Genomic DNA, 115343 nt, shown 5'->3' with positions numbered 1-115343 from the left:
TTTAAATCTATATTATTTCTTATTACATCATCTATGTTTATCTCTTCTTCTATAACATTAGAAGATTTAAAAAGAACCTTTCCTTCAAAATCAGCTATCATTATTCTATTAGTAGTATCATCATTATAATAAGAATCTATTATATTTTGTATCCTTTTAACATCTTCTTTTGAATTAAGCTTATCGCTTACTATTCTATCTGAAAGTTCTAAAGATCTTCTATATATTTCCTTTATACCTTTATCATACTTTACTACTGAATATCTTGTAGCACTTGTAAAATATGAATTACTAAAATTATACATGATTATAGTACATAACAAACTTATTCCAAAGACAAACATTAGCTCTAGTATTATACTTTTTTCTATTTTATGTCTACTAAATTCTATTAAATATGATATAGGTCTAAATAAATAAACTATAGGCCTAAACAAGAAAAATGTTTTTTTCTTCTTTTTATGGTGTTTTTTAAATTTATTTATCAACTTTATATCCAACTCCCCAAACAGTTTTTATATATCTTGGGTTCCTAGGATCCTCCTCTATTTTTTCTCTTAATTTTCTTATATGAACCATTACTGTATTATTTGAATCTAAAAATTCTTCTTTCCATACTAATTCATATATTTTTTCTATATTAAAAACTACTCCTCTATTTCTAGCTAAAAGTTCTAATATATCAAATTCTCTTGGTGTAAGTTTTACAATTTTGTCTAAAACTTTAACTTCATGAGTAGCTATATTTATTACTATATCATCTATTCTTATTATATCCTTATTTGATTCATTTTGTGGATTATTGTTTAGTTTTAAATATCTTCTAAGTTGTGATTTCACCCTAGCTAAAAGTTCTAAAGGATTAAATGGTTTTGTAATATAATCATCTGCTCCTGTAGTAAGTCCTATTATTTTATCCATATCTTCACTTTTAGCTGATAACATTATTATAGGCATACTTTCTTCTTCTCTTATTTTCATACAGGCTTCTATTCCGTCCATATTAGGCATCATTACATCTAATATTATTAAATCTATATGGTCTTTTTTTACTATATCTAAAGCTTCTCTTCCATCAGATGCTTTTAATATTTTATATCCTTCATTTTTTAAATAAATCTCTATTAAGTCTCTAATTTCTTTCTCATCATCAACAACGAGGATCTTTTCTTCCGCCATTTTAATATCATCTCCATACTATAATCTACTATATTATAAATTACTTCACCTAAAAGTATAGCAAATGTTAGGTCTAAAATCACATGTTGTTTTATAAATTGAGTGGAAAATATTATAAGCATTCCTACTATTATTACAACAGTCATGTTTATTGAATCTCTAACTTTACTACTATATATTCCTCTCATTACTATATAAGTAGTTATAACATGTATACTTGGAAAAGCATTAAATGGTTTATCTGTCTTATATATAAACATTACAATTTTACTGAACAAATCATTTCCTTGAACCTGTGGTCTTGGAACTGTAGTTTGAAAAAAGAAAAATATTATATAACAAACTATAAGACTTAAAATTAAACTTGTAAGAGATTTATAGTAAGTTTTTCTATCATTAAAACATAAGTATACAAGATACAAAATAACAAAAGGATACCAAGCCATATAAGGTACTGAAAAGGCCTTAATAAAGGGTACCATTGTATCTATCTTTGTTATTATTGTACTTACTCCTCTATTATTGTTATTAAGTAGTGGGTAGACTATGTTTACTATTGGAATTATAAGCATCAAGCTTAAAGGAATTAAATTTTGTTTTAATTTATTGCCCATTATGTTATCACCTCTAAATATATTGTAATTAATTCATCTTAAAAAATTGTTAACATAAACCTTAATAATTTCTTAATATTAAAAGTTACACTATAGTTTGTGCTAAATTTATTTTTATATTTATCTTAAACTCATCAAAATAAAAATTATCCTTACTTCATTATATGGAAATCATAGTTTAGGGTTATTAAAACAAATAATAAGTCAAAGATTAGAAGAATATTTTTTAATGTGTCTAAGTTTTTTTATAAAATTCTAAAAAATTCATAAAACTAGTATCAATTCATTGGTGAAATAAATATTATATAATACCAAAGTATATTTGAGGTGATTTGTATGATATATATACCTGATCAATCCCCTTATAGATATTTTATAAAGGGACTTACTACAAAAGTGCCTCTTCATAATGAATCTTTTGCTACAGCTATAAATTTTGATAATTCAGCCACTACGCCTCCTTTTATATCAGTTATGGATAGTATTATGTCCTTTTCTTCTTGGTACTCCTCAATTCATAGAGGAACTGGATATAAGTCACAGCTATCTTCAAAGATATATGAAGATTCTAGAAAAATTGTTGCTGATTTTGTTGGAGCTGATTTAGAAAAAGATGCAATCATATATGTGAAAAATGCTACAGAGGCTATTAACAAACTATCTTATAGACTAACTGATGATAAGGAAGATTGTGTTATCTTAAGCACTTGGATGGAACATCATTCAAATGATTTACCTTGGAGATTTAAATACAAAACAGATTATGTTGAAATAGATGAATATGGAAGATTACTGATTGATGATCTAGAAAAAAAACTAAAACAATATAATGGAAAAGTTAAATTAGTAACTGTAACTGGAGCTTCTAATGTTACTGGATATATTAATCCTATATATAAAATAGCTTCCTTAGCTCATAAGTATGGTGCTAAAATTTTAGTTGATGGAGCTCAATTTGTTCCTCATTGTCCTATGGATATGAAACCTCATTATTCAAAAGAGCACATTGATTATTTAGCTTTTTCTGCTCATAAAATGTATGCTCCTTTTGGAACTGGCGTTCTTATCGGACCTAAATCTACTTTCCAAAAGGGAATACCTGATTATTGTGGTGGTGGAACTATAAATTCAGTATCAAGAGATTTAGTTCTTTGGGCAAATCCGCCTGAAAAAGATGAAGCAGGAACTCCTAATGTTATGGGAGTACAAGCTTTGGTTACTGCTATAAAAACTATAAATGAACTTGGTATGAAAAATATTGAAAACTATGAAACCTATTTGTTAAAATATACAACTCAAGAAATGGAAAAAATCCCTGGAATAAAATTATACGCTCATGAAATGAATAGAAATACTCCTAGAGTAGCTATAATCCCTTTTAATATTGAAGGAATTCATCATAGCATAACTGCTAAAATATTGTCTGGAGAAAAAGCTATTGCTGTAAGAAATGGTTGTTTTTGTGCTCAACCATATCTTCAAAGATTATTAAATCTTTCAAAAGATAGCATAAGAGAATATTCTAAAGAACCCATAAGCAAAAGACCTGGTGTAGTAAGATTAAGTTTTGGAATGTATAATAACTATAAAGAAATACAAGTCTTACTTTCTTTATTGAAAAATATAGTTAAAAATAAAGAATATTATATAAAAAAATATTCTTAAATCTAAATAAATATATTAAGGATTAGCTTTATTATATAAAACTAATCCTCTATTTTTATATCTATAAGGCACATTTAAATAAATAAGTAAAGAATACACTAGTTTATTTTTATATGCCCAAAGTAAATTCTTCTCTATCTCTTTTAGAAATATTAAAATAAACTAGCATACAGGCTTATTTATTTTTTCAATGTTTTCTACATCTAATTTTAATATTTTAGCTAACAATTTAGCTGTACTTGCTTGAAATGTTAAAGTTATTATTATTGTTGTAAAAGTTACAGATGCTATTATATCTATGTTTTTGATATTCATAGACATAAGCATTCCTATTAAAGCTGCTGGTATTACCCCTGTTTCTCTAATCCACATCATATATACTATTTCTTTAAAATTCCACTTAGCTTTTCTATCAAGTGTAATAGAAATGAATGCAGATATTGGTCTTGAAATAAATATTAATACACTTACTAATAGTAAATCTTGGCTCCAATATTTTAATAAAATACTAAAATCTATATGGGTTCCTAATAAAACAAATATCATCATTCTAAGTATAACTGTAAGTACTTCTTTGAATCTAAGATGTGTTATCTTATTTTCTTCATGTATTTTACAATTTATAAAATGTTTGTTTCCACAAACCATTCCCACTATAAAAACAGCCATAAATCCACTAAATCCTAACTTTTCAGATAGTAAGTATGCAGTTATAACTGAAGCTATTGCAAGCTCTGAAGGATATTCATTTAAAAATCCTATTCTCCCTTGAGATATAAGCTTTGTTGATACATATCCAGCTAATAATCCTACTACAATTCCTCCTATAGAAGACTTTAATAAATTAAATATGCTATTTCCTAAAGAAAATGTTCCTCCTGATATTATACCTAAAATTGTAAAAGTAATTATAGCTCCTGCTACATCATTAAAAGCTGATTCTGATATTATAGTTTGTTTTAATTTATTGCTTATTTTCATGTCTTTAAAAAGCGGTATCAAAACCGAAGGATCTGTTGATGCTATTATTACTCCTAAAAGTAATGCGTATATTAATTCTATGTTAAATATTTTATAAGCAAAATAGCCTGTAATCAAAGTAGATAAAAATACTCCTACTGTTGCTAAAAGTATTACTGTAAATTTAACTTTATTAAATACCTTTAAATCTACTTCTCTTCCCCCATCATAAAGTATATATGCTGCACCAAAAGTTAAAATAAGTTGATTTCCTACTGGGTACTTGTCTATATCTACTATATTTAAAACATGAGGTCCTAATATAATTCCTGCTAATATAAATAACACTACATCTGGTAAGTTAACTTTTCTACTTAATTTTCCAAAAACTGCTCCTGCTAACATAACTATTGCTATTAATTGTAATATCTGTTCTGAGGCTAATGTGGTAGCTGTTTCCATTATATCATCTCCATATATAGGGCACATCGAAATGCCAAATTTAAATTAAATTATAATTACATTATTATGTTATACCATAATTTAATTAAAAATTTCAAGATATTTTATCATAAAAATTTCTATTTTTTCTATTTTATTGTCGTATTATTAACATTGATGTAGTATTCATTTCTTACTGTGTTATTATAAAAAAAGATATAACCTAAACTTAAATATAATATATTAAAGTTTAGGTTATATCTTTATATGATATATTAAACCACTTAAATCCAATTTTATTTTAAATTAATATAGCTTACAAGCTCTATTATTTTCACATTTAATCTGTTATGTTATGCATTATAGACCTAATTTATCAGAAATATCTGTCATAGCTTTTAAAGATAATTCTGCAAAATCTCTAAATGGTATTTCTAACTTTTCTACAGATTTCATAGCCTCTCTATTGGCTCCTGCTGCAAACCTTTTCTCTTTCATTCTCTTTGTTACAGATTTAACTTTTACACTAGAAATTTTTTTATCTGGGTACACCAATGTTATAGCTGTAATAAAACCAGTTATTGGGTCAGCTGCATATATTGCTCTATCCATTTTGTTTTTTATCTCTGTTTTTGTATCTTGGTTATGTGCAAGTATTGCATGATACATATTTTCGTTTCCATAGTTTTCTTCTTTTAATATTTCTATAGTTTTTGGCCCATGAAGTTCTGGATGATTATGATAATCTACTTTATCCGCATCCAAATCATGTAATAATCCTGATATAGCCCATTCTTCTTCATTTTCAGGATCTAGCTTTTTAGCTAAAGCTCTCATTACTGCCTCTACTGCATAGGAATGTTTTATTAAATGCTCTGATTCTAAATTTTTTAACATAAGTTCTTCTGCTCTTTTTCTATCTAACATATGTATTCCCCTTTCTATACCCTTGTAATTAATCTACTAAAATAATTCATCCTTTATTTTATATAGATTAAAAGTCATTTTATTAACCATTATATTATTAATTCTAAAAATTTCAAGTATATTTTGAATATTAAAATATATCTAACTAGATAATTTTCTAAATCTATTTTTAAAAACTAAATATATTAGTATACAATCTATTATCCATTGAAATGCTGTAATCCACCACACATAAGTTACTGGATATTTCAATTTACAAATAAAATAATATATTAAAGGAACTCTTATAAACCAACTAGAAATTAAAGTTACAAAACAGGGACTCTTTGTATCTCCCATTCCATCTAAGCCTGCTTCATATATAGTCGATATAGCTATGAAAGGCTGCTCTATAGCTGCTATAGCAAGGCATAGGCCGGATATAAATACTACTTGCTTTTCTCCTTTATTTACAAATAAACTTACTAGTACATTAGGCATAAAAATAAAAATAATAGAAAATATTAAAGATATAGCTAAAGCACATAGATTACAAGCTTTAACAGAATTTCTAGCCTTTTTATAATTTCTCTCACCAAATCTCATTCCTACTATAGCTGTAGTTGCAACTCCAAAAGCCATACTAGGAACTAAAGCTATAGATTCTACAGTATTTGCAATTTCATCTGAAGCAAAAGCAATACTTCCTCCTGTCATTATCATAAATCCAGTTACAAGCTTACTTACACTATATAGGCCTTCTTCTATGGCTGCTGGAACAAATAATGCTAATATTTCCTTAGCTCTATTAATATTAAATAAAATCATATGCTTTATTCTAAATCTAATTTTAGATTTTAATATTATGTAAGAGAAAGCTCCTAAAAATCCTATACTTTGAGATAATACTGATGCTATAGCCGCTCCTATTATTCCGTATTCTTTAAATCCATATCCAAATATAAGCATAAAATCTAAAGCTATCTTTAAACTGCTTATTACTATAGATATTATAAAAGGAGTTTTTGTATTGCCATACCCTCTTAAAACTGAATTAATAATTTCTGTATTCATCTTAAAAAATACTGCTATACAAGTAATCTTTATAAATTTTATTCCTACCTGTAATATTTCTTTTCTAGCTCCTGCTGTATACAATATTGTTCTAGCAAATTTAAACATTATTAAACATATTATTAATGCAACCAAATCACTTAAAAAAAATCCACAGGTTGCATACTGTTCAGCTTTATTATAATCTCTACTACCAACACTTCTTGCAACTAAAGATGTAACAGATACAGAAAAACCTACAGAAACAAATATATTACAGCTTGTATATATAACGCTATTACTTAATCCCACAGCACTTAAAGCTTTATTTCCTCCATAATTTCCTATCATCATAAGGTCAAAAACAGACATGAATGTATATAAAGTCATTTCTGATATAACTGGAATAGAAACATTTAAAACCTGCTCAAAAATATTATTTTTTTTCATAATAAACCTCTTAGGCATATTCAAATAAATAATAAGTATGGTATTTATTTTCATATACCTTATTTATTTTTATTTCATAAAATTACATGGAATTTTTATTCTTTTATAAGGGAACTACTAAAATATCTAATATTTTATATAAATGGGTTCAAATAAATAATCTTTAACTATCACTTTTTAACTATCATATGAAAAGATCACTCTTTATAGAACTTACTATTTTTAATAAAGATATAAGTCCTATATAAAAATATAACTTTTACTATAAACACATTTATTAGCTTAAAATTAAAAACACTTTAAATAGATTCATTTAAATTTTATAAAAAAATTATTAAACTAGGTGATATTATGAAAAATAACTGTAGCAAACATAAATATAAATTATATTTATGTATAATAATATTGTTAATACTTGTTAATTCTATATTTACTTTAAAATTAGTATTTAATTATAGACACAAAAAAAATTCTAAGAAGTTTAAACCAGCTTTTAACACAACTTTAAAATCAAATAAAGATAAAAATAAAAAATATGTGTATTTAACTTTTGATGATGGTCCTACATATGTAGTAACAGATCAAATTTTAGATGTTCTAAAAAAGAATAATGTTAAAGCAACCTTCTTTATTGTAGGAAAAGAAATACCTGAAAAAGAACATATTCTAACTAGAATCCATGAAGAAGGTCACAGTATAGGACTTCATACTTATTCTCACGATGCAAAAAAAATTTATTCAAACAAAGAAAATTTCATAAAAGAAATGACTAAAACTCAAAAAAAAATAGAAGACCTTTTAGGATTTAAAAGCAAAATTATAAGATGCCCTTGGGGAATTCATAATATCTATAATAAATTAGGCAGTTCATTAATAAATGAAATCCACAAAAATGACCTCAAAATATATGATTGGAATTGTAGTTTAGAAGATGGCCTAAATCCAAATTTGTCTACTAAAAGATTATTTGATAATTCTAAAATAGTAAAAGAAGGATATACTAACAATGTTATAATACTAGCTCATTGTAATTTTAATAATAAAAACACTGTAAAAGTCCTCCCTAAAATAATAAAATATTATAAAAATTTAGGATATGAATTTAAACCTATAACAGAATCAACCCCTGAATATTATATAGAATCTAAATGTAATAAAAACTTAAATTTTAAAAACTAATTTTCTCTAAAATACTAGTAAAAATAAAAACTTATGTTGAGTATATTTAAAATACTCTACATAAGTTTTATTTTTCTACAACATTACTTATCTTACTTTTTTTATACATATACATCCCTATTATAGTTGTTACTATAATAAGTATTATTGGTACCATTATTTTAAAGTTAAAAGAATGAGTAACATTTTCCCCTATATATGAATAACACATTGTTTCAGGAATAACTCCAAGAAGAGATCCTACTGCAAAATCTTTATATTTCATTTTAGTAAGTCCTGAGGCATAACTTATTGGGTCATAAGGAAATATAGGTGGAAATCTCAATAAAAATATTATCTTAAATCCGTTTTTTTCTATATTTTTACCAAGCTTTACTGCTTTATCTTTAAGTAAATTTTCTACAAAGGACTTCCCAAGCACTCTACTTAATACGAAAGCTACAGATCCAGATAACCAAAAACCTAACATGTTACATATAAAGCCTTTTACAGGGCCTAAAAGCACCCCTCCTACTAATGAAAACACAGAGGAAGGAAGTATTAATATTAATGGTTTTAATGCATATATCACTAAGAATATAATAGCAGCATATTCACCTTTACTTCTTAAAAAGTGAGTTAGATTTTTTATATTTATATGCTTTATGTGATGCCAATGTTTACCTATAAAAATGCATACAAAACTTATAAGAGTTAGTAAAACTATAAGTTTTATTAAATCCTTTTTATTTTTCATATCTTACCTCTCATTTATATACATATTAATAAATCATTATTTAATATATACCCTACCTTTTTTCAATACATATAACAAAAGGAGGATTATTAACTTGATTCACAAAACAAGTCTTAAATACATTATATTCTTTTTGGTTCAAATTTTCTACAAATTTCTCTAAAACAATTTTTTCCTTTTTTCCATTTTCATGGCCATAATATACTACCATTATTATTATGCCTTTATCTTTCAACAAATCTATACATTTTTTTAAAGATTTTAATGTAGTCTCTGGTTTAGTTGTAATGTCATGGTCTGAACCTGGCAAATATCCTAAATTAAACATAAAAAGATCAACTTTATTTTTTATGTATTTATCTATATTTTCATGACCATCTTTTATTAAATTAACTCTATCTAACATATTATTTTCTTTTAATTTTTTATAAGTTTTATCTACAGCTTTTTCTTGTACATCAAAAGCAAATACTTCCCCTTCTTTTCCTACTAAATTTGATAAATATAAGGTATCATTTCCTTTTCCCATTGTACAATCTACGGCTATACTTCCTTCTGAAAGTTTTGTAGCACATATTTTTCTTGCTATACTAACTCCATTATTAAAACATTCATCTAACATTTAATATCATCCTTACTAAATTACCTATTTATTTAAATTTATTATAAAAATATATTTTTATAATTATTATGCTATAATATATATTCATTCTATTTAGATTTATTTTTCAATTCCTTTAATATAGAAGTACTTCCTAATTTTTTTACTGTTTTTAGCCATTTATCTGTGTAGTAATCTCCTGTAGCCCATTCTGCCATTATTACTTTCCCTTTATTATTTGGAATCTTATAAACAGGGTTACTAGATAATTTATTTTGTTCAATAGAATAAATATATATATTATGGGGAGATAGTATAACAGCTAACTCTTGATTTGGAGATGTATATGCATCCTCTGCATCAGGCACTTTTGACTTTATACTGTTCCACGATACATTTAATTTATCATAATTAACCAGTTCCTTAGGAACATTCATAGCTATATTAAAATCTTTATATTTATCTATTTCTTTCACATTATGTAATCTTCCTTGTAATATCCAATGAGCATTTGTTCTAGCTAAGAAAAAGTTTCGTTCGTTTGGATATTCTTCTAGATTTTTGATATCATCTTTATTAGCAGAAGATAAATATCTTTGTGCAGAGGATAGAAAATTTTTATCCCCGTTTTCATTATCTATATCTGATATTTTTATTCCTGTATCATTATATACATTATCTATAGGTAATACTTTTAAATTATGAAGTTTTCCATTAGGTTTGCCATCAAAATATTCGTTGTTCTCAGTACATATATACTCATTACCTATAAATAATATCTCTTTATAAATTTCAGAGTTTTTCATTAAATTCTTTGGATTAATGCCTTTATCTTTTGATTTATTATTATTCTTTAATACAGGATAGCTATATATGTTATCTTTATTTTCATTTCTCTTTACTTCTACTTTCCAAAAACCATCTTTTCTAGGAACTAATAAATTTTGTATTTTATCTATTACATCTATCTTTCCATTTTTAGAAGATATAAAAATAGTTTTATACTCTTTTTCTGGTTGACGTGAATCTTTATTATTTTCAGATTTTGCTAAATCATTTTTGATTCCTAAAAGAAAAACAGTATTAATTTCTTTATCACTGCTATTCTTTTTATAAGTACTTTTACTGTGCTTTTCTATATTTTTTAAATTTATATTAAAATCATCATTTACTTTTTCTAATTGAAAAACAACATTGTTTAATGTAGCTAACAAAGTATCTTCATTAATCATTATTATTTCATGGAAAAATTTATCCTCAGAAGATATAGATATAATATCTACATCTTGATTAGGGTTCTTAAATTTAGAATAAATATTGTTATCAAATTTATTTATAAGGTAATTTTTCAAATTAGCTTTTTTTATCTTGTATTTAGGATTTTTGCAGATTTCATCTGAAATAACTGCATTTTCATAACTAAATCCAGCTTCTTTTCCTATCAAACTTTTAGGATTAAATTTATCTTCTTTATCTTCACTATGGTTGTCATATTTTATACTTTTAATCTTCCATGTTCCTTTTATTATAATGGAAGTATTATTAGGTGAAATAATATTTTCACCTTTAGAATCTTGAAATTTCATACATCCTTGAAGAAAAAATGTTGATATAAATATTAGCAAAAGAAAAAATTTTCTTTTTTTCATAATAGCTCTCCTTATAATATTTAAATATCAGGCATCTTCAAATAATTAACTCCTCACTATGCTAATTGATTTTTATATGCCTTAAAGTTAATCTACAAAATTCTTAGGTAATTTTACATAGACTTTTGTTCCTACATTTAATTCACTTTCTATGTTAAATACACCATTATGCAGTTTTATTATTTCATCACATATAGAAAGTCCTATTCCACTTTTCGATTTTACAGTTTTACCTTTATAAAATTTTTCTTTAACTCTTGGTAAATCTTCTTCATTTATTCCTAATCCATTATCCTCTACAATTATAATAACATTTTCATCTTCTTCATAAACCTTTAAACTAACCATTCCATTTTCCTCTGTAAATCTAAATGCGTTATCTAATAAATTAATTAATACTTGCTTTATTCTATTTTTATCTACATATACACTTATTAAAGGACTTTCACATACTAGATTAAGATTAATTTTACTTCTTTCAGCGTAAGGATTCATTTGTGTATTTACTTCTTTTACAAGAGTATATAAATTTACATTTTCTCGCCTAAGTTGCATTTTATTTGAAATAAGCCTAGAAAAATCTAATAAATCCTCTACCATTTCTGTTAATCTTTCACTTTCATTTTCAATTATTTTAAGTCCATCTTTAAATATTAATTCATCATACTTTTTTTGAGAATTTAAAGTTATTGCCCAGCCTTTTATAGATGTAAGAGGTGTCCTTAATTCATGAGAAACAGATGATATAAATTCGTTTTTCATTTGTTCTTTTTTTACTATCTCATCTGCCATATAATTAAGTGTATCTGATAACTCACCAATTTCATCATCTACCGTCTTATTACTTCTTATTTTAAAATTTCCTGATGCCATTTTATTTGCTACATAATTTAATTCTTTTATTGGAACTATTATACTATCTGCTAAAAATACACTTAGTATTATAGATATTATTGTAACTATAACACCTATTAAAATAAATCCCATATATATTTGATATATTTGTTTATCTATAGCTCTTAGAGAAGTTATAAATCTTAAAACTCCTATTATTTTACCTCTTGATAAAAGAGGATAACTTACTATCATAACTTTATGATCATCATAATCTACCTCTTTTGTAAGAACTCCTTTTTTACCGTTCTTTGCCATGATAAAATCAGTAGTATATAACTGTTTAGAATGATACACTCCTATAGAATCCATTAGTATATTTCCTGATAAATCTACTACTTGAACTTGTGCAGAAGTTTGGGTCCAAAATGCATCTACATTATCTAAAATATTTTCTTTTAAAGATGCGTTAGAAAAATATTTATCATAAAATTCAGAAGACATCTTTATCTGGTTTGTCATTACTTCTTCTAAATTATTGTAATAATACTTTTTCGTAAATATTATTAGTAATAACTCTAGAATAACAACACTTATTATTATTATTATTATAAAATTACTAACTAATCTCTTTTTTATACTATTCATAATAACTCCTAATATAAATTATTTAGTTAAGGATTTTGCCATCTATATCCTGTGCCCCACACTGTTTTTATATATTGAGGTTTAGATGGACATTCTTCTATTTTTGATCTTAATCTTCTTATATTTACATCTACTATTTTTGAATCTCCTATAAAATCATATCCCCAAACTATATCTAAAAGCTCATCTCTACTAAAGGCTTTACCTGGATTTTGCATAAATATCTTCATAATCATATATTCTGTTGGGGTAATTTCTAATTCCAAGTCACCTTTGTATATCTTTTGAGAATAAGTATCTATTCTAAATTCTCCACCGTATATCAAATTAGTTGCTTCATTTTTTTCATCTTCTACTACTCTTCTAAGCAAAGCCTTTATTCTTAATGTAAGTTCTAAAGGATTAAAAGGTTTTATTATGTAATCATCTGCTCCATATTCTAATCCCATAATCTTATCCATATCTTGACTTTTAGCTGTAAGCATTATTATGCCTATTTTAGGAAACTCTTCTCTTAATATACTACATACTTTAAATCCATCAATCCCTGGAAGCATTACATCTAAAATTACTACATCTGGTTTCTCAAGTTTAGCTTTTTTAACCCCTTCTTCTCCTGAAGAAGCTTCTAAAACCATAAAATTATTCATTTTTAAATTTATTTTTATAAAACCTCTTATTGATTCTTCATCTTCAACTATAAGTATTTTATTTATTGTTTTATTTTCCATCTTATACCACTCCATGCCCTTAGTCATATTTAAATAAATAACTAGTTAATTTATTATTTATTTTTATATGGCCAATTTTTTAAATTAAACCTCAGTTATATTTGATTTCAAATAATATATAATTAATAATGTAGAAATAATCTTTCTATCAAATCTTTTACTTATTTATTTTTATATGTCTAAATTTAGTTGCATACTTTAAATTTATCATTAATTTGCCCTTTTTGTACAGGCTTTTTCTCCATTTTTTTTAATCTTAAGTATTATCCATGCCGTTTTTTGAGATTTATAATATATTCCCAATTTATTTTATAGTACTATTATAGTATTATTCTAATGACATTATTTTATTTTAAAAAACAGTCTATAATTCAATTTTACTACTTAACGAACATTCAAATAAAAAATAACTAAAGCTATCTCTGTTGACTTAAAAATACATAGAAGTATAATTATAAAATATAATAGCACATGCAATAATTAATAGATTCTAAAGGAGATTTTCATGAATACACAAATATGGTTAATAAGACATGGGGAAACCGAATGGAATGCCTATGGAAAATTTCAAGGATGTAAAGATATCCCTTTATCAAGTGAAGGTATACTTCAAGCTAAATTTCTAAAAAAAAGGTTTGATAAAAGTTTTGATTTAGTATATGTAAGCCCTTTAAAGAGAGCTATTGAAACTGCAAAAACTGTTTGTGAAAATACAGGTACAACTCCTATTATTTCAAATCAGTTAAGAGAAATAAATTTTGGTGAATGGGAAGGCTTAACTGTACCTCAAATAAAATCTCAATATACAAACCAATTTAAAATTTGGAAAACTGATGAAATAGCTGCCTCTCTTGTTGGGGGCGATTTAAGTTTAAAAAATGCAAGCATTAGATCTAAAAAAGAAATTATGAAAATTGCCAAAGAAAATAAAGGTAAAAAAATTATTATTGTAGCTCATGGTGGAATAATAAAAGCTGGACTAATTGGTATTTTTGATTGGAAAATGACTATGTACCATAAATTAGTTCTAGGAAATACTGCAATTTCAAAACTTTCTTTTGATGAAGATTTTAATCCTACACTTGTTTCATTTAATGATACAAACCATCTTCCTAAGGATTATAAAATAAAATCATATGTTTAAAAACAAAGTTACATATTAATAAAAAAACTATTATTTCCTTAGTAAAAATAAAAAGGTTATTAGAAAATGATACTCCATCATTTCTAATAACCTTTAATCTATCAATTTAGATAAATTATTAAAAAACATTTAGTTACTTTAAAAGAATTAATTAAATATATTTTTTATCCAATTTACAAATCCGCCTTCTTCTTTTTCTTTATTTTCTTTATTAGAAAAATCTTTCTTTTTATTTTCTACTTTAGGCTTCTTTATTTCATCTGTTTTTAAAACAAATTTAACTTCACCTTCCATATTATCTCCTACACCAGTGAAAGTTTCATAGTCTTTAGATAAATTTACAATTTCATCTTTAGTATCCATAATCTCTTCTACATCTGTTACTCCATCGGATACTTTACTGTCTAATTTATTTATACCTTCATCATTGAATTTCTTCATTCCATCTTTTAAATCAGAAGCTCCTTTAGAAAGCTGTCCAACGGCTGATGGTAATATACTAGTAGCATCATTTAATAGATTAGTTCCATTTGCTAACTGTGAAGCTCCACTATTAATCTGAGAATACTGCCTAGAAGCTTCAGTAGCACCTTTTGAAAGTTTTGATGCTCCTCCTCTAAGGTCTGGTGATTTTCCATCTAATTGACATAAACCATCAGATATTTGCTTAGAACCATCTACAGCACTTTTTAATTGAGAATTAAACTGTTTAGTTCCACCTACTAATTGTGGTATTTTTACTCCTAGTTCTTTAGATCCTGCTCCTAATTTTGTACTAGCTCCACCTAAATCTTTAGCCCCTTTAGATAAACCTTGACTTCCTTCTTTTATTTTCTTTAAACCTGGTTTTAATTGAGCTGCTCCTTGGCTTAATTTTCCTGCTCCTGCATCAAGCTCCCCTACCTTTTGAGGTAAATCTTTAGTCTTTTCTGCAAACTGATTAGCACCGCTTTGTAGTGTTTTTTGTCCTACTTGAAGTTTATTAATTCCTCCACTAACTCTATCAGCACCTTCTTTTATTCCATTTAATCCTCCTTCTAGTTCTTGAAGTTTAGCTAAAATCCTATCACTACCTTGTTTTCCTTCTATAGTCTTTTGTTTTAGTTGTTCAAAACCTCCACTTAACTTACCAAATATACCTTCTGCGCCTGTTATGTTTTGAAGTGGAGCTATAAGCTGTTGTAGTTTTTCTATATTATTTATTGTTTCTTGCATTCCTTGTGATTCTTGTTTTTTAGCCTCTTCTAGTTGCCTTAGAGAATCTATACTTTTTTGTAATCCTTGTGAAACCTGCTGACTTCCTCCTGTTAATTCTTCAGTTTTACTTACAATATCATCCATACTACTACTAATCTTTGCACTTGTATCTGTTATCTCTTTAGCTTTTGAATTAAACTGACTAATTCCTTCTTTTAACTGACTAGTTCCACCTACTAGTTCTCCTGTTTTAGTTGAAAGTGAACTTGTTCCATCAGCAAATTCTTTACTTTTTTTAGAAAAAGTATCCGCCCCTTTAGAATAACCATTTGCTCCTTTAGAATAATCATTTGCTCCACTTGAAGCCTTTAAAAAACCTTGACCTAATTCATTTGCTCCTGGGCCTGCTTTCTTTAATCCATCACTTAAAGTTACTGCACCTTTTTTAGCTACTCCTACACCTGCTGTATACTGCATTATTCCTGATTCCAAATTTTTACTTCCTGACTTCATTGGATTTAATGCTTTATTATTGAATAAAGATATTCCACTTGATAGTTCTCCCATTTTACTATTTAATAATGAAACATTGCTTACTAATTCTTTAGATTTTCCTGAGAATTCACTGCAACCAGAAGCTAACTTTTCACTTCCATCTACTAATTTTAAGCTATTGTCTTTTAACTCTTTTATTCCATCTTTTAATTCATCTATTGTATCAGATTTCTCTATTTTATCCATTTCCGGTAACTTAGGTGTTGCTGTTATCATTATTGGTGTTAATTCAAAATCTTTTGCATCTGCTGTTATTTCTATTTCGTCTTTTAAATCTAAATCTATTAAATCTTTACTTATATTTAAACTATCTTTTAACCCTGGGAGAGATGCAAAAGCTACCATTTGATTTTTACCGTCAGATATAAGTTCTCCGTCACTTACTTTTATATTTTTAAACTTATCTGTTGGAAGATCAACAACTCCTCCTACTGTAAATGGTGTATAAACAGTTTTATCTTTTCCTTTTACCTTTACAGTATGAGCATCTAAGTTTTTAAATTTTATTTTTATTTTTACATTTCCTGATTTACCTGCTAAATCTTTAGCTTTTATCTTTTTACCATCAAGTTCATATTCTATGTTAACATTTAAAGGTAATTTTTTATTTGTTTTACCTTGATAGTAAATATCACTTTTATCAGACTTCCAAGTTAGATTTTCTCCAGATATTTCTGGATGTTCTTCACCTTTTATATTTTTTATTTGTGTTAATGAAGATTTATCTTCTATTTTTACATTAGTTTTATCTGAATGTAACCAATCACTAACTATTTTTTCTTTTATAATTCCGTTAGAATCTAAAGTAACATATACTGCCTCATCTTTCTTTGCATTATCTTTATCTGCTGCATGTACAGCTAGCCCTGAATTTAACATTGCAGCTACAATAACTAAAGTAATAACTTTTTTTGACATACACTTACGATTCATAATCTAAACCCCCTACCATTATTTATAAATATATTTATATTTCTAGGCAGATGCCTTTTTTATTCCTTTCATCACAGGTTTATTTTTCCAATTCTTAGTCGTTTTAGCTATTATAGGTTCCATAACTAAAAGAATAGATGGTAATACAAATACTGTTACTACCATACTAATAAGAGCCCCTCGAGCCATTAGTATACATAAACTATCTATCAATGACATTTTTGATACAATAGCAACACCTACTGTAGCACTAAATAAAGTTAATGAACTTGTTACTATAGATCTTGCTGATTCTTTTATTGCAATTTTCATTGCTACTTTCTTGTTGTGTCCATTTCTAAGTTCTTCTCTAAATCTATTTGTTACCAATATAGTATAATCAACGGTTGCTCCTAATTGTATTGTCCCTATAACTATAGATGCAATAAATGGTATCACTGTACCTGTATAATGTGGTATACCCATATTTACAAATATAGCAAGTTCAATAGATGATACCAGAATAACTGGTATTGAAACTGACTTAAATAGGAAGAATATTATAGCAAATATAGCTAATATAGAAACATAGTTTACATTTTTAAAATCTTTATCAGCAACTTCTATTAAAGATTTTGTTAATGGACCTTCCCCTGTTATCATAGCTTTGCTATCATATTTTTTTACTATTTTATCTAAAGCATCTATCTGAGCATTTTCCTCATCTCTAGCTGCTTTATATTTTGAATTTACTAGTATTAAATTATATCCATCTTTTTTAAAGTTCTCCTTAACTTCATCTGGCATGAAGTTTTCAGGTATTCCCTCGCCTACAATATCATCATAAGAAATTACTTTTTCTACACCATCAACATCTTTCATCTGGCTTACCATATCTCTTACTTCATAAGGCTTAACTGAATCTTTCATTAAAACAAAGTGAGTAGTTGTCATATTATAATCTTGCTTTAACTTGTTTATTCCTACTATTGAATCCATATCCTTTGGAAGAGATTCATCTAAAGTATAATAAACATCTGTATTCATTTGACCATATATTGCTGGTATAAAAGCTACTAAAAATAGAACTATAAATAACTTATATTTAGTTGTAACTATTTCTGCTACTTTTCTAAATTGTGGTAATACTGATTTATGCATATGTCTGTGTATTGGCTTATCAAAATACAATAAAAATGCTGGTAATATAGTTACTGTAGATATAACTCCTAAAATTACACCTTTAGCCATTACTAAACCTATATCTTTTCCTAAAGTAAGTTGCATAGCACACAAAGCTAAAAAGCCTGCTATAGTAGTTAAAGAACTTCCTGCTATGGATGTTACTGTTTTTGATATAGCCTCTGACATTGCAAATTCTTTATCTTCATACTTTTCTTTTTCCTCTTCATATCTATGAAGTAAAAATATAGAATAATCCATTGTAACTCCAAGTTGCAGTACCGCTGCCAGCGCCTTTGTTATATAAGAAATTTGACCAAAGAATAAATTAGTTCCCATATTATAAACAATAGCAAAACCTATAGATATAAGGAATATGAATGGTACTATAGTTGATTCCATTGTAAGCATTAAAACTATAGTAGAAAGGACAACTGCTATAAGTACATAAAATGGTGTTTCTTTATCAGATAAATCCTTTGTATCCTTTATTATTGCAGACATACCACTTAAAAAACATTGTTTGTTTAAATGTTTTTTTATACCTGCTATAGCATTTTGAGTTGTTTCTGAAGCTGTTGGGCTACCAAATTTCACAAGTAACAATGTTGAATTATTGCTATAAAAAATATCCTTTATTTCATCTGGTAATATTTCTTTAGGTATACTTGTATCTACCAAATCATTAATCCACAATACTTTTTCTACACCATCAACTTTTGAAATCTTATCTTTAACTTTTACTACATCTTTTGATTCCATATTTTCTATAACTAACATTGATGTTGCTGCATCTGAAAAAGTATCATCTAAAACATCTTGACCTTTTACTGTCTCCAATTGTTTTGGTAAATAAGATAGTATGTCATAATTAATTTTTGTTTTAGCCATTCCATACAGAGAAGGAATTAATAAAGCTATGGCAATTATAAGCACTAGTACTCTTTTTTTAGCAATAAATTTACCAAATTTCTTCACCAGGGTCATCTCCTTATATTTTATTTTTATATCTTACGAATTTACCAATTCATATTTTTCTTTTGTTATTAATTTAATAGTTAATAAACGCCCTTAATGACTTTAAGTCATTTATATACAATTCCATTATATACCACAATGACTTAAAGTCAACATATAATTGTATATAATTTTAAAAATTTATAAATTATTCAAAATAACTAAATTTTCTAAAAATAAATCTATTAGTTATTACATAAGAAAAAGTCATTAGTTAATTGTTTTTATTAACTAATGACTTTTTATAAAATTTCACTATATTACATATTTAATTTTTCATAAACTTAACACTTATTAATGTAGTTAAATTTTTTATTATATATTTTTATAACTATAAATGAGCAAATAATTCCAAGTATTGCTCCTACCAAAACATCTGAAGGATAATGTACAAATAAATATAATCTAGAAAAAGCTATTAAAAAAGCTAATATAAATATTGGTATTCTTATTTTTTTTATGTAATACCCAAGTATTGTTGCAGATGCAAAGGCAGTTGAAGAGTGACCTGAAGGAAAAGAAAACTCACCAGGTTTTTTTATTAATAATTGAAAATTATTCATTAAAGTAAAGGGTCTAGGTCTTCTTACTATATTTTTTATAATTACAGTTCCAATTAGATGGGTAAAAATTAAAGCTATTAACATTAAAACTCCTACTTTTCTATACTTTTTCATAAATAAAAGTATTATAGCAATAACTATCCATATAATACCTACATTACCCAATTTAGTTATAATAGGTACAATGTTATCTAAAAAACTACTTCTTATATTATTTTGTATAAATTTAAGAATATCTAAATCTATATTTTGTATAAAACTCATGTTTTTCCTCATTTCTATAAAATTTTATATTAGGTACACTTGAATTAATAAGTATACATTATTTTAATTAATTGTACCATATTATAAAAAAAGTTAATAAAGATTTTTTTCATTTTAGTAACCTTTCTTTTAAAATTGAATAATATATAATTAGTATTATTAGGAGGAATTATTAATTATGTGTAATGATTCAAACTGCTCAAATAACATATGTGGATGTTATCCTAATTGCAATATGTGTCCATATTGTAATATGAATTCAATGTATAGAGGGCAAATCTATCCTCAAGGATATGTTTGGCCTTATGCTATGTATGGAGGTTATATTCCTATAGATAACTCTTGTTATGAAATGCCAAACAGTATGAACTTATGCCGTGGAATTGAAGAAAATAATCCTAGTGACGACATTGATGATTATTCTGATGACAACTTTGATGATTACGATGATAATGAAAATAATAACTATAATGAAGTCATCGACGAATATGAAGATACAGAAAATGACGACAACAACTATTATCAAGAAGAAGATTCTATAGATGATTATAGGCAACAAAATATGCAATATAGATGGTCTCCTTGGGAAACTATTCCTGGAACAATAACTTCAGGCTTAGGGGCCTCTACTTGGGGTTCTAACAGAATAGATATTTTTTCTAGAGGGATAAATAATGAATTAATTCATAATTGGTGGAACGGACGTAACTGGAGAAATTGGGAAAGCCTTGGCGGAAAATTAACTTCTTCTCCTAGTGCAGTAGCTTGGAGTCCTAATAGAATTGATGTTTTCGTACGTGGTGAAGATAATGCTATGTACCACAAATGGTGGGATGGTTCTAGGTGGAGTAATTGGGAAAGCCTTGGTGGATTTTTAACATCTAAACCAGCTGTAGCTTCTTGGGCTCCTAATAGACTAGATACTTTTGTTAGAGGTGGAGACAATAAACTTTATCATAAATGGTGGAACGGTTCTAGATGGAGCGATTGGGAAAACCTTGGTGGAAATTTAACTTCTGGCCCTGGTGCTGTTTCTTGGGGACCTAATAGAGTTGATGTTTTTGCTAGAGGATCTAATAATAATTTAATTCATAAATGGTGGAACGGTTCTAGATGGAGTAATTGGGAAAATCTTGGTGGATTTTTAACTTCTGACCCTGCTGCATCTTCAAGGGGAACTAATAGAATAGACGTTTTTGCTAGAGGAACTCAAAATAGATTAATATATAAATATTGGAACGGGAGAAGATGGAGTAGATGGTATAGATTAGGCGGACGTTTAACTTCTGAACCAGTATCTGTATCTCCAAATTCTAATAGAATAGATGTATTTGCTAAAAATAGAAGAAACAATACAATTCATAAAATATATTATTAAAACCAATTAAAATAAATATATTAATTACAAAAACTAAAATCAATTTTACTTTTAAACTATTTATTTGAATATAGATTAAATATCTTACTTTAATATATAAATAAAAACATATATGATATAAAAGACATGTAAAAATAACTGTCTTTATACTCATATATGTTTTCTTATTATATAAGAAATTGTTATACTATGTAATCTACTACTTTTCTATCTTGTACTACTTTTTTTACATACTTAACTATTTCAAGATGAAGAGGATTAACCTGATATTTATCTAAATCCTCTTGACATTCGAATTCAGAATAAAGGGATAAATCATATGCTGCATCTGATGAATTAATATTTATGCCCATTTCTAATCCTTTTAGTTCTTCTACTTTTCCTTTTAAACTTTCTAATCTTTTTTTAATTATTTCTGCATTTTCTTTTTTAGTTTTTCCTTCTGCAGTATCTTTTAGTTTCCACATAACTATGTGTTTAATCATGTTAATTCCCCCTAATGTTTCTTATTTATTTTACTTGTAAGTATCCTTACAAATTTCATCTTTAATTATTATCTAATTTTACCTAACTTCATTATAAAATTCTATAAGTTTAGGAAAATGAACTGTAACTTCTGTATATTCATTTAAAACTGATTTTAATGTTATATTGTGACCTAACTTCTTAGATAGTTTTTTAGCTAAATAAAGACCTAGTCCTGTAGATTTATAATTTTCTCTACCATTATATCCTGTAAATCCTTTTTCAAATACTCTATCTATATCTTCTTTTCTTATACCAGCACCATTATCTTTTATTATAAGTTTTGATTCCTTAGAATTTTTCTCTGCCTTTATAAGTATTTCTCCTTCTGAATCTGTATATTTTAAAGCATTAGATAAAATTTGATCTACTATGTAAAGTAACCACTTCTTATCACTAGAAACGTATATATCTAAGTTATCCATTTTCATATTTATCCTTTTATTTATGAAAATTTTAGCATGCTTTTTAATACTAGTTTTTATAACTTCCTCTAATTTAAATTCAGTTACAAAATAATCTTTAGAAAAAGAACCTGCTCTTGAATAATATAACGCCTGTTCTACAAATTCGTCTATCTTATCTATCTCATTTTCTATTTTATCTACTACATAATCAACAGATTTACCAATACTATTATCTAATATTAATCTACTTGCAGCTATAGGTGTTTTTATTTCATGTACCCAAGATAAAGTAAACTCTTTGTTTTCTTTTTTATCTTTATACATTTTATTTATCTTATCTTTCTCTATTTTATGGAGTATTTTTATAAGTTCTATATATACTTCTTCATCATAATTAGTAGGGTTAGGTAATGCTTCTACTATAGAATATTCATCTAAATTTTCTATTTTTCCCTTTAAAATATCCTGAGCAAACTCATAATGATTTTTCTTTTTAATAAAGCCTATTAATAAATACAATATAAAAAATACTATTCCAACAATGTTTATATATATTATATTACTTATATGAACTTTAATAGTGCCATCTAAATATATTATAAAAGACATAAAAGTCATTAATAAAAAGTAAAAAACTATATAAGAACTTTTGTCTTTTAAATATTTTTTTAAACTCATGATATTATATATCCTTTTCCTTTCTTAGTTTTTATAAAATCTTTTTTGCCTATTCCTTCTATTTTTCTTCTAAGTCTAGTTATATTTACAGTTAAGGTATTATCATCAACAAAACTTTCATTTTCCCATAAATTTCTCATTATCTTTTCTCTACTAACTACATTTCCGTTGTTTTTCATCAAAACATAAAGTATTTTAAATTCATTTTTTGTAAGATCAATGCTTTCTTCATTATACATTAATCTATCTTCTTTTAAATCTAGTATTACACCATCATATTCTATGACATTAGATTCTATGTTTGTATAAGAATAAACCCTTCTTAAAGTTGCGTTTATCTTTGCCATAAGAACATCTATATAAAAAGGCTTTTGAACATAATCGTCTGCTCCCATGTTCATAGCCATTATAATATCCATCTTTGTATCTCTTGAAGATATAAAAATTATTGGAACTTTTGATATTTCTCTTATTTTGTTGCACCAATAAAAGCCATCAAAAGCAGGAAGATTTATATCCATTAAAACTAAATGTGGTTTTGTCTTTATAAATGTATCTAGAACTTCAGAATAATTTTCAATCTTTTCTCCTTCAAAACCCCATTTATCTATATTTTCTAATATAACATCTCTTATAACACTATCATCTTCTACAACAAGTATTTTAAACATATGTTATCTCTCCTCTTCAATTATATGATTAGTATTGGCTAAATTTTATATTTGTATAGATTAATACCAATAACAATCAATATATTTACATTAAATTTTTATAATAGCTTTAAAATACACTATTTAAGTTATTTCTAGTATCAAACTCAAAATATAAAAGTTTAAAATATAACTAATATTTATTTAATAAATATTAAACCTTACTATATATTATATATAACAAAATTATATATTTCTATAATACTAACTTTCTTTAATCTTAAATTTCTATTTATTTCTAAAATTTTCTACTATATCTACTTAAAAAAATATAATATTATTTATTTTAATATTAATAGGGCTAGCATTTTAAAATAAAATACTAGCCTTACTAGAAATACTCTATTAAGTTTTATATTATAATTGGTTCATTATATATTAACTATTTTATATTAAAATCTGTTTATTAAATCAACAACTACAGACTTTGCTTTCCTCATTACTGTATCTTAACGCTTTATTCTTAATGTTTTCCCTATAATCAAATTTAATCAATTTATATATCATATCTTTTATCATAAGTTCTGTAATATTAAATTTTTTAGCAAACTTACATACAAAACAACTATATATATATGCTATTTCTTTTAAGAGTTTTAATAACACTTGTTTTTATCCTCCATATTTATCTTTAAATTTCTTTCTATAGATGACCATGCTCTCTTAGAATAAACAACTTCTTTGTTATGTATCTTAGCTTGCTGTTTTACAGTCTGAACAACTTTATGACCTATAAAATCAGTCAAAACTAAAACTAAATCTATATTGCAAGGCACGTGAATCTGTCTATCTTTAGTTCTTCTGCCTGTTACATGCTTTATCTGATCAAATCCTATTTGCTTTAAGTTACACTTTATTGTGCCGATTTTATCTCCTCCAACTACTAATACACTCACTTAATCACCTCACTTAATTGATATTGATTTTCATTTACAATTATATAGCTATTTTATGCTACAGTCAATAGATTTATGCCTTTATAAATATTAAATTTAAACCAATTTTATCTCTTAAAGCTTGAATCTTCCCTATAATAATCTATTATAAAAAAATTTATAATTTACTTAATAAAAGAAGCTATCAGAAAATTACTTTCTGATAGCTTCTTTTGTATATACTTTATATTAAATTACTTTTTTGTTTTTTTAGATACTTTTTTATTTCCAGTAAAAGCATTAATGTACATTTGTTTAATTTCACTTATTAATGGATATCTTGGATTTGCTCCTGTACATTGATCATCAAATGCTTGCTCTGACATAACATCTAATGTTTCGTAGAAGTCACCTTCTGTTACTCCTGCTTCTTCTATAGTTTTTGGTATATTAACTTTAGCTTTTAATTCATCTATAGCTTTCATTAAAAGTTTTATTTTTTCATCATCGTCTTTTCCACCTAAATTTAAATAATCTGCAATTTTAGCATATCTACACTTAGCACTTGGGTATTTATATTGTGGAAAAGCGGCTTGTTTTGTAGGATTTTCTACTGAATTAAATTTAATTGTTTCATTTATTAATAATGCATTAGCTATACCATGTGGTACATGATGTGTTGACCCTAATTTATGAGCCATTGAGTGACATACTCCTAAGAAAGCATTAGCAAATGCCATTCCTGCTATTGTAGATGCATTTCCCATTTTTTCTCTAGCTTCTACATCAGTATTTCCATTGTTATATGCCTTTGGTAAATATTCAAATATAAGTTTAATAGCTTCTAATGCTAATCCATTTGTATAGTTTGAAGCCATTACAGATACGTATGCTTCTATTGCATGTGTTAGTGCATCAATCCCTGAAGCTGCTGTTAATCCTTTTGGCATATTCATCATTAAATCTGCGTCAACTATAGCTATATCTGGAGTTAATTCATAATCTGCAAGAGGATATTTTATTCCTGTTTTTTCATCTGTTATAACCGCAAATGGTGTTACTTCTGATCCTGTTCCTGCAGAAGTTGCTACGCATACCATTGTTGCTTTGTCGCCCATATGTGGGAATTCATAAACTCTTTTTCTTATATCCATAAATCTCATAGCTAAATCTTCAAATTCTATTTCTGGATGCTCATATAATACCCACATAATTTTAGCAGCATCCATAGCAGATCCTCCACCTAGAGCAATTATAGCATCTGGTTTATAATTTTTCATTTCTTCTGCTCCAGCTTTAGCTACTTTTAAAGTTGGATCTGGCTCAACATCTGAGAATATTTTATAAGAAACTCCTATTTCATCTAATACTTTAGTTATTTTATCTACATATCCTAATTCATGTAAAACTCTATCTGTAACAATAAATGCCTTTTTCTTGTCTTTTAAATCTTTTAAGGCTATTGGAAGACATCCATATTTAAAATAAACTTTTTCTGGAACTCTAAACCAAAGCATGTTTTCTCTCCTCTCAGCTACATTTTTAATGTTTAATAAATGTTTAGGGCCTACATTTTCTGAAACAGAATTTCCTCCCCATGTTCCACAGCCAAGAGTTAGTGATGGAGCTAACATAAAGTTATATATATCTCCAATAGCACCTTGAGAAGATGGCATATTTACAATTGTTCTACCAGTTTTCATTGTAGCTCCAAATTTAGCTATTTTTTCTTTTGCTTTTATTCTATCTGCATATAAAGAAGATGTATGACCAAAACCGCCTAATTCTACAAGTCTACAAGCTTTTTTAAGTCCTTCTTCAAAACTTTTTATTTTATACATTGCAAGTACTGGTGATAATTTTTCATGTGAGAATGGTTCTTCAAGTTCTACAGATTCTACTTCTCCTATAATAACTTTAGTCTCTTTTGGAACTTTAACTCCTGCCATTTCTGCTATTTTATAAGCTGGCTGACCTACTATCTTAGCATTTATATTTCCATTCACAAGAATTACTTTAGCTACTTTTTCTCTTTCTTCTTTATTTAAAAGATATGCACCTCTAGCTAAAAGTTCTTTTCTAACTTCATCATATATTTTATCTGATACAAGTAAAGATTGCTCTGATGCACATACAACTCCATTATCAAATGTTTTTGACATTAATATTGAACTAACTGCCATTTTAACATTACATGTTTCATCTAATATAGCTGGAGTATTTCCTGCTCCAACTCCTATAGCAGGCTTTCCTGAAGAATAAGCTGCTTTAACCATTCCAGGACCACCAGTTGCAAGTATTGTATCTGCTTCACTCATTATTGCTTTTGAAAGCTCAAGTGTAGGTTCATCTATCCATCCTATTATATCTTTTGGAGCACCGGCTTCAACTGCAGCTTCTAAAACTATTTTAGCAGCTTCAACTGTAGATTTTTTTGCTCTTGGATGAGGTGAAAATATAATTCCGTTTCTAGTTTTTAAAGATAATAGTGATTTATATATAGCAGTTGAAGTTGGATTTGTTGTAGGAACGATAGCTCCAATAACTCCTATAGGCTCTGCTACTTTTGTTAATCCAAAAGCTTCATCTTTATCTATAACTCCACATGTTTTTTCATCTTTATATTTGTTATAAATATATTCTGAAGCAAAGTGATTTTTTATAACCTTGTCCTCTACTATTCCCATTCCAGTTTCTTCTACAGCCATTTTAGAAAGTCTTATTCTAGCTTTATTAGCAGCCATTGCTGCATGTCTAAATATCTTGTCTACCTGTTCTTGAGTATAAGTAGAATATTCCTTTTGAGCTTTTCTTACTTGGTCAAACTTCTTCATTAGTTCTTCCATATTTGTCACCTTCATAAACCACACCTCTTATTATATTATTTTAATTTTTATAAATTTCTTTTTAAGTATCTTTTTTATTTTTCTCATATATTAATCATTTATACTTGTTATATTTTTAACAATTTCTATATTACAGTACTATATGCCTCAAGTCAATATATCTTTGTTAATTTTTTATCATTTTAAAGATATATTTCTATATTATATTCGGTAAACGTTTAGTTTTTATAATAATTTTAAATTATAATCAAAAATAAGCTTAAAAAGCACTATATATAAGATATATAGGTTTAGAATTTTTAGAATTTTCTATTCACGTTAACCTATTAACAATTATTAGAAAATACAGCTATACCGCTATAGAAATCCACATAGATATTTTATAAAACAACTCAATAACCTAATACATTCCATTTTTTACTTTAAAATGATGCTATTCTTAATAATGTTAATATATTAACATTATATTTCAAAGCAAAACCTTCTTTCTTTTCATACTCTCCTTTCAATAATTACATATAGAAAAGAGTTTTTATTAATTCTAATATTTCACTGATTTTAAAATAAAGTAAAAAATCTTATTAATTAAATTTATATATTTAAGGTAACTAATTCATTTTTAAAATTATAGTATCTTAAATAAAATCAAAACAAACCTTTAACAAAATAATTTGTTAAAGGTTTGTTTTGTATATACTTCTATAAGGTAAATTCATATAAATTATTTGATACTTTCTTTTTTATTGTTACTATATACATTTATATACATATTTTTAATTTCACTTATTAATGGATATCTTGGATTAGCACCTGTACATTGATCATCAAATGCTTGCTCTGACATAGCATCTAATGTTTCGTAAAAATCATGTTCTTTTACTCCTGCTTCTTCTATAGTTTTTGGTAAATTAACTTTATCTTTCAATTGATCTATAGCTTTTATTAAAAGTTTTACTTTTTCATCATCATCTTTTCCACCTAAATTTAAATAATCTGCAATTTTAGCATATCTACTTTTAGCACTTGGATATTTATATTGTGGAAAAGAAGCTTGCTTACTTGGATTATCAGATGAATTAAATTTTATTGTTTCATTTATTAACAAAGCATTAGCTATTCCATGAGATATATGATGAACTGCTCCTAATTTATGAGCCATTGAATGACATACTCCTAAAAAAGCATTAGCAAAAGCTAGTCCTGCTATTGTAGATGCATTAGCCATTTTTTCTCTAGCTTCTACATCGGTTTTACCATGGTTATATACTCTTGGTAAATATTCAAATATTAATTTTATAGCTTTTAATGATAATCCTTCTGTATAATCTGAAGCCATTACAGATACATAGGATTCTATTGCATGAGTTAGTGCATCTATTCCTGTGGAAGCTGTCAATGCTTTTGGCATATTCATCATTAATTCTGGATCAATTATAGCCATATTTGGAGTTAACTCATAATCTGCAAGTGGATATTTCATACCTGTTTTTTCATCTGTTATAACAGCAAATGGTGTTACTTCTGAACCTGTTCCAGCTGAAGTTGCTACGCATACCATTGTAGCCTTATCTCCCATATGTGGAAATGTGTATATTCTCTTTCTTATATCCATAAATCTCATAGCTAAATCTTCAAATTTTAATTCTGGATGTTCATATAATACCCACATAATCTTAGCAGCATCCATAGAAGATCCTCCGCCTACAGCAATTATAACATCTGGCTCAAAGCGCTTCATTTCTTCAGCACCTTTTTTAGCAACTCTTAAAGTTGGATCTGGCTCTACATCAGAAAACAACTTACAGGATACCCCATCATTTTCTAAAACTTTAACTATTTTATCTATATATCCTAAGGATGTTAAAACTTTACCTGCAACTATAAATGCTTTTTTCTTACCTTTTAAATCCTTTAAAGCTACTGGAAGACAACCATATTTAAAATAAACTTTTTGTGGTACTTTAAACCAAAGCATATTTTCTCTCCTCTCAGCTACATTTTTAATGTTTAATAAATGTTTAGGTCCTACATTTTCTGATACTGAATTTCCTCCCCATGTTCCACAACCAAGAGTTAACCCCGGTGCTAATTTAAAATTATATATATCTCCAATTGCGCCTTGAGAACATGGCATATTAATAATCGTCCTACTAGTTTTCATTGTAGTTATAAACTTATCTATTTTATCCTTTGCTATTACTCTATCTGCAAATAGTGAAGATGTATGACCAAAACCGCCTAACTCTACAAATCTACAAGCTTTTTTAAGTGCGTCTTCAAAATTATCTGCTTTATACATTCCAAGAATTGTTGATAGCTTTTCATGAGAAAATGGTTCTTCAAGTTCTACAGATTCTACTTCTCCTATAAGAACCTTAGCACTTTCAGGAACTTTAAATCCTGCCATTTCTGCTATTTTATATGGTGATTGGCCAACTATTTTAGGATTTACTGATTTATTATTGTTAATTAATAATATTTTTCTAATCTTATCTTTTTCTTCTTTATTTAAAATATATGCCCCTCTAAGTAAAAATTCTTTTCTAACCTTATCATATATTTTACTTGATATAATAACAGATTGTTCTGTTGCACAAACCATTCCATTATCAAAAGTTTTTGACATCAACACCGAACTAACTGCCATCTTAATATTACATGTTTCATCTAAAATAGCTGGTGCATTTCCAGGTCCAACACCTATAGCTGGCTTTCCTGAAGAATATGCTGATTTAACCATTCCTGGACCACCAGTTGCTAAGACCAAATCTGATTCACTCATTATTGTTTTTGAAAGTTCAAGTGTAGGCTCATCTACCCATGCTATTATATCTTTTGGTGCACCTGCATTAACAGCAGCTTCTAACACAACTTTTGCAGCTTCAATTGTAGATTTCTTTGCTCTTGGATGAGGTGAAAATATAATTCCATTTCTAGTTTTCAAAGCTAAAAGTGCTTTATATATAGCAGTTGCAGTTGGATTTGTTGTAGGAACTATTGCTCCTATAACCCCTACCGGTTCTGCCATTTTAATTAATCCAAAAGTCTCATCTTTTTCTATAACCCCACATGTCTTTTCATTTTTATATTTATTATATATATATTCTGATGCAAAGTGATTTTTTATAACTTTGTCTTCTAAAAGTCCCATACCTGTCTCTTCTACAGCCATTTTAGCAAGGCTTATTCTCTCCTTGTTTGCCGCCATAGCTGCCTGTTTAAATATTTTATCTACCTGTTTTTCGGTGTAAGTAGAATACTCCTTTTGAGCTTTTCTTACGTCCTCTATTTTTTTCATAAGTTGATTTAGATTAGTAATTTTCATAAAACCACACCTCTCATTATTTAAAAGTTATTTAAATTGATTATTCAGGTATTTTTTATTTATATTTTTATAAACGAAATATTAATTAGTAATTTATTTCATTTATTCCAACAACATCCATGCTATACCTTTAAAATATGAGAGTCAATAAATTTCGTTATATTTTTGTCACATTTAATGAATTTTTTTAAGTTTTTATGTAGTAAACGTTTATTTATTTTCAATTTAATATTTATAATAATTAAAATTATTAATATAAATATTATATATTTATTATTAAAAATGAGAATCACATTAATCATTTTATCTTTTAAAACGTTGATATCACTTGATACAAAAGACTTTGTAAAATATTAATACATGTATATTTAATATACAGATATTTTTCACAGTAAAATCCAATTCTAAAATAGTATGAAATATTTTTAACAAACTTTTAATAGGTTTATATATATCACTTTTTAAGATAACTAATTTATTTTAAAAAATTATAATTTATTAAATAATAATAAAAAAACACTTTAAAACATAAATAGACTTTATGCTTTAAAGTGTTTAATATTTAATCATTTATTTTTACATTATATATGTTTTAAATTCTAATATTAACTATAAAACTAACCTACTATAGTTAATTCTTTGTTATATTTATTAAGTATTTCACAACCATCTTCTGTTACAAGTATTAAATCTTCTATTCTAACTCCAACTTCGCCAGGTATATATATTCCTGGTTCTACAGAGAATATCATTCCTGGTTTAATCTCATCAGTATTTACAGAAGAAACATCTCCAAAATCATGATCTTCTATACCTATTGAATGTCCAATTCTATGATTAAAATATTTTCCATATCCTTTAGACTCAATGTAATCTCTACCAGCTTTATCTATGTCACAGAATCTTACTCCTGGTTTTATTATAGCTTCTGCTCTTCTATTAGCTTCTAATACTGTGTTATATACTTCTTTTGATTTTTCTGAAACAGATTTATAAAATACAGTTCTAGTTAAATCAGAACAATAAGAATCTTTTACGCATCCTATATCTATAACAATACTGTCTCCTTCTTTAACCATTGAACCATCTAATTCATGATGTGGGTCTGCTCCATTTGCTCCATATGCTACTATTGGATCAAATGAAAAACCTTCTGCTCCTAATTCTGTATATATTTCTCCTAAGATTTTTCCCATTTCTTTTTCTGAATGTCTCTCTGGAAGTATTTTTATTAATTTTTCTACAGCTATATCATTTACTCTTGAAGATTCTCTCATTAAGTTTCTTTCTTCTTCGTCTTTTTGCATTCTAACTCTATCTACAATAATAGAAGAGTTTTCAAATTTACTTCCACCTTTTAACTCCATAAGTCTTAATAAGAAACGAGCTGGCCAGTTCTTATCAATACCCATTGGCTTGTCCTTTTCTACATATTTTGAAATTATTTCTACTGCGTCATCTGTATCACTGAACCATACTTTTTCAATTCCTAAATCTTCTTCTACTGTAAATAAGTCATTAAGGAAGAATTTGTGATTTCCATTTTCATTTAAGTAAAGTGCTAATAATCTTTCATAAGGATGAATCCATTTACCTGTTAAATAAAATATAGCAGCTGGATCAGAAATTATCATTTGAGATAAATTTCTTTTTTTCATTCCTTCTAATACTTTTTTTACTCTTTGTTCTTTCATAATATAGTTCCCCCTTGATAATATTATTTTTTATATATCAATTCTCTGCTAAAAGCAGGGAACTTTCAATCTCTTTTATTATACTACTAGGTCTTTATTATTTCTAAGAAGATTCTTTAAATCCAGTTCTTTTTGTGAATCTTTTCCATATTAATAATCCTGCAAATATTACTATTAAACCTCCACCAATCATCTGTACTTCATACCATATGTTTTCTCCTAATGATGGCATAACTGGTGCTGCTGAACAAACTATTCCTATTATACAAACTATTAATACCATATTAGCTATTGCTATAGCTTTTCCATTATTTTTTGACATTTCATAAGGTCTTTTTTCGTTAGGTCTAGTTTTTCTAAGCTTTATGTATGATTTAAATAAAAGAACATATGGGAACAATGCTGTTAATGCAGTCATTGTTACAAGCACATTATATATAGCATCAACTGATGGTAATAGTGTAGTAATTAAAAGAATTGCACTTACTATAATTGCTTGTAAATAAACAGCTTTAACTGGAATATTATGATCATTAACTTTTGTAAATGAGTCTGAAAACACTCCTTTTTTAACACTACCAAATAACATTTTTATTGGAGATGCTATGTATAATATTATTGCTCCAAATACTGATAAAGCTATTCCAAATGCTACTATTCTTATAAACCAATGTCCTATTCCTAAAGCTACTGCTACTTGATCTAATGCAACTAAAACCCCTTCAGATGCTGTTATTTGATCTGTTGGAACTATCATTGTAATAGCTATTGAACCTAAAACATAAAGTCCTGCAACTAAAGCTGCTGAAATCATTATAGCTTTAGGGAAAGTTACTTCTGGCTTGTCCATTTCAGTAACAAAATTTGCAGTAGTCTCAGCTCCTGAAAGTCCGAACATAACTGCTGATATTGCAACTAATGAATCCATATTTAATTTTGGCATTAAAGTTGATACTGTATAAGTTGAAGCTGGTTTATAACCAAAAGCTATTACTGCTATAAATGCCATAGCAATCAAAAGTATAGTAGGTACAGTAGAACCTAATGCTCCAATGTTTGTAAAGATTTTTGCAAAAGACATTCCTTTTGTACTAATTGCGGATAATACCCAAAATATTACTAAAGAACAGACAAGAACAAAAATTTTGTTTCCTGCAAGTTCTGGTTTTCCTAATACATATGCAACATTAACCATTAAAAACGTTAAAAATGATGAATACCAAAATAGTTTTGATGTCCAATTAAGCCAAGATACCATAAACCCTGATTTTTCACCATAAGCTTCTTTTACCCATTCATAAAGTCCACCATCCCTTGGATAAGTAGACGCTAATTCAGCACATATAAGTGATGCTGGAACAAAGAAAATAAATGCAAATATAAACCATGCAGGTATAGCCCCTAATCCTAATCCGAAACTAGATGCTGTTGATTTAGCTATCCATCTAATTCCAAATAATGCTGATACATTCATGAACACCAAGTCCCATAGGCCTATTTTTTTGTTCATTTTTACCCCTCCATATTTTAGAACATTTAATCAGTTCTCTTTTGTTTGTTTTCTGAAATATTTATATTTAAAATATTCCAATTATATTTTGATGTTATCATATTTTTCTAAATATGTACATATTTTTTTAAATATAACAGTAATTTTTACACTAATACTTAAATATAATTATTTAATTTAATTTTTTAACATCTTTTTCATCTTTTAATGTACTAAATGATTATTTTAAATAAACTAATTTTAATCCATACAAATATATATTTTATTAAATCCATTACATAATTAGTTGTATTTAAAGAAATTTATTCTTATACTGTAAATAGAGTACTAAATCACTTATAACTACATTAATTGATATAAATATTGAATTCAATAATTTAATGTGATATCATAATTGAAAGAAAAATCAGAAAAGCTATCACCTTGGAGGATATTATGATTAACGAAATAGCTGATAAGATTAAAGGATTACGAAAGAAAAGAGATTTAACTTTAAAAGATTTAAGCAAAAAAACTGGACTATCAATAAGTTTTTTATCACAAGTAGAAAACAACACTTCATCCTTAGCAATAACTTCTTTAAAAAAAATATCTGAAGCTTTAAATGTACCTATAACATACTTTTTTAACGATTCTAAACCTCACAAATTTTTAGTAAAAAAAGAAGAACAAAGTACATTTAAATTAGAAGGATCTGATTCTAAATTTATAAGATTAAGTGGAGATTTTGATAAAAGAACTTTAGAATCTATAGTAGTTATTATTCCTGCTAATCAAAAACATGGAGATAAATCTAGTCATCCAGGAGAAGAATTTATATATGTACTTAAAGGAACGATAATCGCTAATTTAGAGGATAAAGATTATATAATAAAATCTGGTGAATCAATCCATTTTCCTGCCTCTATACCACATATATTAATAAATCCTTTAGATATGGATGCTGAAATTCTTACAATAGTCCACCCTAGAATATTTTAAACTAAAATATAGTTTAAAACCCCAATGAAACTCTCCATTGGGGTTAAAATATTTTCTCACTTAAACATAATTGAATACATATTATAAATAATAACAATAGTAAATTTAGTACCATATAAGGAAGTGCTTTTATGAGCAATAAAGATATAATATGTATTAAGCATAAAAATCAGGAAGTTTTTAAAAATATATCTATAGAAGATAAAAGTAATACTTTTTTTAAAATAACTGGTATAGTACAAAAAAAATGTACTAACATGCCAATAAATGATGCTTGTATAAAAATCACAGATAAAAATTTAAATCCTATATGTCACTGTTTTTCTAATAAAAAAGGAAAATTTTCTTTTTGTTTTAGATTTCCAGAGTATATACGAATAATAGTAAGTAAAAAAAATTTTATAACCTATAGTACTAATATATATAATATAGATCAACTTAAAAATGATATATATATTTTTTTATCTAGAGAAGAAAAACATCTATCCAGTATATACGGAAAAATTAAAGACCAATTTAATAATCCTTGCTTAAATATTGAAATCACCTTAGAAAATAAAGATAAAGGAATTTTACATAAAACTTTTTCTAATGAAAATGGTGATTTTTTATTTGATAATATAGACCCTAATTACTACAAACTTATCTTTTGCTCTCATGAATATGAAAAAAAAGAACTATGTTTAAATATAAAAGAATCAAATTATTTATATAATCTTGGTAATATAACCTTAAATAGATTATGCTTAAAATCAACAATTCATGGCATTATTAAATCTTCATCTACTAAAATACCAATTAAAAATGCTCTAGTAATTTTAATGGATAGCTGTACAAATAAACCTATACAAACAACTCGAACTAATGATGATGGCATTTATCTTTTTTATAATGTATGCCTTGGAAGCTACTATATACTTTCTAAAGAATAAACTATTAAAATAATATTTTATAAAACCTTCTATCTTGATATATTATTTTACAAGTTTTAAAGCTAATCTATATATTTATAAAAAATATATATTATTATATAAAAAAGCATTTAATAAACTTTTATATTTATTAAATGCTTCTTTGATTTTGAAATATGAATAATTTGTATTTTATAATCTAACTTATAGATTTACTATCTGAATCTATATCTGAGAATTCTATATTAATACTTTCTATACTAGTTTCATGCATAGGATTTTCATCATAGGATCCATTATCTAATAATTTTACTGGCAATGTTATAGTAAACTCACTACCTTTTCCAATTTCACTTTTTATATCTATTTTTCCTCCATGAATTTCTACAAAGGATTTTACTAAATAAAGACCTATCCCACTACCTTCTCTATCTCTTCTAAAAGTTTTATCTACTTGTTCAAACCTTTCAAATATAGTTCTCAATTTATCTTTTGGTATTCCTATTCCTGTATCTCTAACAGATATAGAAATATAATCATCTAAATCTCTTATATTAACATATATCTTACCATTAACATTAGTAAATTTAATAGCATTAGATAATAAATTCAATACTATTCTTTCTATTTTATCTCCATCAAATGCCATAACTTTTTCTTCTATTTCCGTATCAAATATAAGCTGTAAACCCTTGCTTTCAACATAAGGAGCTATAGATAAACATAAATCTTCTGTAGCATTTACTATATCATAATTTCCTAAGTTAAGTTTAAAGAATCCTGAATCAATTTTAGTCATATCTAAAAGGTTATTTATAAGCCTCATAAGTCTATAGCAATTTTGTTTCATAACTTTTAAATAATTAGCTCTTTTTAAAACTATGTCTTCTTTTTCATTTTCATTGTATAACTTTAAAACTTGAAGAGCAGTAAATATAACATTTAGAGGTGTTTTTAATTCATGAGATATATTAGATAAGAATTCTGTAATAAGTCTATTAAATTCTCTACTTTCATCTAATAAATCTTTATTCTTTTTAACATCTTTTTCAAGCTCTACAACTTGTTTTTCAGATGTAATATCATGATAAATACTAATAACTGTAGGTTTTCCTTCATATATAAAGTACTGAGAAATATCTTCAACTATAACTATACTCCCATCTTTTCTTTTTATCCTTTGCTCTATAGTCATACTTGTTGTTTCTTTAGAGTATATTTTTTCTATCTTATCTTTTATGTATTCTTTATCTTCATCAGGAGTAAAAGTTAAAATAGTTTCATCTTTTAAATCTTCATAGTTTTCTAATCCACATAACTCTACAGCACTCTCATTCCAAAAAATTAGATTATCTTTTCTGTGAACAAAAATTGCATCTTTTGAGTTTTTTATTAACATATTATAACAATCTTCATTTTTTAAAAGCATCTTTTCTATGTATTTATGTTTTTCATTCTGTTTTATTAGCTGATCATTTAAATTTTTTAATTGTGAATCTTTTATTTTAGAAGTCTCTTTTTCTATTTTTACATAACACCCTAAAGGCCAAGCTGTTAAAATAAATACTGCAGCTAAAATCAAATCGTTTTCAAACCACAAATTTACCCCGTTTGTAACTTTATAAACCAAATCTAAAATCAATATAATGGAAGAAGAAATTATAGCTAAACTCATCCCATAGGTCATTCCAGCTTGAAGGGTTGCAGTAATAATAATAAATATAAATAATATCTTATACTGAGTTACATTACTTTTAGATACCATTATTAAACTAGTAAAAAATATTATAAAAATAAAGTTTTCTATTATACCAATTATTTTTATATATTTGGAATTAATAAGCTTTAAAGAAAGAATAGACCAACAACAATATATTAATATTATTAAAGTAAGTAATAATTTTGAAGTAGTTATATTTAAATAATTATTGCTTTGTATAGAATCATTAAAATCTCCAAATATATGTGAATAAATTACTATTGCATAAAAGAATATTGATGTTAATTTTACTGCTGATAAAATATTATATATGCTCTTTTTTCTTGTGTTATCCAAGTTATCCATATTCTCACACTCACATTCTAAAGTTGTCGCTTATTAATTTAGGATTCTTTAAAGACTCCTAAATTATTATTTTGATTATTTTTTTAAACATTTTGGCTCTAACGGTTGATACATCGCTCCCATACATGCTGAAGCTGATGTCCTAAAAGCAGTCTTTTTTAATAAACTAGCTACACTTTTTTTTACTATTTTTTTCATGATAACCTCTCCTTTTATTAATATAAGTCACATATAAATATTTTATATAAACTAGAATATATGAATTTTAACTACATATATCTTGTCTATTTTTATTAAATTTATATATAAATAGTATTACACCCATAAATATTATTAATGAAGGGTAAAACAATATAACTTTTAATAATTTATTGTTTAAAATAGCGTTTATATTGCTTTTAAAAATAGAATTTAAAATAGATAAATTTATAAATTCACCTATTGAAAGAATCATCATTACAATGATAGAATATGATATTGCTTTATTTATCTCTATTTTGTTTATTAAAACAAAAACTATTATATAAACTGTAATAGTTAAAATTGTATGAACTCCAAAATGTATAGGTAATAATCTTATTAAATACATACTAATAGAAACAATCAAACTAGATATAATATATAATTTTTTATTTTCTTTAACGCTTTTATTTAATAATAAATATATTGCTAAAATAAAAAGTAAAGCTTCTGGTATTCCTCTCAAAAAAAATTCCAATATGGAAGTACGTAGCATGTCCTATCCTTTCTTATTTCATCGTTAAATTTGTTATATTATGTAATTATTATAACACTATGACAAAATAAAAGAAACATTTTTTACTAATTTTTCCTAAAAAATATTACATATTTATATAAAATATGATTTTTTTATAAATTTAATTATATATAAATTATTATTTAAAAAATATGTAATCTTATGATGGATATACTATTTAAATGTCATTTTATAAATTATTAAATATAAACATAATAAAATTATTTATCTGAAAATATCTTCAATATATCTTTTTTTCTGTTAATTTTACTAATAAAAACCATAGTTATAAAAAATATTATTAAAGATGGATAACATAATATAGATATTAATAGTTTATCTTTTAATATTCTCATTGAAACAATGCTATCTTTAAAAAAGAAACTTAGAATATACACATTAATATATTCTAATAAAAAAGATAATATAATTATAAATACACAAGATATTATAGCTCTATTTATTTCTATCTTATTTATTGTAGCTATTAAAACTATATAAACTGAAGTAAATAAAATAGTATGTACACCAAAGTGTATAGGTAACAATCTAATTATATATATACTGAATCCTAAAATTATAGTTGATACTAGGATTTTTTTCTTATTTTCTTTTATATTTATTCCAAATAATAAATATATTGATAAAATAAGAAATAAAGCTTCTGGTATTGTTCTAAATATAACTACTGATATAGGGATTCTTAGCATTTTATACCTCTCTTTATCCTAAGATTATAATTTGTTATTTCATGTAATTATTATAACATTATTTTTACATAAAATAAATATTTTACTAAATGTTGTAAATAAATAAGAGATATTCTTTTATTTAGTATACTAATTGTGTAATAATTTTAATATTTGCTAAGAAAATAGTAAAAGCATGTAATTTTATAACAAATTAGTATATTATAAAATTACATGCTTTATCATTTAAAACTTTATTTATAAAAATTAATTATATTTTACTATATAATAATAAAATGTGGATATATATTTATTTAAATAAATGTTAAGTAAATATAATTGTAAATTTTGTTCCTTTATCTTCTTCGCTTTCAACTGTTATTATTCCATCATGAAGTTCTATTATTCTCTTTGTTATAGCAAGACCTAGTCCACTACCTTCTTTGCTACTTCTAGATTTATCTCCTCTTACAAATTCTGAAAATATAGAATCAACAAAGTCTTTTTTTATTCCAATACCATCATCTTGTATAATTAGTTTTACTACATTATCATACTCTTTTAATATAAATGTTATTTTTGTACCACTAGGATTATATTTTAAAGAGTTAACAATAAGATTTCCTAAAGCTCTTTCCATTTCCTTGTAATCAAAATTTAAATTAATTTCTTTTTCCGGAATTTGTATATCTATATCAAACCCTTTTTCTTCTATATCTCCATAGTAAAAAGCTATTATCTCTCTTAAAAAATCTGTAAAATCATGATTTTCTTTATTTAATTTATAATTAGGATTGTCTAATTTAGTAAAGCTAAATAATTCATCTACTAAATAATTTAATCTTATAGTTTTATTATAAATATAAGAAAGGTACAAACTTTTTTCTTCTTCTTTTAATTCTTTTTTATCTATAAGTGCTTTTGAATACCCCATTATAGAAGTTATTGGTGTTTTTATATCATGAGATATACTGGTAACTATTCTTTTTTTACTATTTTCGCTTTCTTCTTTTTCCTTTTCAATAAATTCTAATTCATCAACCATATAATTAAAAGAATCTTTTATCCCATTGATTTCTTTATATGTATTAAAATTAAGCCTTACAGAATAATTCCCTTTTGTCATTTCATTTATACCTTGCTGAATTTTTCTTAAAGGTTTAGATATGGCTTTTATAGATACATACGCCATTAACGTCATAACTAAAAGTATAAAAACAATGCATAATATTAAAGCTACTCTTATAAAATTTTTTATTCTTTCACCTTTGCTTTGATAATCATAATCTTCCATAAGATATTCTTTCTTAGGAATTTTAACTATGTACATATCCTTATCAGATTTTCCTCTATAAGCTTTAACATCATATTTTTCTTTTAATTGAGCATCGTTTATAATATTTTCTAAATTATTATAATCCTTAATTTCATCTTTCTTATCACCAATTACTTTATCTATTTTTTTATCTTTTATAATTTCTATCCAACCTCTATTTTTTATTACATCATTTTTATTTATGTTAGAATAATTAGATTTGAATATTTTTTCATTTTTCATCAAACCCTCAGCATCAATTGAATTAAGCTTTGGATAATACTGACTAATAACAACAAGTAAAAAGATAAATATAGATAAAAACAATACTACTATTGTCATAACATAGTTAGCTATAAAAATAGATAAAATACTTTTTTTATTATTTTTCATTTGTATCATCCTTAAGTTTATAACCTAATCCTCTTATAGTTTTTATATACCTTGGATTTTTACTATCATCTTCAACCTTATCTCTAAGTTTACTTATATGCACCATAATAGCATTATCTTCATGAAAATATGGTTCTGCCCAAACTGATTCAAAAATATTTTTTTTAGTAAAAACTTTATTAGGATTATCCATAAATAATTCTAATATTTTATATTCTGTAGAAGTTAAACTTACAGTTTCTCCATTTTTTTTCACAGTAAAATCTTCTTTATTTAAACTCAAATCCCCTATATTTATTATTTTTTTAATTTCTTCTTCTTGATTATTATCATTAAATTTATAATATCTTCTTAATTGTGCATTTACTCTAGCTAAAAGTTCTAAAGGATCAAAGGGTTTAGTTACATAATCATCTGCTCCTGTGTGTAATCCAATAACTTTTTCATGTCCTTGAACTTTAGCAGAAACTATTATTATAGGAATATTGCTTTCTTTTCTTATTTCATTTATAAGATTATATCCATCTATTTTAGGCATCATAATATCAACTATAGCTAAATCTATTTTATTATTTTTCATTGTATCTAGTGCTTCTTCACCATTAAAACATTTAAACACATTATAGTTATTCCTTAAATAGACCTCTATAAGCTCAACTATTTCCTTTTCATCATCTACTACCAAAATATTCTCTTTCATATATTTCACCTCCTGTTTACTCTAAATAATTATCTATTTTTATAAAAAATTTTAAACATATATTTAAAATTTAAGAATCTTGTAATCTCTTTAATTCAGTTACAAATTTATTCACATCTTCAATGGTTGTATCAAAAGAAGTAATCATTCTTATTATATTTTTTTCTTCATTTACTATACAAAAATATAGATTATTTCTTAGTTTATCAATCCATTCTCTAGGAAGCTTTGCAAAAATCATGTTAGCTTGAACATTTTCTATTATTTCAACCTTTTCAATAGCTCTTAAATCTGCTTCTAAAATTTTAGCCATACAATTTGATTTTTGAGCATTCTTTTTCCAAAGATTATCTTCTAAATAAGCTATAAATTGAGCTGATACATATCTCATTTTAGAAATAAGTTGCATATCTTGCTTTATAATAAATTTAAGATTTTTAGTTAAATCTCTATTAAAAGAAATTATAGCTTCTCCAAACATCATTCCATTTTTAGTACCACCGAAAGAGAGTAAGTCTACTCCAGTTTCTTTTATCATATCTTTTAAGCTAACCCCTAAACTTACAGCTGCATTACATATTCTTCCTCCATCAACATGTAATAATAATCCATTTTCATGAACAAAATTAGATAACTCCCTTACTTCTTTTAAAGAATATACAGTTCCAATTTCTGTGGCTTGAGTGATGGATACCACTTTAGGTTTAACTTCCTTCTCTGTTTCTATACTTCTAAGAAAATCTTTTAAGCTATCAATTGTAATTTTCCCATTTTCGCCTTTTACATAACTTATTTTTGATTTTGTAATTTTTTCTAAAGTTTTACATTTATTTGTCTTAGAATTATCGATACATATAACAGTTTCTGAAGGCTCTACCATACTAGAAATTCCTATAACATTAGCAGCAATGTCATTGGTAACAAAATATACATCTACATTTTTACCAAATATTTTCCTAAATTTTTCTACTGCTCTTTTAGTATATATATCATCTCCGTAAGGCACTTCATGTTTCTTATTACATTTTATTATTGCTTCTAAAATTTTAGGATGTACTGCTGAACTATTATCACTCAAGAATGTTTTCATACTTTTCCTCCCCATAAAAAACAAATATACGTTTTTTCATTTACTTTAACTATATATTACCTATCTTAAAAAGATATTATAAAATATTTAACATTTTATAATATATTGTATCAGATTTATGGCTTATAAATTTACTTTTAATAAAGAATTAAGAATTTATCCATTTACTACAACAAAAACAATAATATACACTACTATACTAAAAAATTTATAACTTTTTACACAATAAAAAAGATACCAACTTTAGGTCAGCATCTTTTTCAAAAATAAACATATTTTTATACTGTAATATCAACCATTTTATTAGATTTGATTTTGTAATCTCCTCTAGCAACGTTGATAAATAGGTATGCACCTTGATCATTAGTCTTAGTAAAAGCAACTGGATTAAGGCTATCATCTTCCTTAACTTCATAAAGGATAACATCAGCTTGTGCTATTGGTTGATTATTGTCATCTGTAATAAGACCACTTACAGTACCTCTTTCCGTAGCTGTATCTACTTGTAAATTACTTATTACATTTGCAATTTGTCCTGGTTGATCAATAACAACATTTGTAGCTGCAGGCTGATATCCTAAAGCTGTTATTCTTACTATATAATTATCTTGTTCTAACTCTCTAAATACATATTGACCATATTCATTTGTGTAAGTTAATGCATATAATGTTTCTACTTGCTGGTCATCTACTTGGTATAATTTAACTACTGCACCTTCTATTGGCTGACCTGTTGTATTATCGAATATATCTCCGGCAATTATTCCGTTAGATGCATTAGGATCTACTTCTAGTTGAAAGTTCTTTTCCACTTGTTGATTGGAAAGTAAGTTAAATTGGATTTGTTCTTGTAATTTATATCCATCAGATATAGCAAATATTCTATAGTTATTCCCTGCTGGAAATGGGCTAAATACATAACTTCCGTCCGCTGCGGTAAATGCATGGGCTAATGGTTCATAATCATTGCTCATTATTTTTACTAATGAATTTTCTATGGGATTTCCTTCTTCATCAACTACTTTACCATAAACTGTTCCACCTTCTAGATTTTCATTAGGTTGTAATTGTAAATCTAATCTTATTTCTTCTGCTAAATCTTGTATGGATTTTTCTTCTGATTGTCCTAATTTATACATATCTTGTCTTACATCTTCAACGGCCATCTATAATTCCTCCTAAATTCTTTTAAATTAATGCATTCTTATATATAATATGAAAGTTTAATATATGGTGACACAATTTTTTATAACACAATAATAGAAATTTTCATATTATAAATAGAAGAATTGAATCTTAAATTTAAAAGAAGGTGAACTAATGTTTGACCCAAGTAAATTTGTAATGATTTTAAACCAAAATCCTGATGATTTACCTTTACTTTTAGGCGGAAGTAAAAATCTTAGTGTTAATATACAAAACCAAAATTTAGAAGATAGAGCTTATAATCTTTCCTTATCTTTAACATTACCGGATGGTATAGAATTTGATTCTTCCGAAATATCACCAACTTCAAAAATTAAAAATGATAATAATGAAACTATAGTTAAATGGACAAATATAAAGGACTTAGCTCCTAATGAACTTGATTTCACCTTTTCTTTTACTGTAAAAAGTTCATTAACTTTTAGTGATGAAAGTGAAATCCCATTTGATTATGTTTTTCCTATATCATTAATTGAAGCAAGTATTGATACTATGCCAAGGGGCGATTTTGATGTTGGTAACGAAAATTATAGTAGCTCTATAAATATGATATTTAAAGCTGTAAGATTTAGCATTAATATAAATATTCCTGGTGAAGTATTAAAAGGCGCTGGCACATCTCAATCTGAACAAAATTGGACTCACCCTTATAAAACTACTGCTGTAATAGAAAACAACTCTAGAGAAGACTCACTAGTAAATATTGTTTTAACTCTACCAGATGGCATTAGATATATTGGAAATGTTATTGCAACAGGTCCTAACAGCGATGAACTTTCAACTCCATTTGTAAATCAAATTACAGACGGAGAAGGTAATCTAATTACTAGACTAACTTTTAATAATGTAACTTTATCTAATGAAAGCGAAAATACTGTTACCTTTGACACAGCTATATGGAATAAACTTCAAAACAACACCGGCGAAGTTATAAATCATGGAACTTCTCTCCAAACTAGAGGTTCTATTGAAGGTGAAGAAGAATTTATAGAAGAATTTTCTTATTCTAAAGCCCTAGATATTCAAGTTACAAAATCATCTAGTAAATCTGAAACTGATGTAAATGAAAATATACTTTTTTCTTTCACTTATGAAATTGGAGAATATTATGACTTAAATGATATTGAAATAATAGACTCTCTTCCTGATGGACTAGAATATATATCAAGTTCTCTTATACCAGATTCTGTTGAAAATGATACTGAAAATAAAATTACAAAAATAATTTATAATATTGGTAACAAAGAAGCAAATACTAAAGAAACTGTAACTATTACTACTTTAGTTAAAGACTCTTATATTTATGTAGCTGATACTCCTGTGGTAAGTGGAGATGTTTTCGTAAATCAAGTCTCTTTAGCTGCTTTTAATTTTATTTTAGGAATTAATATACAAGGCTCTGCAAGTAGAGCTCTTTATATTGAAACTCCTACTGTCACAAAAGAACTCTTAAATATATATTACAGAGATGGAACTCCTAAGCTTATAGACAGATTAGCTCCAAATGATTTAGCAGAATTCTCTTTATTCTACGATGCAGAAGATATAGAAGCTATACAAAAGGATATATTTATAGATGACTTTTTCCCATTATCTTTAGATCCTATTGATAATATCGAATACAATTATTCTGGATATACTCCTGAAGGCTTAACCCCTGAACTTATTGATCCACACGGAGTAAGTTTTCCTATGGGAGATATACCTTCAAATTCTACAACCCAAATAACTTTCAAAGTTCCTGTAGACAACTTAGGAAATTCAGGTGCTGACAATAATCTTCTTAAACTAAAAGGTATAAACACAAAGTCTTTATCCTATAGCGATAGAGACCAAATATCTTTAGAAATAGGTGAACCTAATTTTTCTATATTTAAAGATGTATCTGGTAATAATATCAACGCCATAAAAGCTGGTGAAACCTATACTTGCGTAACTATAATAACTAACACTAATGCTTTAGGAACTGAGACTGACGCCTTTGATTTTAGCCTTATTGATGAATTTGACTCTGAACATTTAATATTAAATGAAAACTCTATTTCTATAACTGGTAATGGTTCTTCATCAGATCCTATAATAACAGAAAATAGTATAGAAATCCCAATAGAAAGTCTCTATGTTGGTCAAGGAATCGTATTAAACTATCAAGTAACAGTAAAAGATAATATAGCTCCAGATACAGTAATAACTAAAAAAGCTTTTAATACAGCACCTTATTCTCAAGTATTTGACCCTAATGAAGAAAATTTCCAATATACAGATGCTATATTTGAAAATTCTGTAACAATGAAAAGTAAAAATATCTCTATTTCCAAAACAAGCGAAAGTAATAACTTAATAGTTGGTTCTCAAGTAGAATATGATATTAACGTAGTTATTCCTGAAGGCACAACTGCTTATAATTTAAAAATGGAAGATATTTTACCTGATGGTCAAGTTTATGTACAAAATACAGCAAAAAGAAATGGACTAGCAATAATTCCTACACTAGAAGATAATAAAGTAATCTTTCCTGAAGAAGCTATAGTAGATGCAACTTCTGAAGAAATAACAATTATTTATTCATTTACTGCTACCATACAAAATGCAGATAAAGCAATAGGCGCAATATCCTCTGTAGAAAGAAATAGAGCTAAAGTTTATTTTGATGATATTCTAGATGGCGGGACAACCAAAACAATTTCTAAAAATTTAAATATAACTGTTTTTCATCCTAATATGGAATTAGATTTGACAGGTAAGATTAAATCATCCTCTGATTTCTTTAAATCTACAATAATAGCTGGAAGTAATGAAGAAATTCAAGTTAAATTAGATTTTCTAAATGATAGTTCTGTGCTATTAAGAAATGGTGCAATTTCTATTCCATTAGGAGATAAATATACTCTAGTTTCAATAGATGAAAAAAGTTTAGCAACAGTTTTATATGATCCTGAAAATGATTCTCTTATAGCTGCTGTTAACACCTTAAACCCTAGTATATCAGGATTTGTAAAATTCACCTTGAAAACTGCTGAAAATTTACCTGCAGGTACTACAATTAATATACAAGCTACAGCAATTCAATATGAAAATAATTTATCTAATACAAAAGTTTATAGCGGTGAAACTTCTGCACCATTTACAGTTATGATGCCACCTAGCTTATCATTTCTTCCTAATATACTAGATAGAGTAGATGAAAATACACTATTCAAAGTTTCTCCTGCTGGGGCTAATGTAACTTTATTAGATATTCTTACAAATACTAGTAAAGGTATAGATAGCTTTTCTATATCTATACAACCTGCAGAGCTACCTTATAAACTTTATATCGATAATATAAAGGTAGCGGATGTAGAAGCTAATGAACCTTTTTCAAGTTCTCTAGATGAATTAAAAGATCTTTCTCCTTATGAAGAAAAAGATGTTAGTTTAAACGTTGATATACCACAAGATGCTGAAAAAGGAAAACTTTATAACTTTATAGTAACTATAACTTCATTAACAGATTCTTCTGTTACAAAAACTATTTTAAATATAGACCCAGATTTATAATTTAAAAAATTATTAAATTCTTTATAATAAAAAAGAGAATTACCAGATTTCTTTGGTAATTCTCTTTATTTTTAAATTTAAAAATTAAATTCTGCTTTTTTACATATACATTCTTCTAATAAAATAAATTATTTAAAAATATTTATATTTCTTCAGAGTTTAAAAACACATCTCCAATGATACCATGTTTTAAATCTTTAGGATTAGTGTTATGAAAATCGGATCCAGCAGTATAAAACATATTATTTTCTATAGCTTTATTTATAAAATACTCTGTATCTTCTAGTTTGTTTCTATAATGTTTTGCTTCTATTCCATCAAAATCTAATTTCATAATCTCATCAACATATTTCTTATCAATAGAAACTGGATGAGCTAATACAACTAATGCATCAAATAGCTTTAATAATTTTATTCCTGAAACTGTTGATAACCTATTACTACCTATATTGATATTAATTATACCTTTTAAACTATTTTTCAATTTTTTTATATTATGATTTTTTATAAGTTTTAAGTATCTTTTAAATGAATTTTTTTTATACATATCACTTCTAAAATATCCTAATATATGAACTTTACTTCCTTTATATCTTGTTGATATCTCTACTCCTGGTATAACTTTAATTTTGTATTTTTCCCCATAGTAAATAGCTTCTTCTATACTTTTAGTTGTATTATGGTCAGTTATTGAAATTATATCTACTTTTCTTTCTTTGGAAATTTTTATTATTTCTTCAGGATTAAATTCTCCATCAGAAGCTGTAGAATGTATATGAAAATCCCCTTTTTTATACAAAAGTATCACCTAATTATATATTACTTATATATAATATTTATTTAAAATAAAAATTGTTACTATTTTTTATACTCCCTTACCAAAGCCGCATTTAGGGAAATTACAAATTTCACAATTCATACAAAATCCTCCATGTCCATATTCTATTATATCTTTATATTCTAGTCTTTCCTCTGCTAAAACCCTTGGAAGGACTAAATCAAAAACTGTTCTTTTATTATACATAACACATCCTGGAAGTCCTAATATAGGTATATTGTTATAGTAAGATACTAAAAACATAGCTCCTGGAAGTACTGGTGAACCATATGAAATAATATTTGCTCCTGTATTTTTTATAGCTCCTGGAGTAACATCATCTGGATCTACTGACATTCCTCCTGTACAAACTATTAACTCTGCTCCCTCATCTATAAATTCTTTTATAGCAGAAGATATTTTTTCTTTATCATCTGGAAGTATCTTTTGCCTTATAACCTCACAGTTGTATTCTCCTACTTTATCCTTTATTACTGGACTAAAAGCATCTTTAATTCTTTTATAATAAACTTCGTTTCCTGTTGTAACTATTCCAACTTTCTTACTTTTTATAGGAACAACTTTAATTATTTTTTCTTTTATTTTATCTTCTGCTTCTAATATTTTGTTTTCATCTATAATAAGTGGAATTACTCTAATTCCTGCAAGTTTTTGTCCCTTTTTAACAGGAGTATTGTTATGTATAGTTGAAAAACAAATCTCACCTAAATAGTTTAATTTAAACAATTCCTCTTTATTTATTTTTACTAATCCATCATACTTAGCTATGAAAGTGATTTTTCCTTCACTTAAATCACTAAATTCTAATCCTTCACCAGCTACTAATTTTTTTAATCTCTTTGCTGCATCATTTTCATGTAACATTCCTTCTTGTTTTTCAAAAACATATATATTATCTTTTCCTATTGAAAGTAAAACATCTATATCTTCATCTTTTATAATATGACCTTTTTTAAAAGCTCTCTTTTTCACTTTCCCCGGAATTATCATTGTTATGTCATGACACAAAACTTTTCCTACCGCTTCTTGAACTTTAATTTTTTCCACTTTAATCTCTCCCCAATCAACTTGTCTAATTATATGTATTTACATTCTTTAAAATCTTATTAGTTATAATTACAAGTAGCATTCCTAAAACAATAGTAAATATCATCATAATATTTGCATCTTTTGTATTTCCGCTCTCTACTGCATAATAAATTGCCATGGGTACTGTTTGAGTTTTTGAAGGTATATTCCCTGCTACCATAATAGTTGCTCCAAACTCTCCAAAAGCTCTAGCAAATGATAGTATTAATCCTGTTATAATTCCTCTTTTGCTTAAAGGAAGAATAATATCTTTAAATATTATATATTCACTTGCTCCCATAACTTTAGCAGATTCTTCATAGCAAGGATTTAAACTATTAAAGGTTGATTTACAAGTGTTATACATTATTGAAAATGACACAACAAAAGCAGCTATAGCTGCCCCTTGCCAAGTAAATACCAATTGTATTTTAAAAGTATCATATAGAAATTTGCCTATAATTCCATTCTTCCCTATAAGTATAAGTAATAAATATCCTAAAACTGATGGTGGTAAAAACATTGGACAAAGTATAATAGTTTCTATTAATGATTTAAATTTGAAATCATACTTAGTAAAAAACCTACCTAAAATTATGCCCATCATAAAACTAAAAAATGTAGCAATAAAAACAACCTTTAAAGATATTAAAATTGCATTTATTATCATATTATTATTTCAACACCTTAAATTTATATTTATTAAATATTTCTTTACTTTTATTATTCTTTATATATTTTATAAATTTATCTACTTTATCTTTTTTGCTACTGCTTTTTATAAATCCTAAGCCATAAAATATCTCTTTATGAGTATTGCTTTGTATTTTTGTTACCACATGACTATTTTTCAAATCTAAAGAATCACTTTCGTATATTATTCCTACTTCTGCTTCTCCTTTTTCAACATAATTTAATACCTGCTTTACATTAGCTGCAAAAACAATTTTATCTTTTATAGTATCCCATATTTTTAAATTTTGTAAACTTTCTTTTCCATAAATCCCTACAGGAACAGTTGTAGTTTCACCTATAACAATACTTACTTCTTTATTTTTTAAATCATCTAAAGAATTTATATTAGTTACTTTATTATTAGCTATTAAAACAATATCATTTGATAAAAAATTTTCATAGGAATTTTTATCTATCAATCCTTTATCAATAAGTCTTTTTACATTTAAGGGATCCGCTGACATAAATAAGTCCGCTGGAGCACCTCTTTCTATTTGCTTTTCTAATTTTCCAGAAGAAGCTAGATTTAAATCTACTTTTATATTATTTTCTTTTTCAAAATTATTAATTATTTCTTTAATAGGGTCCTGAAGACTACTTGCAGCACTTATTATTATATTGTTATCTTTTTTTTCTTTACTACCACAGCCTACTATAAATATATTTGTAATAATTATTATAAAAAATATATAAAATATTTTTCTTATGCTTTTATTCATAAATTTTTCTCCTAATTTTTATTATAATTTAGCTTTCTTCAAATCCTTTAAATGCTCTAAACTTCCTTTGTTTTTTATAAGTAATATTTCACCTAATATTCCAAAAGCAATTTCTACTGGATCTTCTGAAGATATATTTAGCCCTATAGGAGCATAAACTTTTTCAAGTTCATCTTTTGAAAAACCTTCTTTAAGTAATCTATTCTTTACTTTTAAGACTTTCTTTGAACTTCCTATCATTCCTATATATGAAGCATCTTTACCTAAAACTGCTCTTAAAGCCTTAGTATCTTCTTCTTCATTTCTAGAGGCTATAACTATATATGAATTTTTATTTATTTTATAACTTTTAAGTTTTTCTTCAGTGTTATCAGAAATTATTTCATCTACATTAGGAAAATATTTATCATTAAAATATTCTTTTCTGTCATCAACTACAACAGTATGAAATCCTAATAAACTTCCTATTTTATATACTTCTCTTCCTATATGACCTGCTCCTACTATTATTAATTTTTTACTAGGAGAAAAAACTTTTATAAATCCTTTTACTTCCCCTCCACAGTTCATTCCTATAGTTCCTTTATCATTTAACTTATAATGAAAATTTTTATTTTCACCATTTTTTATACATTTTTGTGCTTCTATAATTATTGAGTTTTCAATACTGCCTCCCCCTACAGATCCTAATATATCACCATCTTCTTTAACTGCCATTATAGAACCTTTTTTCCTTGGAGTAGACCCTAAACTTTCTGTTATAGTAACAAGTGCTATCTCTTTTCCCTTTTTTATATTATTATAAACTTCCTTTAAAATTATATCTTCCATTTAATCACCTACAATCTATTTTTTAATAATATATCTTCTAGTACTCTTTATAGCTGTTATAGATTTATCCATATAATCCACCTACTAATTTTTTATATTCTTCCATAGTATCAATATCTATAAGAGGTTTTTCACTATTTATTTGGACAAATATCCTTTTATCTAGATTAGAATTAATTATAGTCTTTCCTCCTTCATCACCAGTTATTTTCATTAAATCATCTTTATATTTAAAAGGAAAAATTGTGGGGTTTCCTTTTCTACCTCTATATTTAGGAATAATTATTTTATCCTTATTTTTTTCAAAAACATCTAATAAAGTTTTTATAGTTTTTTCATCTATAAAAGGCTGATCTCCTACTAAAAACATATATCCATCACTAGTTTTTGCATTTTTTACAGCAATCTTTATAGCTTCACTTTTACCTTTATATGCTTTTGTATTTTCAAAAGTATTTAATCCTTCCTTTTTAGCTATATCCAAAACATCTTTATCTCTACCTATAAAAATTATTTCATTGAAACAAATATTTTTTATGTTATCTATAACATGCTTTATAATAGGTTTACCCTTAAAATTCATCATAAGTTTATTCTTACCCATTCTTTTACTAAAACCTGATGCCATTATTATTGCAGTAACCATAATAAAACACTCCTAATATATTTTTTCAAAGCAATTATTCTTTATACTCCCACATATAATGGAATCTATATATTTTAGATCATTCTTTAATAATGCATTCCTTAATCTATTTACATGAAGCTTATCTTCATTATTTTCAACTTTATTTATATATAATATTTTTTCACCTTTTGCATTTTTAAATAAACCATCATTTTTATTAAGTATTAATTTAGAAGCATAGTCTACTGTCATCTTCTCTTTTATTTTGGCTTTTGTTAAATCTAAAAATTTATCAATTCTATGAATATTATTTTCTTCTATAATCATTCCTATAGTTTTTATATCAAATATTCCTATAGTTTTTTCACTTTTATTACAAACAACTGGTTCAAAACTTTCCCACCCCTTTAAAGGCTTTTCTTTAGAACCATCACTTTCTACAAAAATATAATCAAAATAATTTATAAATGTGCTACACTCTATAGGGTCTACCCCTATTATTTTATTTAATTCATTTAGTTTTAAACCATATACATAAATCCCTTTTTCTTTTAAATCTTTTATCTTATAAAAGTTTTCATTTCCAAATTCTATAAAATCATATTGGTTTTTCTGAGGTTTATAAATTTTAGTAGTAGTAGTAACTAAAACTTTGTTTTTACTTTTAAAGTCCTTAGCTAATTTAAACATAAGACTAGTTTTACCACCTGCTCCTACTATAGATGTAATACTATTTTTATTTATATTAAATATATTTTCCATAGATTAACCACCTCAAATTTTAAGGCTCTGAAACTTACAAAGTAAATTCAGAACCTTTATTGTTATTTTTCTTCCATTGCCATAAAAACTTTTTCTGAAGTAATAGGCAAGGTTCTTATGTTAACACCTACTGCATTTTTAACTGCTGCCGCTATTGCAGGAGGCGGTGTATTTATAACTACTTCCCCTATAGATTTTGCACCAAAAGGTCCAGTTTTTTCATAGCTCTCTTCAAAGTCTACTCTAACACTTTTAATATCTTTTCTACAAGGTATTTTATATTGCATAAAAGAATCTGTATCCATTTTGCCTTTGTAGTTATATCTTACATCTTCATACATTGCCATTCCTATTCCTTGGACAATTCCACCTTCTACTTGCATTATAGCAAGATTTCTATTTATAACAGTACCACAATCTACTACTGCTACATAATCTAGTAAATCTATCTTTCCTGTTTCTTTATCTACCTCAATTTCTGCAAAACCTGCTATAAAAGGTGGTGGAGATATTGGACTTCCATAACTTCCTCTTCCTATTAATTGAGTACCACTAGGTCCTAATAAAATTGCTCCAGAAAATTCTTTTAAACTTAATTTACTTTCATCTTTCATATTAACTATTATATTTTTACTAAATTCAATTTCATCTTTAGAAACTTTTAAAAATTCACTAGCAGATTTAATTATTTTTTTCTTTAATTCTTCTGCTGCTTTAACAACTGCCATTCCTGTTACATAGGTAGTACTTGAAGCATATGATCCTGGATCATAGGGTGAAGTATCGGTATCTGCAGCTACAACTGTTATGTTTTCCATTGAAGTTTCTAAAATTTCTGCTGCCATTTGTAAAAGTATTGTATCACTTCCAGTTCCCATATCAGTAGATCCTATATACAAAGTATAAGTCCCATCATCATTAAGTCTTATTCTAGCTGATGCTGAATCTATATTGGCAATTCCTGATCCTTGCATTGTTACAGCCATTCCTACAGCTCTAACTTTGTTTTCACTAATTTCTTTTGATGGATATTTTTCACTCCATCCTATCATCTTTTTACCTTTTTCAATACACTTATGAAGAGTAGTACTACTAAAACTTTTTCCTCCATAAGCTATAGATTTTTCTCCTTCTCTCATTAAGTTATTAAGTCTTAATAAAGTAGGATCTATATTTAGTTTTAATGCAAGTTCGTTTATAGCACACTCTAGAGCAAAAGTACCTTGAGTAGCCCCATATCCTCTAAGTGCTCCTGCTGGCATTTTATTTGTATAAACTACATTCCCTTTAAATCTAACAGCAGTAGTTTTATTATAAAGTGGTAATGTCTTTTGACCTACTACCCAAAATGTAGTTGGTGCATGTTCTCCATATGCCCCTGTATCTGACAATACATCTATATCAACAACCTTTATAGTTCCACCTTTATCTGCACCTACTCTTACTTTTAATCTCATAGCATGTCTACTTGTAGTTGTAGTAAAAGTTTCTTTTCTATCATATATGATTTTTGATGGTTTTCCAGTTTTTAAAGTTACAAGTCCTGTAAATATTTCTACTGCTGCAGTCTGTTTTCCTCCAAATCCACCACCAATTCTAGGTTTTATAACTCTTATTTTACTAGAAGGTATATTTAATGCTCTAGATAAATGTCTTCTTACATGAAAAGGTATTTGAGTTGAAGTAACAACAACTAATCTTCCAGTATGATCTATATAACTAAAAGCTCTATATGTTTCCATCATAGCATGAGCTTGTGCTTGTGTATAATAAGTTTCTTCAACAACTACATCACATTTTTTTATTTCTTCTTCCACATTTCCAAACTCTTCATTATGAGAACAAATTATATTTTTTTCTATATCCATTCCTAAATCTATATTACAATGTAAGTTATCTTCTTTATGGACTATAGATTTACTTTCTGTAGCTTTTTCAAAATCTAATACAGGTTCATAAATTTCATATTCAACTTTTATAAGTTTCATAGCTTTAAGTGCAGTTTTTTCGTCTACTGCAGCTACTATAGCAACCTCATCTCCTACATATCTTACAACTTGATCTAATATTAGTCTATCATAAGGAGACGGCTCAGGGTAAGATTGTCCTGCTAAAGTAAATCTTTCATTAGGAACATCTTTGTATGTAAAGATGCATTCTACTCCTTCAATATTTTCTGCTATTTTAGTATCTATAGACTTTATTTTTGCATAAGCATGAGGACTTCTCAGTATTTTTATAACAAGACACTCTTTCATAGCAATATCATTTGTATATCCTGGTTTACCTGTAGCAATAAACATACCATCTATCTTAGGATAACTTTTTCCTATATGCTTCATTACTGTTGTACCTCCAAATATTTTTTAACTGCTCTTAATTGACCTAAGTATCCTGTACATCTACAAAGATTTCCTGCTAAATATTCTTTAATTTCATCATCTGTAGGATTATTTAATTCTTTTTTCATAGCTACAACAGTCATTACAAACCCAGGGCTACAAAAGCCACATTGTTCTGCTCCTTCTTCTGTAAGTATTTTTGCAAACTTTTTAGCTTCAGTTTGTATTCCTTCCATTGTAGTTATTTTCTTTCCGTCAGCTCTTACTGAAAGTGTAGAACAAGACAGTGTAGGTTTTTCATCTACCCATACAGTACATAGCCCACAGCAAGTAGTGTCACATCCTCTTTTAACACTTAAATATCCTGCTTTTCTTAAAGTATCTATTAAAAGTTCATCACAATCTACTTTTAAATTATGTTTTTTATTATTTACAATAAGTTCTATCTGCATTCTACTACCTCCATAATAGCTCTTTTTAAAAGAACTTTACATAAAGCTTTTCTATATTCTAAAGAAGCTCTCATATTACTTCCAAAATCCAATTCATTTGATGCAATTTCTACTATTTTTTCTATATTATATGCATTCAAATTTTCCTCTTTTGATAAAGCTTCAGAAGCTTTTAAAGCTATTTTAGCTCCTCTAGGTCTTGCTCCAACTACAATTTTCCAATCATTTTCTAATTTTGATACAGCTACATTTAAAACTGGAAAATCACTTTTAGAATTTCTATGACTTTTATATACTCCAACTCTTTTATTATTTTTTATAAAAACTTTAGTTAATATATCTTTTTCATAAGGCCTTTTTAAAAATTCCTCTAAACTCATTCTTCCAGCTTTAAAAAGCTCCACTTCTGTATCTAAACAAAGTAAGGAGGTATTTACATCAGAAAATCCATATTTAGAAAATACAGTAGCACCTATATTAGCTACATTTCTAAATTGAATACCTATTATATCTTTTAAAGCTTTTTTTAAAACTCCGTTAAAAGCACCTTTTGTAGAAACATTTGTTTCCAAATCTCTAAGTGTAGAATATGCTCCTATTTCTATAAATTCCTTATCTTCTTTTATGTAATTTAAATTTAAATATTCAAGGTCAATGGCTGTTTGTATTCTTTTAGAACCTAACCTTAAAAATGCGCAACCACCTAAAATTGTATTATTTTTTTTAGAAACTAAAGTATCATATGCTTCTTCTAAAGTTTTAGGTTTAACTAACTTTGATATAGTAAACATTTTATACCTCCATTGTGATATTTATTTAGACATATTACTTACAGTATTCGATTTTGATTTATTTATTTCTATATCCTTAGGTAATATAAGATTTAAAAAGATAGCTATTATTGTAGATACAGCTACTCCCCCTTCAAATAGCATTTGCATCATATGTGGTAAATTCTTATATGCATCCGGTACTAAACTAAATCCAACACCTATTCCTAAAGATACAGCAAATATTACAGCATTTCTTCCAACTAAAGGTTCTTCAGTTATTTGATTTATTCCACTAACTAACATCATACTAAACATAACAAGGGCTGCTCCCCCTAAAACACTAGCTGGCATTAAGGCTATTACTGCACCTATTTTAGGAAATAGTCCACATAAAACTAAAAAAACCGCTCCTGTAGCTACAGAAAATCTATTTATTACTTTAGTCATAGTTATAATTCCTACGTTTTGACTATAAGCTGTATTTGGAAGCACATTAAAAATAGCAGCAAAAACAGTTCCTACTCCATCAGCTACAACTGCTCCTGATACTTGTTCATCTGTAGCTGTTTTCCCAAGACCTCCAGAAACTATACCACATGTATTACCTACTGTTTCAATAGTAGAAATAACAAATATTATACCCATTGATACTATAGCATCTAAATGAAATTCTACTCCAAATTTAAAAGGTATTGGTATAGAAACCCAATTTGTATTTGCAACAGAACTAAAATCAACTTTCCCCATAAATACTGCTATTATATATCCAATTATTAGTGCTATAAGAATTGATGACATACTAGTTATCCCTTTAGTAAATTGTTTCAATCCTAAAACTATTACTAACACTATAGAACCTAACATTAAGTTTTCAATTGATCCAAAATCTGGTGCACCTACTCCACCTGCAAAATACTTAACTCCTGTGGAAACTAAAGATAGTGCTATTGAAAATAAAACTATTCCTGTTATTAAAGGTGGAAAATATTTTCTGATATGCTTTAAAAAGAATCCTAATATTACTTGAAAAACTGCACCAACTAAAGCTGCTCCAAGAACTCCAGAAAGTCCATATTTCCCTGATATAGCTATACATACTGGTAAAAATCCAAAACTTGTTCCCATTATAATTGGAAGTTTTGATCCTACAGGTCCTATTGGATAACATTGTATTAAAGATACAATCCCTGCAACGAACATTGCACATTGAATTAGAAATGCTTTCTGCTCTACTGGTAATTTAAGAACATTAGATATTATTATTATAGGAGTTACATTACCAACAAACATTGCTAAAACATGTTGTAACCCTAATGGTATTGCTGATTTAAGTGGCGGTCTTCCATCTAAACTGTACAAAAGCTCATTTCTTTTATCTTTCATTTTCATTCCTCCAAGTTTAAATAAGTTTACTTAATGCCTTAAGATTTAGAATAATTATAACATAACTTGAAGAAAAAAGTCGAATGTTTTAATAAAAGTAAGTAATATAATTCGTATTTTTGTAAGTATTTTATTTTACTTGAAATAATATGAAGACACTAATACTTTTATATTAAATTTGGTATACTCTAATATTTTTTGTCTAAGTAAATAAAAATGTAAATTTATATAATCTAAAAAAGGAGTCTTATCTAAGACTCCCTTTTATCTGTTTTAATATTACATAATCTTTTTAATTTAAATTAACTACTGTTTTAAGTTTTTTTATAGGAAGTAGTACTACAACTACAGTTGTAAGTAATCCTTCAACTCCTGCACTAGTTGCATTATAGATAAAAGAATAAACCCATACGTTCATTCCCTCTGGTGCATACTGACCAAAATATACAGCTCCAGATACTATATTTATAGATACACTAACAACTACTGCAAGTAAACATCCTAATATCATTTTAGATTTTTTGTCATTTCCAAATACTCCTGCTAACCCTAAGGCCATAGTAGATAATATATAATCTAATAAAAACTGAGCTGGATGAATTATTACTGCTCCATTTAATAGTTTACAAAGTCCGAATATTAATCCACAAGTAAGTCCTTCTGATGTACCATATACTATAGAAAGAATCATTGCAGGAAGCATGGAAAATAAACTTATGCCTCCTCCTTGAGGATATTTTATAAATTGAATCATATATAATATATAAGACAATGCACTAAACATTGCTACTACTACCATAGACTTAGTTGTAATTTTAGTTTTTCTTAACTTAGCTAAGTAAATGCCTAAAAACACTATGCTTACTACCATTATAAGTATGTTTTTTATATCCATTATTTAACCTCCTTATATGCCATGTCCCAAAATTGTTTTTCATAAATACTACACTTTAAAAATATATCTAATAATTTCTTCTTTTTTTCTTCACTTATGTCTTTACATATCTTGTTTGTATAATCTATCCACTCTTCTGTGAACTTATCATAGCCTTCTGAATTATATGTATCTACCCATCCTTTATAAAAATTATCTTCTAGCTTGTCTTTATACTTTTCAGCAACATATTTTCCTACATAACTATAACTCCATGTACAGGGAAGAGTTGCTATGGCAGTCTCTATTAAGTCTCCTTTCAAACCTACAGCTTGCATATAGTTTGTATAATTTAATGTAACAAGTTCTTTCTCCATAAATTCTGCTTTACTTAGGTTTACTCCAAAACCTTTTAAGTACATTATATGAGATTCAGTTTCGTCTTCCATTGCTCCTTTTATAGAATTATAAAAAAACTTCATTTCATCCATAGTAGTAGCCTTAACAACTCCTATACAAAATACTTTTGAATACTCTTTAAGGTACAAATAATCCTGTATAAGATAACTTTTAAACTTCTCTTTAGGTAATGTTCCTTCTCCTAATTCTTTTATAAAAGGATGATTCAAATACTCGTCCCATATTGGTTTAGCTTCTTTAAATAAATACTCTGAAAACTCCATAATTTTTCCTCCCACTTTTCTTAGATACATTCAAATAAATAACTAGTGAATTTAATTTATTTTTCTATACCTAATGATAAAATTTTGCAAAATAAAAAAACTATACTCCAATAAGGAATATAGTTTAAAATATATGATTATTATATATTGTTAATAAAAGTATATAAATTTCTATACGTTAAGCTTTCCTCCGTTGGGATTATCCAAATCAGGTAATAAGGGTGTTGTCTCAGCCTTAACGGCACCCCTAGCTATTATTCTATTTTAATATAAGTATAAAATATTAAATCAAAAACATCAAGACTTTTAAATCATTAGTCCCATTACGATTATATCACTATAAACTCCATTCATATAATTCTCGTTTTTTAATCTTCCTTCTTCTTTAAAACCAAGTTTTTTATATAAATGTATTCCTCTATGATTAGTTTCATTTGTATCAAGATTAATTTTTTTAGTAATTCCATTTTCTTTTGCTAAGCTTATAAGTTTTTTTATAATTTTTGTTCCTAACCCCATATTGCAATATTTTTCTGATATAACTATTCCTAAAGTCCCTACATGTTTTCCTTTTGCTTTTTGAGTAGAAGTAATAGTTCCTATACTAATTATTTCATTATCTACTTTAGCTATTAATATTTCTGAGTTATCCTCTGCTTTAGTAGATTCTATAAAACTTTCATATTCCTTTAAAGACATACTAAATTCATTTTTACCAAATGAAAGAAATTCTGTTTCTCCACCTACTACATTATAAAAATCTATCATTTTTTGTGCTTCTTCTTTTTTAGGTTCTCTTACTATAACTTCTTGTCCATTTTTTAATAATATTTTTTCCATATACATAACCTCACTTAAATCTATAAATTACTAAATAAATCCTAGTAAACTTTTAAATTGTTTATGGTATTGTAAACATTTATAATTATACTATTATTAATATATTTTTACAAAGTTATAGTTTATATAATACTTTTATTTATTTTATGTCAAGAACAAAGTTTTTATTTGTTATTTCCATTTTTCCAATGCTTCTATCATAAATTTTCTTATATTTATATCATATACATGCTTTAATTTGTCTTCCATAAATACACTTTTAGGACTGCCGTCTCCTATAATTTGTCCTCTCTTTAGCATTATAACTTTATTACTAAATATATTGGCTAAATTAAGGTCATGTAATACACATATTACAATTTTATTATTATTTTTAGCCCAATCACATAAATTATTTAAAATGTCTATTTGATGTTTTAAATCTAAATGATTTGTTGGTTCATCAAGTAAAATAACTTCCGGATCTTGTGTAAAAGCTCTTGCTAAAAAAACTCTTTGAAGTTGTCCTCCTGATAGCTCATTTATAGCTTTATCTTTTAAGTCAGTTAATTCAACAGTCTCTATAGCTTTATTTATAATATCTTTATCTTCTTTTCTTAATGAGGACAGTGGACCTTTTAAATAAGCATATCTTCCTAAAGATATTGTTTCATAAACGGTATAAGAAAAATAAACATCGTTAGTTTGAGTCATAAGTGCAATTTTTTTAGATATATCTTTCCTACTTAATTTATTTATATTATTAGAGTCTAAAAGTATATCTCCCTTATATTTCATAAGTTTAGCTATAGCTTTTAAAAGTGTACTTTTACCGCATCCATTAGGACCAACTATAGAAATCATATTTCCTCTTTTAACTTTAAATGATATATTTTTTATAACGTCTATATTATCATATCCACAATTAATATTTCTAAGTTCTAACATTAAATCACCTACTTAGATTTTTTAAAATATATGTATGCAAAAAACGGTGCTCCAATTAATGCTGTTATTGCCCCTACTGGAAGTTCTGAAGGTACTACTATAGTTCTTGCTATTAAATCTGTAATAACCATAAAACATCCTCCCCATATTACACTCATGGGAATAACATAACTATGTTTTGCTCCAAATATTTTTCTTATAATATGAGGAATTATTAAATCTATAAATCCTATTACTCCACTTAAAGCTACAGCACTTCCTGTTAAAACAGAAGAAAAAATCAGTAAATTCTTTTTAACTTTATATGTATCTACTCCAACTGATTTAGCTTGATCTTCTCCAAAAGATAATATATCCATCTCTTTTAAATAAAACATAACACCCATTATTCCTATAATGAAAAATGGTATACCGACTTTAACATAAGACCATCCTTTCATAGCAAAAGAGCCCATTTGCCAAAGCACAATACTTTTTATATCTTCGCTGTTTAAAGCAGTTATCGTTGTTAATATAGCATTAAAAAACAGAGAAAAAACCATTCCTGCTAAAATTATAGTTTTATTTGACATTCCCTTATCTACCTTAGAAGAAAACCTAATAATAAAAAATACCGTTGTAACTCCACATAAAAAACCTACGAAAGGCATAGCAAGTTTGCCTATAAAAGGCACATAAATACCTGATATTAAAACTAATCCTACACCAAGGGAAGCTCCAGAAGACACTCCTAGAGTATATGGTGATGCCAATGGATTTTTAAGTATTGATTGAACTACAGCACCACTTACAGATAAAGATGAACCTACAATAAAAGCTAATAAAACTCTAGGTAATCTTATACTCCATATTATTGATATATTGTTTTTATCAATATCTTTAGTTATAGGTGTATGAAATATTTTATTAAATAATATAGATATTGTATCTAATAAATTAATATTGGAACTTCCTATGGAAATTCCAACACATAAAACCAAAATCACTAAAAAAATTGATAATATTATTAAAACTTTTTTCTTATTCATGTTTATCTTTATAAATATCCTTCGACATTTCTTTTAAAGCTTTTATTATATTATTAGATGGTCTAGATGAATAGTTTTTATCTATATAATAAACATTATTGTTTTTTACTGCTTTAATATTTTGCCATCCTGTGCGGGTTTTTATAGATTTAAGGGCATCTTTTTTAGGTTCACTTGTAAATATTACATCTGGATTAGCTTTTATTACTGATTCACTATTTACAGTTAACCAAGACTTTTGGTTTTTAAATATATTTTCTCCTCCAATAACTTCTATCATCTCATTTAAAAATGTATCTTTTCCAAAAGTAAATAATGATGGAGTTGATCCTATTTCAAAATAAACACTTTTTTTACCCTTTATCTTATCTCCTATTTCTTTCATAGATTTTATTTCTTTTTTCATGTCACTTACTATCTCGTTACCTTTTTTTTCAGTATCTGTAACCTTAGATATAAACTTAATGTCATCATATATACCTTCTATACTAGAGCTACTTGGTATATATACAACTTCTATACCAGCTTCTTTAACTTCAGAAAAAGGATCCTCATTTCCATCTCTATTATGGCCTGAAGCTATTACTATATCTGGTTTTAATGAAACTATTGTTTCTACGTCTGGCGTTCTAAAATCTATTTTTTTAGCTTCTTTATTTACACCTTTAACATCTTTTGAATACTTATCTATAGCAACTAGTTTGTCTCCTAACCCAAGTTCTACTAAAACTTCTGTATTAGAAGGTGCCGTAGATATTATAGTATCTACCTTTTTAGGAAGCTTAAATTCGTTTCCTTCCCTGTCCTTCATAACTTGAGTTTTTTGACTACATCCTGTTAAAGCACCTATAACTATAAAAATCATAAATACTATAGATAATAATTTGTTTTTTAATTTCATATGTATACTCCTTTTTATTTATTAAGGGTTATAAATGCAAAATTATCATTGTTAAAAATTTTTAAATTTACTAATAAATTTATGATTTCCTATACAATAAAAAAACATACTCTTTTAAGAGTATGGGCTAAAATACATAGTTATTAAAGGATAGATTAATAAAAAAACTCCCTTACTATTATGTATAATAAACTATCTAATATTTCACCCTCAGAAAATACTAGTTTCTATAACAAGCAGGTCTCCCGACTTAACTTCATCCTACTATCTAGCCTTCCCAAATTTATCAGTGGCATATTAAGATTTCGTCAGTTTCACGGTTACTGGGGCAGTTGAAGAATTTAACTTCATTCCCTATTAAGGTAGATAAAAATAAATAACTAATCAATATATTTTAAATTTATTATTTATTTTCAATACCTAAGTATAAACACTTGTTATAACTTTTGAAATTGTTTTAATAAATTTTATATTATCAATCTATAACATTATATATCAATTTTTTAAAATTATAAAGGAATCTATAAAATAACAACCTTCCCCCTATACAGAATGGAAAATACTAATTATTAACTTTATTCTATATAGGGGGTATATTTAAAATTTTTTTTATTCTTTAGAGCTACTTAAACCTACATAAGCATTAAATGCTCCTATAATAATAAAAACAAGACCAAAATCTTTTTTCTCAACTAAACGTATTATACCAAAAAATATAAAAATAATTCCTACAACAAAATATAATTTCCATACAGCTTTACCTGGAGTTACTTTACTATTATTATTTTCATTTTTCCATAACTGATTTAATCTAAAACTATATGCACAAAAGGGCATAAAACTAAAGATAAATACAACAATACTTACCAAAAGCAATGCTAATATAACAAGAAATATAGGCCTAAAAATTTTCAAAGAAATAACTAACAAAATACCTAAAATAACAGATGAAACTAAAGAATAAATAGACCCTTTACCCATTTGTTTTTTTATCCTAGTATATTTATCAATCTCTGATTCACGATCACTATAAATAGGCTTTGTACCTTCTTCTGCTGAAAAAATGTGTATTTCATTACCCATAGAAAGAACATGTTTCCAACCTGCCTCTAAAAATATATTAAAATATTCATCACTTGCTTCATTTTGATAATCTAAGCTATATTCTATATCTTTAGGCTTATCTTTTTTTAATTTATAGAAAAACCCTCCAACTATACTTTCTAATATCCAACCTTTTTTAGCATAATTTTTTAATTTTTTCATATCACTTTCTTCACTAAAAGCAAACCCACCTATCATAAAATATTTATTTTTCATTTGGCATTTTCATCTCCCTTTAATCTATCTTAAAAAATTCTCAGCGAATTTTACCATTTGCTTCTTTCTATCAATCTCTTTCAAGAGCATCTCTTTTCCTAAATTTGTAATTTTATATGTCTTTTTATTTTGGTGTTTTTCAGATTTTAACTCTATAAGCCCTGCTTTTAAGAGTTTTTTAATAGTTGTATAAAGTGATGCAGGTCCAATTGTAACCTCACCATTAGTTAATTCTTCAACTGTTTTCATAATTAAATATCCATGGTTTTCCTCTATAACACTTGCCAGTATATAAAAAGCAGAATCCGTTAATTCGCCTACACCAATAGAATCTTTCCTTGCCATGTTATTCTCCTTTCTATACAATGTATCATTTAATGATATATCATTAAATAAACTATATCATTTAATGATATATATGTCAATTTTACTATACATCATTTTTAATATGTTTAAATTAGTTAAAAACAAATAAATTAAGTTAAAACCTTAAATTTATAATTTTATTAATATCTATATATAAGCTATTAATTTTATAGAAATAAAAAAATGACTAATGAATCCGGTACATTAGTCATTTAAAAAAATATTTAATTTTTAATTAATTCCAGAAGAATAACCAGTACTAGTTTGTTTTTCATTATATTTTAATGCTAATGCATTTGTATTCTTAATTAAAATATTCATAGCAACAAAAGGTCCTATTCCACATAAAAAAGCTCCAAATATAAACCACATAAGTACTGATGTTCCATTTTCAGAAAAATGTAACTTATATCGTGATGCATTTTCTGCTAACCTATTACCAATATTATAATACCAAAACCATGCATATATTCCACATGTAATTATAGATAATAAAATAAATTTTAAAAGTCCTCCTGTTTTCTTTCCATCGCCATCACACATTATATTAACATCTTGAGCTAATTTGTAAATAAACCAATACCCATATATACCTAATGTTAAAATAGTAAATAATATGTATTTTCCAAGTCCTCTATTTGTATTAATCATTGAAATCTCCTTTTTGTAAAAAACTATAAAATTTATAAATAAGTCCATTTTTAATATTTATATTAATAACAATACCATCCGGATTAAAAAGTCTAAATATATATATTGTTATAAATGCTACTATTCCAACAATTATTAACACCTTAAATTTTTTATCAGATATTCTATCCTTCACTAAAAATAAGAAAAAATAAATTACAGGTAAAAAAAATAATGGATGATAATAAAATGCTCCTTTAATATCTAAATGAAATAGGCATCCCCATGCTCTAGTCATTCCACAACCAGCACATGAAATACCTGTTAAAAATTTAATAGGACATCCAATTCCAATAATGTTATAAAAACCATATAATGAAACCATAATAATTCCAAATTTAATATATTGATTAATCTTTATATTTTTCATATTAATATATCCATTCAAAATTTAGTTATAATTTTTTCAATTTATTATACTATATTATTCATTATATGACAATATTTTATATTTTTCTTCTTTTATTTCTATAATAGTTCAAATTTAAAATATCTTAAAAATTTAAACTAAGTTTATTCAATCTATAAATTTTTACAAAAAAAAACGACTAATGAATCCGGTACATCAGTCATTTAAAATATTATTTTTTATTTTTCATATATAGCCTAGTAAAATATACTAATTATATTTTCACTATTATCTACCTATAAAATTAAAATTGTATCTTTTATAAAACTTGTAAACTCTTAAATTTAATTACCTTCATTTTCAGTTTTTTTATTTGTTAATGATCCTGAGTCTTCCTTACCATTTGTTTCCTCTGTAGATGTTTTTAAATCTGTATTTTCATCTGTGCTATCATTTTGCTCTTTAGAATCTATATTTTCATTTGTTTTATCCTGTGATTGTTTTGGATCTACATTTTTATTTGTTCCACTATCTTTAAAATTTGTATTTGTATTTTCATTTTTTGTTCTTGTTGATGATTTCGAATTTGAATTTTTATTTGGTTTTTCTGTTGATGATGTTGAATCTTTATTTTCATTTCCTTTATCTAACTTTCCATTTGAATCTATATTTTTATTTTCTTTATCAGATTCTTTTTTTGAATCATTAGACTTTTTAGGAACACTAGTTTTTGTACTTGGTGCTTGTTTATCATTTGAAGCTCCATTAAAATAAAATTTTATTAAAGCTCCCATAATCACAACTAGAAGAATAGATGTAATTGCTATTATTATTTTTTTATTTTTATTAAGTTTATTTTTTCTAGGGATTATTTTTCTATTTTTATTATTTACTAACTTATCAGATTCTGATACTTTATCCATAATCATTGTTAAATCATTATTTGAGTCAGAAGCTGTATTATTTTTTTTTCTATCTTCCCTTGAAATTATATTGTTTTTATCCTTAGATTTATTAAACAATAAGAATGAAGATAAAAAATTATTTTTTCCATCTATAGAATGTATTTGCTTAAAATTTTCAGGTGATCTCATTGTAATAATAGGCTTATTACAATCTTCCACATATACTGTAACTGAAAATTTATCCCCTTTACTTAAAAAAGGTATACATATATCTAAAGTATTATTTTTTATTAAAGATTCAAATTTTAAACCTTTTGTTATTTTAGCATTTTCAAATTTTAAATTATTTTCTAAACTATGTATATTTAAAGTTAGATCATGTATTATTTTTTTTGATTGATTAGAAACATGAATAATATATGAGTATACTTTTTTATTATCTTTTTCTTTAACTTTAGGCTTTCCTATATCACATAATATTCTAGGCCCTAAATTTCTCCAATAATCCAGTAATAATCCAGATATAATTGATATCATTATAGTTATAATCGCAGTTTTAATAATATTCATCATATTAACATTCTCTTCCTTACTATTTCAGATTTCCTAATAAATTATAAGTTTTATAGATAGTTGTGTCAACTAATAAAAATATTTCTATTTTTATTAGTTATTTACAAAAATAAAACTAAATTTTATAAAAATATTAACATTTAGTTTTATTTTTATTTGATGATGAAAAATTCAATATATTTATTATTAAATCTACTATTAAAACAACATATATATCTAAAATATTTTTTAAAACTACATGTAACACCCTTTATTATATAAAAAATATTAAATGTAAATGTTTTAGAATCAAGAAATTTATGAAAAATTTATAATTTATTTAAAATAAAAAAAACCACTAGTTAAACTAATGGTTTTTCAATCTCCAGCATGATGCTTCTGCAAAACCAACACATGAAGACCTACATCCACTATTTGATTAGTTGTCCTTAAAAAAGTTACCTATATCAAAGACTAGCTTTTCACTTTCTTGATATTTTTAAAATTGATTTTCTATATATTTTTTATTTTTTAATTTGAACCTTAAATATTGCAATTTAACTATTCACTAGAAAACTTTTATTATAACTTTATTAAAACTTATTGGCACCTCAAACAATCTAAATTTTTCTAGTTAACTATTTTTCTTTAATATGGATTTTACTGACCTTTTCAGCACATCAAAAAAACTTAATGAACGAACTATTCGATTTTCATCAACATAGTTTCGAACAACACGAAGTACTTTTTTAGGTTCTTTAGAAGCAAAAGTATAAGTACCATTTTTCTTAGTTCGAATTGCATATCTAGGAATCCACTTTCCTTTTAACATTACAGATGTAATAACATAATCAACTTCTTCCCAAGGAATTTGAATATATTTACCTGAATCACGGGAATTATAGAACTCAAAACCTTTATCTCCTATCATAATCTTTCCATAGTTTGAAATACCAGTAAAAGCTGTTGCATCAATTACTAAATCTACCTTTGTATTAAGTGATTGAACCATTTAACTCATACCTCTTTTCTACTTATATATACATTCATTTTTATTATATGTTTTCTATATATTTCTATCAATTATTTTTTAAAAAACATATAATAATTTTTATTTAATAAAAAGCTTAGGCTAAAAAGCCTAAGCTTATAAAACATTACATTAAACCTATTAAGTGGAAAACAATACCAGCCGCAAATAATCCAAAGATGATTAAAATTGGAGATACTTTTTTCTTTAACAATTTCATACAAATAAGTGTAACTAATAACCCTGCAAGTCCAGGAATTAATAAATCTAAGTTATTTTGCAAAGTAGTAACTTTGTGATCAGTTAATGACAAACCTGCACCTTGTTGTAAAAGAGCTTCTTTAATTCCTTTTGCACCTTCTGGAATCTTACTCCAATTAATGTAAGCACCTTTACTCAACTTAACAGATGATACTACTGGTGTAAATTTAACAGATACCCATCTGTTTACTAATGATCCTAAAATGAACATACCAAGGATGGATGCTCCTTTTGTAATATCTTGTAATAAACCACCGGATAAATCATCAGTAATACGAGATCCTGTCTTGAACCCAAACTCTTGTGTATACCACATGAAAGCCATACGAATAGCATTCCAAGCAAAGAAAAATATAATTGGTCCAAGTATGTTACCACTCATAGCAAGTGAAGCTGCTAAACCTCCTAATATTGGTCTAAGAGTAAACCAGAAAACTGGATCTCCAACACCTGCTAAAGGTCCCATCATACCAACTTTAACACCTTGAATAGTTACATCGTCTATTTCCATACCGTTTGCACGGTCTTCTTCTAAAGCTAATGTTACACCAAGAACTGGTGAAGCTACATATGGGTGAGTGTTAAAAAACTCTAAGTGACGTTTTAATGCAGCTGCTCTTTCTTCTTTAGTTTTATATAATTTCTTGATTGCTGGAATCATAGCAAATGCCCAACCACCATTTTGCATTCTTTCATAGTTCCAAGAACCTTGAAGGAAAAATGAACGGAACCAAACAGAAATACGATCTCTTTTTGTTAACTTTAATTTTTTTAACATTTTCGTTTTCTCTCCCTTCTTAGTATTTATCAATAAGATCCCCTACCGGATCACCAATATTTGAATTTCCACCATTACCTGAACCACCTTGTTTACTAAGTGCTAGGTAAATAAGAGCTAAGGCTACACCTATTGCTCCAAGTCCTATAAGTGTAATTTGTGAAATAGTTGCTAATACAAAACCAATTACAAAGAATGGCCATACTTCTTTTGTAGCCATCATATTGATTACCATTGCATAACCAACAGCTACAACCATTCCACCACCTATTGCTAAACCATCTGTTAACCAAACAGGCATAGATTCAAGTAATGCACGAATTGGACCAGGTCCAACTGCTAATATTAATGCTGCTGGAATTGCAATACGTATACCTTGTAAACATATAGCAATTATTTGCCACATTTCAACAGCTCTTAAATTTCCTTCTTTAGCTGCAGAATCCATAAAGTGTACGAAAGCTGTAGCAATAGTACGACAAATAATTGTTAATAATAGCCCTGCAACTGCTAGAGGAACAGCAATAGCTATTGCTGAAGAAACTCCTGCCTGACCTTGACCTCCAAGAACTAAAATTATTGCGGATGCAACAGATGCTAACGCTGCATCAGGTGCTACGGCAGCTCCTATATTTGCCCAACCTAAAGCAATCATTTGAAGAGAACCACCTAAGATTAAACATGGTAATAAATTTCCTGTAACTAATCCAATTAATGTACAGGCTACTATTGGTTGATGGAATTGGAATTCATCCAATATACCTTCTATACCAGCTAAAAATGCTACAAAAACAACTAATAGCACTTGAACTATATTTAAAGTCATAATTATTAATCCTCCCTTTCATCTAACTAATTAGATTATTTTCGTTTATTTAATTCATCTTGTGCTTTTTTAAGTATTTGATTCATATCTTCCTTTGAATCATTTGGTACTTTACGAACATCAAAATCAAGTCCAGCTTGTTTTAACTTGTTGAATGTATCAACGTCTTTCTGATCCATAGCAAGGGCTTTATTTAATTGAACCTTTCCTATAGAGTGAGCCATAGAACCAATATTTATTGTTTTTAAAGCTATTCCAGCTTCTACAACTCTAAGCACATCTTCTGGATTTTCAAAAAGAAGTAGTGCACGTTGTCCTCCAAAATGTTCATTATCTTTTCCAAGTTTAATCATATGATCAACTGGAACAACATGAGCCTTAACTCCTGGAGGAGCAGCTTGTTGGATTAAGTTTTTACGAAGATCATCTTTAGCTACTGCATCTGAAACAACAATAATTCTTGTAGGGTTAACAGTTTTTGACCAAGCAGTAGCCACTTGTCCGTGAAGTAAACGAGAATCAATACGAGTTAAAACATATTCGAATGATCCTGGTGCTCCTGCGTTACTTTGTTGATTTGAAACTGCTCCAGTTTTAGCAGTATCTGCTGGTTCTAATTTTTCTGGCTTAATTTTAACTCCTTCTCTAGCTGACGTTAAGATAGAAGCTGCAATTTCCTGTGCAGATTCCATTGAAAGACGAGAACCATAAGCTTCAATAACCATCGGTAAATTCATACCAGCTACAATTGCCCATTTATCTTTGTGTTCTTCAAATAATGTATTAGCTTGATTAAATGGTGTACCACCCCAAAGATCAACTAAGAATAAAACTTCATCTTGGTTATCAAAGGATGCTACTGCTTCTTTAATTTTAGCCTTAATATCATCAGGTCCTTCACTAGGCATCAATGAAACAGCTTTTACATTTTCTTGTTCTCCAAAAATCATTTCACTAGATTGCAATATGCCTTTAGCAAATTCTCCATGACTTGCAAGAATAATTCCTACCATTTTTATACCTCCTATTTTTTTATTGTTACAAAAACGAAAAGCATGAGCATTTAAAAATAAAACAAAATAATATAAAATGAAATTTCATCGCATTATGTGCACCCTAAATTAACCTATAAAAAATATGATAATATCTTATAAAACTGTACAAATATGCGATATAACAAATGTATATTATTTTATTTTATTTCTCTATGCTCATGCCTAATTTAATAGTAACACGCTAGATATTCTTATAATTTACTTATAAACTCTTACTATATATATTTCTAATTTGATTACGTTTTCATCATAACACTTTTTTTTAAGTTTTGCAATACAATTTTAAAATTTTTCAAAGTTTCTTAAATCTAATTTCATATAATTGGTTTTTATTGCATTATTAAACCTTTACATCACATTGTAAAATTTAACATTATGAATTATTATTATTCTACAACTATTAATATTATTTTATATAATGTTAATAGCTTTTCAAAAACAAAAAGTCCTTGAATCCAAGGACTTTATATTTTATCAATATTATAATTTATGTATGGTGGAAGCGAGGGGAATCGAACCCCTGTCCGAAAACAGCAACTCTTGAGCATCTCCGAGTGCAGTCTATCTTTTGACATTCCCTCCTCTAGACACCGACAGACAGGTTTCTAGATTCAGTAGCTTCATTAATTCCGTTCTTTACTCAAAGCTTTGTAAAGCTCGGTTCCCCACTAATCGACGCCAGGTCCTAAGCTGTGGGAATCTTAGGTTGACGAGCTGCGCTAATTAGGCAGCTAATGCTAAATTATTGTTTTCAATTATATTTAACTCCTAGTTTTTTTACGAAGGCCCAGGAACCCCTTCGACTCGCTTCTCAAGAGCAACTTGCCCCCGTCGAAACCATTACGCCCCCATGTTATTAATAATCAACATGTACATATTATTATACTACATTTTCATGTTATTATGCAAATTCTATTTTGTACATATAAATTATTTTAATAAAAGCTCACTTGCTTTTGTGATTATTATATTACTACAGTATAAAATATTAGGCAAGTGAAAACTATATACTAGTATGTAATGTTCTTCTACAATTATTTTAAATTTCTTTTTTAAAAATTTTTTATTATTTTTAGAATATATTACATAGATTAAAATAAATAAATAATTTAAAACTTATTACTTTTATTCATAATCTCTATTATATATTATTTTTTCTATTGTTTTAGCTGTTTTTATTTTCTTTTCTGTTGCTGTATCTAAAGTAGATCTAACAACTTCTGTATATATTAAATCTATAATAAATATCTGTGCAATTTTGGTTGAGACAGCACCTGTTTGAAATAATGTTTCCTTTGATACATAGTATAGGCAAAAATCTGACATACTAGCTATTTGTGATTTTTCATTAGTACCAATGTACATTACTTTAGCACCATTTTCTTTAGCAAGTTTAACTGCTTTTATAATTTCTGGTGTATTCCCTGAATGAGATATAGCAACAATCAAATCATCTTTATCCATAATAGATGCCATCATAAGCATTGTGTGTCCATCACCATAAACATTACAATTTAATCCTATACGCATAAATTTATATTTAGCTTCTTCAGAAGTTATTCCAGAATGTCCTATACCCATAAAATGAACTTTTTTAGCTTTTAATATGGCTTCTGTACACTTTGTAATCTTATCATAATCTAAAATAGACATTGTTTGTTTTAAAACTTCTAAATTTATTGTATAAAATTTTCTAGCAATAGTTTCTATAGAGTCATCTTTATCTATTGGACCACTTAAAACATTATTTTGTGTAAGAGATATTTCTTTTGCAAAAGATACTTTAAAATCTTGAAATCCCTTATACCCTAGTTTTCTACAAAATCTAATTATAGTTGCTTCTCCCACTCCACATAACTTAGATATTTCAGTAACTGTTTTATATATAACTTTTTCTTTATTATTTAATATATATTCTGATAGCTTTTTTTCTGATTTTGTTAGTTTAATTTCTGAACTTTTTAGCTTACCTATTACTCCCAAGGATACTGTCATCCCCTTCAATCTTATTTTAATTTAAAATCTACTTTCAAATTAATTCCAACTTCAAACATTCTATTCCAAGGTGAAAAAGTTTCAACTTTAATTTCAGTAACATTTTTGAAACTATTTTTAATATATCTATCATAACAATGGAGAAGTTTTTTATTCATAATATCATTTACATATTCACCCTTATTTTTTAAATCGAAATAATTAGCACCTAATTTAGGCAATACATTATCTGTTATATCTTTTCTTACTATAGCTTGGTAAAAAACATCTTCAAATAAATGATAAATAAGATTTTTCTTTTGTGCAAGTTCATTTTTATTATTACTTATAGAAATTATTCCTGCCCCTATAGTTGTTCCAAGAGAATTACAATTTGTATTCCATCCTTTATAAGATATTATTTTATCTAAAATATTTAATTCATCTAATATCTCTATAAATTCTAATTCTCCACCATTTGCAAATCCACTATCACATATTATAACATTCTTATTCTTATCAATAAATTGTTTTATTTTTTCGCAAAATGAAAATAAATTTCTAAAACTCGTATAGCTTATATCTTTATGGAATTGATCCCAGGATTCTTGCATTATTTTCCCTGGAGAATTAATAGCTAAAATCAAATCTGCCTCTTTAGGATCATCTACTATAATGCTATTAGTTACTCCTATATGAAATTTCAAACTTTCATTCATAGGTCTATCTTCATATAACGGTATAGTTTGAGGTCCCAATGTTGAACTAAAAAATGGATATATCTTTATTCTATCTTTTCTAAAATCATTTACTGCTCTTGCCATCAAAGATACACCAACTTCATCTGCTCCTGGATACATATGAACTTTTCTTTGTAATCTTTTTTCTCTTATTTTTTTATGAACTTTACCTTGATCTATTGCAGTATATCCAAATTCTGCTGAATCATCTTGTGGAATAGCTAAAAAATCTATTATATTATTTTGAACTAAATCTATAATTTCTAAATTAATATTAGAATTAAAATCACGTCTATTTTCATAATCTTTTATAACATCCTGTGGAATTTCATTTTTTATTTTGCTCAAATCTTCTATTTCTTCTTTTGTTAATCCTACTCTATTTTGTTTATCTATTAGATATGCTCGTTTAAATATTCTCTCTCCAAATTCTTCATAATAATCAGGTTCTTCATCTGAACTATTATATCTTGGTGTACGCATTATTAAATTTGAAACATATATTTTAATTTTAGGATTTATTTTTTTTATTTTTTTTATATTCTCTATCATCTGCTCTTTATGATCACTTGAATAATAATGTATTCTAGATGGTAAAAGTCCTCCATAAACCATCATATCTATAGACATGACAATAGAATCAGCTGTCTTACATTCTGAAAATAAAAACTCCCATAAATTATTCAAATTAGCTTTTTCTTTTTTATTACCAAGTAAATCTTTACTTGGATATATAATTTCTAATTCCTCATTGGTACTACTCATATATACAGGATATAAATAATTACAAGGTCTTTCATCTAATGGTACATATAATATTTTTTTCATCTTTATCCCCTTTCATAGTAACTAATTGTATCAATATTTAGCAATTCGAAACCATTTTAAAAATTATATTATTTTTGATATAAATCATTTTTAAATTTGAAATTATTATAATTATTTACTTAAAAAATTACTTAATGCACCTATTATTCCAGCATCATTCTGATTTTTTGCAAAAGCTACTTTTGTATTTTTAAAAACATATGGAATTAATTTTCTTTCTATTTTTTTCACTAATATAGGGTATAAATACTGGTCTTGTGATGCTATTCCTCCACCAATAACTATTATCTCAGGATTTAAAATCAAAGCTATATTAGATATTCCTATAGATAAATTTTCTAAAAGATCATCTACAGCTTTTATGCAATCTTTATCATTGTTTTTGACTAGTCTAAAAATATCTTTACCATTTAATTTATTTTCTTTTGTATTTTTTATGTTATTGACTTTTTCTACAAGAGATCTAGTTGATGCTACATCTTGAAAATCATTTCCATTTATATTCATATATCCAATTTCCGCTGCACTAAAACTATTACCTGTATATAATTTGTTATCAATAATTATACTTCCACCAATACCTGTTCCTATTGTTAATGAAAATACACTATTAAATCCTTTAGCCACGCCATTATAAGCCTCTGCAAGTCCTGCACAATTCACATCATTTTCTACTTCAACTCTTAAATTAAATTCTTTTTCTAATTCCAATTTAAGTTTCATCCCTGTATATTCTGGTATAAGTTTAGATGCAAATATTATAGATCCTTCCTCTGAATTAACTATTCCTGCTGTGCTTATACATATTCCACTTAAACTATATTTGATTATAAATTTATTTACTATATTCTTAATTTTAGATAATATACTTTTTCCACCATTATAAGCTTCAGTATCACAACTATCTTTTTCAATGATCTCTCCATTTTCTTTTAGCACTCCATATTTAATAGAAGTACCACCTATATCAAAGCACATAAAGTTTTTCATGAGCGTCTTCCTTTCATATTATCTCTTTTATTAAATTTGGATATATAATTTTGTCTATATCTTTTAGCTCATATAATTATAAGTTATTTTTATTAGTAAGATTAAAACACATTAATATTTAATCTTATACTGATTAAATATCTTAATAAATATTAATTTTGCTATATTATTAATAGATTTTATTATTCTAATAAAAAAGCTGTCTCAAATTAGAAAAATAGTACAACATATCAATTAATTTTCCTGCTCAATATTAATATATTGTATATAAAATTCTTTTTGAAACAGCCCCTTTGTATTTTAAAATCATAAACTAGCTTAAAATCTACTATTCAAGTAACTATTTTAGTTATTAAAAATCAACTTAAAATTTAGTTTATAAAATAATCTTAAAGTTACTAACAATTATGTAAATAAATTTATTGATTATTTCTCTTATAAAGTTCTATAAATTCCCTAGCTAAATCTCTTACAACCATTGAAGTCATTAAATGATCTTGAGCATGAATTAAAAGTACATTAGTATCTACATTTTCTCCTGCTGCGTAAGATTGAATTAAAGCTGTTTGAGACTTATGACATCTTTCTAATGCTTCTGATGCTTCTTCTATAAGTTTTTCAGCTTCTTCAAATTTATTTTCTTTTGCCAAAGCTATTGCCTCCATAGAACAGCTTCTTCCCTCTCCTGCATTTGATATCATTTCAAAATACATCATTTCATTATCCATACAGCTTTCCTCCTAGCTTCTACTTTTTAAAATCAAAGTAACAAAACTTTGTTTATTTATATTTGGAATAGTTATTTTGTTATCTTTTATATTAATTTTAGATATTTCTTCTTCTTTAACATTTGATAAACACACTTCTTTTATTAAACTATTTAAATTTAAAGTAGCATCATCTATATTTTTATCCGATTGATTTAATAATCTTAATACATAAGAACTACCTTTTTCTGATTTCTTAAATGCCATAATTCCTAATCTATCATCTACATCAAATAATGAGAATTGTTCTTTCATATTCTCATTTTTATCTCTTGTAAAATCCTTAATATGTCTTGATTGAACATCTACACAAAACATACTAGCTTCTTTAGAGATTTGTGACACTTCTTTTATACCTTCATCAATATATATCGAATATTCACTAGTAACTTCTTTTAATACTTGAGAAGAAGGAGTCTTTAAATGATACCCTGAAGCTCTTCCTGGTCTAATTTTCAAATCTTCTTTTCCAAGTCTACCAACGCTTCTTATAAGAGTTAAAGCAATTTTGTTATCATCATATATTTCATATTCACAAGCTTCTTTACTTAAGACTGAAAAAGTATTTTTAGTTTCATTAAGCTTTACATATCTTTGCATAACATATATAGGTAATACTAATTCTGTAGCTCCATCTTCTAATTTTTTACCCTTTTCAATTACATTTTTTCTTACTATAGTTCCAAAATGATCTTCTGATAAATTAGTTTTTGATTTTTCAACATCAGTAAATATTGCTCTTATCATATGATCTTTTGCATTATTTACAACTTTTGTTTTAAATCTAACTTTTTTATCATCCTTTAATAATGAAACTTCTGTAATAATAGATGATTCTACATAGTTATCACTTCTATTATGATTAATACATCTATCTGGACTACTAATCACATGAGTAATTCTATATTTAACTTCATATTTATTATTTTCCATAATCTCAATACATGGCTTTGAATTTTTAGTATTTATAATTTTATCTTTTACTGGCGGAGAATAATTATATTCATCACCATCATCACCTTTTTCTTCAAACCACAATATATCTTTATAAACTACACAATTTAATTTATTGGTAATATTTAATGTACCATTTTCATTTATTTTTACAGCTAAATATTTATTTTCAAATGTTTTATTTATTTCATCACACATTAAATCACTTTTAATACAAACATTTGTTTTTTCTCTATAACATATTTTAATAGCTTTATAACCCATAGATGGAACTATATCAGAATCCAGCTTAATTTGTACTTGCTTTAATTCACCTTTTTCTTCTGCTTTTGCTTTATCATTTAAATTTAAAAGACCATTATAATATTCAATTTCATTATTTATTTTGTCTAAATTATTTAATTTCACATAAGGAATTTCATTATTATTTAAATCTTTTATTACAAAATCAGAACACTTAACATATAGGTTTAAAAATACTAAATCCTTACGTTTATATGGAAGAGTATTAAATAATATAATTGGCTCTTCATTCTCTTTAAGTAAACTAAAATCAATTTTGTCACGTAAGAATCTAAAATTCAACCATATCATTTCATTTAACCCATGTCTCAAACTTAATAACCTATTATATACAGATTGATTTACACTCTCTGGAGAAGATGAATATATAGAATCGTGAAATTGGTTTTTAAATAATATCTTCCAAAAGTAATTTGAAAGTGATTGATGATAGTTTCCTCCTAAAGAACTATTTATAACAGACATCGGTTCTACTATAGACTGAATAAGCTTTTCATATCTTTTCATAGGATTTTTAATATCCATTCTTGTAGATGATATACCTGCATGAATTCTTCCAAGGTCAGCAGATCTTGCCTCTCCTTTTGTAATTTCTATTTCTCTTTTGTTTTCCTTTATACTTTTAGAAACTTCATCTACATATATCTCTGGATTTGATATTTTTATATCGTATCCTTCTTTTTTAAGCCTTCCTTTTACACCTTCTATTATTTCAGTAATTTCTTCTTGAGGTCTTGCGTGGTCACTTCCACCCATAAATAATATTTGATCATCTTTAAATCTTTCTTCTGTATCTGAAACTACTTTTTTAATATCTTCATAAGCTTTTTCTTTATCTTCTGGTAAATATCTATAGTGACCATATCCTAATGGAAAGTGTACTGTTAAAAGTTTATCGCCATTTGGAGCTTCCCATAGAAATACTGAGTCTTTTGTTCTTCTATAATCAAATCCTCTCCAAACAAAGCAACCTTTCATTCCTATTTCCTTAAAAATTTGTGGAATAGTCTGGATTTGTCCAAAAGCATCTGGTATCCATCCTATCTCCATAGAATGACCCATATTTTCTGCTATATTACTTCCTATTAGTAAATTTCTTAGAATAGATTCTCCATTTACTAAATAAAGATCTGGTTGAGTATACCATGGACCTATAAATATCCTTTTGTTTTTAACATAATTATTTATTTTTTCTTTCATTTCTGGTCTTATCTCAAGATATTCTTCTAAAACCGCTGTTTGACCATCGAAAACAAAATACTTATAATCTTCATTTTCATCTAATATATGGAGTAACATATCAAAAGTATATGTTAACCTTATTTTGAATGCATCTGAAGATCTGTACCATTCCCTATCCCAATGAGTATGGGGTATAAAATGTATAGTTTTCATATATATTTCCTCCTGTTGATGCGATTATTTTTCACCTTCAACTAAACTATTTTGTTTAAGCATTACTTTTACAAAAGGTGCATATAAGCATATATCTAACACAAATAATGCTAACATTAATAATATTGGTGAAAGCTTAAATGCTCCTAAAACCCATGTGTTTAGAAATACTGGTTCAATTCCGGCATTTAATACAACTAAAGGAGTTACCAATCCTGTAGATACTGCAAAATAAGATATTATCGCATTTATAACTGGTATAAATACAAAAGGAATAAACATTAAAGGATTTAAAACTATAGGAAGTCCAAATATAACTGGCTCGTTTATATTAAATAATCCTGGTACAAGCCCTAATTTTGCTATTGATCTTTCGCTAGATTTTTTAGGTGCAAAAATTAAAAGTGCTACTATTAACGCTAATGTACATCCTGATCCACCAATCATTGCATATATATTTGATATAGTATTTGGTGCAACTTCTTTTATGGCATCAAAACTATTAGTTTTTGCATATAAGTCTATGTGTTTCATGAATATTGGAAGCCATAATGATGATATAACTCCCCACATTATTGAAAATCCATGTAATCCAAAGAACCAGAGTAGTTGCATTAAAAGTATTACTATTATTATTGCAGGTAATCCTGTTCCTACATTAGATAAAGGTGTAACAATAAAATGCTTTATTAACTCTTGCATTGAACCATATCCTGCTACTAAGATTGCTTCTTTTAAAAACGCAAATACTGTTAATATTATGATTATAGGTATTATAGCTAAAAAGGAATTTAAAATTCCTGGAGGTACACTATCTGGAAGTTTAATTGTAAATTTAGTTTTAACTAATTTGTTGTATAGTGCAGATGTAACCAATCCTATAATTAAAGCAGTAAACATACCTTCATAGTTAAAATACTGTGGTGCATATCCAGCTAAGGTAACCTTACTTTTAATATCAATTATTTGTGTTGGAACAGTTACAAAATACGCAACTAAAGCAAGAAGAGCACTCATAATAGGATTTATTTTTGAATTTGTGGCTTTATAACTATTAGCTAAATAATATGCTGATGCTAAAACAATTACTATACCCATAAGCCCCATTGCTGTATTACCTACACTACCTAACACGTTAGATATAACTTTTAAAGTAGCTATTTGTCCAAAGGAAGGTTTTTTCATTAAGTAATCAAGTTGCATTTTTATTAAATTTGAGAAAGATCCTACTACAGTAAAGGGAATACTTAATATAAATGCATCTTTTATAGATTGTAATACTTTGTTATCTGCTATAACCATTGAAAATTTTCCTAAATGATTTTCTAAAAAATTAAGAAATTTATTCACCCATTCCACCCCTTTATAATTAGTTATATTTATTTATTGTTATCTATTAATTTAATTGCCATTTCTAAAACAGCTTTTCCATCACATCTACCATAAATCATAGGATTTATAACATCTATTGGTATATTTAATTCTTTAGCTTTTGGTTCAAATCTTGATTTTAAAAATCTCATTTGAGGTCCAAGTAATATCACCTCAGCATTTTCCATTTCTTGTTCTACTTTATCTTGGCCAACTGCCCATATTGTAGCTTTTATCCCCTCTTGCTCTGCATACTTTTCCATTTTTGTTACTAATAAACTTGTTGACATTCCTGATGAACATGCTAATAATATTTTCATTTTTTTTCCTCCTTATTATTTAATCTTTCTATTAGTGTCTTTTTAATTAAGATTTTTATTCTAATGTGGCTTTATAAAATTTTTGCGTTATAAGTTGAGGCCTAGTTATTGCAGATCCAACAACTACTGAATATGCTCCAATTTCTAAAGCTTTTTTTAAATCATCTGGAGTATTTATTTTACCTTCTCCTATTACAGGAATATTCGTAGAATCAACTAACTCTTCTAATAACTCAAAATCTGGTTCATCACTTTTTTTAGAATATGGAGTATAACCTGATAAAGTGGTTGATATACAATCTACTCCTAACTTTTCTGCATTAATACCTTCTTCAAAAGTGGATATATCAGCCATAACTAGCTTTTTATTTTCATGAACATAATCTATTAAAGATTTTAAATTTTCATTGTTAGGCCTTTTTCTTAAAGTACAATCTAGAGCTATCATTTCGCAACCTGACTTTAAAAGTTCATCAATTTCTACTTTAGTAGGAGTTATATATATATCTGAATCATCATACTTTCTTTTTACTAATCCTATAACAGGTAGTGATGTAACTTTTTTTATTTCTTCTATGTCTTGTCTACTTTGAGCTCTTATTGCAACTGCTCCACCTTCTTTTGCTGCCTTAGCCATTCTTCCCATTATAAATGAACTATAAAGAGGCTCATCTTCTAAAGCTTGGCAAGAAACAATTAGTTTTTTATGTATATCTTTTAGCAATTACTACACCTCCGGAAATCCTTTTCATAATTTTAATTAATTATTAAATACATAATATCAATTTTGGAGAAAATTTTCAATATTATTTTTGAAGTTTTTTTTCATTTTTATTTAATTTTTATTATTTATATATGGTTATTATTTATTTTTTTAGATTTAATACTAATATTATACAAATTTTATAGATTTAATTTCATATCAGGTGTTATTTTTGAAAATTTATTTCATTATTTTATATATTTTAAATCATAACATTCCCTATCCTTATATTATATTTTGAAAATTTTCTTCTAAATTTAAAATGCTAAAAAATCATAAATTTATATGATACAATTTTACATAGTATTTTTATTAGTTAAATCCACTTACTTTGAATCTAATAAATATACTAATAAAATTTACAATATCTTTAATAATAAAAAAAGAGATAACCATTAATCCTGGTTATCCCTCTAATATAACTTGTATATTCATTTTTTATGTTATGTATTATTTATTAATACCTTGATGCATTCTTCATTTGTCTTTCTATATCTCTCTTTGCAGATTTTTCAATAAGTGACTGTCTTTTATCATAGTTTTTCTTACCCTTTGCTACTGCTAAGGCTACTTTCACCCTTCCATGCTTTAAATATAAAGTTAAAGGTACAAGTGTGTATCCTTGTTGAGTAGTATATCCAATCAATTTATCTATTTCTGATTTATGGAGTAAAAGCTTTCTATCTCTTAAAGGATCCTTATTAAAAATATTACCTTGTTCATATGGACTAATGTGCATATTTCTAACAAAAACTTCTCCATTTCTAACTTCTGCATAACTATCTTTTAAATTAGCTTTTCCTGCTCTTATAGATTTAACTTCCGTTCCTACTAATTCTATTCCAGCTTCATACTTTTCTTCTACAAAATAATCATGTCTAGCTTTTCTATTTTCTACAAGAGTATTTGATGCTTTTCCTTTTACCTTTCCCATATAATCACCTGCCTAACTAAACAAAAGGTTTTATAAAATACGTATATTATAGTATACCATTTGCCCCTAAAGTTTTCAAATTACCTTTTCATATTATATAAAAATATAAAATACTAATTATTCCTTAACCTTTATTATAATACAAATATATCTTTATTTAATAATTTAATATAATAATTATTAATTAGATTTTTCAAATATATTAGTAGTCTCTTTTAAAATTTTAAAATTCGTTAAATCATAATGAAGAGGAGTTAAAGTAACATATTTATTTTTTATATAATAAATATCTGTTCCTTTATCAAGGTTATCATTCATTTTTCCTTCTAATTTAAAAGTTTTATTACCATCATCATCTATACATTCAACAAAATAGCTATCATATATTTTGTTTCCTATACTACATACTTTTAATCCTTTTATCTCTTCTTTTTCCAAAGAAGGAATATTTAAATTTAAAACCACATCATTTCTTAAGTATTTTTCTCTAGATTTACCTAATACTTTTAATGCATAATCAGCTGCTAAATCATAGTTTATATCTTTTCCTTTAGTTATCTGAAGAGATACTGCCATAGATGGCAAGTTATATATAGATCCTTCAATTGCAGCAGAAACAGTACCTGAATACAATATATCATTTCCTATATTAACCCCTCTATTTATACCAGATATAACTATATCTATTTTTTCTTTTATAATTTTATCAAGCCCTATTCTTACACAATCTGCTGGAGTTCCACTTACCTTATATGCTTTAACATTTACCCCTTCTATCTTTGTTTCTTCCACTTTAATTGACTCTGCTATAGTTATAGAATGACTACAAGCACTCTTTTGCTCTGAAGGAGCTACAACTATAACATTATGCTCTTTTATTAAATGCTTAGCCAAAACTTTTATACCTTCAGCTTCCACTCCATCATCGTTTGTCAATAAAATATTCATATTAAACCTCCCAAATAATAAATATAAAAAACAAAAGATGTATTTCTAAAAAATATTCTCCTTACTAAAAAAATATATCTAAATTATATATCCTTTTATTTTTAAATTTATAAATCCCTATTTCCATAATTAAGAAGCTGTCTAAAAATAGAAAAACAGTACAATATATAGATTTAAATCTAAATATATTGCATATGGAATTCTTTTTTTAGGCAGCTAATATTATTTAAAATTCTTCTTCAACCTCTTGGTTTTTTTCCTTATCTTCTTCTTTTATAAGATCAAAATATACTTCATGACTATCCAAATCAACTTTAGAAACTTTAATTTTAACTTCATCCCCAAGTCTATAAATATTTTTAGTTCTTTCTCCTATTAAGCTTAAATGATTTTCATCATAAATATAATAATCATCAGCTAAAGTACTTATATGAACTAATCCTTCTATAGTATTAGGCAATTCTACAAACATACCAAAATTAGTTACTGAAGATACTATTCCTTTATATTCTTCTCCTATTTTTTCACTCATATATTCAGCTTTCTTTAAATCATCTACTTCTCTTTCTGCTTCTTGAGCTACTCTCTCCATTTCTGAAGATTGCTTTGATGCTCTTTCCACTTCAGATGATAACCTATTTGATCTTTTGTCATTTATTTTACCATTTATATATTCTTTTATTATCCTGTGTATTATAAGATCTGGATATCTTCTTATAGGAGATGTAAAATGACAATAATATCTAGCCGCAAGTCCAAAATGTCCTATACATTCTGGTGAATATCTTGCTTGTTTTAAAGAACGAAGAAGCAAAGTACTTACTACTGTTTCTTCTTTTTCTCCTTTTACCTTCTCTACAATGTTTTGTAATGCTTTAGGATGAACTTCATTATTCCATCTCACTACATATCCTATATTATGAACGAATTCATTAAAATGCATAAGTTTTTCTTCGTCAGGCTCTTCATGAACTCTAAAAACAAAAGGTAAATTAGCCCAATGCATATGTTCTGCTATAGTTTCATTACAAACCAACATAAATTCTTCTATAATTCTATTTGCTATAGCCCTTTCATAGGGTTTAATTTCTTCTGGCTTTCCATTTTGATCTAATATTATTTTACATTCCTCAAAGTCAAAATCTATAGCCCCTCTAGTCATTCTTTTATTATATAAAACTCCACAAAGTTCTTCCATAAGTTTAAATTCATCTATTAAATGACTATATTTTTTTATAAATTCTTCATCTTTATCTCTTAAAATTTTAGTTACAGCTTCATAAGTCATTCTTTCTTTAGATTTTATGACACTTTCTACTATTCTGTGATCTACCACTTTACCTTTGCTGTTTATTTCCATAAAACAACTTAAAGCAAGTCTGTCAACATTAGGATTTAAACTACAAATACCATTAGAAAGTTTTCTAGGAAGCATAGGAATAACTCTATCTATCAAATATACAGATGTACCTCTTTTAAAAGCTTCTTTATCTAAAGGATTATTTTCCTTTACATAATTAGAAACATCAGCTATATGAACTCCTAAATAATAATTTCCATTAGGTAGTTTTTCTAAAGATACACCATCATCTAAATCTTTAGCATCAGCGCCATCTATAGTAATTATTTTTAAATCTCTTAAATCTTCTCTTCTTTCATATTCTTCTTCCGGTATATTTTCTGGTATACCTTCTGCAAAAGACTTAACTTTTTTAGGAAATTCTTCTGCAAGCCTATGTTTTCTTATTATAGTTAAAATGTCAATTCCTTTTTCTTCTTTATATCCTAATATCTCAATTATTTTTCCTTCAGGACTTCTCCTTTTTTCTGGATATGTCATTATCTCAGCTACTACTATTTGACCAGTTTTAGCACCATTCCTCTGAGATTTAGGTATAAATATATCTTGATATACTTTTTTATCTTCTGAAACTACAAAACCAAAATTCTTACTGTCTTCATATGTTCCTATAACAGTTTTGTTTCCTCTAACTAAAATTCTTATTATTTCTCCTTCGCACCTTTTACCGCCTGCTTGTTCTTTAACAATTTTAACTACAACTTCATCATTATTCATAGCTCCATTCATATTAGATGAAGGTACAAATATGTCTTCTTTTTCATCATCTCTTATAACAAACCCAAAACCTTTTTGATGCCCTTGTAATTTTCCAACTATAAGACCCATTCTAGATGGTATACCATAATGATCTGTTCTAGTTTTTACTATCTGACCTTCTTTTTCCATAGAATCTAGAATTTTAGAAAAATCTTTCTGATCACATTTTCTAATACCAAATATTTTCCTTAGCTCTTTTATATTCATAGGCTTATACGCTTGTTCATTCATAAAATTAAATATTTGTTCTTTTATATTCATACCATACCTCCTGTATTGGATACCTTATAATATTTATAGTTATAGTTTAATCATTTTAACAAATTTTATTATGAATACTAAAAATTTCTCTACTTTTTTAATGTTATATTAATTATATATATTAGTCAATTTAATTACTTATTTGGATTAAATCACATTAAAATGAATAATAGCCTAAATATATAACTATAATTAATTTTATAAAACAAAAAATAAAATATAGCTGCTTTTAACAAACAGCTATATTTCTTATATGTAAATTACTATTTAACTATCATATTTTGTACTAGTACAATAACCGCAAATAATATTGATAAAATCACTGTAAGTCTTGATAAAACAGATTCTGAAGTTCTTGTTTTATTTTTAGCATAAAACGTATCAGATCCTCCACCCATAAATCCGCTCAATCCGTTAGTTTTACTAGGCTGTTTTAAAACTAATATTATCAATAAAATAGAAATTATAGTTAACGAAACTAATAAAAAAGTATTCATTATTTACCTCCTACAGATCTATCTAATCTTCAAAATAAAATACTTATATAATTGTAACATATAAAATAATCAAATACAATCTTACATATATAGTAAGAATAATAAAGATACCTATTCCTAAAAAAATATTTACTTCACTAAGGAAAATTTATAGATTTATTAGACAAATAAAGGAGACTAATAAAATTAATCTCCTTTATAAATATATATTTAAAATTTTAAGTAAACTATTTTTTTATGTTATAAAAAGCTTTCAATCCTCTGTATTCTCCCATATCTGCAAGTTCTTCTTCTATTCTTAATAACTGATTATATTTGGCAACTCTTTCACTTCTTGAAGGAGCTCCTGTTTTAATTTGCCCTGCATTTACAGCTACAACTAAATCAGCTATTGTTGTATCTTCAGTTTCTCCTGATCTATGAGATACTACTGCAGTATATCCTGCTCTTTCAGCCATTTCTATGGCATTTAATGTTTCTGTTAATGTACCAATTTGGTTAAGCTTTATAAGAATTGAGTTAGTTACTCCAAGTTCTATTCCTTTTTGGAGTCTCTTAGTATTAGTTACAAATAAGTCATCTCCAACTAATTGAATCTTATTTCCAAGTTTTTCAGTCATAATAGCCCATCCATCCCAATCTTCTTCAGCCATACCATCTTCAATTGAGATTATTGGATATTTTTCAACTAAATCAGCATAAAAATCTACCATTTCAGTTGCATTTAAAGTTTTTCCTTCACTTTTTAATTCATACATTTTACTTTCTGTATTATAAAACTCAGATGCTGCTGGGTCTAAAGCTATATATATATCTTCCCCTGGCTTAAATCCTGCTTCTTTTATTGCTTTAATTATTACTTCTATAGCTTCTTCATTACTTTTTAGGTTTGGTGCAAATCCACCTTCGTCACCTACACCAGTAGCTAATCCTTGTTTATTTAATATTGATTTTAATTTATGGAATACTTCAGAGCACATTCTAAGTGCTTGTGAGAAAGTTTCTGCACCAGCTGGCATAACCATAAATTCTTGAAGGTCAACATTATTATCAGCATGAGAACCACCATTTAATATGTTCATCATAGGAACCGGTAAAACTTTTCCGTTAACTCCACCTATGTATTGGTATAAAGATAATCCTAAAGATTTAGCAGCAGCTCTTGCACACGCAAGTGAAACTCCAAGCATTGCATTTGCACCTAGTTTTCCTTTGTTTTCTGTTCCATCAAGTTCTATCATTGTTTTATCTATGAAAACTTGATCAAGAACATTCATTCCTACTAACTCATCTGCTATAAGTGTATTTACATTTTCAACAGCTTTCAAAACACCCTTACCATTGTAGATTGATTTATTATCATCTCTTAATTCAACAGCTTCAAATATTCCAGTTGAAGCTCCTGAAGGTACTGCTGCTCTTCCTACTGTTCCATCTTCTAGTTCTACTTCTACCTCTACAGTTGGGTTGGATCTTGAATCTAATATTTGTCTTGCGTAAACATCTACTATTTCAATATAACTTTTCATTTTACTTCCTCCTAACTAATATTGGTTAAATTTTAATACCATTTATATTATAGCTATTATTTTAAAAGACTATTCCCTGTCATTTCTTCTGGTTTAGGAAGATTCATTACTTCTAACATTGTAGGAGCAATATCTGCTAATATTCCATTATCTCTTAACCCTTTATTTTCACTATTATTAGATACATGTACAAAAGGAACTAAATTTGTAGTATGTGCTGTAAAAGGTTTTCCAGTAGAATAGTCTATCATTTCTTCTGAATTTCCATGATCTGCAGTAATAAATACTGTTCCATCTTTTTCTAAAACTTTATTTACTACTTTTCCTAAGCACTCATCTACAGCTTCTACAGCTTTTATAGCAGCTTCCATTACCCCTGTATGACCAACCATATCTGGGTTTGCATAATTTAATATTATCATATCATGCTCATTTTGGTCTAATCTTTCTAAAAGCTTATCAGTTACTTCATAAACACTCATTTCTGGTTTTAAATCATAAGTAGCTACTTTTGGAGAAGGTATTAAGTCTCTATCTTCATCTTTATTAGGCTTTTCTACTCCACCATTAAAGAAGAAAGTAACATGAGCATATTTTTCTGTTTCAGCTATTCTTAGTTGTTTCTTACCTTTTTCACTTACATACTCACCTAAAGTATTTTCAAGTGTTTCAGGTTTAAAAGCAACTTCTACATTTTCTAAAGTGCTATCATACTCTGTCATAGTAACAAATTCTAAGTCTAAAGTATCTCTTTTAAATCCGTCAAATACTTTATCATTTATAGCTCTTGTAAGTTCTCTTGCTCTATCTGGTCTAAAATTAAAGAATATAACTGAATCATTATTTTTCACTTCAGCTATTGGGTTACCGTCTTCTGTAATAACTGTTGGAAGTACAAATTCATCTGTTTTATTATCATGATAGGATCTTTCTAATCCTTCTATTGCAGTTGAAGCTTTTTCACCTTCACCTTTAACAATAGCATTATATGCAAGTTCTACTCTTTCCCATCTATTATCTCTATCCATAGCATAATATCTACCTGATATTGTAGCTAATTTGCCTACTTCTTTTTCTTTCATATAATCTTCTATATCTTGAATGTATTCTTTTGCAGAAGAAGGTGCAACATCTCTTCCATCTAAAAATCCATGTACATATACTTTTTCTATATTCTTTTTCTTGGCAAAATCTAATATTGCTTTTAAGTGATTCATATGAGAATGAACGCCACCAGGTGACAAAAGTCCTAAAATATGAAGAGCAGAATTATGTTTTAAAGCGTTATCTGCTGCTTTATTTAAAGCTTTGTTTTCAAAAAAATCTCCATCTTCTATTGACTTTGTGATTCTTGTAAGTGCTTGATACACTATTCTACCAGCACCTATATTTAAATGTCCAACTTCTGAATTTCCCATTTGTCCATCTGGAAGTCCTACACTTAATCCACTTGCTCCTAGTTTAGTATGAGGATATTTTTCTAATATCTTATCTAAATTTGGTTTTTTAGCTTGGCGTGCTGCATTTCCATCAACTTTATCACTAATACCAAAACCATCTAATATCATCAAAAGTACTGGTTTTTTACCCATTGTCTGCCTCCTTAATCTCAACTAATTAATAATTCACTATAGCTGAAAAATCATTAGCTTTTAAGCTTGCTCCACCAACTAATGCTCCGTCTATTTCTTTTTCTTCCATTTGTTCTTTAATTGTATGAGGTTTAACTGAACCACCATATTGGATTCTTACTTTTTCTGCTACTTCTTTTCCATACATTCCTTCTATTACGCTTCTTATATATCCAATAGTTTCATTAGCTTGCTCATTTGTAGCAGTTTTTCCAGTTCCAATAGCCCAAATAGGTTCATATGCAACAACTAGTTTTTCAACTTGTTCTTTTTCTAAATCTTTTAAATCTATTTTTATTTGCATTCCTAATACATCTTCTGTTATGTTTCCTTCTCTTTGTTCTAAAGTTTCTCCACAGCATACTATAGGAAGTAAATTATGTTCAAATGCTTTTTTTACTTTTTTGTTTACTGTTTCATCAGTTTCATTAAAGTATTGTCTTCTTTCGCTATGTCCAAGTATAACGTATTTAACTCCCATTTCTTCTAGCATTTTAGGAGATATTTCTCCTGTAAAAGCTCCACTTTCTTCAAAATGCATATTTTGAGCACCTACAGCAACGTTACTTCCTTCAGTTTCTTTTAATACTTCTGAAAGACAAACATATGTAGGACAAACAACAACGTCACATTTAGCATCTTTAACTAATGGTTTTAATTCTTTAACTAATTCTACTGCTTCATTTACAGTTTTGTTCATTTTCCAGTTTCCTGCTATTATAGCTTTTCTCATTAAAATCACGCTCCATATATTATTATTTAGTTATTTTTAATATTTTTTATATTATTTATCATTAAGTGCTGCTATTCCTGGAAGTTCTTTTCCTTCTAAGAATTCTAATGAAGCTCCACCACCTGTTGATATATGTGTCATTTTGTCTCCATATCCTAGTTGGTTTACAGCAGCTGCACTATCTCCGCCACCTATTATTGTTACAGCTTTAGCTTCAGCCATTTCTTTAGCTACTTTTAAAGTTCCATTTGCAAAGCTTTTAAATTCAAATACTCCCATAGGTCCGTTCCAAACTACTGTTTTAGCTTTTTCAATTGCATCACAATATAATTTAGCAGTTTTTGGTCCTATATCTAGTCCCATGTATCCATCTTCTATATTTTGATCTTCAGTTACAATAGCTTTTGCATCTTTATCAAATTTATCAGCAACAGTATTATCTATAGGAAGTAATAAATTTACACCTTTTTCTTTTGCTTTAGTTATCATTTCTTTTGCATATTCTACTTTATCTTCTTCAACAAGTGAAGTACCGATTTTATATCCTTGAGCTTTTGAGAATGTATATCCCATTCCTCCACCTATTATTAAAGTATCAACTTTTTCAAGTAAATTATTTATAACATTTATTTTGTCAGAAACTTTTGCTCCTCCAAGTATAGCTACAAATGGTTTTTCTGGTTTTTCAACTGCATTACCTAAGAATTTTAATTCTTTTTGTATTAAGTATCCACAAGCTGCAACTTTTAAGTATTTTGTAACTCCTACTGTTGAGCAGTGAGCTCTATGAGCAGTTCCAAAAGCATCATTTACAAACACTTCTGCAAGTGAAGCTAATTCTTTTGAGAAGTTATCTTCATTTTTAGTTTCTTCTTTTCTAAATCTAGTATTTTCAAGTAAAACTACATCACCATTTTTCATGTTTTCTGTAGCATTTTTAGCATTTTCTCCAACTACATTATCATCTTGTGCAAACACAACTTCTTTTCCTAACATTTCAGAAAGTCTTTTTGCAACTGGTGCTAATGAAAGTTCTTTTTTAGGTGTTCCTTTTGGTTTACCCATATGAGAACAAAGTATCACTTTAGCATCATTTTCTACAAGATATTTTATTGTAGGCATAGCACCTACTAATCTATTTTCATCTGTTATTTTTCCATCTTTTAAAGGAACATTAAAGTCGCATCTTACTAAAACTTTTTTTCCAGCTACATTAATATCTTCTATAGTCTTTTTATTATAATTCATTGACATTCACCTCTTAATTAAAATTAAATAAATAGTATATACTATTTATTATTTGTGATATACTATCTTCTACTATTCTATCTTTTTGCATAGTATAATGTCAATATTTAGTATATCATTTGTTTTTAACATATAATATTAAAATAATTTATAAAAAAAGGTTTGGACTTATAGCCAAAACTACAAAACCAAACCTTTTTAACAAGGATACTAGTTTAGATATAAGTTTCTAAATAAAGTTATCCTTTTGTTTTAAATTAAAGTCTATCTGAAACAAATTTAGTTAAATCAGCTAATCTGTTAGAATAACCATATTCGTTATCATACCAAGAAACAACTTTAACTAATCTATTATCGATTACGTTTGTTGATAATCCATCTACGATTGAAGATCTTTCATCTGCTTTGTAATCCATAGATACTAATGGTTCTTCACTGTATCCTAATATTCCTTTTAATTCACCTTCAGCTGCTTTTTTGAAAGCTGCATTTAATTTTTCTACAGTAACATCTTTTTTAACTGTACAAACTAAATCAGTTAATGAAACTGTTGGTGTAGGTACTCTTACTGCCATACCATTTAATTTACCTTTTAATTGTGGTAATACTAGTGCAACTGCTTTTGCAGCTCCTGTGCTTGTTGGTATCATTGATTCAGCAGCAGCTCTTGCTCTTCTTAAATCACTATGAGGAGCATCTAAAACTTTTTGGTCTCCTGTATATGAATGAATTGTTGTCATTAATCCTGCTTCGATTCCGAATTCTTCATCAATTACTTTAGCAAATGGTGCTAAACAGTTTGTTGTACAAGAAGCGTTTGAAATTATATCATGTTTTGAAGCATCATATTCTTTTTCATTAACTCCCATAACAATTGTTATATCTTCGTTTTTAGCTGGAGCTGAAATTAAAACTTTTTTAACTGTTCCACCTAAATGTAATGAAGCTTTTGCTTTATCTCTAAAGAATCCTGTTGACTCTATAACTATTTCTGCTCCTGTTGAAGACCAGTCAATGTTTTTAGGATCTCTTTCTGCGAATATTTTTATTTCGTTTCCGTTTACTACTATTGAATTTTCTTTTACTTCAACTGTTCCATCAAATTTTCCGTATAAACTATCATATTTTAATAAATGAGCTAGTGTAGCTGCATCTGTTAAATCGTTGATAGCTACAACTTGTAATTCTCCACCATAATTTTTAACTAAAGCTTTGAATACGTTTCTTCCTATTCTTCCAAAACCATTAATTGCAACTTTAACCATTCTAAGTACCTCCTAAAATTTTTAATAGCATTATATTTATTTTTATATTTATTTTTAACTAGTTTAATTAAATTAATAACTTTATATAAAACTAAATTAATAATATTAATTTAGTAGTTTAACAATTTCTCTTGCTGCCCCTTCATCTGTTATAAGGACACTGTTTTTATTTTTTATCTCTGCAGCAACAATAGCTTTTCCTTTAGATTTTCCACCAGTTACTGCAATTATAGTATCTACATTACTAATATTTTCTCTTTTTATTCCTATAGTAGGATTAGAATAAACTACTTCACCTTCCATATTAAAATAATATCCAAAGGCTTCTCCTACTCCTTCTTTTTCTCTTATAAAATCAATTTCTGATTTAGATACTCCTCTTCTTCTAGCCATAACATCAGCTATTCCTATACCATAAACTAATATATTAGCTTTATGAATTATATCTAAAACTTTCTTAATTTCATTTTCTTTCATTATTGCTTTTAAAGCTTCTTCGCTTAAGTTATCTGGAACATGCATAAGTTTGTAGTTAGCATTAATTTTCTCTGCTAATTTTGCTACTAAAGTATTAGCTTGTATTTCTACTTTTCTTCCTATGCCACCTCTTGCTGGAACAACAACTAAATTTTTAAAATTACTAAACCTAGGTGCATTATCAACAACTTCCTTTATAGTACTTCCTCCAGTTATAGCTAATATACTGTCATCTTTTAAAATGTTTTTTATATAATTTCCAGTAACTCTTCCAAGTTCGCTTTTAACTGTTTTATCTTCATCTAAATCTCCTGGAACTACTATAACTTGTTTAAGCTTTAATTTATTCTTTATTATATTTTCTATTTCTTTTAAGCCTCTTAACTCTTTTATAAATTCTTTTAAACTATCTGTTATAATTTCTCCTTCTTTGGTTACTGTCATTCCTGAAGTATCTATATCAATCAAATTTTGATTTTTTAAAAAACTTACTTCCGTTCTGACTACCCTTTCACCTATACCTATATCATTTGCTAATGCTCTTCTTCCTATAGGCTGCTTATAATAAATAGTTCTTAAAATATTATATCTTTTTTCTAAAAGCTTAAGCATTTCTGGAACAACTTTCTGTTGTAGTTTTAGTAGCTGTTGCATTTTATACACTCCTTAGCATACGAAAGGGTGTGGACTGTATATGTCCCTACCTTTATATTTATGTCCCACCTATATTATAATCTAAATAGAAAAATTTTTAAAGAGTTTTGTAAAAAAAATATTATCTTTTACAAAAAATATCAATTTAAACGTTATTATGTTGTATTTCTATGTTATTTTTCCCCTAATACTTTTTTTTATTTAATTTATTTCAAAAAAATAAGACCATGAAAATTCATGCTCTTATTTTAAAAACGTTTGCGGCATTTAGAAGATTGTATTTTCATCTCTTCTCTATACTTAGCTACAGTTCTTCTAGATATTTTTATATCTTTATCTTTTAGCTTATCCGCTATTTTTTGATCAGACAAAGGTTTCTTCTTATCTTCATCTTCTATATATTCTTTTATTTTTTTCTTTATGAGTTGAACTGATATATCTTGTCCTGTCACATTATTTGATGTTATACCTGTAGTAAATAGACTTTTAATTAAAATTGTACCTTTATTAGTATAAATATATTTATCTCTTATTGCTCTACTTATTGTAGATTCATGCATTTCTAAGCTATCTGCTATTTCTTTTAATGTCATAGGTTTTAAATATTCTATACCATAATCAAAATAATCTTTTTGGATTTCTAAAATTTTCTCTAAAACTCTATATACTGTACTTTTTCTATTTTGAATACTTTTTATTAAAAAAAGAGCTTTGTCTAATTTTTCCTTAACATAACTTACAGCTTCTTTATCATCTTCTTTTAAGATTAGCTCTTTATACATTTTATTTACCGTAAGTTTAGGAAGCAAATTATCATTCATTATTATATAGTAATCTTTATCTATCTTCCTTATATATGCATCTGGAACAATATAATTAACTTCTTCCCCTGTATAAAAACCTCTTGATGGCTTAGGTTGAAGGGTTTTTATTATATCTCCATATTCTTGAGCTTTTTTTATGTTAATTCCTAATTCTTTTGCTATAACATTATACTTATTTTCAGCAACTAAGTTCAAAGAACTATCTATTATGTAAAATAAATTTTTATCTTCAATTCCTCTTTTAATAAGCTGAATTCTTAAACATTCTTCTAAATTTCTTGCACATATTCCATCTGGCTCTAAAGATTGTATTATTGTTATAGCCTTTTTTATATAGGATAATGGAACTTTTAATTCATTGCTTATATCATCATCTTTAACTTCTAAATATCCTCTTCTATCAATATTTTCTATAACATAAAAACATACAGCCTTCATATTTTTATTTTCATTTAAATCTATTATTTGTTCTTGAAGATATTCCTTTAAAGATTTTTTTTCGGAAATGAAGTTAAAAGGAGATACTTCTTCTTTGTTTTTATCATATTCTCCATAATCATATTTATTATATGTAGAATCTTTAATCAATTCTTTATAATCTATTTCTTTATTTACGTTTTCTCCATCATCTACTTTAGAATCTAGAACTGGATTTTCTTGCACCTCTTTATCTACATATTTTTCAAGTTCATATGCAGACATTTGAAGAAGTTTTATAGATAACTTCATCCTTTGAGTCATTACAAGTTTTTGCTCTTGGGTAAGCATAAGATTAAACCCCATATTTACCAATACCTACACCTCCATTTCCTCTTTTAATTATATCATAAAACGCCTTAGTAAACATTTATCTTAAAGAATTATAAGCTTTTATATTCGGTTTTCAAATATTCATAACATAAGTTTATATTCCTATATATTAGATAAAAATTTAAAACTCTAAATATTAAATTTCAACTTCTATTATAGTGTAATATATACTCAGATGATAGCTTATTTTATATATATTTTTAGAATTTTGCAATTATAATACTTATCATTAAAAATTACTATAGAATAAACTTTCTATATAAAATAACCTAATATATTATTTAAACAAAAGGTTTGAATGTAAAAAAATATATTACCTTCAAACCTTCTATAAATATATTATTCAATTTAATAATCTAAAATATACTTTGTATTTCTTATATATTTTCTACTATTGTTTTTTTATATTAATTTATCTCATCCCCTAATAAATTGAGTATAGTCTTTGTAAATATAGTCCTACTATCTAATAATTCATAAATATTATTTTTAATGCAAAAATCCACACATAACTTACTACATCCAGGTTCAATTTTATCAGAAGCTATTTTTGTAGATATTTTAAATGGTTTCTTAAATTGAACTTCTTTTATACTACTACATTTATCATCAGATAGATAAATTATTTTTTCTACAATCTTTCCTACAATTATAACATCATATATTTTTATTTTTTCATCATCAAGAGTTGTAACTTTACTTGGATTAACAATATAACAAGTATTCTTATCAATTGAAGCATTTATATCTAATACTTTCTTTATTGAAGGGCTACATTGTGGTAATATCAATTTTTGTTTTACTTTTATAATTCTACAGTTACCACATATTAATTTGTTCTTTACTATATTACTTTCTCTAATACCTGTTAATATTTCCCCTATATTATCTTCTCTATAATTAAATCCTAATACTGCACTGTTTATAATTTTTAAAATATTACATACACATTCTACCCTTACTTTAAATTCTACAACTACTTTTTGCTGAGGAATTATTGAAGCTAAATTAATTCCATCTTGAGGGTTTATTCCTACAACATTCATATCGTTTATTTTTACACTATCTTCTATAAATGTTGTTCCATATGGTATACTATCTCTTAAAATAGAGTCAAATATTATTATATCTCCTAGATTAGTGATTTCTACTGTATAAGTTATTATATCTCCTTTTTTAACTTCATCTTTATCAGAAGATTTTATTATTTGTATATTTGGATCAATTATAGGTGCTGGTGGTGCTGGATTTAATGATATTATTGTAGTTAATACTTCATTACTTTCATCATTCCCATTCCTTATAGGTTCATTTGGTGCTAATTGATATCTATCCATTGTCTCAAATATATTGCTTACTTCACCATTTAATGGTTCTTCTTCAACTACAACTTTAAATTGAATTTCTGCTCTCTCCATAGATTTTATAGTTCCTATTAATATAGGTCCATCAAGATTAAAATCTGGTCTACTTAATCCATTTACAAGAATACTACTTTGAACAAAAGTGGTATTTTCAGGTATAGGATCTATAAACTCTACATTTTGTATATCTACTGTACTATCATTACTTATTACATTAGTATAAGTTAATATACTTCCTATTGCTCCAATCTCTTTATCTACATTTTTAATTATATTAACATCTACTTCTTCTACATTAGTTATAGCTTCATTACTCTCATCGCTGCCCTCTTCTATAGGTTCCGTAGGATCTAATTGGAACTGATAATTTATTTGAGATATATTTCTTATTTTCTTATCATTTGGAAGAGACTCTACTTCTACTCTAAAACTTATTATAATCATATCACCAATCTCTAAACTTCCTACACCTATAGGATTTTCAGGATTTAATCCTGGTTTACTTACTCCATCTACAATAACACTATTTTCAATAAAACTAACTTCCTCTGGTATGTCATCCTTAAACTGTACATTATCTAATCTGATACTACCAGCATTTTGCATTACATTAATATAGGTTAATGTTTCTCCTACTTCTACAATATTCTTATCTGGTATTTTAACCACATTTATCATAGGTTGTTCTGCTCTTGTTATAGTTTCATTACTTTCTTCTGTTTCTTCTTTTATTGGCTGACTTTGATCTAATTGATATTGATATTTTATTCCTGATCTGTTGCTTATTTGGTTATCACTTGGTAAACTTTCTACTGTTACACGGAACTGAATTATAATACTTTTATTAGGTTCTAATTCTCCTAATTGTATTGGATTATTAGGATCTAAACCAGGACTTTGATTTCCATCTATTATAACACTGTCCTGAACAAATACAGTATTTACTGATACACCATCTATAAATTCTACATTTTCTATTTTTATACTACTATTATTTGTTACTATACTAGTATAAGTTATTTCATCTCCTACTTTTACAAAGTTTTTATCTGCATTTTTACTTAAATTAACAGATATTTCTTCTACATTAGTTATTACTTCATTACTATCCTCTGTTCCATTTTCCACTGGATCATTTGGAGACAGCTGATATTTGTAATTAACTTGAGACTCATTTTCTATTTGTTTATCATCTGGTAAACTCATTATCATTACTTTAAATTCTACTGTTACACTGGTTAATGTTGATATTGAATCTATACTTATTCCGTTTTGAGGATTTTCTCCTAACCTATCCCTACCATCTACCTTTACACTATTAGTAACAAAAGAAGTATTGGTTGGTATTATATCTATAAAGTTTACATTGTTTATTTCTAGGGTACTATTATTTTCTATTATATTTGTATAAGTTATTACGTCTCCTACTTTTGCAAAATCTTTATCTGCCTGTTTCTCTAAATTCACTACTATATCAGATATATTTGTTTGAGTTTCATTACTATCTTCACTATTATTTATTAGAGGCTCATTAGGATCTATTTGATATTCATAGTCTACCTGAGACATATTTCTTACTATTCTATCCTGAGGCAAACTTTCAACTATCACTTCAAATTTAACCTCTACAGCTCCAAATAATGGTATTATTCCTATACTTATTCCACTAGCTGGATTTTCTCCTGGCTTATCTGTTCCATCTACCTTTACACTGTCAACAACAAAAGAAGTATTTGCTGGTATTCTATCTATAAAAGCTACATTTTCTATATCTATCGTACTATTATTTTGTATTGTATTTGTATAAGTTATTATATCTCCTACTGCTGCAAAATTTCTATCTGATTGTTTGTTTACAGCTACACTTATTTCTTCTACATTTGTTATAACCTCATTACTATCTTCACTTCCATTTTCTATTGGATCATTTGGAGATATTTGATATTTATAGTTTACTTGAGATTCATTTAGTATTTGTTTATCATCAGGTAAACTCATTACCATTACTTGAAATTCTACTACCGCATTTCCTGATGCTGGTATTACCCCTATACTTATTCCGTTCTCAGGTTTTTCTCCTGGTCTTCCTATATTATTTACCTTTACACTATCAATAATAAAGGAAGTATTGGCTGGTATTACATCTATAAAGTTTACATTATTTATTTCTAGTGTACTATTATTTTCTATCCTATTTGTATAAGTTATTATATCTCCTATTTCCGTAAAATCTTTATCTGATTGTTTTATTAAATTAACTGTTATCTCTGATATATTTGTTTCAGTTTCATTACTATCTTCACTACCATCTCTTAAAGGCTCTTTAGGGTTTATTTCATATTGATAATCTACCTTAGACATATTTCTTACTATTCTATCCTGTGGTAAACTTTCTACTGTTACCTGAAATTTAACCTCTATCCTTCCCAATGATGGTATTGTACCTATACTTATTCCCGTAGCTGGATTTTCTCCCGGTCTGTCTGTTCCATCTACCTTTACACTATCAGTAACAAAAGAAGTATTTACTGGTACTCTATCTAGAAAGTTTACATTTTGTAAATCCACTGTACTATTATTTTGTATTATACTTGTATAAGTTATTATATCTCCTACTGCAGCAAAATTCCTATCAGACATCTTATTTACAGCTACATTTATTTCTTCTACATTTGTTATAACTTCATTACTATCTTCAGTTCCATTTTGTATTGGTTCATCTGGACCTATTTGATATTCATAGTTTACTTGGGACTCATTCATTATTTTATTATTATCTGGTAAACTTTGTACTGTTACCTTAAACTCTACAACTACACTTTCTGATACCGCTATAGTTCCTATACTTATTCCACTCTCAGGATTCTCTCCAGGTCTATCTGTGCCATCTACCTTTACACTATTAGGAACAAAAGAAGTATTAGTTGGTACTCTATCTATAAAGTTTACATTATTTATTTCTAAGGTACTATTATTTTCTATCCTGTTGGTATAAGTTATAACTTCTCCTATTTCTACAAAATCTTTATCTGCTTCTTTTTGTAAATTTGTTCTTATAATAGATATATTTGTAGTAGTTTCATTGCTCTGTTCACTACCATTTTCTACCGGTTCATTTGGACCTACCTGGTATTCATAAGTTATATCTGATTGATTTATTATAACTTCACTTTGAGGTAGACTCTCAACCTGTACTTGGAATTCTACAACTATACTTCCTAGGGAATTTATATCTCCTAAATTTATTCCATTGGAAGGATTTTCTCCTGGTCTATCTACATCATCTATCTTAACACTATTAGGAATAAATATAGTATTTGCTGGTACACTATCTATAAAAATCACGTTATCTATCCCTATAGTACTATTGTTTTGTACTATACTTGTATAAGTTATTATATCTCCTACAGATGCAAAGTTTCTATCTGCCACCTTATTTATAGCTATATCTATCTCTTCTACGTTTGTTATAACCTGATTACTATCCTCACTTCCATTTTCCACTGGATCGTTTGGAGATACTTGGTATTCATAGTTTACTTGTGATTCATTCAGTATTTGTTTATCATTTGGTAAACTTTGCACTATTACTCTAAACTCTACAACTATACTCTCTGATACTGGTATATCTCCTATACTTATTCCATTAGAAGGATTTTCTCCTGGTCTTACTATATTGTCTACCTTTACACTATTAAGAACAAAAGAAGTATTGGTTGGTACTCTATCTACAAAATTTACATTATTTATTTCTAGTGTACTATTGTTTTCTATTGTATTTGTATAAGTTATTATATCTCCTACTTCTACAAATTCTTTATCTGCTTCTTTTAATAAGTTTACTGTTATTTCTGATATATCTGTTGTAACTTGATTACTTTCCTCACTACCATCTTCTACTGGTTCATTAGGACCTATTTGATACTTATAATCTACATTTGATTTGTTTTCTACTATTTGGTCATTTGGTAGACTTTGTACTCTTACTTGGAACTCTACTACTACACTTCCTGTGTTTGGTATTATTCCTATACTTATTCCACTAGCAGGATTTTCTCCCGGCCTAGATACATTATCTACTTTTACTGTATTTGGTATAAATGTTGTATCATCTGGTATATCGTCTGTAAACATTACATTACTTATTTCTACTGTACTATTATTTTCTATTGTACTCCTATAAGTTAATATATCTCCTACTGCTGCAGATCCTCTATCTACTCCTTTATTTAAATCTACAATTATCTCTTCTACATTTGTTATAACTTGATTACTATCTTCACTTCCATTTTTGTCTTCTTGACCTATTTGATATTCATAATTTACTTGGGATTCATTTAATATTTGTTTATCATTTGGTAAACTTTGTACTGTTACTTGAAATTCTACTACAGCATTTCCTAATACCGGTATTATCCCTACGTTTATTCCATTAGCTGGATTTTCTCCTGGTCTTGGTGTATTATTTACTTTTACACTATTAGAAACAAAAGAAGTATTTGTTGGTATGGTATCTATAAAGTTTACATTACTTATCTCTACTGTGCTATTATTTTCTATTGTATTTGTATAAGTTATTGTATCTCCTACTTCTGCAAATTCTTTATCTGCTTCTTTTAATAAATTTACTGTTATTTCTGATATATTTGTTGTAACTTCATTACTTTCTTCATTTCCATCTTCTATCGGCTCACTAGGACCTATTTGATACTTATAATCTACATTTGATTTATTTTCTACAATACCATCATCTGGTAAACTTTGCACTGTTACTTGAAACTCTACTGCTACACTTTCTGTGTTTGATATTATTCCTATACTTATTCCACTGTCTGGATTTTCTCCTGGCCTAGATACATTATCTACTTTTACTGTATTTGGTATGAAAGTAGTATTGTCTGGTATATCATCTGTAAACATAACATTATTTATTTCTATTGTACTATTATTTTCTATTGTACTCCTATAAGTTATTATATCTCCTACTGATGCAAAATTTCTATCTGCTCCTTTATTTAAGTTTACAGTTATATCTTCTACATTTGTTATAGCTTCGTTACTATCTTCACTTCCATTCTTTTCTTCTTGACCTATTTGATATTCATAACTTATTTGAGATTCATTTACTATTTGTTTGTCATTCGGTAAACTTTGTACTGTTACTTGAAATTCTACTACAGCATTCCCTGATACCGGTATTATCCCTACATTTATTCCATTAGCTGGATTTTCTCCTGGTCGAGGTGTATTATTTACTTTTACACTATTAAAAACAAAAGAAGTATTTGTTGGTATCGTATCTATAAAATTTACATTGCTTATTTCTACTGTACTATTATTTTCTATTGTATTTGTATAAGTTATTATATCTCCTACTTCTACAAATTCTTTATCTGCTTCTTTTAATAAATTTACTGTTATTTCTGATATATTTGTTGTAACTTCATTACTTTCCTCTCTACCATCTTCTACTGGTTCACTAGGACCTATTTGGTACTTATAATCTACATTTGATTTATTTTCTACTATTTGGTCATTTGGCAAACTCTGTACTCTCACTTGAAACTCTACCACTACACTTCCTGTGCTTGGGATTATTCCTATACTTATTCCATTCTCTGGATTTTCTGCTGGTCTATCTACGTTATCTACTTTTACTGTATTTGGTATGAAAGTAGTATTGTCTGGTATATCATCTGTAAACATAACATTATTTATTTCTATTGTACTGTTATTTTCTATTGTACTCCTATAAGTTAGTATATCTCCTACTGCTGCAAAATTCCTATCTACACCTTTATTTAAATCTACAATTACTTCTTCCACATTTGTTGTAACACGATTACTATCTTCACTTCCATTTTTGTCTTCTTGACCTATTTGATATTCATAATTTACTTGAGATTCATTTAATATTTGTTTATCATTTGGTAAACTTTGTACTGTTACTTGAAATTCTACTACAGCATTTCCTGATACGGGTATTATCCCTACATTTATTCCATTAGCTGGATTTTCCCCCGGCCTAGCTACATTATCTACTTTTACACTATTAAGAACAAAAGAAGTATTTGCTGGTATCGTATCCATAAAATTTACATTACTTATTTCTACTGTACTATTGTTTTCTATTTTATTTGTATAAGTTATTATATCTCCTACTTCTACAAATTCTTTATCTGCTTCTTTTAATAAATTTACTGTTATCTCTGATATATTTGTTATAACTTCGTTGCTTTCCTCATTTCCATCTTCTACTGGTTCACTAGGACCTATTTGATACTTATAATCTACATTTGATTTGTTTTCTACTATTTGGTCATTTGGTAGACTCTGTACTCTCACTTGAAATTCTACTACTACACTTCCTGTACTTGGTATTGTTGCTATAGTTATTCCATCCTCTGGATTCTCTCCTGGTCTATCTACAGTATCTACTTTTACTGTATTTGGTATAAACGTTGCATCATCTGGTATATCATCTGCAAATACTACATCACTTATTTCTACTGTACTATTATTTTGTATTATACTGGTATAAGTTATTATATCTCCTACTGATGCAAATTCTCTATCTGCTCCCTTATTCAAATTTACAATTATCTCTTCTACATTTGTTATAACTTGATTACTATCTTCACTTCCATTTTTATCTTCTTGCCCTATTTGATACTCATAATTTACTTGGGATTCATTTAATATTTGTTTATCATTTGGTAAACTTTGTACTGTTACTCTAAATTCTACTACAGCATTTCCTGATACCGGTATTATCCCTACATTTATTCCATTAGCTGGATTTTGTCCTGGTCTAGATATATTATTTACTTTTACACTATTAGAGACAAAAGAAGTATTTGTTGGCATCATATCTATAAAGTTTACATTACTTATTTCTACTGTACTATTGTTTTCTATTGTATTTGTATAAGTTATTATATCTCCTACTTCTACAAATTCTTTATCTGCTTCTTTTAATAAATTTACTGTTATTTCTGATATATTTGTTGTAACTTCATTACTTTCTTCATTTCCATCTTCTATTGGTTCACTAGAACCTATTTGATACTTATAATCTACATTTGATTTATTTTCTACCATTTGGTCATTTGGTAGACTCTGTACTCTCACTTGAAATTCTACTACTACACTTCCTATACTTGGTATTGTTCCTATACTTATTCCATCCTCTGGATTCTCTCCTGGTCTATCTACAGTATCTACTTTTACTGTATTTGGTATAAAAACTGTATTATCTGGTATATCATCTGTAAATATGACATTACCTATTTCTAGTGTGCTGTTATTTTGTATTGTACTCCTGTAAGTTATTATATCTCCTACTGATGCAAACTCTCTATCCGCTCCCTTATTTAAATTTACATTTATCTCTTCTACATTTGTTATAACTTGATTACTATCTTCACTTCCCTTTTCTATTGGTTCATTTTCTCCTATTCTATACTGATAATTTACTTGAGATTCATTTACTATTGTTTTATCATTTGGTACACTCATTACCATTACTTGAAATTCTACTACTACACTACCTGATGCAGGTATAGTTCCTATATTTATTCCACTTTCTGGATTTTTTCCTAGTCTTAGTGTATTATCTACCTTTACACTATTAGCAATAAAAGTAGTATTGTTTGGAATATCATCTGTAAATAATACATTATTTATTTCTAGTGTACTATTATTTTCTATTGTACTGCTATAAGTTATTGTTTCCCCTACTTCTGAAAATTCTTTATCTCTTTCTTTTAAAAGATTTACTGTTATTTCTGATATATTTGTTGTAACTTCATTGCTTTCTTCGTTTCCGTCTTCCACTGGTTCACTTAGTCCTATTTGATATTTATAATCTACATTTGATTTATTTTCTACTATCCCATCATCTGGTAAACTTTGCACTCTTACTTGAAACTCTACTACTACGCTTCCTGTACTTGGTATTATTCCTATACTTATTCCACTCTCTGGATTTTCTCCTGGTCTACTTGTATTGTCTACTCTTACTATGTTTGGTATAAAAACTGTATTATCTGGTATATCATCTGTAAATACTACATTACTTATTTCTACTGTACTATTATTTTCTATTGTACTTTTATAAGTTATTATATCTCCTACTGCTGCAAACTCTCTATCTGCTCCTTTGTTTAAATCTACAATTATCTCTTCTATATTTGTTATAACCTCATTACTATCTTCACTTCCATCTTCTATTGGATCACTTGGAGATAGTCTATATTTATAATTTACTTGAGATTCATTTTCTATTTGTTTATTATTTGGTACATTCTGCACTATTACTTGAAATTCTACTACTACACTTGCTCCAGATTGTATTGTTCCTATACTTATTCCACCCTCTGGATTTTCTCCTGGTCTCGGTATTGTATCTACTTTTACACTGTTAGGTACAAATAGAGTATCCGTTGGAATATCATCAACAAAATTCACATTATTTATTTCTAGTGTACTGTTATTTTGTACAGCACTCCTATAAGTTATTGTATCTCCTACTTCTGCAAATTCTTTATCTGCTTCTTTTAAAAGATTTACTGTTATTTCTGATATATTTGTTGTAACTTCATTACTTTCTTCACTTCCATCTTCTACCGGTTCACTTGGACCTATTTGATATTTATAATCTACATTTGATTTATTCTCTACTATTTTATCGTCCGGTAAACTTTGTACTCTTACTTGAAACTCTACAACTACACTTTCTCTAGCCGGTATTGTTCCTATACTTATTCCACTCTCTGGATTTTCTCCTGGTTTAGATATATTGTCTACTTTCACAGTATTTACTATAAATGTTGTATTATCTGGTATATTATCAGTAAATGTTACATTATTTATTTCTATTGTACTATCATTTTGTATTGTACTCCTATAAGTTATTATATCTCCTACTGCTGCAAACTCTCTATCTGCTCCCTTATTTAAATTTACAATTATCTCTTCTATATTTGTTACAACCTGGTTGCTATCTTCACTTCCGCCTTCTATTGGATCATTTGGAGATAGTCTATACTCATAATTTACTTTTGATTCATTAATTACGGTCTTATCATTTGGTAAACTTTGTACTGTTACCTGAAATTCTACTACTACACTTGCTCCAGATTGTATTGTCCCTATACTTATTCCACCCTCTGGATTTTCTCCTGGTCTCGGTATTGTATCTACTTTTACACTATTTGGAACAAATATCGTATTATTTGGAATATCATCAATGAAATTCACGTTATTTATTTCTATTGTACTATTGTTTTTAATTGTATTTGTATAAGTTATTGTATCTCCTACTTCTGCAAAATTTTTATCTGCTTCTTTTAGTAAATTTACTTCTATCTCTGATATATTTGTTGTAACCTCATCACTTTCTTCACTACCATCTTCTACTGGTTCACTAGGACCTAATTGATATTTGTAATCTACATTTGATTTATTTTCCACTATTCCGTCATCTGGTAAACTTTGTACTCTTACTTGAAATTCTACTATTACACTTGTTGAAGCTGGTATAGTTCCTATAATTATTCCATTGCCTGGATTTTCTCCCGGTCTATTTGAATTGTCTACTTTTACTGTATTAGCTATAAAAGTAGTATTATCTGGTATAATATCTTTAAATATTACATTACCTATTTCTACTGTACTACTATTTTGAATTGTACTTCTATAAGTTAATATATCTCCTACTGCTGCAAATTCTCTATCTACTTCTTTGTTTAAATTTACCTCTAATCCTTCTACTGTAGTTATAACATCATTACTTATTGAATTAGATTCAATAGGATCAGCTCCCTGAGCCGGTGGGAATTTATATACAGCTTCTGAAAAATTAGTTAATAATGTAGGAACTGCTTGGTTATCTACTGTCACTCTAAATGTTACTTCTTTACTATCCCCAGCTCCAATTGTATCTAAATCTATTCCTTGATCTGGAGATATCCCTGGAATAGTATTTCCATCAACTGTGACACTATTAGGCACAAATGTAGTTCCGGTAGGTGGTGTATCAGTAAATAACACTTCGTCTCCAGCTATTTCTCCTACATTTTCAACATTTATAGTATATAAAAGTTCATCTCCTACTAAAGCTACTTCCTTATCCACAGACTTAGTTAAAACTAAATCTGCAGCTTCAGTATCTATTTCTATACCAATAGCATTCTGTAGATACGTATCACCTTGTGTTATCAATCTAACAACTGCAGATGTTTGCCCAGGCTGTAATGCACTAGTTCCATTTACATTAGTTATATCCCACCCTTGTCTACCTGCAATAATATTAGTAGCATTTATCACATTTTGGTTTCTATCTCCAAAGGTTCCACTAGTATCTAGCTGTCCATTGTTATCATTTATTTGAGATCCAAAAAAGTTATCAGAAGGATTGTTAGGTCCTGCTAGATTTACTAAACTACCTACTGTTGGTCCAAATAATAATTGATCATTTACAAAAATTGCATCTCCTTCTTGAGCACTAGACAAAATTCTCGCTTCATCTATACCTGTAGTCGGCGTAGTAAAACCAGATATTGTAACATCAACAGGGGCGCCTCCTGTTCTTATAAGACTAGATCCTACAAAAACACTTAACGTTCTTATAGGTAAAGTTGGATTGCCACATACTACAGCTAATGTCCAACCTACATGATTATCTGTATTACTATTTGGTGTTATAGTAGCTGGTACTCTTCCTACTGTATATTGCCCTGCTCCAGCATTTTGAATTATATCTGTTACATTTTGAGTTCTTACATAAAAATTAGGATTAGTTAATGTTTGAGAAGTATCAGAATCTGGTGATATATCAAAAATGCCATTAGGAGTTTCCATGATAACATCATCATCAATAAATTGACTTACATCTTGATTTCCAATAAGATAAGACCCACCCCATATAAGTTCTGCATAAAGCACTGTATCTGAAGGCCCAATATTTAACATTGAAGATGATGAATTTTCTCTCCAATCAAAAGTTATATTTTCATTATTTGCTAAATTAACTATTCCAAGCCAAGAAACTGGCGTTGTTAAACTAGTATCTGTAGTTATAAAAGCACCTATAGAATTACGATTACCTGGCTGATTGCTATTAGTTCTTTTACTTAGTCCTAATGTATTTCCAACAAAAGTTATAGCACCTCTACTTACTGCTGAAAATCTATTAATAAAAGCCATATTTTATTCTTCCTTTCATTATTATCTTAAATTTAAAAATGTTTCATAATATAGTATGCAAAGTACAATATGAAAGTTATATAGCTTCACTAAATAAAAAAAAGTAAGTAAAATTCAAATTTTACTTACTTTTTTTAAATATACTTTTAATTATCTATCTTTGACCTTTTTCGTATGGCTGACCATCTGCCGCTGGAGCTACTGTTTTTCCAACAAATCCAGCTAATGCAAGCATTGTTAGTATATATGGAATACTTGAATATACTTCTGTTGGTAAATTCCAGCTAAATCCTTGTGCAAATATTTCAAAGGATCCACCAAACGCAAATAATAAACATGCCCACATAGTTCCAAAAGGCTTCCAATTACCAAATATCATAGCAGCCAATGCTATAAATCCACGTCCTGCAACCATTCCTTCTCTATATACAGGAGTTATACCAATAAGTGCTGCTCCACCAAGTCCTGCTAAAGCACCTGACAGTATAACACACATATATCTCACTTTATAAACATTTACTCCCAATGTATCAGCTGCTTTTGGATGTTCTCCAATAGCTCTTATTCTAAGTCCCATAGGAGTTTTAAATAATACATAGTTAGAAATTATAACTGCTATCAATGCCATTATAACAAACCAATTTATTCCTCCAAGTAATGGTCCTATTATAGGTATAGATTTTATAGATGCTGGTATGCTATAAGGTAATGCCTTAACTATATCTGTTTGGCCACCTTTTTTAAACACCTTAAATATTAAGAAACTTGCTAGTGCTGAAGCAAATAAATTAATAGCAGTACCTGATATAATCTGATCTGCTTTTAAATTTATACTCAAAAATGCATGTAACAAAGCGAGTAATCCACCAGCAATCACTGCAAACAATATTCCTATTACAGGACTACCTGTTAAATGAGTTCCTAAAACTGAGAAAAAGGCTCCTATTATCATCATACCTTCAAGTCCTATATTTACTACTCCTGATCTTTCAGAAAATACTCCTCCAAGGCCTGCAAAAACTAATGGAGTTGCACTTCTTAATGTAGCTGTTATTAATCCTATTATCATTAAATTATCCATCAATTAACACCTTCCTCTTCTTTTTCTTTTCTGAAAAGTATTTTACTATATAATCAGTAGCAACAAATATTATTATAATAGATTGAACTAAATAAACAATTTCTTTAGGTATTCCATTAAGTTGTAACATTTTAGAACTACTATTTAATGCTCCAAATAATATAGCTGAAGGTATACATCCTATAGGATTATTTTTTGCAAGTAAAGCAACTGCTATACCATCAAATCCAAAACTTGGAAGAGCCATCATGTCTTGAGCTTGATGCATTACACCTGCTATATGTGTAGCTCCACCAATTCCACCAATAGCTCCTGAAATAACCATTGCTAAAATAGTATTTTTAGCTATATTTATTCCACCATACTCTGCTCCAGAAGCATTAAGACCTACAGCTCTTATTTCATAACCTACAGTAGTTTTCTTTAAAAGCCAATATATAAATACAGCACATACTATTGCTATTATTAAACTTATATTAGCTCTACTTATATTACTAAATCTTAATAACTCTGCACTTTTTTGTATTAAAGGAGTATTTGCTTTTCCTTTAACTGCAAATCTTGATCTTAATATTATATAATTTCCTAAATATAATGCTAAATAGTTCATCATTATAGTATTTATAACTTCATTTGTTCCTATTTTAGCTTTTAAATATCCTGGTATACCAGCCCAAATAGCACCTGCAACTATACCACCTAATACTATTAAAATTCCATGAACTATAGGATTTAATCCTGGTATAAGTCCAATAAGTGCTGCTGAAACCATTCCTACTATAAATTGTCCTGCTACTCCAATATTAAAAAGTCCACATCTAAAAGCTACAGCATTTGCTATACCTGTAAAAATTAAAGGTGTTACATATACCATAGTTTCTAAAGTCTTTCTTTTATCACCAAAGCTTCCATTCCAAATAGTTTTAAATAAATCATTTAAAGCTGAGAAATATTGAAGTGGAGAATATCCTTTGGCCCACATTACAAAAAACACAGATACAAATACAGCAATTATTATAGCTAAAAACGGGAAAGCTAAAGCTTTTAATCCCTTAACTAAAGGATTAGAAAATGATTTTTGTTGATTTTTATCATTACTCACTATCTTTCACCTCTTTTTCACTATCTTTTAATGTTCCACCAGCCATTAATATCCCTAATTTTTGTTCATTAGCTTCTTCTCTATTTAAAACAGAAATAACTTTTCCATCATACATTACTGCTATTCTATCTGATAGCGCTAACACTTCGTCTAGTTCAAGAGAAACAAGTAATACTGCTTTACCATTATCTCTTTCCTGTACCAATCTTTTATGGATATATTCTATAGCTCCTACATCTAGTCCTCTTGTAGGTTGAGCAGCTATTAATAACTTAGGATCCTTTGATATTTCTCTTGCAACTATAAGCTTTTGTTGATTACCACCTGATAGTGAAGATGCATATACTTCATCATTAGGAGTTCTAACATCAAATTCTTCTATAAGCTTATTGCAATACTGTCTTATTTCTTTATAATTCATAACTAAACCATTACTATGAGGTTTTCTGTGATATGTTCCTAGTACAGAATTTTCGTATAAAGGATATTTAAGAATAAGTCCTCTTTTATGTCTATCTTCTGGGATATGTCCTACTCCACTATCTATTATTTGCCTTGGAGATTTGCCAATTATATTTTTGCCATCAAGTTCTACAGTACCTGATTCAGCCTTTCTAAGTCCTGTTAATACTTCTATAAACTCACTTTGTCCATTTCCATCTACTCCAGCTATTCCTAATATTTCTCCACACTTAACTTCTAAATTTACTCCTTTTAAAACTTCTACCCCTCTTTTATCTTTTGCAGTTACATTTTGGGCTTTTAATATTTCTTTTCCTATTTTTGCTTCCTTTTTATCTACTTTTAAATTTACTTTTCTTCCTACCATAAGTTCTGCAAGCTCATCTATATCAGTTTCTGAAGTCTTAACAGTACCTGTAACTTTACCTCTTCTAATTATAGTTACTCTATCACTCATTTTCATAACTTCTTTTAACTTATGAGTTATAAGTATTACTGATTTACCTTGCTTTTCTAAGTTGTCTATTATTTCACTTAATTCATCAATCTCTTGAGGAGTCAAAACTGCAGTAGGCTCATCAAGTATTAATATCTCAGCTCCTCTATACAAAGCTTTTAATATTTCTACCTTTTGTTGTTGTCCTACAGATATATCCTCTATTACTGAGTCAGGATTTATATTAAACCCATATTTATCTGCAATTTCTTTAACACTTTTTTTAGCCTTATCCATATCTAGTCTAAAACCTTTTTTAGGTTCTATTCCTAAAACTATGTTTTCTGCTACAGTAAAATTATGTACCAACATAAAATGTTGGTGAACCATTCCTATTCCTGATTTTATAGCATCATTAGGAGTTGTCATATTAACTTTTTTATCTTTTATGTATATTTCTCCTTTTTCCGGTTGATACAATCCATACAGGATATTCATAAGTGTAGTTTTCCCTGCACCATTTTCACCAAGCAAAACATGAGTTTCTCCTTTTATTAAATCAAAATTCACGTCATCGTTAGCTACTGTTCCAGGAAATATTTTTGTTATATTTTTCATTTCCACTACTCTATCCATGAAAATTCTCTGATTATATGGTTAAAAAACCAAATAATCAGCCACCTCCCTCCATTCCATTTTGTATAATGTTATTTTAAACATATATTCTATAAAAGCTAGATGATAATACATCTAGCTTTTATTATATTATTCAATTAGCTTATTAGTAAAGTGTTATTTTATCTCTGTAGGTGTAAAATTAGCTAATTCTTTTCTAGTTGCAGGAACTTTTATTTTTTCTTCTTTTATAGCATTTTTATATTTTTCAACTAAATCTAAAACTTCTTTTGGAGTATTATCTTTAGAAGTTCCAGCTACTGCTACACCATCTTCTTTAACTCCAAGTTCTATAGTTTTTCCACCTTCAAATTTACCATCTACTATTTGTTTTGTAGCATCATATGTTGCAGTATCTACTCTTTTTAACATACTAGATAATATTACATCTTTATATTTTGGAACTGTAAGCGCTTGATCTTTATCAACACCAATTGCCCATACTGCTTTTCCTGAATCTTTTAATTCTTTAGCAGCTTTAAACATTCCAATTCCAACTCCACCTGCTGCATGATATATAACGTCACATCCAGAACCATATAATGATTTAGCTAATTCATAACCTTTATTTGTATCTCCAAAACTATCTGCATATTTAACCATAGCTCCTGGTTTATTATCTTTTCCCATTAAAGCTTTAGCAGCTTCTGGATTTACTGATTTAACACCAGCTATATATCCTGCTTCAAATTTATTTATAGGAGCAAAATCTTTACCACCTATAAAACCAACTTTATTAGTCTTAGTCATTTTTCCTGCTATAACACCCATCAAGAAAGATCCTTCGTGATCTTTAAATTTTAAAGATAAAACATTAGGAGCTTTTACTTCTGTATCAACTATAGCAAATTTTTTATCACTATATTTTCCTGCTACATTTTTCATTGCTTGCTCCATTTGGAATCCTACACCAAAAACTAAATTACAATTATCATTTACTAATGCTTCTAAGTTTGATTCATAATCTTCCTTTTGTTTAGATTCTATTGGTTTATATTCTACACCAAACTCTTTTTGAGCTTTTTTAACACCTTCATCTGCTGCTTGGTTAAATGATTTATCATTTAATCCACCTTCATCAGTAGAAAGTCCTATTTTTACTTTTTCACCTGAATCTTTTGTTGAAGATTCTTCTTTTTTAGCTCCACAACCTGCCAATAATGAAACTGTCATTATTCCAGCTGCCAAAAATGCAAGTATTTTCCTTTTTTTCATTGACATTACCTCCCAATTTTATACACAATTATTAACTAGCAATTAACTAAATTCTACAAATCCTAGCCATTTCCTGCTAGAAAGTTAAAATAATTTTAAAAATATTAAATTTAATGTATTTTCATTATATTAAATTAACAATTCAATATAAATTCATTTATTATGATTTCCTACATTAAAAATTTTATTAATTTATCTCTAAATAAAATAATACCATATTTTATAAACGTTTTCATTCAATTTATTTATAATGGCTGTATCTTTTTAAGATCCAGCCTAATTATTAATAATTTTCTATGAAAAACACTCCACAAGCTCCTGGTCCTGCATATATACCAACTACACATCCAACCTCACATTCTATAAAAGGAATATCATCATCACTTAAATTTTCTCTTAATACTGACAATATATCTTTATTTTGAACATGTAATAGTATTGATTGTTCTGAAGGTTTTATTCCTACTCTTTTTAAGTATTCATTAACTGCTCTTATTGCTTTTTTACTGCCTCTAACTTTATCCTTTATTACCATTTCCCCATTTTCTACTGCTAAAATAGGTTTTATTCCTAAAACATTACCAATAAATCCACCTGTCTTTGAAAGCCTTCCACCTTTAACTAAATAATCTAAAGTTTCAAAAGCTAGTACACTTTTAACATGAGGAATAGCTTCCTTTATTTCATTTGATATTTCAATATAATTTAAACCTTGCTCTCTCAAATTGCAAGCCTTGATTACTAAAAGCCCTAGTCCTGACGTTACGTTTTGACTATCTATAATTTCTATATCTTCAGATTCAAGTATTCCTTTTGCTATACATGCAGATTGATATGTTCCACTCATTTTTGATGATAAATGTATAGATACTATTTTATACCCTTGATCTAAATAACTTTTATAACAATCTACAAATCTTTGTGGATTAACTTGAGATGTAGATGGAAAAGTTCCTTCATTATCTATTTTATCAAAAACTTCAGCTAAAGTTATATCTACTCTATCTTTATATGTTTTTTCTGGGAAAGTTACTAGTAAAGGAATTACATGTATATCATATTTATTTATTATTTCTATAGGTAAATCTGAGGTGCTATCTGTTATAATTTTTATTTTATCCATGCATATTCCTCCTATTTCATATTTGGAAAACCTAATTGTCTCAATCCTTCATATGCAACAACTGCTACTGTGTTAGATAAGTTTAATGATCTAGTACTGGATTTTATCATAGGTACTCTTATACATTTACTAAGGTCTGAAGATTTTATATCATCTGGTAGTCCACAGGATTCTCTTCCAAAAACTATAAAGTCTCCCTCTTTAAACTTTGCATCTGAGTAATAATTATCTCCATGAGTAGTAGAAAAATAAAAATCTGAATCCTTATATTTTTCTCTTAATTCCTCATAAGAATCGTATATAGATAAATCTAAATATTTCCAGTAATCTAATCCTGCTCTCCTTAGATGT

At 27.1% G+C, this 115343-nt stretch carries 90 protein-coding genes, 1 other RNA gene and 2 riboswitches (2 of these 93 running past the window's edge); of the genes, 7 read left to right on the top strand and 84 right to left on the bottom strand.

Annotated elements, in window-relative coordinates; all coding sequences use genetic code 11:
* The 3 genes in view from ABDZ71_RS15275 to ABDZ71_RS15265 are tightly spaced (each overlapping or abutting the next) and all read right to left on the bottom strand, a layout consistent with a single transcriptional unit that may run on beyond the window.
* Positions 1–488 carry the 5' end (the start) of an ATP-binding protein gene (locus ABDZ71_RS15275; protein ID WP_343762890.1) on the bottom strand. The gene continues 1066 nt to the left of window position 1, outside the view, so the window shows 488 of its 1554 coding nt (coding positions 1–488); it begins with the start codon at positions 486–488; its stop codon lies beyond the left edge, outside the window.
* Positions 478–1179: a response regulator transcription factor gene (locus ABDZ71_RS15270; protein ID WP_343762888.1), complete on the bottom strand. Its 702-nt coding sequence runs from the start codon at positions 1177–1179 to the stop codon at positions 478–480. Before ABDZ71_RS15270 ends, ABDZ71_RS15275 begins: the two co-directional genes overlap by 11 nt.
* Positions 1125–1793: a phosphatase PAP2 family protein gene (locus ABDZ71_RS15265; protein ID WP_343762887.1), complete on the bottom strand. Its 669-nt coding sequence runs from the start codon at positions 1791–1793 to the stop codon at positions 1125–1127. Before ABDZ71_RS15265 ends, ABDZ71_RS15270 begins: the two co-directional genes overlap by 55 nt.
* 339 nt (positions 1794–2132) lie before the next feature.
* Here ABDZ71_RS15265 and ABDZ71_RS15260 point away from each other — a divergent pair, with 339 nt between their 5' ends.
* Positions 2133–3458 (top strand): aminotransferase class V-fold PLP-dependent enzyme, encoded by a 1326-nt coding sequence (locus ABDZ71_RS15260; protein ID WP_343763027.1) that lies wholly within the window; start codon positions 2133–2135, stop codon positions 3456–3458.
* Positions 3459–3620: 162 nt separating this feature from the next.
* On the opposite strand, the gene ABDZ71_RS15255 is transcribed toward ABDZ71_RS15260, so the two are convergent.
* The 3 genes from ABDZ71_RS15255 to ABDZ71_RS15245 form a co-directional block, all read right to left on the bottom strand.
* A complete protein-coding gene (locus ABDZ71_RS15255) occupies positions 3621–4880 on the bottom strand; it encodes a cation:proton antiporter (RefSeq protein WP_343762885.1) in 1260 nt (419 codons plus the stop codon).
* 339 nt (positions 4881–5219) lie between these two features.
* The gene (locus tag ABDZ71_RS15250; protein ID WP_343762884.1) at positions 5220–5786 is read right to left on the bottom strand and encodes an HD domain-containing protein; all 567 of its coding nucleotides are present in this window, start codon (positions 5784–5786) and stop codon (positions 5220–5222) included.
* 141 nt (positions 5787–5927) lie between these two features.
* A complete protein-coding gene (locus tag ABDZ71_RS15245; protein ID WP_343762883.1) occupies positions 5928–7268 on the bottom strand; it encodes an MATE family efflux transporter in 1341 nt (446 codons plus the stop codon).
* Positions 7269–7619: 351 nt separating this feature from the next.
* Here ABDZ71_RS15245 and ABDZ71_RS15240 point away from each other — a divergent pair, with 351 nt between their 5' ends.
* On the top strand, positions 7620–8447 hold the full coding sequence (locus ABDZ71_RS15240) for a polysaccharide deacetylase family protein (RefSeq protein ID WP_343762880.1): 828 nt from the start codon (positions 7620–7622) through the stop codon (positions 8445–8447).
* Between the two features lie 67 nt (positions 8448–8514).
* Here ABDZ71_RS15240 and ABDZ71_RS15235 read toward each other — a convergent pair whose 3' ends face one another.
* From ABDZ71_RS15235 to ABDZ71_RS15215, 5 genes are all read right to left on the bottom strand, one after another.
* A complete protein-coding gene (locus ABDZ71_RS15235; protein ID WP_343762878.1) occupies positions 8515–9183 on the bottom strand; it encodes a TVP38/TMEM64 family protein in 669 nt (222 codons plus the stop codon).
* Positions 9184–9235: 52 nt separating this feature from the next.
* Positions 9236–9805: a tRNA 5-(aminomethyl)-2-thiouridylate-methyltransferase MnmM gene (gene mnmM / locus ABDZ71_RS15230; protein ID WP_343762876.1), complete on the bottom strand. Its 570-nt coding sequence runs from the start codon at positions 9803–9805 to the stop codon at positions 9236–9238.
* Between the two features lie 89 nt (positions 9806–9894).
* Positions 9895–11433, bottom strand: a complete 1539-nt coding sequence (locus ABDZ71_RS15225; protein WP_343762874.1) for a hypothetical protein — start codon at positions 11431–11433, stop codon at positions 9895–9897.
* A gap of 87 nt (positions 11434–11520) precedes the next feature.
* The gene (locus ABDZ71_RS15220; protein ID WP_343762872.1) at positions 11521–12915 is read right to left on the bottom strand and encodes a sensor histidine kinase; all 1395 of its coding nucleotides are present in this window, start codon (positions 12913–12915) and stop codon (positions 11521–11523) included.
* 26 nt (positions 12916–12941) lie between these two features.
* Complete coding sequence (locus ABDZ71_RS15215) at positions 12942–13631, bottom strand: response regulator transcription factor (protein ID WP_343763025.1); 690 nt, start codon at positions 13629–13631, stop codon at positions 12942–12944.
* A gap of 520 nt (positions 13632–14151) precedes the next feature.
* Here ABDZ71_RS15215 and ABDZ71_RS15210 point away from each other — a divergent pair.
* Positions 14152–14790, top strand: a complete 639-nt coding sequence (locus tag ABDZ71_RS15210) for a histidine phosphatase family protein (protein ID WP_343762870.1) — start codon at positions 14152–14154, stop codon at positions 14788–14790.
* Positions 14791–14937: 147 nt separating this feature from the next.
* On the opposite strand, the gene ABDZ71_RS15205 is transcribed toward ABDZ71_RS15210, so the two are convergent.
* From ABDZ71_RS15205 to ABDZ71_RS15195, 3 genes are all read right to left on the bottom strand, one after another.
* Entirely contained in the window at positions 14938–17475 is a 2538-nt protein-coding gene (locus ABDZ71_RS15205) for a hypothetical protein (RefSeq protein ID WP_343762869.1), read from the bottom strand.
* A gap of 42 nt (positions 17476–17517) precedes the next feature.
* Positions 17518–19614, bottom strand: coding sequence for an efflux RND transporter permease subunit (locus ABDZ71_RS15200; RefSeq protein ID WP_425544720.1), 2097 nt, complete (start codon positions 19612–19614; stop codon positions 17518–17520).
* Positions 19615–19937: 323 nt separating this feature from the next.
* Positions 19938–20480 (bottom strand): phosphatase PAP2 family protein, encoded by a 543-nt coding sequence (locus ABDZ71_RS15195; protein WP_343762865.1) that lies wholly within the window; start codon positions 20478–20480, stop codon positions 19938–19940.
* 178 nt (positions 20481–20658) lie between these two features.
* Between ABDZ71_RS15195 and ABDZ71_RS15190 the strand changes: the two genes are divergently transcribed.
* Positions 20659–21858, top strand: a complete 1200-nt coding sequence (locus ABDZ71_RS15190) for a PLL family lectin (protein WP_343762863.1) — start codon at positions 20659–20661, stop codon at positions 21856–21858.
* A gap of 182 nt (positions 21859–22040) precedes the next feature.
* Here the strand turns inward: ABDZ71_RS15190 and ABDZ71_RS15185 are convergent, their stop codons facing one another.
* The 9 genes from ABDZ71_RS15185 to ABDZ71_RS15145 all read right to left on the bottom strand — a co-directional run bounded on the left by ABDZ71_RS15185 (position 22041) and on the right by ABDZ71_RS15145 (position 34428).
* The gene (locus ABDZ71_RS15185; protein WP_343762862.1) at positions 22041–22343 is read right to left on the bottom strand and encodes a Dabb family protein; all 303 of its coding nucleotides are present in this window, start codon (positions 22341–22343) and stop codon (positions 22041–22043) included.
* A 78-nt stretch (positions 22344–22421) separates the two neighbouring features.
* The gene (locus ABDZ71_RS15180) at positions 22422–23468 is read right to left on the bottom strand and encodes a sensor histidine kinase (RefSeq protein ID WP_343762860.1); all 1047 of its coding nucleotides are present in this window, start codon (positions 23466–23468) and stop codon (positions 22422–22424) included.
* Positions 23465–24139, bottom strand: coding sequence for a response regulator transcription factor (locus tag ABDZ71_RS15175; RefSeq protein ID WP_343762859.1), 675 nt, complete (start codon positions 24137–24139; stop codon positions 23465–23467). The genes ABDZ71_RS15180 and ABDZ71_RS15175 overlap by 4 nt, the downstream gene beginning before the upstream one ends.
* Positions 24140–24589: 450 nt before the next feature.
* Entirely contained in the window at positions 24590–24784 is a 195-nt protein-coding gene (locus ABDZ71_RS15170) for a hypothetical protein (protein ID WP_343762858.1), read from the bottom strand.
* Positions 24775–25074, bottom strand: a complete 300-nt coding sequence (locus ABDZ71_RS15165) for a DUF2325 domain-containing protein (protein ID WP_343762855.1) — start codon at positions 25072–25074, stop codon at positions 24775–24777. The genes ABDZ71_RS15170 and ABDZ71_RS15165 overlap by 10 nt, the downstream gene beginning before the upstream one ends.
* A 233-nt stretch (positions 25075–25307) precedes the next feature.
* Complete coding sequence (gene adhE / locus ABDZ71_RS15160) at positions 25308–27914, bottom strand: bifunctional acetaldehyde-CoA/alcohol dehydrogenase (RefSeq protein WP_343762853.1); 2607 nt, start codon at positions 27912–27914, stop codon at positions 25308–25310.
* A 706-nt stretch (positions 27915–28620) separates the two neighbouring features.
* Entirely contained in the window at positions 28621–31224 is a 2604-nt protein-coding gene (gene adhE / locus ABDZ71_RS15155; protein WP_343762851.1) for a bifunctional acetaldehyde-CoA/alcohol dehydrogenase, read from the bottom strand.
* 617 nt (positions 31225–31841) lie between these two features.
* Positions 31842–32918 (bottom strand): M24 family metallopeptidase, encoded by a 1077-nt coding sequence (locus ABDZ71_RS15150; RefSeq protein ID WP_343762849.1) that lies wholly within the window; start codon positions 32916–32918, stop codon positions 31842–31844.
* A gap of 103 nt (positions 32919–33021) precedes the next feature.
* Complete coding sequence (locus tag ABDZ71_RS15145; RefSeq protein ID WP_343762847.1) at positions 33022–34428, bottom strand: APC family permease; 1407 nt, start codon at positions 34426–34428, stop codon at positions 33022–33024.
* A gap of 435 nt (positions 34429–34863) precedes the next feature.
* Between ABDZ71_RS15145 and ABDZ71_RS15140 the strand changes: the two genes are divergently transcribed.
* Together ABDZ71_RS15140 and ABDZ71_RS15135 are read left to right on the top strand one after the other, a co-directional pair.
* Entirely contained in the window at positions 34864–35409 is a 546-nt protein-coding gene (locus ABDZ71_RS15140) for a helix-turn-helix domain-containing protein (RefSeq protein ID WP_343762845.1), read from the top strand.
* 131 nt (positions 35410–35540) lie between these two features.
* Positions 35541–36341 carry an MSCRAMM family protein gene (locus ABDZ71_RS15135; protein WP_343762844.1) on the top strand — a complete coding sequence of 267 codons (801 nt, stop codon included), beginning with the start codon at positions 35541–35543 and terminating at the stop codon, positions 36339–36341.
* A gap of 178 nt (positions 36342–36519) precedes the next feature.
* On the opposite strand, the gene ABDZ71_RS15130 is transcribed toward ABDZ71_RS15135, so the two are convergent.
* From ABDZ71_RS15130 to ABDZ71_RS15095, 8 genes are all read right to left on the bottom strand, one after another.
* Positions 36520–38385 (bottom strand): PAS domain-containing sensor histidine kinase, encoded by a 1866-nt coding sequence (locus tag ABDZ71_RS15130; protein WP_343762842.1) that lies wholly within the window; start codon positions 38383–38385, stop codon positions 36520–36522.
* 75 nt (positions 38386–38460) lie between these two features.
* Positions 38461–38583 (bottom strand): cyclic lactone autoinducer peptide, encoded by a 123-nt coding sequence (locus ABDZ71_RS15125; RefSeq protein ID WP_343762841.1) that lies wholly within the window; start codon positions 38581–38583, stop codon positions 38461–38463.
* A gap of 67 nt (positions 38584–38650) precedes the next feature.
* Positions 38651–39091 (bottom strand): hypothetical protein, encoded by a 441-nt coding sequence (locus tag ABDZ71_RS15120; protein ID WP_343762840.1) that lies wholly within the window; start codon positions 39089–39091, stop codon positions 38651–38653.
* A gap of 272 nt (positions 39092–39363) precedes the next feature.
* Positions 39364–39852: a hypothetical protein gene (locus ABDZ71_RS15115; protein ID WP_343762838.1), complete on the bottom strand. Its 489-nt coding sequence runs from the start codon at positions 39850–39852 to the stop codon at positions 39364–39366.
* 304 nt (positions 39853–40156) lie between these two features.
* Complete coding sequence (locus ABDZ71_RS15110) at positions 40157–41539, bottom strand: HAMP domain-containing sensor histidine kinase (RefSeq protein ID WP_343762837.1); 1383 nt, start codon at positions 41537–41539, stop codon at positions 40157–40159.
* Positions 41529–42239 (bottom strand): response regulator transcription factor, encoded by a 711-nt coding sequence (locus ABDZ71_RS15105; protein ID WP_343762836.1) that lies wholly within the window; start codon positions 42237–42239, stop codon positions 41529–41531. Before ABDZ71_RS15105 ends, ABDZ71_RS15110 begins: the two co-directional genes overlap by 11 nt.
* A 70-nt stretch (positions 42240–42309) precedes the next feature.
* Complete coding sequence (locus ABDZ71_RS15100; protein WP_343762834.1) at positions 42310–43329, bottom strand: threonine aldolase family protein; 1020 nt, start codon at positions 43327–43329, stop codon at positions 42310–42312.
* Positions 43330–43607: 278 nt separating this feature from the next.
* Positions 43608–44495, bottom strand: coding sequence for an MSCRAMM family protein (locus tag ABDZ71_RS15095; RefSeq protein WP_343762832.1), 888 nt, complete (start codon positions 44493–44495; stop codon positions 43608–43610).
* A gap of 154 nt (positions 44496–44649) precedes the next feature.
* Here ABDZ71_RS15095 and ABDZ71_RS15090 point away from each other — a divergent pair, with 154 nt between their 5' ends.
* The gene (locus ABDZ71_RS15090; RefSeq protein ID WP_343762829.1) at positions 44650–48075 is read left to right on the top strand and encodes a COG1361 family protein; all 3426 of its coding nucleotides are present in this window, start codon (positions 44650–44652) and stop codon (positions 48073–48075) included.
* Between the two features lie 142 nt (positions 48076–48217).
* Here the strand turns inward: ABDZ71_RS15090 and ABDZ71_RS15085 are convergent, their stop codons facing one another.
* From ABDZ71_RS15085 to ABDZ71_RS14825, 53 genes are all read right to left on the bottom strand, one after another.
* Positions 48218–48874 (bottom strand): PHP domain-containing protein, encoded by a 657-nt coding sequence (locus tag ABDZ71_RS15085; RefSeq protein ID WP_343762827.1) that lies wholly within the window; start codon positions 48872–48874, stop codon positions 48218–48220.
* Between the two features lie 66 nt (positions 48875–48940).
* Positions 48941–49960: a molybdopterin-binding protein gene (locus tag ABDZ71_RS15080; protein WP_343762825.1), complete on the bottom strand. Its 1020-nt coding sequence runs from the start codon at positions 49958–49960 to the stop codon at positions 48941–48943.
* 25 nt (positions 49961–49985) lie between these two features.
* Positions 49986–50651 (bottom strand): molybdate ABC transporter permease subunit, encoded by a 666-nt coding sequence (gene modB / locus ABDZ71_RS15075; RefSeq protein WP_343762823.1) that lies wholly within the window; start codon positions 50649–50651, stop codon positions 49986–49988.
* A gap of 4 nt (positions 50652–50655) precedes the next feature.
* A complete protein-coding gene (modA, locus tag ABDZ71_RS15070; RefSeq protein ID WP_343762822.1) occupies positions 50656–51435 on the bottom strand; it encodes a molybdate ABC transporter substrate-binding protein in 780 nt (259 codons plus the stop codon).
* Positions 51436–51456: 21 nt separating this feature from the next.
* A complete protein-coding gene (locus ABDZ71_RS15065) occupies positions 51457–52266 on the bottom strand; it encodes an XdhC family protein (protein ID WP_343762820.1) in 810 nt (269 codons plus the stop codon).
* A gap of 64 nt (positions 52267–52330) precedes the next feature.
* The gene (mocA, locus tag ABDZ71_RS15060; protein ID WP_343762818.1) at positions 52331–52912 is read right to left on the bottom strand and encodes a molybdenum cofactor cytidylyltransferase; all 582 of its coding nucleotides are present in this window, start codon (positions 52910–52912) and stop codon (positions 52331–52333) included.
* Positions 52913–52924: 12 nt separating this feature from the next.
* Complete coding sequence (gene yqeC, locus ABDZ71_RS15055) at positions 52925–53656, bottom strand: selenium cofactor biosynthesis protein YqeC (protein ID WP_343762816.1); 732 nt, start codon at positions 53654–53656, stop codon at positions 52925–52927.
* A gap of 62 nt (positions 53657–53718) precedes the next feature.
* A complete protein-coding gene (locus tag ABDZ71_RS15050; RefSeq protein WP_343762814.1) occupies positions 53719–55998 on the bottom strand; it encodes a xanthine dehydrogenase family protein molybdopterin-binding subunit in 2280 nt (759 codons plus the stop codon).
* A complete protein-coding gene (locus ABDZ71_RS15045; protein WP_343762812.1) occupies positions 55998–56450 on the bottom strand; it encodes a (2Fe-2S)-binding protein in 453 nt (150 codons plus the stop codon). The genes ABDZ71_RS15050 and ABDZ71_RS15045 overlap by 1 nt, the downstream gene beginning before the upstream one ends.
* The gene (locus ABDZ71_RS15040; protein WP_343762810.1) at positions 56441–57241 is read right to left on the bottom strand and encodes an FAD binding domain-containing protein; all 801 of its coding nucleotides are present in this window, start codon (positions 57239–57241) and stop codon (positions 56441–56443) included. Before ABDZ71_RS15040 ends, ABDZ71_RS15045 begins: the two co-directional genes overlap by 10 nt.
* Positions 57242–57262: 21 nt before the next feature.
* The gene (locus tag ABDZ71_RS15035; RefSeq protein ID WP_343762808.1) at positions 57263–58606 is read right to left on the bottom strand and encodes a uracil-xanthine permease family protein; all 1344 of its coding nucleotides are present in this window, start codon (positions 58604–58606) and stop codon (positions 57263–57265) included.
* A gap of 292 nt (positions 58607–58898) precedes the next feature.
* Positions 58899–59501, bottom strand: a complete 603-nt coding sequence (gene thiT / locus ABDZ71_RS15030) for an energy-coupled thiamine transporter ThiT (protein ID WP_425544719.1) — start codon at positions 59499–59501, stop codon at positions 58899–58901.
* Positions 59501–60163: a thiaminase II gene (gene tenA, locus ABDZ71_RS15025; RefSeq protein WP_343762806.1), complete on the bottom strand. Its 663-nt coding sequence runs from the start codon at positions 60161–60163 to the stop codon at positions 59501–59503. Before tenA ends, thiT begins: the two co-directional genes overlap by 1 nt.
* A 168-nt stretch (positions 60164–60331) precedes the next feature.
* Positions 60332–60422, bottom strand: a riboswitch (TPP riboswitch).
* A 47-nt stretch (positions 60423–60469) separates the two neighbouring features.
* Positions 60470–61003, bottom strand: a complete 534-nt coding sequence (locus tag ABDZ71_RS15020) for a GNAT family N-acetyltransferase (protein WP_343762804.1) — start codon at positions 61001–61003, stop codon at positions 60470–60472.
* A gap of 171 nt (positions 61004–61174) precedes the next feature.
* Positions 61175–61930, bottom strand: coding sequence for an ABC transporter ATP-binding protein (locus ABDZ71_RS15015; protein ID WP_343762802.1), 756 nt, complete (start codon positions 61928–61930; stop codon positions 61175–61177).
* 8 nt (positions 61931–61938) lie between these two features.
* On the bottom strand, positions 61939–62958 hold the full coding sequence (locus tag ABDZ71_RS15010; protein ID WP_343762801.1) for a FecCD family ABC transporter permease: 1020 nt from the start codon (positions 62956–62958) through the stop codon (positions 61939–61941).
* Positions 62951–63859, bottom strand: coding sequence for an ABC transporter substrate-binding protein (locus tag ABDZ71_RS15005; RefSeq protein WP_343762799.1), 909 nt, complete (start codon positions 63857–63859; stop codon positions 62951–62953). The genes ABDZ71_RS15010 and ABDZ71_RS15005 overlap by 8 nt, the downstream gene beginning before the upstream one ends.
* Positions 63860–64077: 218 nt before the next feature.
* Positions 64078–64259: riboswitch (cobalamin riboswitch) on the bottom strand.
* A 209-nt stretch (positions 64260–64468) separates the two neighbouring features.
* Entirely contained in the window at positions 64469–65179 is a 711-nt protein-coding gene (locus ABDZ71_RS15000; RefSeq protein WP_343762797.1) for a DUF2812 domain-containing protein, read from the bottom strand.
* 24 nt (positions 65180–65203) lie between these two features.
* Positions 65204–65524, bottom strand: a complete 321-nt coding sequence (locus ABDZ71_RS14995) for a PadR family transcriptional regulator (protein ID WP_343762795.1) — start codon at positions 65522–65524, stop codon at positions 65204–65206.
* 252 nt (positions 65525–65776) lie between these two features.
* Positions 65777–66196 (bottom strand): DUF4234 domain-containing protein, encoded by a 420-nt coding sequence (locus ABDZ71_RS14990; RefSeq protein WP_343762794.1) that lies wholly within the window; start codon positions 66194–66196, stop codon positions 65777–65779.
* The gene (locus tag ABDZ71_RS14985) at positions 66189–66605 is read right to left on the bottom strand and encodes a DUF2752 domain-containing protein (protein ID WP_343762793.1); all 417 of its coding nucleotides are present in this window, start codon (positions 66603–66605) and stop codon (positions 66189–66191) included. Before ABDZ71_RS14985 ends, ABDZ71_RS14990 begins: the two co-directional genes overlap by 8 nt.
* A 323-nt stretch (positions 66606–66928) precedes the next feature.
* Positions 66929–68062, bottom strand: a complete 1134-nt coding sequence (locus ABDZ71_RS14980) for a hypothetical protein (RefSeq protein ID WP_343762792.1) — start codon at positions 68060–68062, stop codon at positions 66929–66931.
* 613 nt (positions 68063–68675) lie between these two features.
* Complete coding sequence (locus ABDZ71_RS14975) at positions 68676–69053, bottom strand: DUF956 family protein (protein ID WP_343762789.1); 378 nt, start codon at positions 69051–69053, stop codon at positions 68676–68678.
* A gap of 145 nt (positions 69054–69198) precedes the next feature.
* Positions 69199–70110 (bottom strand): PTS system mannose/fructose/sorbose family transporter subunit IID, encoded by a 912-nt coding sequence (locus ABDZ71_RS14970; protein ID WP_343762787.1) that lies wholly within the window; start codon positions 70108–70110, stop codon positions 69199–69201.
* A 19-nt stretch (positions 70111–70129) separates the two neighbouring features.
* Positions 70130–70936: a PTS mannose/fructose/sorbose transporter subunit IIC gene (locus ABDZ71_RS14965; RefSeq protein WP_343762786.1), complete on the bottom strand. Its 807-nt coding sequence runs from the start codon at positions 70934–70936 to the stop codon at positions 70130–70132.
* 35 nt (positions 70937–70971) lie between these two features.
* Positions 70972–71949, bottom strand: coding sequence for a mannose/fructose/sorbose PTS transporter subunit IIA (locus ABDZ71_RS14960; RefSeq protein ID WP_343762784.1), 978 nt, complete (start codon positions 71947–71949; stop codon positions 70972–70974).
* A gap of 536 nt (positions 71950–72485) precedes the next feature.
* Positions 72486–72841: a transfer-messenger RNA gene (gene ssrA, locus ABDZ71_RS14955) on the bottom strand.
* 275 nt (positions 72842–73116) lie between these two features.
* Positions 73117–73986, bottom strand: coding sequence for a MurR/RpiR family transcriptional regulator (locus ABDZ71_RS14950; protein WP_343762783.1), 870 nt, complete (start codon positions 73984–73986; stop codon positions 73117–73119).
* An 11-nt stretch (positions 73987–73997) separates the two neighbouring features.
* Complete coding sequence (locus ABDZ71_RS14945) at positions 73998–75533, bottom strand: DUF4127 family protein (protein ID WP_343762782.1); 1536 nt, start codon at positions 75531–75533, stop codon at positions 73998–74000.
* Between the two features lie 111 nt (positions 75534–75644).
* Positions 75645–76523 (bottom strand): ROK family protein, encoded by an 879-nt coding sequence (locus ABDZ71_RS14940; protein ID WP_343762780.1) that lies wholly within the window; start codon positions 76521–76523, stop codon positions 75645–75647.
* Between the two features lie 419 nt (positions 76524–76942).
* The gene (locus tag ABDZ71_RS14935) at positions 76943–77251 is read right to left on the bottom strand and encodes a PTS lactose/cellobiose transporter subunit IIA (RefSeq protein WP_343762779.1); all 309 of its coding nucleotides are present in this window, start codon (positions 77249–77251) and stop codon (positions 76943–76945) included.
* 12 nt (positions 77252–77263) lie between these two features.
* Positions 77264–79942, bottom strand: coding sequence for a glycoside hydrolase family 38 N-terminal domain-containing protein (locus ABDZ71_RS14930; RefSeq protein WP_343762778.1), 2679 nt, complete (start codon positions 79940–79942; stop codon positions 77264–77266).
* 24 nt (positions 79943–79966) lie between these two features.
* Positions 79967–81292 carry a PTS sugar transporter subunit IIC gene (locus ABDZ71_RS14925; RefSeq protein WP_343762776.1) on the bottom strand — a complete coding sequence of 442 codons (1326 nt, stop codon included), beginning with the start codon at positions 81290–81292 and terminating at the stop codon, positions 79967–79969.
* 29 nt (positions 81293–81321) lie between these two features.
* Complete coding sequence (locus tag ABDZ71_RS14920) at positions 81322–81633, bottom strand: PTS sugar transporter subunit IIB (RefSeq protein WP_343762775.1); 312 nt, start codon at positions 81631–81633, stop codon at positions 81322–81324.
* Positions 81634–81688: 55 nt separating this feature from the next.
* On the bottom strand, positions 81689–82357 hold the full coding sequence (locus tag ABDZ71_RS14915; protein WP_343762773.1) for an N-acetylmannosamine-6-phosphate 2-epimerase: 669 nt from the start codon (positions 82355–82357) through the stop codon (positions 81689–81691).
* Positions 82358–82853: 496 nt separating this feature from the next.
* Positions 82854–83330: an SsrA-binding protein SmpB gene (gene smpB / locus ABDZ71_RS14910; protein ID WP_343762771.1), complete on the bottom strand. Its 477-nt coding sequence runs from the start codon at positions 83328–83330 to the stop codon at positions 82854–82856.
* A gap of 180 nt (positions 83331–83510) precedes the next feature.
* Positions 83511–84278 (bottom strand): 5'/3'-nucleotidase SurE, encoded by a 768-nt coding sequence (gene surE, locus ABDZ71_RS14905; protein WP_343762770.1) that lies wholly within the window; start codon positions 84276–84278, stop codon positions 83511–83513.
* A 226-nt stretch (positions 84279–84504) separates the two neighbouring features.
* On the bottom strand, positions 84505–86658 hold the full coding sequence (gene rnr, locus ABDZ71_RS14900; RefSeq protein ID WP_343762769.1) for a ribonuclease R: 2154 nt from the start codon (positions 86656–86658) through the stop codon (positions 84505–84507).
* Between the two features lie 263 nt (positions 86659–86921).
* Positions 86922–87155 carry a preprotein translocase subunit SecG gene (gene secG, locus ABDZ71_RS14895; protein ID WP_343762767.1) on the bottom strand — a complete coding sequence of 78 codons (234 nt, stop codon included), beginning with the start codon at positions 87153–87155 and terminating at the stop codon, positions 86922–86924.
* Between the two features lie 227 nt (positions 87156–87382).
* Positions 87383–88684 (bottom strand): phosphopyruvate hydratase, encoded by a 1302-nt coding sequence (gene eno, locus ABDZ71_RS14890; protein WP_343762766.1) that lies wholly within the window; start codon positions 88682–88684, stop codon positions 87383–87385.
* A gap of 56 nt (positions 88685–88740) precedes the next feature.
* Positions 88741–90276 carry a 2,3-bisphosphoglycerate-independent phosphoglycerate mutase gene (gene gpmI / locus ABDZ71_RS14885; RefSeq protein ID WP_343762765.1) on the bottom strand — a complete coding sequence of 512 codons (1536 nt, stop codon included), beginning with the start codon at positions 90274–90276 and terminating at the stop codon, positions 88741–88743.
* A gap of 25 nt (positions 90277–90301) precedes the next feature.
* Positions 90302–91048 carry a triose-phosphate isomerase gene (tpiA, locus tag ABDZ71_RS14880; RefSeq protein ID WP_343762763.1) on the bottom strand — a complete coding sequence of 249 codons (747 nt, stop codon included), beginning with the start codon at positions 91046–91048 and terminating at the stop codon, positions 90302–90304.
* Positions 91049–91099: 51 nt separating this feature from the next.
* A complete protein-coding gene (locus tag ABDZ71_RS14875) occupies positions 91100–92296 on the bottom strand; it encodes a phosphoglycerate kinase (protein ID WP_343762762.1) in 1197 nt (398 codons plus the stop codon).
* A 257-nt stretch (positions 92297–92553) separates the two neighbouring features.
* Positions 92554–93561 carry a type I glyceraldehyde-3-phosphate dehydrogenase gene (gene gap / locus ABDZ71_RS14870; protein ID WP_343762760.1) on the bottom strand — a complete coding sequence of 336 codons (1008 nt, stop codon included), beginning with the start codon at positions 93559–93561 and terminating at the stop codon, positions 92554–92556.
* A gap of 105 nt (positions 93562–93666) precedes the next feature.
* Positions 93667–94692, bottom strand: coding sequence for a sugar-binding transcriptional regulator (locus ABDZ71_RS14865; RefSeq protein ID WP_343762758.1), 1026 nt, complete (start codon positions 94690–94692; stop codon positions 93667–93669).
* Between the two features lie 248 nt (positions 94693–94940).
* Complete coding sequence (gene rpoN, locus ABDZ71_RS14860) at positions 94941–96299, bottom strand: RNA polymerase factor sigma-54 (RefSeq protein ID WP_343763019.1); 1359 nt, start codon at positions 96297–96299, stop codon at positions 94941–94943.
* Positions 96300–96733: 434 nt separating this feature from the next.
* Positions 96734–108898: a hypothetical protein gene (locus tag ABDZ71_RS14855; protein ID WP_343762756.1), complete on the bottom strand. Its 12165-nt coding sequence runs from the start codon at positions 108896–108898 to the stop codon at positions 96734–96736.
* 154 nt (positions 108899–109052) lie between these two features.
* The gene (locus ABDZ71_RS14850) at positions 109053–109979 is read right to left on the bottom strand and encodes an ABC transporter permease (RefSeq protein WP_343762754.1); all 927 of its coding nucleotides are present in this window, start codon (positions 109977–109979) and stop codon (positions 109053–109055) included.
* Complete coding sequence (locus tag ABDZ71_RS14845) at positions 109972–111081, bottom strand: ABC transporter permease (RefSeq protein WP_343762752.1); 1110 nt, start codon at positions 111079–111081, stop codon at positions 109972–109974. Before ABDZ71_RS14845 ends, ABDZ71_RS14850 begins: the two co-directional genes overlap by 8 nt.
* Entirely contained in the window at positions 111074–112615 is a 1542-nt protein-coding gene (locus tag ABDZ71_RS14840) for an ABC transporter ATP-binding protein (RefSeq protein WP_343762750.1), read from the bottom strand. Before ABDZ71_RS14840 ends, ABDZ71_RS14845 begins: the two co-directional genes overlap by 8 nt.
* A 156-nt stretch (positions 112616–112771) precedes the next feature.
* Entirely contained in the window at positions 112772–113869 is a 1098-nt protein-coding gene (locus ABDZ71_RS14835) for a BMP family lipoprotein (protein WP_343762748.1), read from the bottom strand.
* Positions 113870–114152: 283 nt separating this feature from the next.
* Entirely contained in the window at positions 114153–114992 is an 840-nt protein-coding gene (locus tag ABDZ71_RS14830; protein WP_343762746.1) for a DegV family protein, read from the bottom strand.
* An 11-nt stretch (positions 114993–115003) separates the two neighbouring features.
* Positions 115004–115343 carry the 3' portion of a tRNA (cytidine(34)-2'-O)-methyltransferase gene (locus ABDZ71_RS14825; RefSeq protein ID WP_343762745.1) on the bottom strand. The gene runs 128 nt beyond the window's last position, so only the last 340 of its 468 coding nucleotides appear in the window; its start codon lies off the right edge, out of view; the stop codon is at positions 115004–115006.

The sequence above is a fragment of the Clostridium oceanicum genome, assembly GCF_039521385.1.
GTDB lineage: Bacteria > Bacillota > Clostridia > Clostridiales > Clostridiaceae > Clostridium_F > Clostridium_F oceanicum.
The sequence above is the reverse complement of the archived record's forward strand: the minus strand, read 5'-3'. Positions and strand labels throughout refer to the sequence as shown.

Coding starts and splice junctions, on each gene's coding strand:
- ABDZ71_RS15270 (WP_343762888.1), bottom strand. CDS start 1,179: ATGGCGGAAGAAAAGATCCTCGTTGTTGATGATGAGAAAGAAATTAGA.
- ABDZ71_RS15265 (WP_343762887.1), bottom strand. CDS start 1,793: ATGGGCAATAAATTAAAACAAAATTTAATTCCTTTAAGCTTGATGCTT.
- ABDZ71_RS15255 (WP_343762885.1), bottom strand. CDS start 4,880: ATGGAAACAGCTACCACATTAGCCTCAGAACAGATATTACAATTAATA.
- ABDZ71_RS15250 (WP_343762884.1), bottom strand. CDS start 5,786: ATGTTAGATAGAAAAAGAGCAGAAGAACTTATGTTAAAAAATTTAGAA.
- ABDZ71_RS15245 (WP_343762883.1), bottom strand. CDS start 7,268: ATGAAAAAAAATAATATTTTTGAGCAGGTTTTAAATGTTTCTATTCCA.
- ABDZ71_RS15240 (WP_343762880.1), top strand. CDS start 7,620: ATGAAAAATAACTGTAGCAAACATAAATATAAATTATATTTATGTATA.
- ABDZ71_RS15235 (WP_343762878.1), bottom strand. CDS start 9,183: ATGAAAAATAAAAAGGATTTAATAAAACTTATAGTTTTACTAACTCTT.
- mnmM (WP_343762876.1), bottom strand. CDS start 9,805: ATGTTAGATGAATGTTTTAATAATGGAGTTAGTATAGCAAGAAAAATA.
- ABDZ71_RS15225 (WP_343762874.1), bottom strand. CDS start 11,433: ATGAAAAAAAGAAAATTTTTTCTTTTGCTAATATTTATATCAACATTT.
- ABDZ71_RS15220 (WP_343762872.1), bottom strand. CDS start 12,915: ATGAATAGTATAAAAAAGAGATTAGTTAGTAATTTTATAATAATAATA.
- ABDZ71_RS15210 (WP_343762870.1), top strand. CDS start 14,152: ATGAATACACAAATATGGTTAATAAGACATGGGGAAACCGAATGGAAT.
- ABDZ71_RS15205 (WP_343762869.1), bottom strand. CDS start 17,475: ATGAATCGTAAGTGTATGTCAAAAAAAGTTATTACTTTAGTTATTGTA.
- ABDZ71_RS15195 (WP_343762865.1), bottom strand. CDS start 20,480: ATGAGTTTTATACAAAATATAGATTTAGATATTCTTAAATTTATACAA.
- ABDZ71_RS15190 (WP_343762863.1), top strand. CDS start 20,659: ATGTGTAATGATTCAAACTGCTCAAATAACATATGTGGATGTTATCCT.
- ABDZ71_RS15185 (WP_343762862.1), bottom strand. CDS start 22,343: ATGATTAAACACATAGTTATGTGGAAACTAAAAGATACTGCAGAAGGA.
- ABDZ71_RS15180 (WP_343762860.1), bottom strand. CDS start 23,468: ATGAGTTTAAAAAAATATTTAAAAGACAAAAGTTCTTATATAGTTTTT.
- ABDZ71_RS15175 (WP_343762859.1), bottom strand. CDS start 24,139: ATGTTTAAAATACTTGTTGTAGAAGATGATAGTGTTATAAGAGATGTT.
- adhE (WP_343762853.1), bottom strand. CDS start 27,914: ATGAAGGTGACAAATATGGAAGAACTAATGAAGAAGTTTGACCAAGTA.
- adhE (WP_343762851.1), bottom strand. CDS start 31,224: ATGAAAATTACTAATCTAAATCAACTTATGAAAAAAATAGAGGACGTA.
- ABDZ71_RS15150 (WP_343762849.1), bottom strand. CDS start 32,918: ATGAAAGAACAAAGAGTAAAAAAAGTATTAGAAGGAATGAAAAAAAGA.
- ABDZ71_RS15145 (WP_343762847.1), bottom strand. CDS start 34,428: ATGAACAAAAAAATAGGCCTATGGGACTTGGTGTTCATGAATGTATCA.
- ABDZ71_RS15140 (WP_343762845.1), top strand. CDS start 34,864: ATGATTAACGAAATAGCTGATAAGATTAAAGGATTACGAAAGAAAAGA.
- ABDZ71_RS15135 (WP_343762844.1), top strand. CDS start 35,541: ATGAGCAATAAAGATATAATATGTATTAAGCATAAAAATCAGGAAGTT.
- ABDZ71_RS15130 (WP_343762842.1), bottom strand. CDS start 38,385: ATGGATAACTTGGATAACACAAGAAAAAAGAGCATATATAATATTTTA.
- ABDZ71_RS15125 (WP_343762841.1), bottom strand. CDS start 38,583: ATGAAAAAAATAGTAAAAAAAAGTGTAGCTAGTTTATTAAAAAAGACT.
- ABDZ71_RS15115 (WP_343762838.1), bottom strand. CDS start 39,852: ATGCTAAGAATCCCTATATCAGTAGTTATATTTAGAACAATACCAGAA.
- ABDZ71_RS15110 (WP_343762837.1), bottom strand. CDS start 41,539: ATGAAAAATAATAAAAAAAGTATTTTATCTATTTTTATAGCTAACTAT.
- ABDZ71_RS15105 (WP_343762836.1), bottom strand. CDS start 42,239: ATGAAAGAGAATATTTTGGTAGTAGATGATGAAAAGGAAATAGTTGAG.
- ABDZ71_RS15100 (WP_343762834.1), bottom strand. CDS start 43,329: ATGAAAACATTCTTGAGTGATAATAGTTCAGCAGTACATCCTAAAATT.
- ABDZ71_RS15095 (WP_343762832.1), bottom strand. CDS start 44,495: ATGGCCGTTGAAGATGTAAGACAAGATATGTATAAATTAGGACAATCA.
- ABDZ71_RS15090 (WP_343762829.1), top strand. CDS start 44,650: ATGTTTGACCCAAGTAAATTTGTAATGATTTTAAACCAAAATCCTGAT.
- modB (WP_343762823.1), bottom strand. CDS start 50,651: ATGATAATAAATGCAATTTTAATATCTTTAAAGGTTGTTTTTATTGCT.
- modA (WP_343762822.1), bottom strand. CDS start 51,435: ATGAATAAAAGCATAAGAAAAATATTTTATATATTTTTTATAATAATT.
- ABDZ71_RS15065 (WP_343762820.1), bottom strand. CDS start 52,266: ATGGAAGATATAATTTTAAAGGAAGTTTATAATAATATAAAAAAGGGA.
- mocA (WP_343762818.1), bottom strand. CDS start 52,912: ATGGTTACTGCAATAATAATGGCATCAGGTTTTAGTAAAAGAATGGGT.
- yqeC (WP_343762816.1), bottom strand. CDS start 53,656: ATGGAAAATATATTTAATATAAATAAAAATAGTATTACATCTATAGTA.
- ABDZ71_RS15050 (WP_343762814.1), bottom strand. CDS start 55,998: ATGAAGCATATAGGAAAAAGTTATCCTAAGATAGATGGTATGTTTATT.
- ABDZ71_RS15045 (WP_343762812.1), bottom strand. CDS start 56,450: ATGCAGATAGAACTTATTGTAAATAATAAAAAACATAATTTAAAAGTA.
- ABDZ71_RS15040 (WP_343762810.1), bottom strand. CDS start 57,241: ATGTTTACTATATCAAAGTTAGTTAAACCTAAAACTTTAGAAGAAGCA.
- ABDZ71_RS15035 (WP_343762808.1), bottom strand. CDS start 58,606: ATGAAAGATAAAAGAAATGAGCTTTTGTACAGTTTAGATGGAAGACCG.
- thiT (WP_425544719.1), bottom strand. CDS start 59,501: ATGGATATAAAAAACATACTTATAATGGTAGTAAGCATAGTGTTTTTA.
- tenA (WP_343762806.1), bottom strand. CDS start 60,163: ATGGAGTTTTCAGAGTATTTATTTAAAGAAGCTAAACCAATATGGGAC.
- ABDZ71_RS15020 (WP_343762804.1), bottom strand. CDS start 61,003: ATGGAAAAAATATTATTAAAAAATGGACAAGAAGTTATAGTAAGAGAA.
- ABDZ71_RS15015 (WP_343762802.1), bottom strand. CDS start 61,930: ATGTTAGAACTTAGAAATATTAATTGTGGATATGATAATATAGACGTT.
- ABDZ71_RS15010 (WP_343762801.1), bottom strand. CDS start 62,958: ATGAATAAGAAAAAAGTTTTAATAATATTATCAATTTTTTTAGTGATT.
- ABDZ71_RS15005 (WP_343762799.1), bottom strand. CDS start 63,859: ATGAAATTAAAAAACAAATTATTATCTATAGTATTTATGATTTTTATA.
- ABDZ71_RS15000 (WP_343762797.1), bottom strand. CDS start 65,179: ATGAAAAATAAATATTTTATGATAGGTGGGTTTGCTTTTAGTGAAGAA.
- ABDZ71_RS14995 (WP_343762795.1), bottom strand. CDS start 65,524: ATGGCAAGGAAAGATTCTATTGGTGTAGGCGAATTAACGGATTCTGCT.
- ABDZ71_RS14990 (WP_343762794.1), bottom strand. CDS start 66,196: ATGATTAATACAAATAGAGGACTTGGAAAATACATATTATTTACTATT.
- ABDZ71_RS14985 (WP_343762793.1), bottom strand. CDS start 66,605: ATGAAAAATATAAAGATTAATCAATATATTAAATTTGGAATTATTATG.
- ABDZ71_RS14980 (WP_343762792.1), bottom strand. CDS start 68,062: ATGATGAATATTATTAAAACTGCGATTATAACTATAATGATATCAATT.
- ABDZ71_RS14975 (WP_343762789.1), bottom strand. CDS start 69,053: ATGGTTCAATCACTTAATACAAAGGTAGATTTAGTAATTGATGCAACA.
- ABDZ71_RS14970 (WP_343762787.1), bottom strand. CDS start 70,110: ATGTTAAAAAAATTAAAGTTAACAAAAAGAGATCGTATTTCTGTTTGG.
- ABDZ71_RS14965 (WP_343762786.1), bottom strand. CDS start 70,936: ATGACTTTAAATATAGTTCAAGTGCTATTAGTTGTTTTTGTAGCATTT.
- ABDZ71_RS14960 (WP_343762784.1), bottom strand. CDS start 71,949: ATGGTAGGAATTATTCTTGCAAGTCATGGAGAATTTGCTAAAGGCATA.
- ABDZ71_RS14950 (WP_343762783.1), bottom strand. CDS start 73,986: ATGACAGTATCCTTGGGAGTAATAGGTAAGCTAAAAAGTTCAGAAATT.
- ABDZ71_RS14945 (WP_343762782.1), bottom strand. CDS start 75,533: ATGAAAAAAATATTATATGTACCATTAGATGAAAGACCTTGTAATTAT.
- ABDZ71_RS14940 (WP_343762780.1), bottom strand. CDS start 76,523: ATGAAAAACTTTATGTGCTTTGATATAGGTGGTACTTCTATTAAATAT.
- ABDZ71_RS14935 (WP_343762779.1), bottom strand. CDS start 77,251: ATGGATAATGAAATGATGTATTTTGAAATGATATCAAATGCAGGAGAG.
- ABDZ71_RS14930 (WP_343762778.1), bottom strand. CDS start 79,942: ATGAAAACTATACATTTTATACCCCATACTCATTGGGATAGGGAATGG.
- ABDZ71_RS14920 (WP_343762775.1), bottom strand. CDS start 81,633: ATGAAAATATTATTAGCATGTTCATCAGGAATGTCAACAAGTTTATTA.
- smpB (WP_343762771.1), bottom strand. CDS start 83,330: ATGGGAAAGGTAAAAGGAAAAGCATCAAATACTCTTGTAGAAAATAGA.
- surE (WP_343762770.1), bottom strand. CDS start 84,278: ATGAATATTTTATTGACAAACGATGATGGAGTGGAAGCTGAAGGTATA.
- rnr (WP_343762769.1), bottom strand. CDS start 86,658: ATGAATATAAAAGAACAAATATTTAATTTTATGAATGAACAAGCGTAT.
- secG (WP_343762767.1), bottom strand. CDS start 87,155: ATGAATACTTTTTTATTAGTTTCGTTAACTATAATTTCTATTTTATTG.
- eno (WP_343762766.1), bottom strand. CDS start 88,684: ATGAAAAGTTATATTGAAATAGTAGATGTTTACGCAAGACAAATATTA.
- gpmI (WP_343762765.1), bottom strand. CDS start 90,276: ATGGGTAAAAAACCAGTACTTTTGATGATATTAGATGGTTTTGGTATT.
- tpiA (WP_343762763.1), bottom strand. CDS start 91,048: ATGAGAAAAGCTATAATAGCAGGAAACTGGAAAATGAACAAAACTGTA.
- ABDZ71_RS14875 (WP_343762762.1), bottom strand. CDS start 92,296: ATGAATTATAATAAAAAGACTATAGAAGATATTAATGTAGCTGGAAAA.
- gap (WP_343762760.1), bottom strand. CDS start 93,561: ATGGTTAAAGTTGCAATTAATGGTTTTGGAAGAATAGGAAGAAACGTA.
- ABDZ71_RS14865 (WP_343762758.1), bottom strand. CDS start 94,692: ATGCAACAGCTACTAAAACTACAACAGAAAGTTGTTCCAGAAATGCTT.
- rpoN (WP_343763019.1), bottom strand. CDS start 96,299: ATGGGGTTTAATCTTATGCTTACCCAAGAGCAAAAACTTGTAATGACT.
- ABDZ71_RS14855 (WP_343762756.1), bottom strand. CDS start 108,898: ATGGCTTTTATTAATAGATTTTCAGCAGTAAGTAGAGGTGCTATAACT.
- ABDZ71_RS14850 (WP_343762754.1), bottom strand. CDS start 109,979: ATGGATAATTTAATGATAATAGGATTAATAACAGCTACATTAAGAAGT.
- ABDZ71_RS14840 (WP_343762750.1), bottom strand. CDS start 112,615: ATGGATAGAGTAGTGGAAATGAAAAATATAACAAAAATATTTCCTGGA.
- ABDZ71_RS14835 (WP_343762748.1), bottom strand. CDS start 113,869: ATGAAAAAAAGGAAAATACTTGCATTTTTGGCAGCTGGAATAATGACA.
- ABDZ71_RS14830 (WP_343762746.1), bottom strand. CDS start 114,992: ATGGATAAAATAAAAATTATAACAGATAGCACCTCAGATTTACCTATA.